This window comes from Sphingopyxis sp. (assembly GCF_016463645.1).
GTDB lineage: Bacteria > Pseudomonadota > Alphaproteobacteria > Sphingomonadales > Sphingomonadaceae > Sphingopyxis.
On record NZ_JAEMQX010000003.1, the window covers coordinates 1 to 113,675 of the forward strand.

Below are 113,675 nucleotides of genomic sequence, written 5' to 3' on the forward strand. Positions count from 1 at the left end.
TTTCGTCGCGGTTCCACATCGCGGTGACCAGCCCGACATCGACGAGCGGATCGGCCAAGGTTGCCATCTCCCAGTCGAGGATCGCCAGCACCTTCGGCTCGGCCATATCCATCAGCACATTGTCGAGATGATAGTCGCAATGGACGATCCGCACCGCTTCGGGCGCCGGCGCGTTATCGGCGAGCCATGCCCCAAGCGTTTCGATCAACGGGAGTTCGCGAACCGCGTGCGCCGCTCGCACCGCGCGCCATCGCTCGATCTGGCGGCCGACGAAGTTCCGCGCCTTGTCGGCGTCGCCCAGCCCGGCCGGAACCGGTTTGATCGCATGGACGCTGGCGATGGCGTCGATCAACGCGCGACCGACGGCGTCGCGTGTCGCGACATCGTCCGCATAGCCATCCGGCAGCGTATCGGTGATCGCGGCGCCGCGCACGAAGCGCGTCAGGGAAAAGGGCACGCCGAGTACGTCCGGATCGTCGCAGAACAGGATGGGTTCCGCGACCGGCGCCTTTCCCGCGATCGCCGAAATGAACCGATACTCACGCGCGATGCCGGCGCTGGCGAGGTTGGACACGGTATCGGCCGGCGGATGCCGCAGCACCATCGGGCCGCTCGCGCTTTCGACCAGACTCGTGACATTGGCGTTGCCGCCGGTCAGAGGGCGGATGATCCGCGCATCGGCAATCCCCGCCTCATCCTCCAGCCAGCGGGCGAGCCGCTCGGCCGGATCGCTCACAATCTGCACAGCAGGCCGCCGTCGTTGGAGATGATCGAGCCGGTCATATAGGGCGACCCCGCCACCCACCAGACGACGTCGGCCAGTTCCTCGGCCGTGCCTTCGCGGCCCAGCGGAATGGCTGCCACCAATTTGGCCTTCGCGCGCGCCGATATGCCCGCCGTCATTTCGGTCGATGTCATGCCCGGAATGACCAGATTGACGCGGATACCGCGACGCGCCAGCTCGACCGCCAGCACCTGGGTAAGACCCGCGAGCCCGGCCTTTGACGCGCCATAAGCCGCGTCGCCGGAAAAGCCGCGCAAACCCACGATCGCACCGATATTCACGACCGACCCGCCCTCGCCCAGATAGGGCAGAGCCGCCCGCACGAAGTTGAGCGGCCCCGACAGGTTGGTATCGAGCACCGCCTGCCAATCGTCCGGCGCGAGCGAGCCGATCAATCCGCCGCGATGCAGCCCGGCATTGTTGACAAGCACATCGATGCCTCCCCAACGCTCCGCGACCTCCGCGCAGGCGCGCGTCACGGACGCCGGATCGGTCACATCCGCCACAAGACCGATCGCATTCTCTCCGATCGCCTTCGCCTGCGCGTCGATATCCTTGCCGCGCGCGACAAGCGCGACCTTGTCCCCTTTGCTCGCGGCCAGGCGGGCGATCGCGAGGCCGAGGCCTCGCGATGCGCCCGTAACCACCCAACGGCGCTGTTCTGGATTCGACGTCTTGACCATGCCGCGTCCCGCTCAGAAGGCCTGGGTCACGGCGACGCCCCACGTCCGCCGGGGACGCGGCGCGGCATAGCTCCACACGCCCTGCACGTCGTATCCGATCGTCCAGCCCTTTTCGTTGGCCAGATTCTTGCCGAACAGGCTGACCGTTGTCTTGTTGAAACGGGCGTTGATCGACGCGTCGACCAGATACTGTCCGCTGTTGCGCAGGTTCGGGTTGTTGAGGAAGGTGATCTCGTGCCCGCCGACATAATGGACGTCGCCGGACACCCACGCCGATGCGTTGCTGCCGATATCGGCCTCATAGGTTCCGCCGAGGCTCCACGTCCATTTCGGGGCCCGGCGGATCTTGAGGAAGCTCGCATCGATCGGCGTTCCGGTGCTGTAGATGTCGCCGACGAAATCCTTGTATTTCGCATCGAGATAGCCGAGATTGCCGTTGAGCGTGAAACCATCGGCGACGCGCGCGGTGAGGTCGAGTTCGAACCCCTTGAGTTCCGCCGACGCCGCGTTGATCGTGCGGTTTTCGCGCCCGGTCGAAGTCCCCGGCGCGGGCACGTCGAGATCCTGCTGCATATCGTCATATTTCATCAGGAACGCCGCGCCGTTCAGGCGCACGCGTCCGTTCGCGAATTCGGTCTTGAACCCGGCCTCATAGTTATCGAGTGTTTCGGGATCATAGGGAATCGTCGCCGCGCCGATCGTCGACGGCCGCCCGTTGAAGCCGCCGCCACGATAGCCGCGCGACCAGAGGGCATAGATCATCGCTTCGTCGGTGATTTCATAACGAACCGAAACGCGCGGCGTGAACTTCGACCAGCTCTTCCTGACCGGATCGGCCATGACGATGACACCCGGCGCGCTTCCCGTCGGATTTTCCTCGACCGTCGTGTCATAAAAGAAGATCGGCAGGTCGTTGACGATGCTCGACTTCCTGTCCTTGGTATAGCGCGCGCCGACCGTCAGCGTCAGCCGGTCGACGATCTCGTAATCGGCTTCGCCATAGATCGCCCACGACTTGTTGGTTTGCCTGACGTCCTGCGCGCTGGTGAGCAGCGGCGGGCCGGCGAAGCCGATATAATTCTTGAGATTGATCGTGTAGCGCGAATCCCAGAGGTAACCGCCAAGAACAAAGGTCAGCGGCCCCGATCCGCCCTTGGTCAGACGCAGTTCATTCGTCGTCTGGCGCCAGCGCGCCGGCCGGTCGGTGTGATAAAGCGTCTCCGGTCCGGCATCGAAATCCTGATTGATTTCCTCATCGGTTTTCAGCCAGCCGAAAATATAGTCGACCTGCATGTCGGATCCGAGGTCATAGGTCGCCTTGGCGATCGCCATGTCGAGCTTGAACGTCGCATTCTTCTCGAGCCGGCCGTCGGATACGCTGACATAGCGATCGCCCGAGGTCGGCACGCCCGGCGCGGGCGAGCATTGGTTATAGGCCGTGCAGAACAGGTCGGTCGGGCGGTTGACCGCGAGCAGCTGCGGCGGATCCTGCTTCGTCTTCTGATGATCATAGCTGAGCTGGATGTCGAGATTGTCGGTCGGCTCGAACAGCAGCGCGCCCGAGATGGCGTAAAATTCGGACCGCTGCCCGTCCTGGTTCTGGAAGCGGTTGAAGATATAGCCGTCGGACTTCTCGTACGCCCCGCTGACCTTGACCGCGACATTGTCGGTCAGGCCGGTGCTGGCAACGCCTTCGACCTTCCAGCTGTCGAAACGACCATAGGTGAGCCGCGCCTTGCCGGTCAGGTCATAGGTCGGACGCGAGCGCGCGAGATTGATGACGCCGCCCGTGGCGTTGCGTCCGAACAATGTGCCCTGCGGACCGCGCAGCACTTCGACGCGGTCGATGTCGATCGCCTTCAGCAAGCTGCCCGAGCTCTGGCCGATATAGACATCGTCGAATACGACGCCGACCGCGGGGTCGACCGACTTTTCGACGTCGGCGACGCCGATGCCGCGGATATAGACCGCAGCCACGCCGCCGGGCCCCTGCTGCGTATCGTCAATAACGATGTTGGGTGACGAGTCGGCAAAGTCGCGAACGTCGGAATCGAAACGCCGGTCGAGCTCACCCGCCGACAGCGCGCTGATCGACGCAGGCACGTCCTGCATACTCTCCTCGCGCTTGCGCGCGGTGACGACGATTTCCTCGAGCCCCCCGGACGAGGCCGCCCGCGTTTCGCCGGCGGCTTCCTGCGCGCTGGCGATCGATGCCGGACATAAAATGACTGCTGCGGTGGCCAGAAGGCGCACGGATTTCACGCGATCGATCATGATCATTTCTCTCCCATCGACGGGCGCATTGGTCGCTCGCAGCCGCTTGTGCGGTTCTCGTGAGTCACGCTCCGATCAAAGCATGCCTCACTTGTTTGTTATCGACAAGCAAATTTTATTTTCGACGATATGGTCGCAGAAAGAATATGGAATACAACACTGATATTGATGTATATTTTTTCCAAAAACGGATCATGAAAATATTCTTGCTTGTTCTCATCTAGTAAGTGTGCAAGAAGATTGGCCAACGATAAATACCGAATGGGAGAGTGAATATGGCAGACCGGCTAGCCGGCAAGTCGGCCCTGATCTCGGGCGGCGCGAGCGGCCTGGGCGAGGCTCAGGCGATCCTCTACGCCCGCGAAGGCGCCGCGGTGCTCATCGGCGATGTGCAGGCGGAAAAGGGCCACGCCGTCGTCGCCGCGATCGAAAGCGAAGGCGGCAAGGCGGCCTTCATCCATCTCGACGTTTCCGATGCGGGCAATTGGGACGCGGCGGTCGCCGATGCCGTCGCCCGTTTCGGCAAGCTCACGACGCTGGTCAACAATGCCGGCATCTTCCACCCCGGCGGCATAACCCAAGAAACCCGGCAAGGCTGGGACCGCATGATCGCGATCAATCAGACCGGGGTTTTCCTCGGCATGAAAGCGGCCGCCCCTGCCCTGCTCGCCTCGGGCAATGCCGCCATCGTCAATGTCAGCTCGCTCTACGGCCTCATCGGAAGCCCCAATGCCATTTCCTATCATGCCTCGAAGGCGGCAGTGCGCGTGATGGGCAAGGCGGGCGCGCTCGAATTCGCCAGGCAGGGCATAAGGGTCAACACGATCTTCCCTGGCCAGATCAAGACCCCGATCCTCGGCGACATCACCCCCGAACAGGATGCCGCGATCAAGGCATCGATCCCGATGGGCATCGTGGGCGATCCGATGGATATCGCCTACGCCAGCCTCTACCTCGCGTCGGACGAGGCGAAATATGTGTCAGGCGCCGAACTCTGGGTCGATGGCGCATGGTACGCGGGGCAATGAGCGTGACTCCAAGCGGAAGGACGCTTCACTGATGGCCTGGGATTTTTCGACCGACCCCGAATTCGAGCGGCAGCTCGAATGGATGCGCGGCTTCGTGGCCGAAGAGATCGAACCGCTCGACCTCGTTTTCCGCGACCCCGCCGCGCATGTCGATCCGCGCTCGCCCGCCGCGCGCGCGATGGCGCCGCTCAAGGAAGAGGTGAAGAAGCGCGGCCTGTGGGCCCGCCACCTCGGTCCCGAACTCGGCGGTCAGGGCCTCGGCCAGCTCAAACTGGGTTTGATGAACGAGATTCTCGGGCGCAGCCGTTTCGCACCGACGGTGTTCGGGACGCAGGCGCCCGATACCGGCAACGCCGAAATCCTCGCGCGCTTCGGCACCGCCGAGCAGAAGGCGAAATATCTCCAGCCGTTGCTCGATGGCGAAATCGTCTCCTGTTACTCGATGACCGAGCCGCAGGCTGGTGCCGACCCCGGCGAATTCACCTGCAAGGCGCGGCTCGACGGCGATCAATGGGTGATCGACGGCGAAAAATGGTTCGCGAGCCATGCCTGCATCGCCGAATTCCTGATCGTCATGGTCATCACCGATCCCGATGTGCCGGTGCACGAGGGTTCGACGATGCTGATCGTTCCGCACGACACGCCGGGGCTCGAGATCGTGCGCAACACCGCGGTCGGGCCGAAGGACGAGATCGGCAGCGGGGTCCATGGCTATCTCCGCTTCACCGACTGCCGCGTGCCCGAGGCAAGCCGGCTCGGCCCCGTCGGCGAAGGCTTCAAGGTCGCCCAGTCGCGGCTCGGCGGCGGCCGCATCCATCATGCGATGCGCACCGTGGGCATGCTGAACAAGGCCATGGATTATATGACCGAGCGCGTCGTGAGCCGGACGACGAAGGGCGAACGGCTGGCCGACAAGCAGATGGTCCAGGAAAAGATCGCCGACAGCTATACGCAGATTCTGCAGTTCCGGCTGCACGTCCTCTACGCCGCCTGGCTGCTCGACCGCGACAAGGCCTATACGCGCCCGGTACGGCGCGAGATCAGCGCGATCAAGGCGGCGATGCCCGGCGTGCTCAAGGACGTCGTCTATCGCGCGCTCCATCTCCACGGTTCGCTCGGCATGTCGAACGAAACCCCGCTGATGGATATGTGGCAATATGTGCCCGAAATGGGGATCGTCGACGGACCGACCGAGGTTCACAAGATCGGCGTCGCCAAGGACATCTTGCGCGACGTGGCGCCGTCGGACGGCCCCTTCCCGACCTGTCATGTGCCGACGCGCCTCGCCGTCGCCCGCGAGAAGTTTGCCGCCTACCTCGACTGAAGCCCCCATCCGCAGGAGTCCGGAATGACCGAAGACATCGAACACCGCCTCGACCGCGTCGAAAGCCGGTTCGCGATGCACGACCTCGTCAGCGATTATTGCCACGGCTTCGACAAGCGCGACTGGGACCGCTTCGCCGCGATCTGGTGGCCTGACGCGGTCTGGGACATCGGCCCGCCCTTCGGTACCTTCGAGGGCAGCGACGGCATCGCGCATGTCACCAGGGATATCCTGTGGGACGCCTGGCTCGCGTCAAGCCACTACACCACCAACCTCGTGATCACCTTAGAAGGGAAAGACCGCGCAACGGGGGTATGCGACGTCGATTGCATCGGCACGACGTCGGACGGACAGGCGCAGACGGTCGCCGCCAGCTATTTCGACATTTTCGAACGGCGCGGCGGGGTCTGGAAGATCGCGCATCGCAAGGTGAAGATGTATCACTTCAACCCGCTGCCCGGCGTCACGCTGTCGCCGCCGGCATAGGAGCTGACATGGCCTATCTCGATACCGAAGACGGCGGCCGCGTCTATTATGCGCACCACCGCGCGCCCGAATTGCCGGTCGTGCTGATCCACGGCTGGGGCATGTCGGGCGACTATTGGGCGTCGGCGGTCGAGGCTCTCCTCGCCGACGGTCATGGCGCGATCACCGTCGATCATCGCGGCTGCGGCCGCTCCGACCGCGATTTCACCGACATGTCGATCGATGCGATCGCGCGCGACGTCGCGGCGATCGTCGAGCGCTGCGGCGCCCCCCGCGTCGCGCTCAACGGCTGGTCGCTCGGCGGCGCCGTTGCGGTCGCGGCGGCCGGGCTGCTCGGCGAACGCGTCGCGGGGCTTGTCCTGACCTGCGGCGCGTCGCCGCGCTATGTCCAGGGCGAGGGCTTCCCGCACGGCGGCACCGCCGACGATGTCCTCGGCATTGGCGCCGCAATCACCGCCGACCGCCCCGGCTTCTTCCGCGCCCTTGCCGAGGGCGCGTCGGGCGAAGGCGCGAGCGAGGCGATGATCGGCTGGGTCGAACGCGGCTTTATCGCCACGGGTCCGCGCGCCAGCGACACCCTCGCCGGTCTCGCGACGCTCGACCAGCGCGACCTGCTGGCATCCTTCGACTTCCCGGTGCTGTCGATCGGCGGCGCCAGGGACAGCATCGCCGACCCCGCCATCGCGGGGTTCGCCGCCAACTGCGCGCGAAACGGTACGCTGCTCACCCTGGACACCGGCCATTCGCCCCAGCTCGAAGCGCCTTCGGCCTATAACGAGGCATTGCTCGACTTCGTGAGGAAACTCGCTTGATGACCACCGCGCCGTCCGACGATCTGGCCGCCCTGCTCGCCCCGCTGCACGCCCCCTTCACGTGCAAGTCGCTGAAGGCGCCGAACCGCTTCTGCATGGCGCCGATGTCGCGTTATTTCGCGCCCGGCGGCGTACTGACCGATGACGGCGCCGAATATTATCGCCGCCGCGCCGCTGCGGGGATCGGTACGATCATTACGGAGGGGACCGGCGTCGCGATCGACCACACCGTCGCCGCCGACACCGTGCCGATCTTCGCCGGCGAGTCTCCCCTTGCCGCGTGGAAGGGTGCGGTCGACGCCGTCCATGCCGAGGGCGGCATGTTCGTCCCGCAATTGTGGCACGTCGGCGGCTGCATCGACTTCAATTTTCCCGACTCCCCGCATGCGGAACTGGTCAGCCCGTCGGGTTTTGCCGGGCCCGACGTGCCGGGCGGCCGCCCGATGACCGAGAAGGACATCGCCGACACCGCCGCCGCCTTCGCCGAATCCGCACGCGAAGCGAAACGGATCGGCTGCGACGCGATCGAGCTTCATGGCGCACACGGCTATATTTTCGACCAGTTCTTCTGGGACCGGACGAACCTGCGCAGCGATCGCTACGGCGGACCCGACATCGCCGACCGCGCGGCCTTCGCGGCCGAGGTCGTCGCCGCCTGCCGCGAAGCCGTCGGCGAGGATTTCGCGATCATCATGCGCGTGTCGCAATGGAAGACCTATGATTACGACGTGAAACTGGCGCGCGACCCCGACGAGATGCACCGCTGGCTCGATCCGATGGTCCGCGCGGGTGTCGATATTTTCCACGCCTCGCAGCGGCGCTTCTGGGAACCCGAATATGAAGGCGACCCGAAAAACCTCGGCGGCTGGATCAAGGAAGTCACCGGCAAACCCGTGGTCACCGTCGGGTCGATCGGCATGGACCGCGACCTGATGCAGGATTTCGTCGAGGGCATTTCCTCGCCGATGCTCGCCCGGCTTGAGGAGCTCGTGGAGATGTTCGAACGTGGCGAGTTCGATCTCGTTGCTCTTGGCCGCGTCCTTCTTGCCGATCCGAATTGGCTGGAAAAGGTCGAACAGCAACGCGTCGACGAACTGACGCCGTACGACCGTGCAAGAGCGCTCCGGCAATATGAGCATGATTGACGCGGGCGCGGAATTTTGGTGGGTCCAAGGCTGAAAAAGTCGCGCGCCGTTCTCCGCCTCACGGTGCTGTTGGCCGACTGGCGGCTTCTGGACCGAAAAGGGAAAAAGCAGCCGGTAACTAGAGCGTGAGTCCGAGATCCTGCCGCGCGATGATCCCCTTCATGATCTCGGAAGCGCCGCCGCCGATGCTTTCGATCATCGTCTGACGCCACATCGCTTCCGGTCCGTCGGGCCCGTCGACGACGAGCGCCGAAGCCCCGCCCACGTCCATCACGAAACGGGCGATCGACTGGATCGCATCCGTATGGGCGATCTTGTTGGCGGCCGCCGATGCCGCGGTGTCGCGACCCGCCGCCATGTCGGCGAGGACCGCGAGCGAAAGCGCCTCCGCCTCCATGACGCCGAGTTCGAGTTCCGCCAGGCGATGCTGCACAAAGGCGTCGCCGGACAATCCCATGCGGTCGAGCCAGGCGACGGCATCGTCGAAGTCGCGCCATACGCGCGCGCCGGCGAACTGGACATGGCGTTCGTCCGCCAGCGCCCTTGCCATCATTTGCCAGGCTCCGTTTTCCGGGCCCACCCGGTTCGCCACCGGGACGGCGACATCTTCGAGGAAGATCTGGCTGAAGCGGTGGCCGTCCATGTGGCGATCGTTGCGCAGGGTGATACCGGGCGCGCGCCGGTCGACGATCAGGAGGCTGAGCCCCTTCCCGCGCGAATCGGGCGCGCCGGTGCGGCAGAGCAGCCAGATGAAGTCGGAGAATTCGGCGTAGGAGGTCCAGATCTTGCCGCCGTTGACCAGATAATGATCGCCGTTCCGTACCGCGGTCGTCGTCAGGCCGGCGAGGTCCGATCCCGCCTCGGGCTCCGAATAGCCGAGGCAGAAACGGATCTCGTTGCGCCGGATCGGCGGCAGCCATTCGTGCTGCTGTGCCCCTGTTCCGAAGCGCTGGATCGACTTCGCGATGATCCCGGTGCCGAGCGGCGGGCGACCGCCGCGGATATAGGCCATCTCGTTCCACAATATATATTCATAGGCGGCGGGCCTGCCCTCGCCCCCGAATTGCTTCGGCCAGCATATGGCAAGCCAATTGCGTTCGACGAGCGCATGGTGGAGCGCCGCGACCCGCTCGGGATCGGCATCGGCGAACAGTGCCTTCGCCTCGCGATGGGGCCGCAGCACCTCGGCCACCTCGTCGCGAAAGGCGATCTCGTCGGGTTCGAACCAGATGTTCATGCGCCCCCGGCTTCCTGATCCGCGTTGGACGGCACGCCGGGCGCGCCGGCGTCGTAAAGATTGACCAGCTGGCGCAGGCGTCGCGACAGATGGAATACCGGGCCGTCGCGCGTGACCCCGATGGCGCCATAGACCTGATGGACGGCGGGCACGATCCGGCTCACGGCCTTCGCCGCCGACAAGCGCGCCGCGACGACGCGCGCGTGGGGCGCCGGGCCATGATCGGCGGAGAAGGCGGCCTGGCGCCCGAGCGCGGTCATCGCGCGCAGCAGGACTCCCGCCTCGGCCAGCGGAAAGCTGACCCCCTGGAACTGCGAAAGCGCCTTGCCGAACTGCCGGCGCGAAGCGACATAGGCCGAAGCTTCCTCGACCAGCCGGCCCAGCGCGCCCCTGAGATAGCCGGAAAGGAAAATGTCCCGCAGATGGGCGGCGCGATCGCGGCCCGGCACCATGCCGGCCGTCTCGAGCCTGCCCTGCAGCCAGATGTCCCCGGCGAGCGTCCGCCGCTCGGCCGCGTCGCCGGTCAGCCGGACCCGCCGCACGGCCACCCCCTCGTCCACGAGCAGGATCGTCGCCGCCCTGCCCCACGGAATATGGGGCGGACGGCAAAGCACCGCGATTTCGGAGCCGGCGAGCAGCGCATCGCGTTCGGGGAGCGCAAGCTGGGCCGCGAAGATCGCATCGGCGAGCGGTCCCGGCGCCCCGAACGCGCCCAGCACCTGCGCCGCGGCATAGAGGTCGACCGCGCCGCCGAAGCCGTCTTCCGCGGCAAGCGCGAAGAAACCGAAACCCGCAAGATCCTGCCAGAAGGAAAACGGAAAATCGTCGGACGCGTCGACGCGGTCGCCGAGACTGGTCCGGCACAGCGCGCGGAGCGCGTCGGCGATCCCTTCCTCATCGGCTCCGGGCTCGAGAACCGGCCTCATGCCACCCCGCCGGCCTTTTGATGATCGGGAACGGGGCGCAGTTTCGGGAAATAGGGATGGCGCAGCGGATCGCCGGGCTGCAAGGCCTCGGCAAGCCCCGGAAAACGCATGTTGATGCGCGTCGGCTTGGGCTGGAAGGTCACGTCGGGCCCGAACACGTTCACCGTCATCGTACGGCGCTGCATATCCTCGCTCGTCGGCGCGCCGCCGTGCAGCACCTTGGGATGGATGACCAAGAGGTCGCCCGGCTGCGACGCATGCGAGCGGATCTCCCATTTCTCGCGTTCCTTCTGGATGTTGGGAAGCTGCGGCCTGCCATTGTCCGCTCCGACCTTGCTCGGCTGGTTCGGGTCGAACGTGTTGTATTCGGGGCCGAGGTGGCTGCCGACGACATATTCGAGGGCATGCGCCGCATCGAGCGGGTCGAGCGTGATCCACGCGCCCGCGATCTGCAGGCTGTCGTCCATCTGATAGAAGGGCATGTCCTGATGAAAGGCCGTCCGGTCCGCCGACCCGCCGCCCTTGAAGAATATCTGGTCGTAAAAAAGATAGACCTCGTCGGTCTCCATCAGGTCGGCCAGAATGTCCGCGATCGGTGAATCGTACAACAGCCGCTGGAATTCGGGGTTCACCAGGAAATTCGAGTGATCGGTGAAGAATTTGCCGCTGCCCTTGTTGCGGATATCGACGCCGAACGGGCCCGGATGCCGCATGTTGCGCTCGAGCCCGATCTGGATGAGGTCGAGCCAGGTCTGCGATATCGCCTGCGGGATGAAGACGGCGCCATCCTCCCTATAGGTTCGGACATGCTCGGCTGTTACGATCGAAGAAAGCAATTTCCTGTTCCTTTTCAAAATTCTGGACCTCGGCACCCCGGCCCGGTTCATGCGAATGATAGGCTCGCTCCCCGATATAGTCAATATGTTGACTATTTAACGCTCTCCAGATCGGCGCGCAGATGGACCGCCGCCAGCAGATAATGGACGAAGCCCCAGACGTTGGTGATCGCGGTCAGCGCCAGCGCATAGCTCAGCGACAATTCGCCCGCGCGCGGCGCCATGAGATCGCTGAGCCCGCCGACGATCGTCGGGCCGAAGCTGTTGCCGATGAGGAACATCAGCGCCATCAGCACGGCCGAGGCGGTGGCGCGCATCTGTGCCGGGACGAGCGCCTGCGCCATCGCGAAGGTCGGCGCGATGAACAATATGCCGAGCCCGTAGGACGGCACGAGCGCGACCAGCGCGACCGTCACGTCCGAAGCGAGAAAGGCGACCGCAAGACAGGGCGCCGCAACCAGCAACGAAATGCCGGGCAGCCACATATACCAGCGCCGGTCGCGCTTGCCGAGCAGGTCGCCGAGCGTGCCGCCCGCGAGTGTTCCGACGATGCCCGAGACCCCCACGACGGCGCCGAGCATCATGCCCGTTTCCGACGGCGAAAGCTCGTGAACGCGCATCAGGAACATCGGCGAGAAGGCGACTTTCGCCGAAGCCCCGAAGGCATAGAGGCCGCAACCCATCGCCATGTGCCGGAAGGATTTCCTGGACCAGAGGAGGCGGAACACGTCGACCAGCCGCGCGGCGGACGGCGCTTCGTGCCGGGGTTTCTCGTCGAGGCGCCCGCGTTCGGGCTCGCGCAACGTCAGCATGATGAGCGCGGACAGGACGAGGCCGGGCAGCCCGATCCACAGCAGCGCGGCCCGCCAGCTCGAAACGTCGCTGATCCAGCCGCCGAGCAGCAGCCCGAGCATCGAGCCGATCGGCCCGCCGATCGAAAAGATCGCGATCGCGGTCGCGCGGCGGTTGGCGCGAAAATAATCGGCGATCAGCGAATGCGCGACCGGCGTGCAACCCGCCTCGCCGATCGCCACCCCGACGCGCGACAGCGCGAGCTGGACGAAGTTCGCGGCAAACCCGCCGATCGCCGTCATTACGCACCAGAATCCGACCGCGCTCGCCAGCACGGTGCGGCGCGAATGAATATCCGCCAGCCGCGCGATGGGAATGCCGCATATCGAATAGAAAGCGGCAAAGAGCAGACCGCCCAGAAGACCGATCTGGGCGTCCGACAGGCCGAGATCACTCTTGATCGCCTCGGCAAGGATGAACGGCAGCTGCCGGTCGATCATGCTGATGACATAGGCAAGCGTCAGCAGCGTCAGGACCCACCATTTATAGACCCCGCGATCGTCGGGCAGCGTGGCGATGGTGCCCGGTGGGGCACCATCATACGCCGCGCCGCGCGGTTCCGCCGGCTCGCGGGAGGCGGCGCCGGTCATCTAGCGGCCGCCTCCGAAGGTGACGTCGAGCTTCAGTCCGACATAGCGTTGATATTCCCGCGACAGCGAATGATAGGCGCCGCCGATCGACTGCACGAACTGCTTGCGCGCGACATAGAATTTGTCGGTGAGATTCTTTGCGAACAGCGAGACATCCCAGCCCTGGTCCTCGTTCTTCAGGCCGATGGCCAGGTCGACGATGCCCGCGCTCTTCCGGATCGTGCGCGGATCCTGGTTGATGCTGAACTGCACATCGTCCTGCCAGGTGAAGGCGGGAACGGCGTAGAAGGTCAGCCCCGAATCGCTCACCGGCTGCTCGAAGCGCGCCGACAGATTGACCTTGACCTTGGGCAGCAGGGCCAGCGGCTTGCCGTCGAGGTCCTGGCTCTCCACCGTTCCGTTGCCGTCGACGTCGACGGTGCAGCCGAGCGCCGCCGTCTGCCCCGGATAGCAATCGAAGATCGTCCCCTGATATTTGCCGTCGTCATAGACGACGCCCAGATTGAAGCTCAGCCGGTCGTTCGCCTGGAAATTCGCGTCGAGTTCGACGCCTTGCGACAGCACGTCGCCCGCGGTGACGAGCTGGGTGCCCGTCGGCGGGATGATCTTGAACGCCTGGAAGTTCGATATCTCGGTCCGGAACAGCGCGGCGTTCAGCCGCAGCCGCCGGTCGAACAGCAACGACTTGATGCCGAGTTCCCACGAGTTGGCGGTCTCGGCGCTGATCAGCGCGTTGGCGGGATCGCGCGCCTGATCGCTGAGGTCGATCGCCGGCCCCTTGTAGCCGCGCGACCACATGCCATAGACATTGACGTCGTCGGTGATCTCGAAGCGCGCGCCGGCACGCGCCGTGAAGCCGGTATCGTGCGCCTTGCCGTCCCACGGACCGATCTGCACGGTGGCGGCGGGCGTCGAATTGTCGCGGAAATAGCTATAGTCGAAATTCTCGCGCGTGATGCGCGCGCCCGCGATCAGCGTCAGCCGGTCCGTCAGGCCGAGCTCGCCGTCGACGAAGGCCGACAGGCTTTCATTCGCATAGGTCACGTTGCGGAACCGATTGGTCGGCAGTCCGGTCGACCGGGTCATCTGGACGAGGTCGACGTCCATCGCCTCCTCGAAGCGCGAATAGAAACCGCCGATTGTCCAGTCGAGCGCGCCCGAAACGCCGTGAAGGCGCAGTTCGGCGGTCAGTTCGTCGCCGTTCTGGCGGTAACTGCCACCGGGCTGCATCAGGATACCGTGGATATCCAGATTCTCGGGCGTGAAGGCGAGCGACGTCTGGTCGACGTCGGTCACGAACGCGATCCTGTAATCGGTGTAGCCGACGAGCGCGGTCAGATCGACGTCGCCGCCGAGCGACCAGTCGAGCTGGGCGCTGCTATTGAAGACCCGCGTCCGCGCAAAGGGATCGACGTCGATATTGACCTCGTCATTCTTCGGCCCGGCGACGACCGGATAAAGGGCCTCATCCTGCCGCTGACCCGGCAGGCCCGAATCATTGGCGGTTTCGAGGAACCACTGATTGTTGGTATTGGTCTTGGCATAGCCGGCGGCGAGCCGGAGCGTGACGTCGGGCGAGATTTCGAAGTCGAGCTTCCCCCGGACGCCGAACGATCGGAGATAGCCGATGTCGTGCGGAGCCGGCCCGTAATTCTTTCCCCACCCCTCGTGCGTGTTACGCCACGCCGTCACCCGCGCGGCGACGCCTTCGCCGAGCGGCCCGGTAACGCTCGCGGCAAAGGATTTGCCCGTGTCGTCGGCGACCGATGCCGACACGAAGCCCCCGAATTCGTGCGAGGGCGACAGCGTCGTGATGTTCAGAACGCCCGCCGTCGCATTCTTCCCGAACAGCGTACCCTGCGGGCCGCGCAGAATCTCGATGCGCTCGACGTCGGGCAGGTCGCCCCAGAAGCCCGCGGCGCGCGATGCCGGGATCCCGTCGACGCTGACGACCACGCTCTGCTGGATATAGCCCCCGTCGGCCGACACCTGGGTGCCGATCCCGCGGATCGTCACATTGTTGGCACCGGGATGATAATGGCGTGCGAAGGTGATCGACGGCGACACGAGTTCGAGATTGTCGACGCCGCGAAATTGCGAGGCGGACAGCTCGGCACCGCCGAGCACCTGCACCGACAGCGGCACGTCCTGAAGCGATTGCTCGCGTTTCTGCGCGGTGACGACGATGTCGCCCGCGGCGGGCCGGTCCGCCGCCCCTTCGGCGGGATCCGCCTCCTGGGCCAGGGCCGCACCGCCGGCCAGCATCGCATATAGACTGACCGCCATCCCCAATGATCTACGCATGCAATCCTCCTCTTCCCACTTTGCGGGCTGTCGGCGTCCGGCGCTAACTTTGCCCTTGACACGGAGCGAATAAAGTCAATGTGTTTACTGTCAAGGAAGCGATAGTCAATATATTGATTAGACGGATCGCGGCAGGGAGATAATGAGCGTGACCCAGACCCCGTGGCATCTCGCGAGCGTTTTCGAGAGTCTGGCGGATGCCGTTCCCGACCGGATTGCCAGCATTCACGGGACGAACCGGCGGACCTACCGCGCGTTCGAAGACCGCGCCGCGCGCCTTGCCACGGCGCTGGCCGGGATGGGAGTCGGGCACGAAACCAAGGTCGCGCTGCTGATGCGCAATTGCCCCGAATACAAGGAGGCGCAGTTCGCGATCTTCAAGAATCGCGGCATCAGCATCAACGTCAACTTCCGCTACAAGGGCGAGGAACTGCTCTACCTGCTGAGCGATTCGGATTCCGTGATCGTGGTCTTTCAGGACGAGTTTCACGATGTGCTGGCCGAGATCGCGGCGGACTTGCCCGGCGTTCGTGCCTTCATCCGCGTCGGCGACGCGTCGGACGGCGGCGTCGGCAAGGGGCTTTCCGGCCTCCATGATTTCGAGACGCTGATCGCGACCCATGGCCCCGCGCCGCGCATCGACCGGTCGCCGCGCGACACCGTCATCAACTATACGGGGGGCACCACCGGACTGCCGAAGGGCGTGATGATCGACCAGGAGGCGAGCGTCCGGCTCTATTGCTTCGGCTATGAATTCTATGGCCTGCCGACGCCGCAGACGACCGCGGATCTGGTTGCGGCCGCTACCGGGCTGGCAAAGGCCGGCACGGCTCCCGTCTGCCTCGTCTGCGTCCCCTACATCCATAATACCGGCAGCGGCGTCGGGCACACGATGACGACGCTGATGGGCGGCACCGTCGTCACCCTGACCGGCAAGAGCTTCGACCCCGCCGAAGTGCTGTCGACCATCCTGCGCGAACGGGTCACCCAGCTCGTGATCGTCGGCGATGCGATCGCGAAGCCGCTGCTCCTCGAGATCGAGGCGCGCGAACGCGCGGGCGAGCCGTGCGACCTGTCGTCGCTCCGCCTGATCGCTTCGGCCGGGGTCATGTGGAGCAAGGAGGTCAAGCAGGCCTTCCTCGACCGCGGCGACATGACGCTGATCGACTTCTTCGGCGCGACCGAGGGCGGAATGGGCATGTCGCGGTCGAGCCGGACCGAGCCGCCCACCACCGCCAAATTCCGCGCGCGGCCGAGCGTCAAGCTGCTCGACGACGACGGCAACGAAATCCCGTGGGGTTCGGGGCGACCGGGACGCTTCGCCGCCAGGGAAAATATTCCGTTCGGCTATTACAAGTCGGAGGAGCGGACCAACGCGGCCTTCCGGACCTTCGGCGGCGTCCGCTATTCGGTGCCGGGCGATTATGGCTTCATCGCCGCCGACGGCGAGATGACCGTCCTCGGGCGCGGATCGAGCTGTATCAACACCGGCGGCGAGAAGGTCTTCGCCGAAGAGGTCGAATCGGTCGTGAAGCGTCACGACGCCGTGCTCGACTGTCTGGTTATCGGCGTTCCCGACGACCGGTTCGGCTCGGCGGTCGCGGCGCTGGTGGCGCCGAAGCCGGGCGTCCGGATCGAGAGCGACGAGCTCGCCGATTTCGTCCGCTCGGTCCTGTCGGGCTACAAGGTGCCCAAATATTTCATCGAAGTGCCGGGCGTGCAGCGCGGCCCGAACGGCAAGCCCGACTATCAATGGGCGAAAGCGGCCGCGGGGATCGCAGCATGATATATTTGCCCGCCGCGTCAGATCGCCTATGGACCGGAAACCATGAGCAACACCATGTCCGATCAGCCAGAGACGTCGAATACGCTCGACCTTGCGCGCCTGCCGTGGAGCGGGCTGCCGGCGGGGATGCAGCTCATTCTGAACGCCGACCTGGTCGGCAAGGAATTTCGCCGCCGCGCCCGCCAGCGCCTGACCGATCACGACGTCAACGACCGGCGGGCATCGATCATCTCGTTCCTGTCGCAGGTCGGGCCGCAGTCGATCAACGACCTTGCGCAAAAGCTCGAACAGCACAAGGCGGCGATCAGTTCGCTGCTTATCCGGATGGAGAGCGACGGGCTGATCGAATTCACGCCGAATCCGGAGGACAAGCGCTCGAAATCGGCGGGACTGACCGAGAAGGGCAAGCTGCTTGCCGAGCCGATCCGCGATGCGCTGCTCGATATCCGGCACGGGATGCTCGAAGGGGTCGGCGAGGCCGACGTCGATCATGCCAACGCCATCCTGCTGCGGATGCTGTCCAACCTGAACCGGCTCGCCGAGAATTGACGGCCGGCGGGGAGACCCGCCGATGAACGATATCCGCCTCCTCGCCAACGGCCTCGTCGGCAACGGATTCTCCTACCGCGGCTTTCAGGCCGGTCTCGACCGGCGACCGCACATGATCGGCTGCGACGCGGGAACGTCCGACTATGGCCCCGGCCCCCTCGGATCGGGCCGCGACATCAAGCCGCCCGCCTCGGTCGAGCGCGATCTTGAAATCATGTTCGAGGGCGCGCGGCGCCTCGGCATACCGCTGATCATCGGGTCGTGCGGCGTCGCCGGGGCCGCGCCGCATCTCGAGGGCTATCGCCGGATCGTCGAGCGGCTGGTCGCCGATTCGGGCCGGCCCTGCCGCCTCGCGCTCATCCATTCGGACCAGGACCCGGCACTGCTCAAGGCCGCGTCGGCCGCGGGCCGGGTCCGCCCGCTCGGCCCCGTCCCGCCCCTGACCGATGCCGCGATCGACGCGAGTACGCATATCGTCGCGATGGCGGGCGCCGCGCCCTTCATCCGCGCGCTCGACGCCGGCGCCGACGTCATCCTCGCGGGACGCTGCACCGACCCCGCGATCTACGCCGGGCTGGCGATGAGGATGGGCGCGTCGCCCGCGATCGCCTGGCACGCGGCGCGCAGCATCGACAAGGGCATGCTCGCGACCGAAAATGTCGAAGAGGGATCGCCGGTGATGGCGACGCTCGACGACACGGGCTTCACCATCGAGCCGACGAAGGACGGGGCGCGCTGCACGGTGAAGAGCATCGCCGCGCTGACGATGTACGAAAATCCCGATCCATGGTCGATCCTCCAGCCCTCGGGCCGGATTTCGGCCGAACATTGCCGCTTCGAACAGCTCGACGAACGCAGCGTCCGGGTTTCGGGCAGCGAATTCTTCGCCGCCGGACGGCCCAGCGTGAAGCTGGAGGGCGCGCGTCCGGTCGGGCACCGCGCCGCCATGCTGGTCGGCATTCGCGACCCGCGACTGATCGCCGAACTCGACGATTATCTCGATCGCTTCGGGACGATGATCCGGCGGACGGCGCGCAGCCTCGGTATCGCCGAGGACAGCTATCGCTTCCGTTTTCTCGCCTATGGCCGCGACGCGGTGATGGGACTGCGCGAACCGCTCCGCGATTCACCGCCGCACGAGATCGGGCTGCTCGTCGACATTCTGGCCAGCGACGAGGCCGACGCGATGGCGCTGCTCGCCCGCGCGAGTTCGACCGGCGCAAAGCTGGCGCCGGTGCGCGGCATTCCCGCCGGCGGCAATTTCGCGGCGCCCTTCTCGCCCAACCAGATCCCGATCGGCCCGGCCTTCGAATGGAGCGTATGGCACCTTCTCGACTGCGCCGACGAAAGCGATCCCTTCCGTATCGAAATCATGGACCTTCAGGCATGACGCGTCTCGCCGACCTCGCTCCCGGCATCAAGGGCCGCAACGCCGGTGCCGCGTGGCTGACCTTCGACATCCCCTTTTCCGATCGCGCGTCCTACGAAAGGGCGCTGGCCAGCGGCGCGATCAGTCCGCGCCGGATCGGCGAGATCTACGCCGTTCCCGAAGCGGACGTCCGCGTTTTCCCCTTCGCGCCCGCGCTGGCGCTGAAGATCACCATTCCGCGAGCCGCCTTTGCGGGCGGGTTCGACGAATCCGACTTCGACGGCGCGCAGCAGTTCGCGCCGATCCTCGACATCGAAATCCCGTAGGAGAAGGGCATGACGGCCTCCCCATATGCCGAGTTCAGGGAATTGCAGACGGTCGTCCGCGACCAGGTCTTGCGGATCACCCTGTCCAACCCGCCGATGAACGGGATGACACCCGCGATCCACGGCGAGCTCGCCTATATATTCCGGGTCGCGAACCGCGACCGCTCGATCCGCGCCGTCGTCATCACGGGCGCGGGCGACCGCGCCTTCAGCGCCGGCGGCGATATCAACCGCATGGCCGCGAAGATCGACGACCATGGCGCCTGGAACGGCGCGATGCCCGAGGCGCGCGAGATCATCGCCAGCATATTGGAATGCGACAAGCCGACGATCGCGCGGATCAACGGCCATGCGGTCGGCCTCGGCGCCTCGATCGTGCTTGCCTGCGACATCACGGTGATGGTGGAGAAGGCGAAGATCGGCGACACCCACGTCAAGGTCGGGCTGTCGGCGGGCGACGGCGGCGCGCTGCTCTGGCCCTTTCTCGTCGGGCCGGTGCTGGCGCGGCGCTATCTGCTCACGGGCGACCTGCTCACCGGCGCCGAGGCCGCGGCGATCGGGCTGATCACCGAAGCCGTGCCCGCCGCCGATCTCGATACGCGGGTCGACATCTGGACCGAAAGGCTGGCGCGCGGCGCGACGCAGGCGATTTCGCTCACCAAGCGGTCGATCAACGCGAATATCCGCCAGCAGGCGCAGGCCTATCTCGACGCACATCTGGGCCTTGAGACCATGACCCACCTGTCCGCCGACCATCGCCGCGCGGCCTTCGCCTTCCGCGATCAGGAAGAACCGTCGTTCGAGGGCGACTGACATGGCCGTCAAGCTCCACTCTTCCGCCGCGGACGCACTCGCGGGGCTGCTTCGCGACGGCATGACGATCGCCGCGGGCGGCTTCGGCCTCTGCGGCATTCCCGAAACGCTGATCGCCGCCATCCGCGACAGCGGGGTGCGCGATCTCACGATCGTCTCGAACAACGCCGGCATCGACGATTTCGGCCTCGGCATCCTGCTGCGGAGCCGGCAGGTCAGGAAGATGATCTCCTCCTACGTCGGCGAGAACAAGGAGTTCGAACGGCAATATCTGGCGGGCGAGCTCGAGCTCGAATTCAATCCCCAGGGCACGCTCGCCGAGCGGATTCGCGCCGGTGGCGCCGGCATCGGCGGTTTCTACACGCGCACCGGTGTCGGAACGCTGGTGGCCGAGGGCAAAGAAGAGAAGATGTTCGGCGGCGAGCGCCATATTCTCGAGACCGGCCTGACCGCCGATCTCGCGATCGTGAAGGCGTGGCGCGGCGACGCGAAGGGCAATCTCGTCTATCGGAAGACGGCGCGCAACTTCAATCCGATGGTCGCCACCTGCGCCGCGACGACCGTCGCCGAGGTCGAGGAGCTGGTGCCGGTCGGGACGATCGACCCCGATCATGTCCACAGCCCGGGAATCTTCGTCCAGCGCCTCATCCGCGCCGAAAGCAACGAGAAGCGCATCGAGAAGCGCGTCCTGGCAGGAGCTGGCTGACATGCCGCGAACCCGAACCGAAATGGCCGCCCGCGCCGCGCAGGAACTCCGCGACGGCTATTACGTCAATCTCGGCATCGGTATTCCGACGCTGGTCGCCGACAATATCCCGCCGGGCATCGACGTCACGCTCCAGTCCGAAAACGGCATGCTCGGCCTCGGCCCCTATCCCGCCGCCGACGAGGTCGATGCCGATGTGATCAACGCCGGCAAGGAAACGATCACCGAGCTTCCCGGAACCAGCTACGTCTCGTCAGCCGACAGTTTTGCGATGGTCCGCGGCGGGCATATCGACCTGTCGGTACTCGGCGCGATGGAAGTGGCCGAGAATGGCGACATCGCCAACTGGATGATCCCTGGGAAGATGGTCAAGGGCATGGGGGGTGCGATGGACCTCGTCGCCGGGGTCCGGAAGATCATCGTCCTGATGGATCATGTGGCACGGGGCGGCGCGCCCAAATTTCGCCGGCGGTGCGCGCTGCCGCTCACCGGCGCGGGCTTCGTCGACATGATCATCACCGACCTCGCCGTTTTCGAACGCCCGGACCGCAAATCCCGCTTTCGCCTTGTCGAATGCGCCCCCGGCGTGAGCGCGGAGCAGGTGCGGGCGGCGACCGAAGCGCATTACGAACTGTAGCACGACCGCGTGATCCATCCCGTTTTCCGAGCGAGATTCCATGTTTCTGAGCCCCTATGACAACGAGGACTTTCCCGAAATCCGTGAAGGCGTTCGCCGCCTGTGCGCCGGATTTCCGGGAGAATATTGGCGCGATCTCGACGCCGGACGCGAATATCCTACCGATTTCGTACGCGCGCTGACCGAAGCGGGCTATCTGTCGGTGTTGATACCCGAAGCATATGGCGGGTCGGGGCTCGGCCTCCGGGCGGCCGCCGCCATTCTCGAGACGATCCAGGCCGAGGGCTGCAATGGCGGCGCCTGTCATGCGCAAATGTATGTCATGGGCACGATCCTGCGCCACGGGTCGGACGACCAGAAGCAGCATTATCTGCCGAAGATCGCCGCGGGCGAATTACGGCTCCAGGCCTTCGCGGTCACGGAACCGACGAGTGGCACCGATACAACCGCCCTCCGCACGACGGCCGTCCGCGATGGCGATTGCTATGTCGTCAACGGTCAGAAGATCTGGACCAGCCGCGCCGGGCACAGCGACCTCATGCTGCTGCTCGCCCGCACCACACCCCGCGACCGGTCGGCGAAAAAGACCGAAGGTCTTTCGACCTTCATCGTCGACATGAAGCGGGCGCTCGCCGACGGGTCGCTTGCAATCCGGCCGATCCGCACGATGATGAACCATGCAACCACCGAGATATTCTTCGACAATATGCGCATTCCTGCCGCCAGTCTCGTCGGCGAGGAAGGAAAGGGTTTCCGCTATATCCTTTCTGGGATGAACGCCGAACGCGTCCTGATCGCCGCCGAATGTGTCGGCGATGCCAAATGGTTCACGCGCAAGTCCGCGGCCTATGCCAGCGATCGCAAGGTTTTCGGTCGCGCTATCGGCCAGAATCAGGGCGTTTCCTTCCCGATCGCCCGCGCATACGCCAATATGCGCGCTGCGGAGTTGATGGTGCACGAAGCCGCCCGCCTCTATGAGGCGGGGCGGCCGAACGGCGCCGAGGCGAACATGGCAAAGATGCTTGCCGCCGACGCGTCGGTCGAGGCGGGCAATGCCTGCATCCAGACGCACGGCGGCTTCGGCTTCGCCGAGGAATATGACGTCGAGCGTAAATTCCGCGAGACGCGCCTTTACCAGGTCGCGCCCATCTCCACCAATCTCATCCTCTCCTTCCTTGCCGAACATGTTCTCGATATGCCTCGCAGCTACTGAGACCCCGGTTCGGATCGCTTCCCCGATTCCCGCATCGCCCCCGCCTCCCGTCGCCGGCTCAATCCCGGTCGATCGCCCCGGCATCGAGCAGCGGCGCCGCGTCCGCGTCTCCGGCACCAAGAAGGTCGGCCAATCGTTCCGTGCCGGCCAAAATCATCGCCTGTTCCCAGCCGGGCAGCACGGCGAACGCGGCCTCGAATTTGAGCTGCAGCATGTCGGGAGCCTCGACGAGGCGGCGGCGCCCCGCTTCCGTCGCCTTCAGAAGCATCCTTCGCTTGTCGTGCTCGCTGCGTGTCCGGCTCACGAGATCGAGCGCGACGAGACGATCGACGATCGCCGTGATCGTGGCGTGGCCGAATTGCAATCGCTGGGCAACCAGACCGGGAGTAACTTCGTCGCCCGCGTCGATCTCGCGCAGAACCAATAGCTGCGATGGCGTGAGCCCCGTGGCCACGGCCAGCCGGCGCGTTCCGCCTTCGGTCGCGCGAAGCACGCGCCGCAGGGCTTTCAACGTCGCATTGGCAATCTCTGACTCCATCGGGGACTGGTAGCCGCTGGAAACGCCGGCGCAAATCGATTTCGTTGCGCTTGCAAACGCCATTTATTTCATAAATCAAAATATATATTCGCCGCTCGGGGTTGCCCACGCTCCGATTGCACCTATATTTGCGTCGAATCACCTCGACTGAGGAATGATTCCATCGGATATTATTTCAGGAGATGAAAGATATTAGATCGGCAAAAAGACGAAGAGTCATTGCCTCCAGGGACAGATTTGGACGCGATTCCGGTCAGGAAGGCCGATATGGAGTTTCGAACGCCGGTCGCGGCGGACGGCCCCGCCATCACCGCGCTGATCGCGGCCTGCCCGCCGCTCGATCGCAACTCGCGTTATTGCAACCTGCTTCAATGCGAACATTTCGCCGACCATTGCGTCATCGCCGAAAGAGCGGGGCGGATCGTCGGCTGGGTATCGGGCTATCGTCCGCCTTCGGACCCGCACGCCTTTTTCGTGTGGCAGGTCGCCGTCTCCGGCGAGGGACGCGGAAAGCAGCTTGCGAGCCGCATGATCGCCGACCTGCTCGCCAGGCCGGCGCAGGATGGCGTGACGCACATGATCACCACGATCACTGCCGACAATCAGGCGTCGTGGGGGTTGTTTCGCAGCCTTGCCCGCAACTGGGACGCCGAACTCGAGCGCAGCGCGCTGTTCGAACGCGAAGCCCATTTCGCGGGCGCCCACGCCACCGAATATCTGGCCCGCATCGGGCCGATCGACCACGACAAGATCCACGCAAAACGGGGATAAGATGATGATCATGACACCGCAGCCGTCCGGATCGCTTCCGGACCGGACCCTCTATGAGCGCCGCGAATCCGAAGTCCGCAGCTATGCCCGGTCGATGCCGCGCCAGTTCGGCCGCGCCGAAGGCGTGTGGATGCACGACGATCAGGGCGGGCGCTACCTCGACTTCCTGTCGGGTTGCTCGACGCTCAACTATGGCCACAACCACCCCGTATTGAAGCGGGCGTTGCTCGATTATATCGGCGCCGACGGCATCGCGCACGGTCTCGACCTGCACACCGGTGCCAAGCGGGAATTCCTCGCCGCCTTCGAGGAGCTGATCCTGAAACCGCGCGGGCTCGACCATCGCCTGATGTTCACGGGGCCGACGGGCACGAACGCGGTCGAGGCGGCGATCAAGCTTGCGCGCAAGGTCACCGGCCGCGAAATGGTGATCGCCTTCACCAACGGCTTCCACGGCATGACGCTCGGCGCGCTCGCCTGCACCGGCAATGCCGCGAAGCGCGGCGGCGCGGGCGTCCCCCTCACCCATGTCTCGCACGAGCCCTATGACGGTTATTACGGCCCCGACGTCGACACGGCCGACCTGCTCGAACAGCGCCTCGCCGATCCGTCGAGCGGGCTCGACGCGCCCGCCGCGATCCTCGTCGAGACGGTGCAGGGCGAAGGCGGGCTCAACGCCGCCTCGCCCGAATGGCTGCGCCGGATTGCCGGCATAGCGAAGGCGCATGGCGCGCTGCTCATCGTCGACGACATCCAGGCCGGTTGCGGCCGCACCGGCGGCTTTTTCAGTTTCGAGGACATGGGTTTCACTCCCGACATCGTGACGCTCGCGAAATCGCTGTCGGGCATGGGCCTGCCCTTCGCGCTGACCCTGCTGCGCCCCGAGTTCGACCGATGGTCGCCGGGCGAGCATAATGGCACCTTCCGCGGCAACAACCACGCCTTCGTCACCGCGACCGCCGCGCTCAGGCATTTCTGGAGCGGCGGAGATTTCCGGCGCGACGTCGAACGGCGCGGGACGCTGCTCGAAGCGCGGCTCGCCCGCATCGCCGCCGAGCATGGTTTCGAAACGCGCGGCCGGGGCATGATGCGCGGCGTCAATGTCGGGTCGGGCGAGCTTGCCGCGACCGTGACCGCCGCCTGCTTCGACGCCGGCCTCATCATCGAAACCAGCGGCGCGCACGACGAGGTGATCAAGGTGCTCGCCCCGCTCGTCATCGACGATGCGGTGTTCGGCGCCGGCCTCGACATCCTCGAAACCAGGATCCGCGAAGCGATGGCCGCCGACTACGCCGTCGCCGCAGAATAATTGCAAGGAGACATCCACATGATCGTTCGCAACCTCAATGACATCCGCAAGACCGACCGCAACGTCCGCTCGGACGGCTGGGCGAGCGCCCGCATGCTGCTCAAGGACGATGGCATGGGCTTTTCCTTCCACATCACCACCATGTTCGCGGGCACCGAGCTCAGGATGCACTATCAGAACCATCTCGAAGCCGTCTTCGTGCTCAAGGGCACCGGCACGATCGAGGATCTGGGAACGGGCGAGATCCATCGTCTGGAACCCGGCGTCATGTACGCGCTCAACGACCATGACCGGCACATCGTGCGACCCGAAACCGACATTCTGACGGCCTGCACCTTCAATCCGCCGGTGACGGGCAAGGAAGTGCACGACGAAACGGGCGCCTATCCGGCCGACGCCGATCTCGTCGCCGCCGACTGACAACCTGCAAACGGAAAGGGAGACGTCCGATGCAAGACCTCTACCCCTCACGCCACGCGGCGACCGCCGAAATGCGGCCGCGGCACGACCCCGTCGTCCATAGCCAATGGAGCAACGACGCGCCGATCAGTCCGGCCCAGGCCGCGCAGTTCGACCGCGACGGCTATATCGTCCTCGAGGATATCTTCGCGGCCGACGAAGTCGCGTTCCTGCAACAGGCCGCGGGAGCGCTGCTCGCCGACCCCGCCGCGCTCGACGCCGAAACGATCGTCACCGAAGCGCAAGGCAGCGAAATCCGCTCGATCTTCGAAATCCACGCGCAGAGCCCCGTGATGGCGCGGCTCGCCGCCGACGCGCGGCTCGCCGACGTCGCGCGCTTCCTGCTCGGCGACGAGGTCTATATCCACCAGTCGCGCCTCAACTACAAACCCGGTTTCAGGGGCAAGGAATTCTACTGGCACAGCGACTTCGAGACCTGGCATGTCGAGGACGGCATGCCGCGCATGCGCGCGCTCTCGATGTCGGTGCTGCTCGCCGAAAACACTCCCCACAACGGGCCGCTGATGGTGATCCCGGGGTCGCACCGCACCTATCTCACCTGCGTCGGCGAAACCCCCGACGACCATTATCTGAGCTCGCTCAAGAAGCAGGAATATGGCGTCCCCGACGAGGTGAGCCTCGCCGAACTCGCGCATCGGCACGGCATCGTCGCGCCGACCGGCAAGCCCGGCACCGTGATCCTGTTCGACTGCAACCTGATGCACGGGTCGAACGGCAATATCACCCCCTTCCCGCGCGCCAACGCCTTCCTCGTCTATAATGCGGTCAGCAATCGGCTCGGAAAGCCGTTCGGCGTGGACAAGCCGCGTCCCTGGTTCCTCGCGCATCGCGGCGACCCCGAACCGCTGGCGGTCGAGCGCGGCGCGCTCGCCGGGACGGTGGCGGCATGACCGGGCACAGCGTCGAGAAGATCGGCGGCACATCGATGGCCGCGACCGCGACATTGTTCGACAATGTGCTGATCGCGGGGCGCTCGGGCGCCGATCTCTACAACCGCATCTTCGTCGTCTCGGCCTATGCCGGAATGACCGACCTGCTGCTCGAGAACAGCAAGAGCGGCGCGCCCGGCGTCTACGGCCGCTTCGTCGCCGACGAGGATGCGGGCGGCTGGCGCGAGGCGATGGAGGATGTCCGCCGCGCGATGCAGGAGCGCAACGCCGGAATGTTCGCGCGGCCCGAAAGCCGCGACGAGGCCGACGCCTTCGTCGATACGCGCATCGCCACCGTCGCCGCATGCCTCGAAGACCTCGCGCGGCTGCGCGCGCACGGCCGCTTCTGCGTCAAGGAGCAGCTGATGACGGTGCGCGAACTGCTCGCGGGCATCGGCGAGGCGCACAGCGCGCACAGCACCGCGCTGCTGCTGCGCGACCGCGACGTGAACGCGCGCTTCGTCGATCTGACGCTGTGGGACCAGAACGACCTGCGCAGCCTCGACGCGCGGCTCGGCGACAGCTTCGCCGCGATCGACCTTCGGGCGACGCTGCCGATCGTCACCGGCTATGCGGGATGCGAGGGCGGCATGGTGCGGCGTTATGCGCGCGGCTATACCGAAATGACCTTCTCGCGGCTCGCCGTCGTCACCGGCGCGCGCGAGGCGATCATCCACAAGGAATTCCACCTGTCGAGCGCCGACCCCCGGCTGGTCGGCGAGGACAGGGCGCGCAAGATCGGCCGCACCAACTACGACGTCGCCGACCAGCTCGCGAACCTCGGCATGGAGGCGATCCACCCCGGCGCCGGGCGCGGCCTCCGCCAGACCGGCATTCCGCTGCGCGTGCGCAACACCTTCGACCGCGAGGACGGCGGCACGCTGGTCACCGGCGACTATGTCTCCGACGTGCCGCGGGTCGAGATCGTCACCGGCATCCGCCAGATACAGGCGCTGACCTTCTTCGAACAGGATATGGTCGGGGTGAAGGGTTACGACGCCGCGATCCTCGACGCGCTGACGCGCCACCGCCTGTGGATCGTCAGCAAATCGTCGAACGCCAACACGATCACCCATTATCTGTCGGCGAGCGCCGACGCCGTGAAAGGCGTGATCGCCGACCTGCAGAAGGATTATCCCGAGGCCGCCATCTCGGCGCAGCCGGTGGCGATGGTCGCGGCGATCGGCAGCGACATCTCGCGCCCCGGGCTCGTCCCCGATGCGTTGCGCGCGCTGGAAGCGGCAGGCATCGGCATGATCGCGATGCAGCACCAGATCCGCAACGTCGACGTCCAGTTCATCGTCGAAAGCCGCGATTTCGAAGCGGCGGTGCGCGCGCTGCACAAATCGCTGGTCGAGGACATGGACGCGAGCGCGGAGGGTCGGCGCGCCGCATGACGCGGCGGCCGGGCCCGGCCGATGTTCGCAACGATCCTGCCCGTGCGGAGCCTGCTGGTCGCGATTTTCGTGATGATGGCGGGCAGCGGTTTCCTCTCGACGCTGATCGGCCTGCGGCTCGAACGCGCCGGCAGCGGGACGATGGTCATCGGCCTCGTCGCGACCGCCTATTTCGCCGGGCTCGTCGTCGGCGCGCTGCGCGGGGGCGAGGTCGTGCGCCGCGTCGGCCATATCCGCGCCTTCGCCGCCTTCGTCGCGCTGCTGTCGGCGAGCACGCTCACCTATGCGCTGTTCCGGCATCCCGCGCTGTGGGCGGCGCTGCGCCTCGTCGACGGGCTGTGCGTCGCAGGGGTCTTCATCTGCGTCGAAAGCTGGCTGGGCGACCGTGCCGAAGCGAACACGCGCGGCACCGTGCTCGCCTGGTATATGGTCGCGCTCTATTCGGGGCAGGCGCTCGGCCAGCTCATCCTGCGGTCGGGAAACAGCGCGCCGCAAATTCCGTTCGAGCTCGCCTCGATCCTGATCACGCTCGCGATCATCCCCGTCTGCCTGACCCGCGCCGCGGCGCCATCGCTCGAGGATGCCGCCTCGCTGCCGCTGCGGCGCCTGTTCGAAGCCTCGCCGCTCGGCGTCGCGGGCGCGGGAATCACCGGGCTGTTGCTCGGCGCCTTCTATGGCCTGGCGGCGATCTACGCGCGCCGGATCGGCCTCGGCCTCGCCGACACCGCGACCTTCATGATGACCGTGATCCTTGGCGGCGTCGCGCTGCAATGGCCGCTCGGCCGCCTGTCGGACCGCTACGACCGGCGGCGCGTCATCATCGCCTGCTTCGCCGCGACGCTCGGGGTCAGCCTCGCGCTCGCCATGGCGCCGACCGGCGCCCTGCTGCTCGGCCTCGGCGCGCTGTTCGGCGGATTGAGCTTCGCGCTCTATCCGCTCTGCGTCGCCTTCGCCAACGACCGCCTGCTGCCGTCGGAGCGCGTCACCGCAAGCGGCCAGCTCGTTCTTCTCTATTCGGTCGGCGCCGCGCTCGGCCCGCTCGGCGCCGCGGCGGCGATGACGCTGGCGGGCGCGGGCGGGCTTTTCCTCTTCATCGCGCTCGGTGCGGCCGCGATGCTCGCCTTCGGGCTGTGGCGCCTCGCGACCAGCGATCCGGTGCCCGGCGCGGCGCAGCAGGATTTCCAGATCCTGCCGCGCACGACCCCGGTCGCCGCGCTGCTCGATCCCGCCGGCCCCGAACCGCCCGCCCCTTCGGCCAAACCCCATCGGCAAACAGGTGACACATGGAAAAGCCCGTAACGATCCACGCCCCGGGGCACCCGCCCCCCTTTCGCGAACCGTCGCCGCTGCACCGCGCGGTCGGCGCCTCGGCGCTCGGCAATGCGGTCGAATGGTTCGACTATGGCATCTACGCCTATGGCGTGACCTATATCTCCGCCGCGCTTTTCCCCGGCGATACCGAGGAGGCGGTGCTGTTCGCGCTCGCGACCTTCGCCATCTCCTTCCTCGTCCGGCCGCTCGGCGGCCTGTTCTGGGGACCGCTCGGCGACCGCATCGGGCGCAAGTCGGTGCTCGCGATGACGATCCTGCTGATGGCGGGCGCGACCTTCGCGGTCGGGCTCATTCCCTCCTATGACAGCATCGGCTTCTGGGCGCCGACGCTGCTCATCGTCCTCCGCATGTTGCAGGGCTTTTCGACCGGCGGCGAATATGGCGGCGCGGCGACCTTCATGGCCGAATATGCCCCCGACGACCGCCGCGGCTTCTACGGCAGCTTCCTCGAATTCGGGACGCTCGCGGGCTTTTCCTTCGGCGCCGCGCTGATGCTCGGCTATTCGCTGCACCTCGGCGATCGGGCGATGCACGAATGGGGCTGGCGCATTCCCTTCCTGATCGCCGGTCCGATCGGCCTCATCGGCATGTATGTGCGATCGAAGATGGAAGACACGCCGATCTTTCGCGAGGAGATGGCGTCGGCCGAACGGCGCAAGCCGCCCGGCATCGCGGCGATGCTGCGCGACCACTGGCGCCCGCTTCTCGTCGTCGGCGGGCTCGTCGTCGCGCTCAACGTCGTCAACTATTCGCTGCTCAGCTATATGCCCACCTATCTCCAGCGGCGGATCGGCCTGTCGAACGAAGAAGCGCTGCTCGTGCCCATTATCGGCATGGTCTTCATGATGATCTTCCTGCCCTTCGCGGGCGCGCTGTCCGACCGCGTCGGCCGCCGCGCGATGTGGCGATGGTCGCTGATCGGGCTGCTGCTCGGCGTCGTCCCGCTCTATATGCTGATCGGGACGGGGTTCACCGGCGCGCTGATCGGCTTCATGGCGCTCGGCCTCCTCTATGTGCCGCAACTTGCGACGATCTCGGCGACCTTTCCGGCAATGTTCCCGACCGCGGTGCGCTTCGCGGGCTTCGCGATCGCCTATAATATTTCGACCTCGATCTTCGGCGGCACCGCGCCGATGATCGGCAGCGGTCTCATCACCCTGACCGGCGATCCGCTCATGCCCGCCTATTATATGATGCTGGCATGTCTGACCGGCCTGGCGGCGTTGCGTTTCATGCCCGAAACGGCCGGGCGGTCGCTGCGCGAAGATCCTTTCGCACGGGACGCGCCGCCAGCCTCGGAAAGCTGACGGCCCTCGTCGAAGAATATGGATCGCAAACGGCGGGGGCGATCTAGACCGTCGGTCCTGAAAACCGGACCGGTTCGCGACCCGGAATCGTCAGCACGGACCGACCGGTCTCGCACCAGAGATGTCCGGTCGCCCCGCACGACAGCCTCGCGAAATCGTCCTCGGATATGATCAGGATCGGGATGGCGACGCCGTAAAGATCATCGGCAACCAGGGCGCCGATCGTGAGGATCGGGTCGGCGCGCGTGGTGATCACGCCGGCGGGCGCGCGCTTCGTGCGGGCGAGTTCGACCAGCGCGCTCGACGAGGAGGACGACCCCCGGCTTCCGGGCATCGCCAGCAGCCGATCGGCGAGTATCGCGCCTCGCTGCGGGTGCGAGGCGTCGACGATGCGGCCGGTCTGCAGGTCGACCCCGCCCCACAGGCTCAGCGGATCGGTGAGCTTCAGCAGGGCCCCGCTCGCCATCCCCTCGATGAGGGCGTTTCCGCGGATCATCATGGCGCCACCACCCTTCCCGTCTCGGCCGACCGGATGCAGCGCTCCAGCGTCATCAACGCGACCCGCCGCCCCAGATTGCCGGGGCCGTAATGCGCGTATTTGCCCGATGTCGTCAGGATCAGCCCCGACGTCTCGCGGACGACCGGCGCCAGATAGGTGCAGGTATCGACGACGATGTTGACGCCAAAGGCGCGCAAGGGACCGAAGGCGTCGTCGTCCGCAATCCCGGCGGCGATCTCGCGCGAGGTCGATACATAGACTTCGGTCGCCGCCGCGCGGCGGCGTCCGTCCACGGCCTTGTTGAGCAAGTCGAATTCATGCATCGAATAATGCGGCGTGCCAAGGCAGACCGCCGCGACGGCCTCGCCCTCCACCGCGCGGCACAGCGATGCGATCGCCCCCGCCACCTCGGCCGGCGACACCGTTTCGACCGGCAGCCCGACCGTCGGCATGTCGGCCGCCTCGGGCGTCACCCCCTCGGCGTGGAACAGCGCGAGCGCGCCCGACGACGCGCCCGTGGCGCCGAGCGCCTTCAGTTCGTCCTCGTTCGCATCGGGCGGCAATCCGCGCAGATAGGGAATGATGCCCGGCGCGCGGCGCCCGACGACATAGCCGATCGCGGCGAAATAGAGGTCGCGCGGCAGCCGTGCGGCATCGATCGACGGAAGCTCGAAAACGACCGCCGGCCGGCGCGCCTCGTCGCGGTGCAGACCCGCGAGCGGCACGCGCCCCGTCAGCGCGGCGCAAAGGTCGGTGAAATCGCCATAACGGTCGGTGCGCGCGCCGAGTACCGAGTTGATGAAGACGATGGCATTGGATTCGGCCCAGGCGACATGCTCGCCGCGCCGCGGGCGCGCCATCCGCTGATAGGGCGCGCAGGTCAGCGTCGGCAGGCATCCGAGCAGCTCGTGCAGCCGGGTCAGTTCCTTCTGCTGCGCGATGATGTCCGGCGGGCCGCAATGCCAGCCGGGATGCGTGACGTCGACCGCCGCGACATTCAGCGTGGTCGGCACGCGCACCTTTCCGCCCAGATCGACGAAGCGTTCCACGAAATCGATGCTCGACGGGCCGTGATAGAGGCATCCGTCGATATGCGCGGATTCGATCGGAATGAATCGCTCCGCGCCGCAGGCCTCGCCGTACCGGACGAGCAACGCCATCGCGCGCCCGGCGGCGGCGCCATGCTCTCCGGCCAGCAGCGCGCGATCGATCGGTTCGAGCTTCACGACGCGCCGTATCCCGCGACGAGTTCCGCGGCCGCCAGATCCTCGATCGCGGTGCCCACCGACTTGAACAGCGTGATCGCCTCGCCGTCATCGCCGCGTCCCGGATGCGCGCCCGAACACAGCGCGGCGAGGTCGGCCTCGATCGCCTCCGCGCCGATCGCGCCGGCGTCGATCGCCCGAAGCAGATCGCCGGCCTCGTCCAGCACGCCCTCGCGGGTGTCGACGAAAACGCGCGCGCGGGCAAAGGTTTCGGCATCGGCCTCGCACATGTCGGGCCGGAACGCGCCGATCAGGTCGATGTGCATGCCGGGACGCAGCGCCGCCCCTGCGATCAGCGGTTCGGTCGCGAGCGTCGCGGCCGAGACGATATCGGCCGCCGCCAATCCCGCGTCGACCGTCGCGACTGCTTCCGCCGGATATCCCTGCGCGCGCGCCGCGCGCGCCGCCGCCTCGGCCTTGCCCGCATCGCGGCCCCAGACCAGAACCCGTTTCAACTCGAAAGCGGCGGCATAGGCCTCGATGATCGGCGCGTTGAGAGCGCCGGTGCCGATGACGAGCAAGGTGGCCGACGCTGGCCGCGCAAGCCGCGACGCGGCAAGAACCGACGCGGCGGCGGTCCGGCGGCGGGTGAGCGCGGCGCCGTCGATCAGCGCGATCGGCGGCCCCGATGCGCGATCGTCCAGGACGTAGGTCGATCGGATCGAGGGACGCGAACACGGATCGACCGTGACGATTTTCGTGCCGATCCGCCCGTTTCCCTTCCACGCAGGCATGACAAGCAACGAGGCGCCGCCCATATCCGCGGCGAGCCGCGGTGGTGCGCGATATTCGTCCCGGGCGAAAGCGTGCTGCAACGCCGCGATCAGCGCGGGCATCGGCGTTGCCCGCGCGACCGCTGCCGCATCGTACCAAGGGATCGTGGCGGCCGCCCCGGTCATGCGCCCGGGGTTCTGAGCTTCAGCATCTCGCGCGTCTCGGCGGGCGTCGCGACCTCATAGCCGCCGACCGCGTTGACGATCGTATAGGCGCGCTCGACGAGTTGGCCGTTGGTCGCCCAGACGCCGCGCGACATATAGAGATTGTCCTCCAGCCCGACGCGGATGTTGCCCCCGAGCAGCAAGGTGTGCGCGAGCATCGGCATCTGTTCGCGCCCGATTCCGAACGCGCCCCATATCGTTCCGGGCGCCATCAGGCTCTTCTGGTACAGGATCGTCTCGACGCCGTGCGGCGCCGCCCATTGCACGCCCAGCACCATCTGCATCATCGGCGGGCCGTCGATCAGCCCCTCTTCGACCAGCCTGTTGCCGAACAATATGTCGCCGGGGCCGAACACCTCGAGTTCGGGCTTCACCCCCGCCGCCCGGAACCGTTTCGCCATCGCGCGCAGCGTGTGCGGCGGGCTGAAATAGATATATTCGGTCGGACCCTCGACCTGGTTGTTGGTGACGATGTCGAGCGTCGCGATCTCGGGCAGCAATTCCTCGACATGCGCGACGCGCTCGTCGACGCCGACGACATCGCTGCCGGGCAGCATATGCCCTTCCTTCTCGGGATCGGGCAGGAAATAGGCGCCCATGCCGCACGTCAGGTTGAGCACGATGTCGGTGCCGGTCTGGCGGACGCGATCGACGACTTCGCGGAAATGCGCGCGGTCGCGGTTGCCCTCGCCCGTCTCGGGATCGCGGACGTGGATATGGACGATGCTCGCGCCCGCCGACGCGGCTTCGATACAGGCGTCGGCGATCTGCTTCGGCGTCACCGGCATCGACGGATGCTTCCTGTTATACGGCGCGCCGCCGGTGACCGCGCAGGTCAGGATCGTCTTCTTGTTCATCGTCATTCTTCCCATTCCATGTTGCCGCTCACGGCGATGATCTCTCCGGTGATCTTCTTGCCGGCGTCCGAGGTGAGGAATTCGACCATGTCGGCGAACTCGCTGAGCTCGACCTTGCAGCGCAGCGACACATATTTGAGATAGTCGTTCTCGATGTCCTCGAAGCTCCGCCCCGTCGCGTCGACGTTGCGCTGGACGATGAAGCGGAAACGGTCGTTGTTGATGATCCCGGGCAGGATCGCGTTGACGCGGATGCCCGACGGGCCAAGCTCGCGCGCGCTGTTCCTCGTCAGCCCCTCGACCCCCGCCTTCGACGCGATATAGGGCGCGCGGAACGGGATGCCGGTGCGCGTCGAGCAGGTCGAGAAATTGACGATCGAGCCGCCGCCGTTCGCCTTCAGCATCGGGACGGCGCGCTTCATCGTATAGAACATGCCCGACAGGTTGACCGCGATCGTCTTGTCCCACTCGTCCTCGTCGATATCCTCGATCGCGGCGCGCGGGCCCGCCATGCCGACGACATTGACCAGGACCGTCAGGTCGCCGACCTGCGCGCGCACATCGGCGAACAGGGCATCCACCTCGCTGCGAACGCCGACATCGGTGACGCTGCCGCTCATTCCCGGATTCGCCGCCAGCGTCGCGGCGACCGCATCGCCGCGCACATCGCAGATATGCACCTTCGCGCCCTTTTGCAGGAAACGCTCGGCGATCGCGCGTCCGACGCTGTCGCCCGCCCCGGTAACCAGCACTCGTTCCATCAAAGCCTCCCTTCGGTTCAGTTCGTTTCGGCCGGCAGCATCAGCCGCCCGGCGATGGCGCGCTCGCGGTCGGACAGGGGCGTCGCCTTGCGCGCGCCCAGATCGAAGCGAACGGTGACGCCCTCCAATATCGTGCAGGGTTTGGCGTCGGGACGCCGCGACAGGATCGTCCGGTGCCGGATCGACGTGCGCCCGACCGACAATATGCCGCTGGCGAGGATCAGCAGGTCGCCCGCGATCAGTTCGTGAAGATAGCGGATCTCGTGCGAGACATCGGCCCAGCCCGCGTTGCGGCCGTCGATCTCGCCCGCCGTCGGGCCGAAGAAGCCGAGCAGATGATAGACCGCATTGTCGAGGAGCGGCATCTGATGCTGCACCGACATGTGACCCATCGCGTCGCAATGCCAGGGAAAGACGACTCCGCGAAAGGTTTCGACCGGCGCGCTTGTCACTGATTCCGGGGTGATTTCGGGGTCCATGATGCGCCTTTCCGTTGCCGACGGCACCGGACTAATCGCCCATGCTTGACTTGTCTACACAGATTATACACAATGTGTTCATTGGGTATTCGCACTCTCGTCACAATCCATAAAACGTGCAAAAGGGGACAATATGCGTAGCAAGCTGAAGACTGGATCGGGCCTTGGCGTCGTCGCCGCGCTGCTGTGGACGGCTCCCGCCGCCGCGCAGACGGCCGACGAAGCCGGTGCCGGGGATGCGAACGAAATCGTGGTGACCGCGCAGAAGCGCGAGGAACGGCTGCAGGACGTGCCGATCTCGATCACCTCGCTCGGCGGCAAGGATCTCGACGCGCAGGCCAGCGGCGGCGTCAGCGAAGCCCTGCGTTCGGTCGCCGGCATCTCGATCACCAACTCGCCACAGGGCGGCGGGACGCAGCTCACGATCCGCGGCGTCGCCGCGAACGGCGCGACGCTCGCGGGGTCGAGCACCTCGGCCTTCTATATCGATTCGGTCCCCTTCGGCCTCGTCAAGTCGGCGATCCTGCCCGACACCAACGCCTATGACATGTCGCGCATCGAGGTGCTGCGCGGGCCGCAGGGCACGCTCTACGGCGCCAACGCGCTGAACGGCGTCGTGCGCGTCCTCACCAACGACGCCAACCTCGACCGCTTCGAATTCAAGGCGCGCGCCGGCGTCGCCGCGACCGAGGGCGGCGACCAGAGCTATCGCGGCGACATGGCGGTCAACATCCCGCTCGTCGAGGACAAGCTCGGTCTCCGCATCGTCGGCGGCTTCGAAAGCGCCGGAGGCTGGATCGATCAGCCCGCCCGCGGCGTCAAGAATGCCAACGACAGCCGCTCGCGCAACGTGCGTATCAAGCTCAACGGTCAGCCGACCGACGATTTCAGCTTTGGCCTGTCGGCATGGATATCGCGCATCGACCAGGACGCGCCCGCCTATGCCAACGACGCCGGCAACCAGCTGACCACCGTGCCGTTGCCGCAGAAGCTGAACTATGACGCGTTCAGCGCCAGGCTCGGCTACGACTTCGGCGCCTTCGAGGTATCGAGCGCGACGAGCTACCTCAAATTCACCAACCTCAGCGAGCGCGACTATACCAATCTCGCGCCGGACCAGACGCTCCACACCGAAATCGGCTCGAAGATCTTCACCGAGGAACTGCTGATCAATTCGACCGGCGGCGGCGACTGGCGCTGGTCGGTCGGCGGCTTCTACCGCGACGCGTCCGACCTTCTGAACCAGACCCTCTTCGTCCTCCCGGCACCGATCAACTTCAAGGACAAGTCGCGCTCGTTCGCGGCGTTCGGCGAAGTCACGCGCAGCTTCATGGACGGCACGTTCGAAGTCACCGGCGGGCTGCGCTATTTCAAGGACCGCGTGACCCAGATCGAGCTCACCCCGACCACCGGCGACCCGGCGCAGCCGCTCGCGCGGCGCACCGACACCTTCGATGCGGTGACCCCGCGCGCGGTGATCACCTGGCTGCCGAGCCGCCGCTTCACCGCCTATGCGTCCTACTCGCAGGGCTTCCGCAGCGGCTTCAACCAGAGCCCGACGATCATCCGCACCGCCCCCGGCATCCCGCCGGTCAAGGCCGACCGCCTGTCGAACTACGAAGTCGGCGCGAAGGGCAGCCTGCTCGGCGGCGCACTCACCTTCGATGCCGCGCTCTATTATATCGACTGGAAGGACATTCAGCAGAACCTCAACGTCGACATCGACGGCGTCGTCTTCGCCGCGTCGGTCAACGGGCCGAAGGCGAGCGGCTTCGGCGCAGACCTCGCGCTCACCGCGCACCCGGTGGAGGGGCTCGACATCGGCGGCACCTTCAGCTGGAACGGCCTCGACCTTGCCGGCCCGATCGTGACGCAAACCGCGGCCGGACCCGTCACCCTCTACAACAAGGGCGACCGCCTCGCCTTCTCGCCCGAATATACGGCGAGCGGCTTCCTCGATTATCGTTTCCCCGTCGGCAAGGCGGGGCTCAAGGGCATAGTCTCGGGCTCGCTGACCTATCGCTCGAAAATCCCCGCGCGCCTGCTCGCGTCGGGCGCCGCGCGCTACTTTCTCAGCGACGAACCGCTGCTCGCGCGCGGCAGCATCGGGCTCGAATCGCCCGACAACTGGACCGCCTCGCTCTACGTCGAGAATATCGGCAACTGGAACGGCATCACCCAGCCGCCGACGGACATCAGCCAGGAATATCGCATGCGCCCGCGCACCGTGGGCCTGCAGTTCGAATTCCGTTATTGAGCCTCTCCGGGGGCCGGAGCGATCCGGCCCCCGTTTTCAAAAAAGGTTTGCCCGTGTCCTCCCCCGATAGCGATCTCCCCTCCTCCGCCAACGCCATCGAAGCGCAGGTCCGCGATTATTTCGAGCGCCTCTATCGCCCCGGCGCCGGGCAATTCCATGGCATCGTCCATGTCGCGCCCAACCCCACCAGTGGCATGATCGCCTTTTCGGGCCCGATGATGCGCGCCGGCGGCGGCTTCCCGGTCACGCGCATCGGCCTTCTCGCCCCCGACGGCACGGTGACCCTGCTCGGCAGCGACGAGGCGAACGACAGCCAGCCGAAATGGTCGCCCGACGGCCGCCGGCTTGCCTTCCTGTCCGACCGCGACCATGGCGCGGGCAATTTCCAGTTGATGATCGCATCGGCCGATGCTCTCGATCGCGCCACCGCGCCCGCACCGATTGCCGGCGAGGCGGTCGAAAGCTTCGTCTGGGCGGCCGACAGCGGCAGAGTTCTGCTTCAGAGCGCCGACGCCGGCGCCGATGCCGCCGGGTCGGCGGCGACCGCGCGCATCGGCGGAGGCGACGGCGGCGAACGCCCCTCGTGGATGCCGACCGTCGAAACCGGCGGCCACGACGGCCTGTGGCGCCGTGCGCATATTCTCGACATCGAAAGCGGCGCGCTCGCGCGCGTCGGCACCGACGGCCAGAATGTCTGGGAAGCCGACTGGTGCGGCCCCGACGCGGTCGTCGCGATAACCTCGGCCAGCCCGACCGAGGGCGGCTGGTACCAGACCGAAATCGCGATCGCCCCCGCGGCCGGCGGCGCCTTCGAACGCTTCGCCGCGCCCGAGGTCGAACTCGCCGGCATCACCGCCTCGTCCGATGGCCAGACGATCGCGGTAATCGAGGGACGGTTCCACCGCACCGTCCAGCTCGGCTCGCTCATCCTCTACGACCGCGCGACCGGCGCGGCGCGCGAGCCCGATATCGGCGCACAGGTGTCGGCGCTCGTCTGGCGCGATGCGAACCGCCTCTTCTTCGCGGGCTTCGCCGCACCGGGATCGGTCGCGGGAACGCTCGATATCGCGAACGGTACCACCGCAATCGAATGGCGCGTGTCGGGCACGGCGGGACGCAAGGTGCCCTATGCGGTCCCCGAAGGCGAGGACGCCGTCCTCGTCCCCGGCCACGCTTTCGACCGCTATCCCTATCTCGCGCGCTCGGACGCGGCGGGCGAGCAGATGCTGCTCGACCTCACCCCGCCCGACCTCGCGCCCGTCCAGGCGCGGATGAAACCCGCCGAGGTCGTGCGCTGGCACGGCCGCGACGGGCTCGACATCCTCGGCTATCTCGCGATGCCCGAAGGGGTCGAACACCCGCCGCTCGTCGCCTTCATCCATGGCGGCCCCTCGCATCTGTTCCGCGATAGCTGGAGCTTCGACAACCCGCTCGCGGCGCTGCTCGTCAGTTCGGGCTATGCGGTGCTCTTCCCCAATCCGCGCGGCAGTTCGGGGCGCGGGCTCGATTTCGCGTCGCGCGTGATCGGCGACATGGCAGGCGAGGATGTGCACGACATATTGGCGGGGATCGACCATGTCGTCGCCAACCACCCGGTCGACGGCAGCCGGCTGTTCGTCACCGGCGGCAGCTACGGCGGCTTCATGACCACCTGGCTCGTCGGCCAGACGGGGCGCTTTCAGGCGGCGTGCGCGATCGCGCCGCTGACCGACATGCGCAGCCAGTATTTCACCGCACACCATCCCGAATTCCTGTCGCTCTATTCGGAAGGCGATCCCTATGACGTCGGCGGCACCTTCGACCGGCGGAGCCCGCTCGCGCACGCGAACAAGGTGACGACGCCGACGCTGCTGATCGCGGGCGAGATGGACAAGACCACCCCGCCCGCGCAGGCGGTGCAATTCCACCATGCGCTCGTTCTCGCGGACGTGCCGACCGAACTGATACTCTACCCGGAGGAGGGGCACGCCGCCGCACGCTTCGAGGCACAGGTCGATCAGGGAACGCGCGTGCTGCGCTGGTTCGCGCAGTGGCGGGATCGCAATTGAGCATCGCCCCCACCCCCGCCGCACAGGGCGGCGGCGCGGCGCATCTCTATTCTCCGGCGCGCCGCTGGACCTTCCTTGCGATCCTGTTCCTCGTCGGCGCGTCGAGCTCGATCGACCGCGTCGTCATTTCGGTGCTGCTCGAACCCATCAAGCAGGAATTCCGGGTCTCCGACACCCAGCTCGGGCTGCTCAGCGGCCTCTCTTTCGCATTGCTCTATTCGGCGTTCGGCCTGCCGATCGCGCGCTTCGCCGATCGCGGCAATCGCAAGAAGCTCATCGCGGCCGCGATCTCGGTGTGGAGCCTGATGACCGTGCTGTGCGCCGCGGCGGCCAGTTTCTGGCAGCTCCTGCTCGCGCGCATCGGCGTCGGCGTCGGCGAAGCCGGCGCGACCCCGCCCGCCCAGTCGCTGATCGTCGACTATTTCCCGACCGCGCAGCGCGCCCGCGCGATCGGCATTTTCGCGACGTCGGGGACCGTCGGCTATCTGATCGGGCTGTCGGCGGGGTCGCAGCTCGTCGCCGCCTACGGCTGGCGCGCGACGCTCGTCGCCTTCGGCCTGCCGGGCCTCCTGATCGCCGCGCTCGTCTGGTGGGTGCTCGACGAACCGCGTCAGCGGGTCGATGCCGCGGTTTCCCGCGCCAGCACGGAAGATTTCCGGACTTCGGTGCGCCGCCTCGTCGACAAGCGCTCCTTCGTGCTGATGCTGACGGGGTTCACCCTCTATCATTTCGCCGCCTATGGCTCGCTCGTCTTCGTACCCTCCTACCTCGTCCGCGTGATCGAAAGTCCGATCGAACAGGCGGGGCTCTATTATGGCGCGACGTCGGCGCTGGGGGTGCTGATCGGCAGCCTCGCCGGCGGCGCGATCCAGGACGCGCTGTCGCGGCGCGATCCGCGCTGGATCGTCCGCTTCCCCGCCATCGCCTTCGGTCTCGCGGCGCTGCCCAATTGCGCGATGTTCCTGATCGACGACCTGCCGGCCTTTCTGGTCGTCAGCACGATCGGCGGCATCCTGCTCTACGCTGCCCTGCCCGCCGCCTTCGCCGCGATCCACGCGGTGTGCGGCAGCGCGCGGCGGGCGACCGCGATCGCGATCGTCCTCTTCTTCGGCAATCTCCTGGGCTTCGGTCTCGGTCCGGTGATCACCGGCGCGCTCAGCGACCATTTCAGCGCGATCCACGGCCCCCAGGGGCTGCGCTACGCGCTGATCATCGTGATGGCGCTGACCTTGCCGACCGCATTTTTCTTCTACCGCGCGAGCGGCAGGGTGGCGGACGATCTGGAGGACTGAAGCTGGCGGGCGCGGCTCAGCCGCGACCGTTCAGCGAGAAATCGGCGGTGCTCGCACCGGCGACAAAGGTCTTCATCCGCTCGCGGAACTCGTCCGAATGCTCGTAGACCAGCCGTTCGGCCTCGGCGGCGTCGCCGCGGCGGATCGCGTCGATCATCTGATCATGCTGCTCGATGACGTCCGAATAGCTCAGCAGCGCCGCGCCGTTCTGGCGAAAGGCGAGCAGCGACAGGCGCATCACGCCGCGCAGCATTTTCGAGCAGTCGGCGGCGAGGAACCTGTTTCCGCACGCCTGATTGATCGCGTCGTGAAAGGCCCAGTTCGCCTCGACGATCAGGCGGGGATCGCGCGTTTCGCTCGCGACCGCGAACTCGCGGTTGCGCTGTTCGAGCAGGTCGAGGTGATGCGGCTGCCGGCGCAGCGCCGCCCAGCGCGTCGTCGCGCGCTCATAGAGTTCGAGGGCCTCGAGCACCTGCGGAACCTGGTCGAGGTCGAGCGGCGCGACGCGCGCACCGCGGTTCGGCGCCAGCACGACAAGGCTGTCCGACGCGAGCCGGATCAGCGCCTCGCGGATCGGGGTGCGCGAAAAGCCCAGCTCGCGGCTGAACTGGACCTCGTCCAGCTCGGTGTTCGGCGGCAGGTCGAGATTCAGGATCTGCTCGCGCAGCAAGGCATAGACCTTCTGTCCCGAGGACTGGCGGGCGACCTCTTCGCTTATGTCTAGGACCTCCGCCGGCTCGGCGGGCTTGTCGGATCTGGTTCGGGCTGCGCGCATCGCCGATCTCTACTCCGCATGGGTCATCGCAATCAACCTCGACATGAACCGCGCGCCCGCCTCGATCTGCGCGATCTCGATATATTCGTCGGGGCGGTGCGCCTGGACGATCGATCCCGGGCCGCAGATCACCGTCGACATGCCCGCGGTCTGGAACTGTCCCGCCTCGGCGCCATAGGATACCGCGCCCGCCGGCGTCACGACCTCGCTCAGCATCGCCGCCAGCCGCTCGGCGGCGCCTTCCTCCTCGCGGCGCAGCGGCGGCACCTCGGCGATCGCCCGCACCGCGATGCCGGTTTCTTCGCCCTCGCCCTTCAGCCGCGTTCGCGCCTCCTCGACCGCCGCCCAGAAGGGGGCGAGCACCGCATCGGCGTCGCGGTCGGGCACCGTGCGCAGGTCGAAGGTGAAACGGCATTCGCGCGCGAGGATATTCGCCGCGGTACCGCCGTGGATCGTCCCCACCGTCAGCGTCGACCAGGGCGGGTCGAAGCGCGCATCGCGGTGATCGGCGCGCTCGTCTTCAGCGATCCTGCCAAGTACGCCCAATATCCCGATCGCGATCATGTTCGCCGATACGCCCTCGTGCACCAGGCTCGAATGCGCCTCGCGGCCGGTGACGACCACCTCGTAAAGGTGGATGCCCTTGTGGCTGTTGATGATCGCCATTTCGGTCGGCTCGCCGACGATCGCCGCGACCGGGCGATGCCCCTCGGCGACCAGCGCGTCGATCAGGTCGGGCGCACCGAGGCAGCCGATCTCCTCGTCATAGGAAAAGGCGAGATGGACCGGACGCGTCATCGTGCGCGGCGTCAGGTAAGGCACCGCCGCGAGCGCGAGCGCGATAAAGCTCTTCATGTCGGCGGTGCCGCGGCCATAGAGGCGCCCGCCGTCCTCGGCGAGCGTGAAGGGATCGCGGCTCCACGGCTGGCCTTCGACCGGCACGACGTCGGTATGCCCCGACAGGACCAGTCCGCGCGCGTCGGCGGGTCCGATCGTCGCGAGCAGATTGGCCTTGCTGCCGTCGGCGTTGGCGATCCGCCGCGACGCGACGCCATGCCCCGCCAGATACGCCTCGACATGGTCGATCAGCGCGAGGTTCGACGCGCTCGACGTGGTGTCGAACGCGACCAGCCGCGCGAGGATGTCGATCGCCGATGCCGCGAGCGCGGGGGCCAGATTGTCGTCGCTCCGCGGCGCTCCGCTCATCGGCCGCACCCCGCAGGGGCCGCCGGCCCCGCCAGCGACGCGCAAGACCGCCGCGCGCCTCCCGTCCGCGCGCGCTGCCCAAAACCTTCCTGCATGAAAACCCCTGCTGCGAATGCCGTGTCCTGTTATTGTATACACTTTGTATTATTCTCGTCGGCAGTCAATAGGCATTGCGACGAAACAGGTCCGATATGCGCGATGATCGAGAAGTTGCTCATGAAAGGGCGGCGCACCCCGGGCGAATGGAACCCGCGGTGCGCCGCAGTGTGACCGGCGCGGTCACAGGATGGGAGAGGAACAGGGCGCCGGCCGATTTCGATCAGGCAGGTTCGTACTCGACAGCCTTTTCCCGCCGCACGATGCGGCTGCGGCGCCCGTCGATCGCGACCGGCGCCTCGCCGTGGATCGTCGCGCGGCGGAGAGTGCGGCGCTGGAGCCCGAAGTCGGCGGTCGCGCGGTGCTGGGTCGCCTGATTGTCCCATATGGCGACGTCGCCCGCCTGCCAGCGCCAGCGCACCACATTCTCGGGCTTGGTGATATGATCCTGCAGCGTCTGGAACAGGCGCGCGCTGTCGGTCTGGTTCAGGCCGACGAACTGCTTGACAAAATGGCCGAGGAGCAAGCTGCGCTGCCCGCTCACCGGATGGACGCGGACCACCGGGTGCTCGGTTTCGTAGACGGTCGAGGCGAAGACGTTACGATGCTCCCTGATCCGCTTCGCCGCGCTTTCGGCGTCGGGCGCCGACTGCAGGATCGACGCATAATCATAGAGATTGGTGTGCGTCGCCCAGAGGTTGTTCACGAGCTGGCGCAACACCTCGGGTAGCCCTTCATAGGCAGTTTCGCCGTTGGCCCATTGCGTGTCGCCGCCCGCTTCGGGGATGGTGAGCGCGCGCAGGATCGACGCCTTGGGATAGGCATCGACGAAAGTCACGTCGGTGTGCCAGCTCGACGCGGCATAGCCCTCCTTGCTGTCCAGTTCGAGCAGATAGCGCGAGCCTTCGGCGACCGGCACCGTCGGATGCGCCACCGGATCGCCGAGCAGCGCGGCGAAATCCTCATGCTCCTGGTCGGTCAGATGTTGCTGGTCGCGGAAGAAGAGCACCTTGTGCCGCACGAGCGCGGCCTGGATCGCCTGCACCGTTGCTGCGGACAGGTCGCCCGACAGCTGGACGCCGTTCACGACGGCTCCGATCGTGCCGGTCACGGGGGTTATGTCGAGCGGGATATTCCTGTCTCGGGCATTGGCATAGCTGGTGTGAAGGTCGGTCATATCAGTCTCCTTTGGTGGTATCGGTTGGCGGCGGGGTTCATTCGGCGAAGGCGTAATCCGGTGGTGCGGGATCGAGCTTTCGGCGAATTTCGGCGTGCGCCGCCTCGTCGAGCGGGAAGCGTGCGATGAGGGCGGCGGACAAGGCGTGGGCGATGGCAGGGCCAAGGCCGAAGACGAGAAGCAGGCCATTAAGCGCCTCGGGGCTGTTTATGCCCTTGGGATCGAACCCGAGCCAGCTTACGAGTGGCAGCGCGATGCCGACCGCGACCGCGGTGGCGGTCTTCCCGGCAAGGCTGAATACCGAATAGTAAAGACCGGTGCGGTCCTCGCCGCTGTCGAGGCGATGCTTGTCCGCGACATCGGCGACGATCGCGCGCAGCATCAGATTGCCCGATCCCTGCGCCAGCCCCTGCGCCAGCGTCAGTGCGAGCAGAAGCGTGAAGGTCTGCGGTGTGACAAGCAACAGTGACAAGTTGATCGCAACCTGCACCATCTCACCCGCGACGGCGGTGCGATGCTTGCCGAAACGGCGCCCGATCTTCAGCCAGATCGGCCCCGCGAAAATGCCGAAGACGAACTGGAACAGGAACAAGCCCCCGGCCCACTCGGGCCGACCCATGTAGAAGGTCACGAAGAAGACGATCAGCGCGGCGCGAATATTCTGCGCCAGCGTCACCGCGAAATCGGAAGCGAGGACACGGAGCAGCAGAGGTTCGCCGGTGATCGCGCGGAACACTTCGCGGACGTTCGGCTTGCTCGCCGGAAGCGCCGGCAGTGGCGGCTCGTTGAGCGCGGTCAACGTGAACAGCAGCGCGGGAAAGACCGTCAGCAAGACGAGCCCGCCCATCAGGGTCAGCTGCAGCCGTCCGTCCCCGGGACGCAGCTGATCCGCGATCGTCGGCAGGATCAACGTGAGCAACAGCGCGCTGGCCGCCACCACCTGCTGGTAGGTCGCGATCCGCGTGCGCTCGTGATAGTCGCCCGACACCTCGCCCGACCAAGCTTGGAACGGTATCTGCACTGCGGTCCACCCGAGATATAGGAAGAACAGCACGATTCCGAGCGACAGCGGCGTAACCCCGAAAGGCGGGAAAAAGAGGAAGATCGCCGAGATTGCGAAGATCACGCCGCCAACCGCGATCCATGGCTTGCGGCGGCCATAGCGGCTGCGCGTTGCGTCGCTGAGCGATCCCATCAGCGGATCGGCGATCGCATCCCACAGCCGGCCGAGCAGGAAGATGACGCCTATTACGGTCAAGGACAGGCCATAGTCGCGCGCGTAGATGGCTGGGAGATAGACGCCGAGCGGCAATCCGGCGGCGGCGAGCGGGACGGCGACCGCCGAAAAGCGGATCAGCTGACCCGGCTTGGCTGACGCGACACTCACAGCCGCGTCCTCAGCGTCGCACCGATCGTGCGCGGTTCGCCGATCAGCGCGGTGACGATACCGCTGTTCTGCGCCGACAAGGTCTGGAAATAGTCCTCATCGAACAGATTTCGCGCCCACAGGGACAGGTCAAACAGCCCATCGTCCGTGCGGATACCGATCCGCGCATTGGCGATGCCATAAGCGGAAATATCAGCGTAGCGGCTGTCGCTGGACGATGTATTGAAGGCCGAACGGTGCGAATAATCGGCGTGGCCATAGAGCGACAGATCACGCCCGCCGAGATTGCCGAGCGGCGCCGACACGTCGCCACCCAGCGTGTAGGTGAACTTTGGAACGCCGGGCAGCTGCTTGCCCGTCAGATCCTGAATGCCGCTGATATTCAGCCGCTCGGGCGCCTGCGGCGCGTTCGGATAGTCGCTGTACGTCGTGTCGGCATAGGCGACCGAGGCATAGAAGCTCGCGCGCTCCGATGGCGCGAACGCCAGGTCGCCCTCGACTCCGCGCGAGCGCACCCCGGGAATGTTGGCGATATACTGGCGGACATTGACCGAGTTCTGCACCTGCTCGGTGATCGCGGTCTGATAGTCGCGGATCTCGGTCCAATATCCGGCGACGTTCATCGTCACCCTTTTGTCGAACCACTCCGACTTGATGCCGAGTTCATAGCTGTCGACCTTTTCGGGCTCCACGGCGGCCACATCTTCGGGACGCAGCCCCGCCGGCAGGTTGGTGAGGTTGAGCCCGCCCGACTTGTTGCCCCGCGAATAAGTCGCATAGGCGAGCGCATCGTCCGAAAACTGCCACGACAATGTCGCGAGCCCCGACACGCTGTTGTCCTTGAAACTCGTCGAATATCTGGTGACCGGGTTGAACTGCGACCGGACCGCAGTCGCCTGCGCCGCAAGCCCTGCAGGCAAGGTCGACAGATCGATTCCCGCGACATGTACCTGCACAAACGAGCCGCTCATCTTCTCGTGCGTATAGCGGAGCCCCGCGGTCAGCGTCAGCCGGTCGATGAATTTCCAGTCGAGCTGGCCGAACAGCGCATAGCTTTTGGTCCGCGGGTCCGATGTCGAATTCGCCTCGAAGCCATCGAGCGCAGCATCCCATGCGGCGAGCGGGATCGGCGAGGTCGCGGGCCGGTTCCACAGTCCGGCGGCCGGGCCATAGGCGCTGCCCCCCCTGCCGCGGATCACCTGCCAGAAATAATATGCGCCGACGACGTAATCAATCGGTCCGTCGCTGTCCGACGCCAGTCGGATTTCCTGGCTGAACTGGCGCTGGCGGTTCGCCTGCTGCGCCTTGGTCGTGATCGGCAGCGAGGTGGAATCGCCGTCGTTCGCCGGATTCCAGTCCCACCAGCGATAGGCGTTGATCGAGGTCAGCCGGGCGCCGCCGATATCCCAGTCGACCTGCCCCGACACGCCATAGCCATCCATGTTCGACTGATAATGGCTGTCGGCCTCGCCGTACCGGGCAAAGGGATCGATCGCAGGGAAAGCATATCCCGGGAAACGCGCCGCGCGCTCGGCGAAGTTGTTCGGGATCGCGGCGCCATTCTCATATGTTCCGAAATAATCGGCGAAGATGTTGAGGACGTGATTCTGCTTCTGACGCGAGAAGTCGCCGATGATCCGCGCCTCAATATCGGGCGTCGGTGTAAAGAGCAGCTGCCCGCGCACGCTCCAGTTCGAATAGTCTTGCGCGCGTTCGCTCTGGGTCCTGTTGTATAGAAAGCCCCGCCGCTCGGTCACCGCCCCGCTGACGCGCACCGCGAGCAGATCATCGATCAGGGGCCCCGACACCGAGCCCCGTAGCTGGTAATAGCCATAGTCGCCGACGCTCGCCTCGCCCGAAAATTCTGGGTCGAAACTCGGCTTTTTCGAGGTGATGTTGATCGCGCCCGACGTCGTGTTCTTGCCGAACAATGTCCCTTGCGGCCCGCGCAGCACCTCGATCTGCCGCAGGTCGACCAAGTCGAATTGCGACTGGCCGACGCGCCCGAAATAGACATTGTCGACGTAGAATCCGACGCCGTCGAGCCCGTCGTTGGTAAGCGCGACGTTGCTTCCGAGCCCGCGGATATTGATGTTGGTGTTGCGCGGGTTGAAGCTGAAGACCTGCAAGCTGGGCACGATCTGCTGGATCTGCGTCAGCGTGTAGTTGCCGGTCGCCTCGAGCGTTTCGGAGCCGACGACCGACAACGCGATCGGCACATCCTGCGCGCTTTCATCGCGGCGGCGTGCCGACACGATGATCTCGGCGCCGTCATAGGATGCGGCGGAAGCGGCCGCGGTCGCAGCGCCCACGGCGCGTTCGCCGGCGCTGTCGGAGGACGCCCCCGCCTCGATGGTTTCCGCGGCAATGGCCGGTGCGGCGGGCAGCGACAGGGCCGCGCCGAGCAGGAACTTCAAGCGATGATCGGGAGAGAAACGGTTCATTATAGTGGGTCCCCGGGCGGCGATCCCGCCCCCTTTTTGATGTGATGGATGGTGGCGCGATGCGCCGCACCGGATCGGGCAGCCGCCAGTTCCGCCCCCCACAGCGCACGGGCGGCGCTGCGCAGGGACGCAGGATAGCGAGCCAGATCCGACAGGTCGGCTCGGGTCAGCAAAGGCATGATTTTTCCCCGCGCCGGCGCTCGGATGCCGGACGTCAGGCCGCAAACGTCTCGCGAGAGGAGGCGCGGCTGGAGATGTGGAGAGCCGCAGGACACGGCAGGGCGCGGTAGGTCCGCTACCCCATGCCCATGCTTGCGGCGGTGATCTAGCTGATGGTGCTACACATACGCATCGCAATACCCCTGATGGGGGGAACGCAATGCCTGGCGCTGTCGCCCGAGCATCACGCGCTTTAGCCGTTGGTTACGCGGAGCAAGCTGCTTCCCGGTCAAAAGCCGCGGGTCGAGGGGGAGAGCCCGCCATCCGTCTCGACCAGTTCCGGATGACAAACTCAACTTAAAAGATAGATATTGCTTTCGTCAATGACGCAACCGGCTTTTTGCGACGAAGAAAATCTTTCGGAAGGCGAGTTGCCCCTATGTGCGATGCTCTCGCGCACGCGCGTCGGCCGGGCCAGGACGGATGTTTCCCCTCCCGCGCCGCGGCGCCATAAGGCGAAGAGGAGCCGACTGCGGCGCCGCCGCCGCCGCGCGTGCCGCATGGATGGAGCAACCGCAAAGCAACCCGTAAAGCGCCAGTCCCTCGACCTGCCAGAACGGCATCGTCGCCATGTTGAGCAGGAAGAAGGAGAAATGCGCAGCAAGAAGCTTGAAGCGTTCGGCGTGCGCCGAGGCGGCAGCCGAAATCATCGTGATCCATAGCAGGATCATCGCTGCCACCCCGAACCAGCCGAGCTCGTACAGCGTCGCAACCAGCGTGTTGTGCGGATAGACCTTGAACACGCCTTCCCAGCTTTCCGGCCCGAGCCCGAACAGATGCTGAAGCGGAGTGCCCTCGGCCCAGGCATAGATGTAACTGCTCCAGATCAGCGGCCGGCCCGACATCACCTGCCGCTCAAGCAGGTCGAAGTCGCGCGGCGGCTTGATCAGGCCGGCGGGGTCCGAAAGAAAGGCCGTGAGATCGGCAAACTTCTCGCTGTAGAACAGCGCCGCGACGGCGACGAGCAACACACCCCCGACTGCCGCCATCGCTGCCATCGGCCCGCGCTGGTCGCGCTGTACGCTCATCGTCAGGCCGCTCAGGAAAACCGCAAGCGCGAGCGGCGCGAGCGCGAGGATCGTGGTGCGATAGCCTGCAAGCAGGATTCCGATCAGGATCGCGGCGAGGAAGGTCATCCGCACCGCGCGCGGCGCCGAACGCGCGAAGCCGCCGACCAGAAACCCGGTGAGCAACGCAACCGAGAAAGCGGCCTCGTGATTATAGCCGCCGATCCACACCAGCCCGTCACCATCCTCCGCCCCCTTGGGCAGATTCAGCGCCAGCGACAGCGCCTGAAAGACGAGCATCGGCAGGAAGGAAACCATCGCCCAGCTCAGGAAGCGCGCCTCGGGGTCGCGGCGCAGCGCCTGGAACACGGCGATGATGATCACCACCATATAGGCATATTTGACCGCAACGTTGATGCCCCCTGCGACATCGCCATTGAGGCTCGCGCTGACCAATGCCAGCACGACCAGCGTATAGAGCGGCAACAGCCATTTGAGCGCGAGATTGGCGGGCCGCACCACGAAGAGAAGCCCGAAGCCGGTGACCGCGATCGAGAGCAGCGCGTTGCCCGACAGCCCGCCCGCGAGCGGCTGGAACATATAGAGATGATAGGCGCCGGCTGTATAGCGCAGCCACAGCGCCACCACGACGAACGCCCCCGCCATGCTGCCCGCCCGCCGCGCCGCGACGACGAGCGGAACGAGCAGCAGCAAGGTCACCGGCAGCAACAGTCCGAGCCCGAACGCCGGGCCATAAGGTAGCGTCTGCGCGGTCATCGCGCCGCCCGCTCAGTCGGCATAATAGGGACGATACGCCCGCAGGAAGGTGCCGCCATCCTCATAGCCGGCCCGCTCCTGCTCGCGAACGTCGACCAGCGTCAGCACCGCGCCGACCATCTCGGCATGCACGTCATAGAGCCGCCGCAGCGCGACCGACGCCGCCTTCGACGGCGTCTTGCGCCAGCGCACGAGAAACACGACTCCGTCCGCCAAGCTGGCGATCACCCGCGCCTCGTCGACCGGCAGCACCGGCGGCGTGTCGAGGATCACGAAATCATAGCGTTCGCGCACCTGTTCTATCAGCTCGGCGAGCCGCGGGCTCTCGGTGATGCCGATGCCCTTTGAATCGAGCCGCTGTGGCAACAGGCAAGCGTCCGACACGCTGTCCTTGACGATCGCCTGTTCGAGCGTCGCCTGACCCGCGAGCACCTCGTCCAACCCGACGGTAACGCTGTCCACAAATTGTCGGCTCGACGCGCGCCGGCGCGCGTCGGCGTCGATCAGCAGCACCTTGCTCCCCGCTGCGGCCATCGCCCGCGCGAGACCCATGGCGGTGGTGGTCTTGCCCTCACCCGGCACCGCCGACGTAATCGCGACGACGCGGATCGGCCGTGCGGTCTCGGCGAACTGGATCGACGTTCGCAAGGTGCGGAACGCCTCGGCATAGGTCGATTGCGGTCGCTTGAGCATCAGCTCCGCCGGCGGCGCCGGCACGCCCGCCTTGCGGTAACCAGGCAGCGTGCTGGCATCGGGGATCGCCGCGAGCGTGGAAAGCCCGAGCGTCTCCTCGATCGCATCGCTCGTTTCGAGCCCGCGTTCGAGCAGTTGCAGCAGCACGACGAGCAGAACCCCGACGCCCAGTCCGCCGACAACCGCCATAGCGGCATAGATCAGCATGTTCGGCGAGCTCGGTGCCCCGGGAACGCGCGCGCGGCTCACGATATAAGCGTCGCTGCGTTCCAGCCCCGACTGCGCGACCGTCTGGCGATAACGGTCGAGAAACGCCTGATAGAGCGTCCGCGCCGATTCGGCGTTGCGTTCGAGTTCGCCCAAACGGACCGACGCGGCATTGTCGCTCGCTAGCTTGCCTTGCGACTGCGCGACCGACCCCGCAAGCGAGCCCGCGCGTTGGCTGGCAATGCTCGCCTGAATCGAAACATTGGAGACGATGCGCTGCACCTCTCCGGCGATCGCCTCGTCGGCGGTACGCAGCTGACTCTGCGCCTGCAACAGCGCCGGATGGCGCGGACCGTAGCGTTTTTCGAGCGCCGCGACTTCGCGAGCCGCCTCGGCGCGCTGCGCGCGAAGCTGGCTGACTACGGGCGAGTCGAGCGAGTCCCCGAGTTCTTCGCCGTTGCGCCCGCCGTTAAGCTGCGCGCGCGCCGCCGAAAGCCGCGCCTGCGCCGCGGCATTTTCCGCCTTGGCCTGCGCGAGTTGGGTTGTGAGCCCCGACAATTCCTGCTGCGTCACGGTGCTGGCCTCGGAAACCGCAAACAGATTATGCGCCGCACGATAGTCGGCCACTGCGCGTTCGGCGCCAAGCACCTGCGCGCGCAATTCCTGCAGCCGCTGTTCGAGGAAGCCACGCGCCCGCTGCGTCGCATAGACCTTCGCCCCTGCCTGTCCCGACACATAATCGTCGACCAGCGCATTGGCGATTTGCGCCGCCTGCACCGGCGTGCCGCCCTCATAAGAGACGCTGATCGCATAGGACAGGCCGTCGCGCTTCACCGTGAGCCCGCTCATCAGCGTGCCGATCGCGCGCTGTCGCCCGATCAGGTCGGGCTGCGCGGACGGCGCGCGCTGCCCCGCTGCCTCGTTGAACGCCGGATTGGCGGCGAGCTTCAGCCGGTCGACCACCCGCCCGATCAGTTCGGGCGAGCGCAGAGCTTGCACCTCGGTATCGACCGCCGCCGAATCGGGATCGGTCGTCGGCACCACCGAATCGACATTGATCACGCGCTCGGCGGTTCGTTCGAGCGCGACCTGCGCGGTCGCCAGATAACGTGGTTCGGCAACGAGCCAAGCGGCAGCGGCGATCACGATCGCCGCGAGCATCGCCGCCAACAGCACCATCCATCGCCGGCGCAGTACCGCACCGATATGGCGCAGGTCGATCAGTGCATCGCGATCGACCTGCGGATCCGCTTCGCGGCGAAGCGGCACGCGCCTTGCAACTGCGTCCATGTCACGCCGCAGCCAGGAAGGCGCGCACCGCGGGCGCGATGTCCGGCCGATCCAGTGCGAGCGCCAACGTCGCGGTCACGAAACCGCCCTTATCGCCGCAATCGTAACGCTTTCCAGCGAAGGTGACGCCGTGGAACGGCTGCTGGCCAATCATCCGCGCGAGCGCGTCGGTCAGCTGGATCTCGCCGCCGGCGCCCTCTTCCTGGCTGCCGAGCACGTTCATCACCTCGGGCTGAAGGATGTAGCGGCCAATGACTGCGAGCCGCGATGGCGCTACGTCGGGCGCCGGCTTCTCGACCAGCCCTTTTACCTCGGTGATCGCGCCGGCCTGCGCGCCGGGCGTGACGATGCCATATTTATGCGTATCGCTCGCCGCCACCTCTTCGGTGCAGATCAGATTGCCGCCGAGTTCTTCATAGGCGTCGACCATCTGCTTGAGGCAGCCGGGCTCGCCGACCATCAGATCGTCAGGAAGCAGCACTGCAAAGGGTTCATCGCCGATCAGACGACGCGCACACCACACGGCATGGCCCAGCCCCAGCGGCTCCTGCTGACGAACGATGGCGATATCTCCGGGCGACGGGCGCGTGCCGTCGAGCGCGGCGAGCGACTTGCCGCGCCGCGCCATCGCCTCCTCGAGCTCGAAGGCATGATCGAAATGATCCTCGATCAGGCTCTTGCCGCGGCTGGTTACGAAGATGAACTGCTCGATCCCCGCCTCGCGCGCTTCGTCGACGGCATATTGGATCAGCGGCCGGTCGACGACCGGCAGCATCTCTTTCGGCATCGACTTGGTCGCCGGAAGGAACCGGGTTCCAAGGCCGCCGATGGGGAACACGGCCTTGCGTATCTTTCGCATCTTTTCACCCTTTTCTGGTCGCTGGGTTCCCCCCCAAATAACCAGCATTCGGATTTGCAGACACGATCGCCACGTGCTGACGGGAGCGACGTGCGCCCTTTCGTTGCATCGCAGCAAGAGCCCGGCGTCGAAGCGTGTCCAAACTGCGTCAGGCCATTCAGAGCTTTGGCGGTGTCCCGGCAAAGGACACTCCGCCGGGTACCGATCCACCGTTGCGCGAACGCACGAGCGGCGTGCTCGGCGGAACCCGGATATCGTGGGAGCCGATGATGATCTTGGCGGGCCCGTTGTGGACGTCGAAGATCGGCCAGCCGCGCTCACTCTTCACCACCAGATGCTCGATGTGGATGACGGGCGGTTCGCTCGCGCCCTCCGCCCCCATGATCGAAAGATGATTGGTATCGCCGATGCCGCCAATCTTGATCGGATCGACACTGGTGAGACGAGTCGCGCGGATGCTCGACCAGAGGCGGAAATTCCGCGCGTTGCGACCGCTGATGCAGTCATCGAGCAACGTCTCGGTCGATTTCAGATCGAATCCGCCGTCGCTGTTGTCCCAAGCGGCGCATTGATGAAACTGGAAGCGGGCGTTGCCGCGTTCGGTCGAGAAGCCGTCGCCGTTCCAATATTGCCTTGCCTTGCGCTGCCAACGGAACCCGCGCATGACACAACGCTCGATCCGAAAATCGTGCGCGGTACCGTCGAAGGCGATACCGACCGGCAGGTCGGTCGAACCGGTGGTCCGTATGCCGCTCGCGCTGACATCTTCGATCAGACCGTCATGACTATCATATCGAATGCGGGCGAAGCTGCGCTCAAGGCCCGTCGCCCGTACCCCGCGCACGCGAAGCCCGGCGACTCCCGCGTCAACCAGTTCCGGTGCAGCGCTGTTCTCGATAACCCGGTAGCCGCCAGTTACCTGGACATCGGCAATCTGCAAATTGCGGACCGGTTCGCGGATCAGGAACAGCCCATTGCCTACGTCTCTCGCGCGTACGCCGCGATAGATGGCGCCCGATCGCACGACATAGACCGGCTCGCCCGCTGCCGCGATCTCCACGGGCTTCGCCGTGAAGCTGGAGGATATGTCGGCCATGTCGCCTCGTTAACCTGCAGCCGGAACCCGGGACAGGAGGTTGCGGCGCAGCGTGGCGCGCCCGGGATCAGCGCAGCGCGGGCGCAGCGTCCCCCAAGTCATCGCCGCCTGATCCCGCAGGTACACGCGGCAAGCCGAACAGCCGCGGACTGCAGACCTGCCGCGCCTGGCTGAACCGGCGGTACCCGGCCTCGCCGTCCGCGACGTTCAGCGTCATGTCGCGGTCGATTTTTGCGGCCGATAATATCCGCCCGTCGATCGTGATCGCCGAAGACAGCGTGCGTTCGAGCACGTGCCGGCGCTCGGCGGTGTCGCGGCCGTAATAATAGATGGCGATCGGCGGCGACCGCCGATGGATGACCGCAATGGCGTCCTCGACCCGCGCATAATTGCGCAGCGGCAAAATCGGCCCGCCGATTTCTTCCCGCATCACCAGCATGTCATCGCTGGCGTGGCGGACGATATAAAGCGGTGTGTCCGCCCCGCGGGGCTCGGCGGTCATCACTTCGCCGCCCCGCGCGCGCGCGTCATCGAGGAGGCCCGTCAACCGTTCCCGATCGGCACCGGCCGGCATCGCATCGCTCGCTCCCGACTGCATCGCCGCGCGCCAAAGCCAGGAGGCAACGGCTTCTTCCCGCTCGTCGGGGACGAGAAGATAGTCGGGCGCGAGCGGAGCCCGACCGCCCCTCAGCCGCTTCCGCGCAACGATATTGTCTGCCGCCTTGGCAAAATCGGCCGATCGCCCGACAATCGCCGGTGATTTGCCCGAACGCGCGATCGTCACGTCGCCGCCGGCCTCTGGCTCGCTCATCACTATCAAGTCGCAACCTGAATCCGCCAAAGCGCCGCCGGGCACGATCACGAGTTCAAGGGCATCGAAATAGCGCGGCGCCAGTTCGTCCACCAGCCGCGCAAGAGCCGGCGATGCCGCGTCGAATGCCAGCACGATGCGGTTGCCCGCAGCGAGCGCGCTCGCAAGAACGCTCGCCGTGCGAAGTAACGCCATCGGAGCGGGAGCAGCGACGCCGACCACACCGATCGGCAGATATTCCGTATAGCTTCCGCCCCGGCCAAGCCGCGCGAGCAGGCCCTGCCCCTTTTCGGCGCGCATCCAGCCGCTGACGCCGTCGACCGCCGCACGGAGTGCAGCCAGCGCCGGAGCGACTTCGGTAAGCTCCGCCGACTCCGAATCCTGATTCGGCTGATCGCAAGCGAGCGCGTCGCACAGCGCGCCGGCATTTTCCCCGATCATCAGCGCCAATCGCCGCAACCGGTCGCGGCGAAGCCCCAGCGAAACCGGCAGGTCGGCGAAAAAGGCCGCGCGTTGCGCCTCCAGCATCCTTCCCATCCCACAACTTATCCTGTTCCGCTTCTAATCGGACGACGACGCGTGGCAAGTTCAAGTCGAAACGTTTCGTCGCAAGGGAGCGAATTGCCCTGCGGATCGTTTGCGCAAAGTCGCGAGCTATCTGCCTATAAACGATTGCAATTTTTGGAATTGTCCCGTTTTGAATTGCATTTGCGACGACATTCGTTTCGCCTTCCAATTGCCTCTTCTCAAAGCTGGCAAGTTGACCCTTAACCATCGCAACGCGATTGTTCGCAGGCGCAGCAAAAAGTCGCCTTCAGATAAAAAGGGAGCAACGCGTAATGCGTATCGTAATGATCGGGTCCGGCTATGTCGGGCTCGTTTCGGGCGCGTGTTTTGCCGATTTCGGCCATCATGTGACCTGTGTTGACAAGGACGCAAACAAGATCGCGCGGCTTCGTGCCGGCGGCATCCCGATCTATGAGCCCGGCCTCGACGATCTGGTCGCGCGCAACGTAGCGGCGGGGAATCTCGACTTCACCACGGATCTTTCCGACGCCGTCGGCGCCGCTGACGTCGTGTTCATCGCGGTCGGCACCCCCAGCCGCCGCGGCGACGGCCACGCCGACCTTTCCTATGTCCATGGCGCCGCGCGCGAGATTGCAGCCGCACTCGACGGCTTCACCGTCGTCGTCACCAAATCGACCGTGCCCGTCGGCACCGGCGACGAGGTCGAGCGTATCCTTCGCGAATGCAACCCCGCGGCCGATTTCGCGGTCGCGTCCAATCCCGAATTCCTGCGCGAAGGCGCCGCGATCGAGGATTTCAAACGCCCCGACCGCGTCGTCATCGGCATCGAGGACCCCCGCGCCCGTCCGTCGATGGAAGAGGTCTATCGCCCACTCTCGCTGAACAAGGCGCCGATCGTCTTCACCTCCCGCCGCACCAGCGAACTGATCAAATATGCGGCAAACGCCTTCCTCGCGATGAAGATCACCTACATCAACGAGATGGCGGACCTGTGCGAGCACGTCGGCGCCGACGTTCAGGAAGTCGCACGCGGCATCGGGCTCGACAATCGCATTGGCGCCAAGTTCCTGAACGCCGGGCCGGGCTATGGCGGCTCCTGTTTTCCCAAGGATACGCTCGCCCTGATGAAAACGGCGCAGGATCACGACGCGCCGCTGCGCCTCATCGAGGCGACGGTCGCGGTCAACGAACAACGCAAGCGCGCGATGGGCCGCAAGGTGATCGCCGCAATGGAGGGGCAGGTGCGCGGCCGCACCGTCGCGATACTCGGCCTGACCTTCAAGCCCAATACCGACGATATGCGCGACGCGCCCTCGATCGCGATCATCCAGGCGCTGCAGGATGCCGGCGCCCGGATCCGCGCCTTCGATCCCGAGGGGATGTCGGCCGCCGACCTCATGCTCCGCGACGTCGAATATGCCTCGTCGCCATATGAGGCTGCAGAGGGCGCTGCAGCCACGGTGATCGTCACCGAATGGGACGCCTTCCGCGCGCTCGACCTTTCCCGCCTCAAAGCGGCCATGGCCGAGCCGGTGCTCGTCGATCTCCGTAACATCTACCCGCCCTCGCACGTCGAGGAAGCAGGACTGACCTATGTCGGCATCGGCCGGCCAGGCGAGCCTGAAGTCCGCAACGAAAGGCAGGCCGCATGATGACCGACAGCCCCATATTGGTGACGGGCGCGGCGGGCTTCATCGGCCATGCGGTATCCGAACGGCTGCTCGCGCGCGGCGAACGCGTGCTCGGGCTCGACAATTTCACCGACTATTACGACGTTGCGTTAAAAAAGGCGCGCACTACGCGGCTGGTCGACAATTTCAACTTCCGGCTTATCGACGGCGATGTCGCCAGTCCGGGACTCGTCAGCGAGTTGGTGAAGGCCAATGGCATCCGCCGGATCGTCCATCTCGCCGCACAAGCCGGCGTGCGCTACAGTCTCGAAAATCCGTTCGCTTATGAGCATAGCAACCTCAAAGGGCATCTCGCGGTACTTGAGGCGGCGCGGCATGCCGGCGATATCGAGCATCTCGTCTATGCTTCGTCGAGTTCGGTCTATGGCGACCGCCCGCTCGGCGGCACCGGCTTCCGCGAGGATGAGCCCTGTACCGCGCCGGTGTCGCTCTATGCGGCCACGAAGCGCAGCTGTGAATTGATGAGCGAGAGCTATGCCAAGCTCTATCGCCTGCCGCTCAGCGGGCTGCGCTTCTTCACCGTCTATGGTCCGTGGGGCCGGCCCGACATGGCCTATTACGGCTTTGCGCAGAAGATCCTGCTCGGCCAGCCGATCGAGGTGTTTGGCGAAGGCCGGATGGCGCGCGACTTCACCTATATCGACGACATCGTCGACGGCGTCGTCGGCGTGCTCGATCGCCCCTCTGCCGGCGGCGAAAACCGGCTGCTCAACATCGGCGACTGCAATCCGGTCGGGCTGATGGACATGATCTCGCTGCTCGAACGCGCGCTCGGTCGGCCCGCGGTCAAGCTGATGCGGCCGATGCAGCCGGGCGACGTGACGTCAACCTATGCCGACATCTCGGCAATCCAGGCGCTCACCGGATACAGCCCGAAAGTGCCGCTCGCACGCGGCATCGAGCGGTTCGTCGACTGGTATCTCAGCGAAATAGAAACTGGTGGAAGAGGGCCGATGGCAGCGGTGGCCTGAGCCGGGAAGTCCGGCCGGACGCTTTTGGAGTTTATTATGCTGCAACGGACGAGTGTGCCTTCCGGCGATCCCGCGCGATCGCCCGTCATCTGCGTGACCGGCCTCCGCGGCTTTCCGCACGTGATGGGCGGGATCGAAAGCCATTGCGAGGAGTTGCTGCCGCGAATCAAGACGCTGTGGCCCGACCATCGCTCGGTCGTGCTCGGCCGCGCGCCCTATCTGCCCGAGCGCGAGGGCGAGCATCGCGGGGTCGAGATTATCGGCATCCCCTGCCCGCGCTCCCAGCATTTCGAGGCGGTCGTCTCGACCTTCCTCTCGGTCCTGTCCGCCCGCAAGCGCGGCGCCGGACTGATCCATATCCACGCGATCGGCCCGGGCCTGCTGGCGCCGGTCGCGCGGCTGCTCGGCCTGAAGGTCGTCGTGACGCACCACGGGACCGACTATCACCGCGCCAAATGGGGCCTGCTCGCGCGGAGCGCGCTACGCGCCGGCGAGTGGCTCGCGCTGAATTTCGCCGACCGGGTCATCGCCGTCTCGCCCTCGCTCGCCGCGCAGCTGCGACAGAGCTTCCCGAAACGGGCGGAAACGATCTCGTACATCCCGAACGGCACGTCGGAGCTGCCCGGCGATGCCGACCCGGCGCTGATCCTCGAAAGGCTGGGCATCGAGGAGGGCAACTTCCTCCTCGCCGTGGCGCGGCTGGTCCCCGAAAAAGGACTGCACGACCTGATCGACGCTTATGAACGCTCAAGCTGTAACGCGAAGCTCGTGATCGCAGGCTCGGCCGACCATGAAAGCGAGTATGCCCGCGAACTGCTCGCGCGCGCCAGCGACCGCGTGATCTTCGCCGGCGTCCAGTCGCGCGCGACACTAAAATGCCTCTATGAACATTGCGCGCTGTTCGTGATGCCTTCCTATCATGAAGGCCTCCCGATCGCGGCCTTGGAAGCCGCAAGCTGCGGCGCGCGCATGTTGTTGAGCGACATCCCGGCCAATCTCGATATCGGGCTCGATCGGGCGAACTATTTCCCGGTCGGCGATGTCGAGGCGCTGACCGGGCGGCTGAATGCCGATTGCGCCGATTTCGAGATCGACCACGCCGGCGTGCGCGCGCGCTTCAGCTGGGACAAGGCGGCCGAAGATACTCTCGACGTCTACCGCGCCGCGCTCGCCGAGCGCCCGGCGACCCGCCGGCCTTCCCCCAGTCCGGGCGTCGTCGAAGCCTAGCCGGAAAGCCGGGCCAGCACCGCCGCGCGATCCGCGGCGTTGATCGGCCCGCTCCATTCGATACCGCCGGCCGCCCGCTTCGCCCGCGCAATCTGCGGACGCCACGCGCCGCCTTGCCATTTCCAGCTGCGGATGCGCCAGCGTCCCGGCCCTTCGGAATCGATCGCCAGCGTCGGCCGGCCGGATTGCCCGCCGCCGTCGCCCTCTTCGGCCGTGCATGCGCCGACAGTCGCGGCGCCGGCGATCGACGTGAGAAGCGTTCTTCGGTCCATCGAATGATCTCCTTGTCCAGATAACCGCAAAGCGGCCTGCGTCACGGCGCGGCGAGTTTCTCGGGAATGGTCTGCTCCGCGCGCACCGCGTTACGGCCGATCGCGCGTTTGATTGCCGCCTTGCCCAGTCGCTGCCCGGGCAATTCGACGAGCCTGTAGGTCACAAAGGCAAGCGCATATGTAGCCGGCACCACGATCGTTCCGGTCAGCGCAAATCGCCCGATCGCACCGAGCCCGAGGCCGAATTCGCCGATCACCGCCGCCGCGACAGGCTGCAGGATCAAGAGGTGGATCAGATAGGTGCCATAGGAAAGCTCGCCCAGCCAATAGAAGGGCCGGCTGCCGAACAGGCGCGAGACCCATCCGATCGGCGCGACAGCGCGCAGATGGACCAGCGCGAAGAAACCGAAGACGAGCAGTTCGCGCACCGCGAAATGCAGCAGGTCCTGATCGCCTCCGATAGGGATAGCGGCAAGCAACATCGCCGCGGCGAGCTTCCCCCACAGCTGCGCACGGCTCTCCCCGGAGCCTGCGGCGATCAGCATGCCGGCGAGAAAAAGCTGAAGCTTCAGCGGCAGGAAGGATGGCATCGGATAATCGAGCCCCGCCGCGCCGGCGATCAAGGCAATCGCAACGCCCGCTCCGGCCGCGATAAACGCGGACCGGGTCCAGCCGATCCGCCGCCCGAGCAGGATGAGAAAGGGAAAGACGAGATAGAATTGCATCTCGAGCCCGAGGCTCCAGTCGGGCAACGGCGTGCGAAAGGCATGCTCCGGCAGCAATCCGAACAGGAAGCTCAAATGCAGCACGATATTGGCAAGGCTCGCGTCGGTGTAGCGTTCCGCCGGCTGCAGCCCCTGACCGAGAAACGTATCGATCGCGACCCGGTCGGCATAGATCGCCGGCCCGGCGATCAGCGCCGCCGCCAACGTGACATAGAAAAGCGGCGCGAGCCGGAAAAAGCGCCGCGTCCAGAAAGCTGCCCAGGTGCCGGGCGCGTTCCAGTCCTCGCTGCCCGAACGCAGCCGATACTGGAACATCATCAGGAAGCCCGAAAGCAGGATGAACAAATCGACGCCGAGGTCGGGTTTGCTCACCAGCGGCAGGCGGAAACCGGTCAGGATCATCATATGCCCGACCAGCACCCAGAGCGCCGCGACGCCGCGCAGGCCGTCCAGACACTCGACTCGCCGAATGTCCATATAATACCTCCGCGAATGTTCGTCGATGCTCGCCCTGATAGACGTATCGGGGCGCAAAACCCCCTGAAATCGGCCAGCTGCCCCCCGCGGACGATGAAGCGGGCCACGCCGTGTGCACTGCAACAAATGGCCGTGGTAAGCGTTGTCCCGAGGCGAATTCCGCACCCCATTCCAGCGAGGAAACATGCTGCACCGAAAGCGGATATTATTCGCGATCAACTCGCTTGCGGGCGGCGGTGCCGAGCGCGTGCTCGTCACCCTGCTCGGCGCATCCGGGCCCTGGCGCGATCGCTACGACATTCATCTCGCACTGCTCGACGACGAGCCGCGCGCCTATGAGCCGCCCGACTGGGTCACGGTCCACCAACTCGACGCGCGCTACAAATTGCTGCCCAGCCTGACCCGGCTTCGCGCACTCGCGGCGCGGCTCGCGCCGCACGCGACGCTCAGCTTCCTGACCCGCGCCAATATCGCCAATGCCTGGGCGATGGCGGGCCGCGGCCGTCCTTGGCTGATCAGCGAACGCGTCAACACCAGCGCGCATCTGGGTCACGCACGCGCGGCCAGGGCGATGGTGCGCATGGTCTATCCGCGCGCCGCGCATGTGATCGCCGTCTCGGACGGCGTCGTCGAGGATCTTGCCGCCAATTTCGGCGTTGCGCGGGGTCGCATGTCGGCGATTGCCAATCCGGTCGATCACCGCCGCATCGCGGAACTCGCCGCCGAACCGCCCGCTTTTGTCCCCGCCTGCCCTTACATCGCCGCCGCCGGACGGCTCACCCCCAACAAGAACTTCCCCCTCCTGCTCCGCGCCTATGCGAATGCCGCGCCGCCCGAGCGCCTCGTCATTCTGGGCGAAGGACCCGAGCGTGGCGCGCTTGAGGCGCTCGCCGCGTCGCTCGGCATTGCCGACCGCGTCGACATGCCCGGCTTTGCCGCCAATCCCTTTGCCATCGTGGCACGCGCACGGGCCTACGCAATGCCTTCCAATGCCGAGGGTTTCCCGAACGGGCTGGTCGAGGCGATGGCGTGCGGCGTGCCCGTCATCGCGACGAATTGCGCGTCGGGGCCGTCCGAGATTCTCGCCGGCCAGCCGCGCAGCGCCATTACCGGCCCGATCGACGTCGATGCGGGGGCACTGGTGCCCACCGACGATGCGCCGGCCTTTGCCGCCGCGCTCGGCCGTGTGCTCGCTGAGCCGCGCCGCAGCATCTGCGGCGCCCGCGCACGCGATCGCTCGCAAGCCTATGGCGTCGAGCAGGCGGCCGCCAATTACTGGGGAAGGATCGAGGCAGCGCTCGCCTCATCCGCCGAAACCGCAAATATCGCAACATTCCATCCGGGAGCAAGTTCATGAAATTCTACAGGCAGATCGCGCTGGCGGGGGCGCTTGCGATACTCGGCGGTTGCGCGGGGCAGACCCCGCTTGCCGGCAGCGGCGACGCGCCGCCGCCCGCCGCGGCGTTCGTCCTGTCGCCCGGCGACAAGATCAAGATCGCGACCTATGGCGAGGAAACGCTCACCGGCGATTTCGAGGTATCGCCTGCCGGCACCATCGCCTTTCCGCTGATCGGCGAGGTCAAAGCCGCAGGCCTGCAAACCGGCGAGCTGTCGAAGGCGCTCGAAGCCAGGCTCGGCGAGGGCTATCTGCTCGAACCGAAAGTCTCGGTGCAGGTCGCGAGCTTCCGCCCCGTCTATGTGCTCGGCGAGGTGAACAAGCCTGGGGAATATCCCTATACGCAGGGGCTCACCATTCGCGGCGCCGTCGCCAAGGCCGACGGTTTCACCTATCGCGCCAACGAGAAGCGCGTGTTCCTGAAGCGCGCAGGCGAAGCCGGCGAAACCGCCTATCCGCTCACCGCCGATTTTGCGGTCCTCCCCGGCGACACGATCCGCTTCGGCGAGCGCTATTTCTGATGGATATGGCCACCGCATCGCTCGCACCCGCGCCAGCATTCGAAGAACCGGTGCCCGACGAAGCCGGCAAACCACATTTGCGCGGTTGCCCGGTCAGCTTCGCGAAGCTTAAGGCGCTGCTCGCTGCCGACCTCTATCGCTATGCCGGGCGCGTCGGCTTCGGCGCCTTCGCGAAGCATTATGCCTTTACGCCGGGATATAAATATACGGTGCTGATGCGCACCACCGGTTGGCTTAAACTGAAGCCCGCCAAAGGTTTCGGCTTCTACATTCTCTTCAAGTGGCTGCTACTGCGCGCACGCTACAAATATGGCTTCGCGATCCCGGAATATATGGAGATCGGGCCCGGCCTCTTCCTCAACCGCTTCGGCGGCTTCTATTTCCACGGCGACACGGTGCTGGGCAGCAATGTCAACATCACCCACGGCGTCGTCCTCGGCTATATGAACCGCGGTGGACGGCGCGGCGCGCCAGTGATCGGCGACCGCACCTTCTTGGGGTCGGGCGCCAAGGTGATCGGCGGCATTCATGTCGGGGCGGAGGCCGCGATCGGCGCCAATGCGGTGGTGACTAAGGACGTGCCCGAACGCGGCGTCGTCGGCGGCATCCCCGCGAAGCTGCTCTCGGATCAGGGATCGGACGGCTATATCAATCGCCTCGCGCCGCCCGAGTTGCTCGCGGCATGCGAAGGAGCGCTGCACGGGTCGCGGACGAAGCCGGTCTGAGGCGCCGTTACAGGCCCGAGAAGGTCACCCCCACCGACGCCCGATTGTCGGCAAACTCGCGGCCCGCCGTCAGGCCTTGGCTCGACTGGGTGCGCCGCTGCACGTCGAACCGCAGCGCCAGCCGCTTGCTCACAAGGTACGACGCGCTGCCGCGCCAGGTCCAACGGTCGTCCTTCCGGTCGATATTGTTGAAATCGCGCTTTTCAAGCTCGCCACCCGCGCTGATGATCAGGTTGCGCAGCAGTTCGTAATCGGCGCGGAGTGTCATGTTCGTCGCCAGATAGCCCGTCGCGCCATTGACCCCGGTCTCGCGGATACCGCGATCGACCGTTCCGGTGATCGTCACCAGCGGCGTCAGAAAGTAGGCGAGTTCGCCGCGCACGAGGAAGCCCGAGACATCCTCGAACTCTGCCGGACGATAATCCTGATGCAGATAGCCGAACCGCAGCGATCCCCGCGCCTTGCGGCCAAGCTCGAAACTCGCGCCCGCGGCGAAGTCGAAGCCGTTCGAATCGCGCGCCGCGACGGGGCCCGTCCGTTCGCGATAATCGCGCTTGTTGACCGAACCCGCAACAAACAGCGCGATGCTGGGGCTCAGCGCATATTCGCCGATCGCGGTGCCGGTGTAGATCGTATGGTCGCGGAAATCCTGATCGATCTCCTCGCCGCCGGGGGTAAGGCTATCGCCATAATTGCGGTTCTCGACATCGACAACGCCGCGCACGCGCAGGCGGTTGAAGACGTGCGTGTAGGTCGCGGTGCCTCCGCTCAGCGTGAAACGGATCGGCCGCGACGCCTGTGTCGGCGAATCGGGCGAGACGCGCTCCTGGCTGTAGCGCCCGTTGCGCAACGTCAGATTGAGCGTATCCGACCTGCTGATCGTATAGAGCGCGCCGGCATTCACCGAATATTGCGTGGCATTCTCTCTCGACCGGTCGGCATAGCGCAGCAGGTCGAGTTCGCCGTCGAGCGACAATTTGAGGTCCGGCGACGGCCGCACCAGCGACAGCCGCGGGCGGATACGCACATAGGCGTCGCCGATCTCGTCATCGGGCTGGGCATAGAGATTGTCGTCATAACCGACCCCGATCGCCATCCGCGGCAACAGCTCAAGCGTGCCGACATGGATCGGTTCGGGCGTATAGTCAGGGCGGCGGCGTTCGAGCACGCTGACATTACGGTCGCGCCCGAAGCTGTTCTCACTCGACACCGACCCCAGCCCGTCGGTGGCGTCCGACTGCTGTGCAAGCGCAGGCGCGGCGACGCCGCAGCTGCCGAGCAGCGAAAGGAGGATCGCGCGCTTCATCGGCTTGCCAGCGTCACGAGCAGTGGACGATGATCGGATCCGGTTGCGGCAAGCGCCCGCCCTGATACGAGCCCCCAGTCGGGTCCGGCGTAAAGCTGGTCGATCGGCAGCACGGGAAAGACGCGCGGCCAGCTCGGCAGCGCGCGCGTCATGCGCGTCAGCGGTGCGAGGGCGCGGTCCTGCTCGCGCATCGCCGCGGCCCAGGGGGTCAGGTTCATGTCGCCTGCAACGATCAGGGAGCCGCGATCGATCCGTGACAGCGCGCGCGCCACATCGCGTCTACGCACCGCCTGATCGCGCGATGTGGGCCAGGGATAATGAAGCGTTACCGCGGTAAAAGGGGGCCTGCCCGGCCCCATAACCCGCGCCCAGAGCAGCGGCGGCCCGAATTTGCGTCCTTTCGCGTCCTTCAGGAAATAATCGCTGTCGACGATTGGCCAGCGCGAGAAAATGGCGAGCGCGCAGCCCGGCGGGCATTTGGTCGCATAGGCGAAGTGCTGGCCCAGCGCCGCGAGCATCGGCGCAAAACTGCCGTCGACCTCCTGCAGCATCACGATATCGGGCTTCGCGTCGATGATCGCCTGCGCGCTATCGGCGGGGTCGGCGTTATCGACCCACAGATTGTGCGTCAGCACGCGGACCTGCGGGGTACCCGGCCGTGCGGCGGGGATTTCGCGTGCAAGTTCGGGCGCCACGACGATCGCGACCGGCAGCAACGCGAGCGACGCCGCGCCGATCGTCCAGCCGCCCCGTCTTCGCGCGAGCAGAAGCCCCAGAAGGGCGACGATCCCGAATAGCGGCAGAAACGACGCCAACGCATCGAGCGCAGGCACGAAGCGCCCGCCAAGCGAAAGCCATGCGCAGAGACACGCACCGCCCGTCAGCAGCACGCCGAAAGCGCGGACAAACTTCACGCGCGTGCCAGCAGCCGGTTGCGCAGGGCATGGCCCGATTGCCGGACCGAGGCCGGAATGAACTTCGCGGCAAGAAGCAGCGCGGCGGTGCCTGCGCCTTCCGGCAGATAGACGTCGCCCAGCCGGATTTCGGTCCGTCCCGGATATTTCATCGCATAGCGCGCATAATGCGCGATCTCCTGGTTCACGAGACGCCGCAGCAATCCGGCCTCCTCCGCGGTCGCATCGGCGATCAGCGCGCGCGCGGTCTCCACGAGGCACGGCAGATCGAGCGTCGTCGTCGACTTGCTGACCTTGTTTTCGCTGTCGCGATGAAAGACGGCGGTGATGCGCGGATCATAACGGAGCTTGCCCTTGGCGAGCACGCGCAACCACAGATCCTTGTCACCGCCGCGCACGGCACGCCCTTCGGGAAACAGACCCGCCTCGAACAATGTCTCGTGCCGGATCGCGATCGCGCCCGTCCACATCGGGCATTCGCGCACGGCGAGCCATGCCGAGAGAAAATCTGCGAGATCGAGGGTTGTCGCCTGCTCCAGTGCCGGCGCGATCCGCTGCAATTGCGTCCTGTCGGAGAATTCATGATCGAAACGGGTCGCTGCCGCGCACACCGCGGGGTCGGCGGCGATCCCTTCGGCCAGCACCGCAAGATGGTCGGGCCGCCAGAGGTCGTCGGCATCGAGAAAGGCGATCCAGTCGCCGCTCGCGGCGCGAATGCCGAGATTGCGGCCGGCATAACCACCCGGCCCCCGGGTCGACAGGTCGAGCAGCTTGACGCGATCTTGCCCGATCGCCGCGACGCGTTCGCGCCCGCCGTCGGTCGAGCAGTTGTCGATCACCAATATCTCGTGCGCCGGCATCGTCTGCGCCAGCACGCTCTCGATCGCCGCACTCACATGCGCAGCCTTGTTATATAGCGGAATCACGACCGAAAAGCGCGGAGAAGAATAGGGAGAAGCCATCAGTCGCGTGCTGCCTTTCGTCCCCCCGCCAGATTGAAATATTCGCCCACCGCCACCCCGGCGAGTTCGAGCGTAAGCCACATCACCGCGGCGCGGCGGCGGACCGACAGTTCGCGCGTGATCGCGGCGCGGCGCAGCCGGCGGATCGTGTCGACCGCGGTGACACCCAGCACATGGGCAAGCCGCGGACGCTGCTTCGTGCGATCCCAGCGCCCCCCGCTGAGCCGTTGACGCTTGCGCACCAGTTCGGCGCGGCTGGCGCGGACCGGGTGGCGCACGATCATCGACGGAATATGGACGAGCGGATAGCCCGCATCGCGGATACGCAGCGCCATCTGCCGGTCGCCGCCCGACTTCAGGGCCGCGTCAAAGCCGCCAAGGGCCTTCAACACCGCGGTCTCGCTCGCCCAGTTGGCGGTCGCGCAATTGCCGCGCGCCGCATGCGCCTGAGGAAAACTGAACAGGCGCTCGTAATCGCCGAACACCTCGCGTTCCTGCTCGATCTCGTCGAACAGCTCGATCTTGCCTGCGAGCACGCCGAATCCCGGCCTCGCCGCCGCCGCGTGCAATATCTCTTCCAGCCAGTCAGGTGCCGGCTCGCAATCGGCGTCGGTAAAGGCGGTGATCGGCGCCCGGACGCGTCCGATCCCGAGATTTCGCGCGACATAGGAACCGGGCAGCGGCTCTTCGAGCAACTCGACGTCCTTATAGCTGCGCGCAATCTCGCGCGTCGCATCGCTCGACCCATTATCGACAACGATGATCTGATAGGCGCTGCGCGGCAGCGTTTGCTGCATAAGCGCATCAAGGCAGCGGGCGAGCACGGCCTCGCCGTTCCAAACGGGTATGACGACTGCAACTTCGAACATGAACATGCCTGTTTAAGTGCCCCCGCCCACGTCCAATCGGCCTCCTGCCCTGCGCCGGTCAACCATATGCTGCACCTGCGAAGACGAGCCGCCCTGTTGACCGGACGACCGGAGCGCGCGCGCCTTCGCTCTCGAATAATTGCCCGCTACCAAGGATCGTATCGGGCCGTTCACATGTTCTGCACCGCGCAGAGCCGGCTTTGGCGGCAAATAGGAGACGCATATCCGTGGGTGAGTTCCTGCCCGAATCGGGCGACGCCACCGAAATATTGGTGGTGTCACTCGAATCCGCCGAGGCCCGGCGCAACGCCTTTGCCGCGCGCGCTGCGGGAACCTCGCTTGCCTGGCGATTCTTCGACGCCTGCACCGGCCTCGCGCCGGGCATGACGATCGACGAGCCGGCAATACGCGGCAACAAGGGCCGTGCGATGAGCAAGGGCGAGATCGGCTGCTACGCCAGCCATTTCTCGATCTGGCAGGACATGGTCGCGCGCGGCATGCGGCAGGCGATCGTCCTCGAGGACGATACCGTCGTCGACTGGGCCTATCTCGAACCGCTCGCGCGTACCGACCTCCATGCCGAGGGGATCGATTACCTCCGCCTCTATGCCAAGCGGCCGACGTGGCAGCGCGTCGTGCGCCGCGACTTCCTCCAGCATTCGCGCGCGATCGTCGAGCTGGTCGGCCTCGCCTACGGCACACAGGGCTATGCGATCACGCTCGAGGGCGCGCGCCGGCTGGCGGCGCATTGCCGCACCGTCCGCCGTCCGATCGACGACGAGATGGACCGGTCGTGGGCACATGGCCTCCCCAATCTCGCACTCTACCCGGCGCCGATCCTCGAGGCGGCGATCGTTTCGGACATCGGCAGCTCGCGCTTCGGGCCCAGGAATGATCCGCTCTATCATTCGGTCCGGCAGAAGGCATGGCGTCAGGTCGAGCGCGCGCGCATGCGCATGCTGAAAGCGAGGCGTCTGCTTGAGCGCTGACCTCCCCACCCGCTTCGACGCGGGGTTACGTGCACGCAGTCGCAGTTCGATCGGCTGGACGGTTACGCGCTTCCTGTCGGACCAGATATTTTCGTTCGTCGTCTTCGTGATCCTCGCGCGCCTGCTGTCGCGCGCGGACATCGGCGCCTTTGCCGTGATGGCGGTGACGGCGGAGGCCTTCCGCATCATCGCGACAGCCGGGCTCGTGCAGACGATCGCGCGCAAGAATGAAATCACGCCAGCCTTCCTCGACACCATTTATCGTTCGCAGCAGGCCTTTTCCTTCGTCTCCGCGTTCCTGATCATGGCGCTCGCCCGGCCGATCGCCCATTGGATGGATGCGCCCGCTATCGCGCTGCCGCTCGCGGTAATGAGCCTGACGCTGCCGATCTCCTCCTTCGGCGCGACCCACATGGCGCTGCGTCTCCGCGAATTCGGGCATCGCACTACCGCGCTACGTTCGGTGGTCGGCGGGCTGATCGGCGGGACCGCCGCCGTCGCCGCCGCTTTCGGCGGGCTGGGCCTCTGGAGCCTCGTCATTCAGCGCCTCGTCACCGAGATCGTCGGCGTCTTACTTTCGCGCGCTTCCTACGACTGGAAACCCGGCTGGCAGTTCGACTGGGCCATATTGCGCGGCAATCTGATGCTCAATGCGAGCCTCATCTATGTCCAGCTCGCCTTCCTTGCCACGGTGCGCGTGCAGGAGATGGCGATCGGCGCGGGAATCGGGCTTGCCGCCGTCGGCGTCTACCGCACCGCCTGGCGCACCGTCGAACTGATCGGCCGCGGCGCGATCCAGCCTTTCACGCAGGTCGCGGTGCAGACTCTCGCGCGCGTCAAGCACGACCCCGCCGAGCTCCGCCACGCCTATCGCTGGATGATTTCTCGCGCCTCGGCGCTCTCCTTTCCGGCGCTCGTCGGCTTCGGCGCGCTAGCGCCGATCGCCATCCCGACCGTATTTGGCGAGAAGTGGGCCGAAGCGGGCCAGCTCGCCCAGATCTTCGCCTTCATGGCCGTCCCCTTCACCCTCAATTTCTTCGCCTCGCCGTCGCTCAGCGTGCTCGGCGCATCGCGTAGTCTGATCTCGCTCTCGACCACGCAGCTCGTGCTTGGCGTGATCCTGACTCTTGCGGCGCTCCCCTTCGGTCTGTTCGCGGTCGCCGTCTCTTATGTCGGGCGCGCCTATCTCACCTTGCCGATGCAGATCTGGCTACTACGCCGCGCCTCGGGGATTCGTCCGATCGACAGCCTGCGCGCGGTCGGCGCCCCGCTCGTCGCCTCCACGCTGATGGGCCTCGCGCTCGCCATCGCGATGCGGCTGCTCGAGGGCCATCTCGCCGGCTGGCAATCGCTGCTGCTGCTCACCGCGATCGGCGCGCTCTTCTACGGCATCGCGCTGGTCGCCATCTCGGGATCGTGGCGCGGCCGCCTCCTCTCCCTCCCCAAATATTTCAGAAAGAGTCCGATATGACCAAGAAGACCGCGGATCAGCTCGTCGGCGAACTCGCCCGGCATTTCGCCCGGGTGCTCGACGCCGTGCTGCCCGCCGGGAAGCTCGCCCTGGTCGATTTTCCCGACCACTCCAATGTAGGCGATTCGGCGATCTGGCTCGGCGAGATGGCCTATCTACGCAAGAGCGGCCGCCTGCCCGCCTATTATTCCGCGATTGCCGATTTCGACGATGAAGCCTGCCGCGCGGCGGTCGGCGGGGGGGCTATCCTGATCCACGGCGGCGGCAATATGGGCACGCTCTGGCCGAAGCACGAAGCCTTCCGCCTCCACCTCCTGCGTACGCATCGTGGCCGGCCGATCGTCCAGATGCCGCAGTCGATCCACTATGCCGACCCTGCCGCAGCGGCCGAGATGGCCGAGGCGATCCGCGATCATGGTCAGTTCACCCTGCTCGTCCGCGACACCCGCTCGCTCGCCTTTGCCGAACAGCATTTCGATTGCCCTGTCCGGCTCTGCCCCGACGCCGCGCTCATGCTCGGCCGCCAGCAGCGCAGCCCGGCGACCATTCCTGTCTTTGCGCTGCTGCGCACCGATCATGAGCGCGCGGCGGGCGAGGCGGCCCTGCCTGCCGGCGTTGTCGCCGACGATTGGCTCGAAGAGGATGCGGCGCAGAAACGGCGGCTGCGCCTGTCGCTGAAGCTCGGTCGCCTCTTCACCCGCGACCCGATGATACAGCGCGCCGCGCGGCAGCATCGCCTCGCCGAATGGCGATTCCAGCGTGGCCTTGCGATGCTTTCGGCCGGCGAAATCGTCGTGACCGACCGCCTTCACGCGCACATCCTCTCGCTATTGCTCGATATCCCGCATGTGTTGCTCGACAATAATTATGGCAAGGTTGCAGGCTTCGCCGACCAATGGACGGGCGATTATGCGGGGCTGATGCGCGCGACGACCCGCGCCGAGGCCTTCGATACCGCGCTCTCCTGCCGCGCGCCGCAGATCGTCGACGGCTGAAGGGCCGACACCCGCGGCGCCACTGTCCCGTCAATAGGCGTTGCGGTGCACCAGCACCTGCGCGGTACGCGCCAGGATCGAAACGTCGCGCAGCAGCGACCAGCCTTGCTGATATTCGAGGTCGGCCTCGAGGCGGTTCACAATGTCGCGTTTGGTGTTGGTGGCGCCACGAAAGCCGCGGATCTGGGCAAGACCGGTGATCCCGGGCTTGAGCGCATGACGGTGCCAATATTGCCGGTCGACGCGCCAGAACAGCTCGTTTCCTGCGGTCGACCCGAGTGCGTGCGGCCGCGGCCCCACGAGGCTCATTTCGCCCGAAAATACGTTTATCAGCTGCGGCAGCTCGTCGATGCTCGTGGCCCGGATGAACCTGCCGACGCGCGTGATCCGGTCGTCGTCGCGGCTCGCCGAGCGCGCCCCGGTAGCGTCGGTCGTCTCGACGCGCATGCTACGGAACTTGAGGATACGGAAGATGCGGTTGCCGCGGCCCATTCGCTCCTGACGGAAAAAGACCGGCCCCGGTGAATCGAGCTTGATCGCGACGGCCACCAGCACCATCAGCGGCGCGAGCAGAAACAGCGCCGGAATCGTCACGGCAAGATCGAGCGCGCGCTTCTTGACGCGGTTCGCGCGGTTGAGCGGTCCCCACGACACGACCAGCGTCGTCACCCCGCCCCACTGGCGTGTCGTGAGCGGACCCAGTTCGGCGATTTCGGGCATCACGATCTCACCGAGGATATTCACACCCTTCAACGCACGCGCCCACTCGGCCTTGTGCGCGGGGGCACAGACGATCGTCACCCGGTCGTAATCCTGCAGCACGGTGCCGAGGCGATCGAGCATATATGGGTCGTCGAGATCGGTACGGAGGCCCGACGCGCGCGCATCGACAATGTCGCGGCCGAGATAGGCGGCGGGCAGGTTTGCGCCGTCGACGATCACGAGCTCGGCCGTCATCTGGCCGAAAGCCCGGCGCACCAGATAGCAGATCAGAAGCCGCTGCGCGACGAGCAGCATCACAGCGGTCACCATGCCCATGCCGACCGCAAAGCGCGGAACCTTGCCCGTGACCCGAAGCGAGAAAGCGACGAGCAGGAAGACGAGCAACGTCGTCGCGAAAGAGATCAGCGTCTGACGGCAGCTTTTGACCGGCTTGGTCAGGCACCGCGGGTTGTACGCCTGATTCTGGAAAGCGATCGCGGCGTGGACGAGCAGCGCGCCGACCATCGCAGTCAGTAACCCGTCCGAAATATGCTGCGGCGCCTCGATGATCAGGGCCACCGCGAAACCGAACGCGAGCGCGACGGCGTCGAGCGCGATCAGCGACAGGCAGAGCCATATCTTGGCATTGCGCCGCGCCGCCTTCGCCAGCGGCGTTCGAATGGGCGCGCCATGCAGCGCAAGGTCGATCTTGGTCATGGGATGGGAGACTCCCTAGGGTTCGCGCGATCTTATAATGTTGCGATGCAACATGTCCCGAACGCCCGCGAATACAAGCGGGCAGCGCGGGCATGTGCCGGATACAGGACGACCCGTTGGGCAGCGCGCAAGCCGAAGGTGAACGGTCACAACCGGGCATCGATCTTGCACGCTTCGCCTGCTAGGAAGGCGATCCGAAGGGATCAACATGTTCGACTTGCTCGCATTTCTGGCGATGATCATCCTGTTCGTCCTGGTGCTGGACACAAGGGGACGTCTCAAGCGCGCCGAGGCGACGCTGGCCGAGGCGGCGAAGCGGATCGGGGCGCTGCAACGGCAGACCGGAGCGCCGCGCAGCGAAGCGCCGGAAAGTGTCCCTGTTGCCGAGCCGGACATGCCCGAACGCGTCATTCGCGCCGCCACGGCCGTCCCGCCGCCAGCGACCATATTGTCGCCCGAACCGGAGCAGATGGCTGAAGTCGTACGGCCCGAACCCCCGCTGGTCCCGGCAGCACAGCCCGCGCCGGAACCCGCGAAACGAGCGATCCCTTCCGGACCTTCCGCCAGCCTGGCGTCGCGCTTCGAAAATCTGTTCGGCAAGACGCTGCCGATCTGGGCCGGCGGGCTGACGCTCGCGATCGCGGGCGTACTGATCGTCCGCTATGCGAACGACGCCGGCTTCTTCGCGCGCATCTTCACCCCCGGCGTGCAGATCGTCACCGGCCTCCTCTTCGGGCTCCTGCTGATCGGCGGCGCTGAATATGCCTGGCGCAACGAAGACAAATTACGCGACGTCCGCGTGCCGCAGGCGCTTTCGGGCGCAGGCATCGCTACGCTTTACGCGGCGATCATGGTCGCAGCGAATGTCTATCAGCTCATCGGGCCGTTGCTCGCCTTCCTCGCGCTCGCGCTGGTCACCGCCGCGGCGCTCGGCCTCTCGCTCCGCTTCGGGCCGCCCAGCGCCCTGCTCGGCCTTGCAGGCGGTCTGGCCGCGCCCGCTATGGTCGGCGCGGTCGAGCCCAATGTGCCGCTGCTCGCCGTCTATCTGGGGCTGACAATCGCCGGCCTCGCCGGGGTCGCCCGCGCCCGGCGCTGGCCATGGCTCGCACTCGCGGCGCTGATCGGCGGGATCGGCTGGGGGTTGTGGATGGTACTGGCAAACAGCGCACTCGACGTCCTCGCGTCTCTCTCGGTCGGCGGCTTCGTGCTGCTCCTCGCGATCGCGCTGCCGATGATGGCGTTCGAGGGGCCGCGCTCGACCGCCCTGCGAACCGCGTCGGCCGCTGTCGGCGCGCTCCAGCTCGCGCTGCTCGTCGGCCATGGCGGCTTTGCCCCGCTTCATTGGGGTCTGTTCGCGCTGATCGCTGCTGCGGGGCAATGGCTTGCGTGGCGCGAGCGCGACTTCGCGATCGTTCCGACGATCAGCCTGCTGCTGACGCTCGCGCTGCTCGCCGCCTGGCCCGACCCGACCCTGTTCTGGCTCGGCCTGATCGGGTTGGCGCTCGCGGCGATCCACGCCGTCCCGCTTCTCGCGCGTCTCTGGACTGCCCCGGCAAGGCTGCGCCCGACGCTGGAGCTTTGCACGGTCGCACTGGTCCCCGTACCGCTCGCCAAATGGCATTTCTGGGACATGGCCGATCCGTCGCTCGCGCTCCTCGCGCTAGGCTGTACCCTGCTTCCAGCAACCGCGATCCTCCGGGGCTGGAATATCGAGGGGCGGACTGACGACAGACGCCTCGCCTCCCTCGCAGCGACCGCCGGCGCGTTGCTTGCGATCGCGCTGCTTCTCCTGCTGCCCGCATGGCTGGCGCCGCTCGCCATCGCCGCCATTGCCGCAGCGCTGCTCCTTTTCGGCAAGGCGGCGCTCGATCCGCGCATCGAGCGGGTTTCGGCCGCTTTCCTTGGTACCGCGCTCGTCGCTCTCGTGGCGACACCCCGCGCATTCGACGAATTGCCCCGGCTGGCCGAAGGCGCGAGCGGTGGCGACGGCATCGCCCTCGTCCGCTGGGCGGGCCTCGCCGCCATTGCCGCGCTGTTCGCGATCCGCAGCGGCGGTGCGATCATTCGCCGACTGGGTCAGGTCGGTACGGCCGTGCTCACCTATGGCGCCTTCGCTCAAATCCTGCCCGCATCCGGGCTGATGCTCGTCCCGGCACTCGGCGGCGCAGCCGCGCTCTTCTCCGCCCGGCGCACCGGCCTGAACCGCATCGCCGCCGCCGCCGCGAGCCTTGCCGCGCTCAGCCTCGCATGGGCCGCGCTCCCCGTAGCCCTCTGGTCGAGCAAAGCGCTGCTTTCGCTCGCCGCTGTCCCGATGGAGCTCGATTCCAGACTGCTGAGCATCCAGCCGCTGCTGCTCCGTCTGCTCGTACCGGCGATCCTTTTTGCGATTGCAACCTGGCGGGTTCGCGGCATCTTGCCTCGTTGGCTGTCCATCGCCGCTTTCGGCCTCGCGGGCGTGACTGCGATTATCGCGACCCATTCGCTCTACCGCCTCGGCTTCGCGGCGAGCGCGGGTACGGACTTCATCGCAACGGGCATCGTCCAACGGCTGTTCTGGGAGGCACTCCTGATCGGTGCCGGATGGGCCGCCTTGGCGCGCGGACTCGCCCCCCTCGCCCGCGCGTTGATCGTCGCAGGCACTGCACACGCGCTCTTCTACGGCTTGCTGCTCCACAACCCGCTATGGGCGATGCAAGCGGTGGGCGGCTGGCCCGCCTTCAACCTCCTGATCCCGCTTTTCCTGCTGCCGTGGGCGGGGATGCGACGGCTTCCGTCGCTCTTCGCTCCCACTCGCGCATGGCTGGGCCGCGCGATCCAGATCGCGGCGATGCTGCTCGTCGCGGGATTCGCTTGGGCGACGCTCCGCCAACTGTTCCACGGTACGCTGCTCACCGCGCCGGGCGTCACCGACGCGGAAAATATCCTGCGCTCGATCCTGCTCCTCGCGCTGGCGCTCGGCTTCCTGCTCTGGGGCATCCGCACGAAGCGCCACGACTGGCGCACCGCCTCGCTCGTGCTGATGATCGGCGCCGCGGGCAAGGTCTTCCTCTTCGACGCCTCGGGCCTCGAAGGCCTCGCACGGATCGGCTCGTTCGTCGCGCTCGGCTTCAGCCTGATCGGGATCGGCTGGCTCTACAGCCGCCAGCTCACACCGGACCGCGAGGCTCCGTTGCCGATGCCGGGGTCAGAACCACAGCTTTAAACCGGCCACCAGACTGACGCTGTCGGCATCCTCGTCACTCGCGCGCGCGAAGCGCGCGGTGTCGCCGACCTTGCGTCCCCATTCGACGCCCACGTAAGGCGCGAACTCCCGGACGATCTCGTAACGGAGCCGGAGGCCGAGTTCGAGGTCGGATAGCCCCGACCCGATCCCGCTTTCGGGCACGTCCTGCGCCGCGAAATTGACCTCGACCATCGGCTGCAGGATCAGCTTCTGCGTGATGCGCTGGTCGTAGCTGCCTTCGAGCCGGGCGAGCAGATCGCCCTTGTTCGACAGGAAGAGCGCCCCCTCGACCTCGAACCAGTATGGCGCAAGTCCCTCGAAGCCGACGGTGGCATAAGTGCGGTCGGGGCCGTGACCGAAATCCTGCCGAACACCCGCCTGCGCGTTGAAATAGGGTCCGATCGCGCGGCTGTAGAGCGCCTGCGCCTCGCCGCTTTCGATGCCCTCGCCGAACGCGGTCTCACCCTCGCTCTTCAGCGTCAGACGGTTGATGTCGCCGCCGTACCACGCCTCGCCTTCCCAGCGGAAACCGTCGCGGCCCTTGCGCGCCTGATATTCGGCGAGATTGAGGCTGACGAAGCCGACCTTCTGCGCGCCGTTTTCGATCATCATCGCGTGACGCGAATGCTCCATCGCATCCTTCGGGAAAACGCGGTCGGCATACCAGTCGGCGGGCGGCGGCGGTGCGGGCGCATCGCCTGGCGGGAGGTCGGTGCCGCTGGCTCCCGCCATTTCGGGCATGGGTGCCATGTCGTGCGTGGCCGCCTGTTTCGGCGTGCAATGCCCCATGCGCGCATGTTCGGGGGGACAGTCGGGATCGGGCGCCGATGCGCCATGATCCATCGCCTTCATTTTGCTGTCATCGGCCTTCTTGTCGGGCGCATCGCTTTCTGGTGGCGCGCTGTCGAGCATGCAATGGCCCATCGCGGCGTGCTCGGGCGTGCAGGCGGGCGCTTCGGGCGCGGGTTCCGGCGCGGGCTGCGAGCCGTGCATCGAATGATCCGTCGACTGCGCCGCAGCCGGGACGACGAAAAGGAAGGGCGCGACGCCGGCGAGGAGGAGCGCGGTTCGGGTCATTCGCTCTCTTCCTTCGGACGCACGCTGACGACGCGCATCATTCCGGCGTGCATGTGATAGAGAAGATGGCAGTGGAACGCCCAGTCTCCGAGCGCATCGGCGGTGAGGTCGAAGCTCGCGGTTCCACCCGGCTGGACGAGTACCGTATGCTTGCGCGGCGACCGGTCGCCCTTCCCCGTCACCAGCTCGAAGAAATGACCATGCAGATGGATGGGATGGCTCATCATCGAATCGTTGATGAGGTTGATCCGGACGCGCTCGCCCTCGGTGAAGGGGATCGGTTCGTGATGGTCGGACATCTTCACCCCGTCGAACGACCACATGAAACGCTCCATGTTGCCGGTGAGATGGATGTCGAGCGAGCGCGACGCGGCGCGCACGTCGGGATTGCGTTCCAGCGCGACGAGGTCGTGATAGGTCAGCACCCTGTGGCCGACATCCTCCAGCCCCTGTCCCGGCTCGCCCATGCGGTCGACCGGCATCGGCGAGATCGACTGGACGCTCGGATCGCGCTTGACCTGCGGCGCGACGCTGAAGTCACGCATGCTGTGATTCATGCCGCCCGAACCATGCCCCATCGCTGCATGGTCGACGGCCGCGCCGTCTGTTGGGAGGGTGCAGTGCCCCATCGCGGCATGCTCGGCGGTGCACGACGCATCGCCGCCATCGGCCATCGCCCCCATCCCCATATCCTTCATCGTCGCGAGCGGGCGCTCGCGGAGCGGCGGCACCTCGGCGACCATGCCGGCACGCGGCGCGAGCGTCGCACGCCCCATGCCCGAACGGTCGTTCGCTTCAGCGACCAGCGTATAGGCGCGGTCCTCGACCGGCGTGACGATCACGTCATAGGTTTCGGCAACGGCGATCTGGAATTCGTCGATCTCGACCGGCACGATATTGAGCCCGTCGGCCTGCACGACCGTCATCCGGAGCCCCGGGATCCGGACGTTGAAGATCGACATCGCCGAAGCGTTGATGATGCGCAGCCGCACGCGCTCACCGGGACGGAAGAGCCCCGTCCAGTTGTCGCGCGGGCCATGGCCGTTGATCAGGAAGCTGTAGGTCGAACCGTTAACGTCGGCAATGTCCGCCGGATCCATCCGCATCGCGCCCCATTCGATCCGGTCCTTCAGCGGCTGGTCCTTGCCCGCTAGCAGCCCGCCGAGCGTCTGGCGCTGCATGTTGAAATGGCCGGGATTGACCTTGAGCTTGCGAAAGATTTCCTCGGGCGACAGCCGGCTGTGATCCGACAGCACGATGACATGCTCGCGGTCGTAGCCGATCGGATCGGCGCCCGCGGGGTCGATAACGATCGGACCGTAATGGCCGAGCTGTTCCTGCAAGCCCGAATGACTGTGATACCAATAGGTCCCCGACTGGACGACGGGGAATTCATAGACGAAGGTCGACCTCGGCTTGATACCGGGAAAGCTGACCCCCGGCACGCCGTCCATGTGAAAGGGCAGGATCAGCCCGTGCCAGTGGATCGAGCTATCCTCATCCAGATCGTTTACGACCCTGAGCCGGGCTTGTTGCCCTTCCTTCAGCCGCACCAGCGGCGCCGGCACGGTGCCGTTGATCCCGATCGCCCGGCTGACCCTGCCGTCGATCCGCATCGTCTGCCGAGCGATGCGCAGTGTGATGTCGCTCCCCTCTACGGTCGGCAGGGTCGAGGCGATACCCGACGATACCGGTTGCGCCCACGCCGGATACCATGAGGACAGCGCGGCCAGCGCTCCACCGCCCAAAGCCCCGGTCACGAACGTACGTCTTTCAATCGGCATAAAATCCTGGCTGTCGCTGTTTCTCTGAAAGGCCATACGCGTGACGGGGCCCAAACCCTCACAGGATTTCGGAATCATCACCCAGCAGCGCGCGCAGCTTCGCCCGGGCGCGGTAGAGCCGCGTCTCGACGGCTTTCTCGCTTATCCCCAGCAATTCGGCCGTTTCGGCCTGCCCGAGCTCTTCGACTCCGCGAAGGATCAGCACCTCGCGCAATTTTTGCGGCAGTGCGGATATCGCCTGCCGTACCCTCGCGAGTTGCTCACGATCGCCCACTTCTGCATCGGGGGCCGGCTCACCGGCCGCGACGTGCACCGCCTCATCCAGGGGCCGCGCCCGGCTGAAGAAGGCGCGCACCGCGCGGCGCCGCGCCCAGTCGCGGCATTTGTTGATCGCGATCCGCGAAATCCAGATGCGGAACGGCCGCTCGCCGTCATAGCGCGACAGCGCGGCAAAGCCCGATACGAAGGCTTCCTGCGTCAGGTCCATCGCCTCCTCGCTATCGCCGACATGGCTGCGGATCAGGCGAAAGACCGGTATTTTGTGGCGCGCGAGAAATTCGCGATAGGCGTCCTGCCGGCCGGCGAGGGCGAACGCGGCAAGGTCGCGGTCGCTGCATTGCGCAAGCCCGGAGCTCACCGCGCATCGGCGGTCAGGGCCTTGACCACGATCCTGTCGAAAATCGCAGCCTGATCGCGATCGAGCACGCCGCGCATCGCGAATAGATGTTCGAGCGTCTCCTTCTGGAGCGCACCCATGATATCGTGCGTCTCGTCGATCGCCGAGGTGACGCGCGGCCCATAGCCATGTTCGGCCTCTATCGCTTGCGCAAGGCGGACATTGGCCGCGCGCATTTCCAGTTCGAGCGCCCCACGCCGCGCCGCGAAACGCGTTTCGAGCGGCTTGAGTCGGCTTTCCTGCGCCGCCGACAGGTCCAGCTCGCCGTGCAAGAGTGCATGCAGCTCGGTCTCGCTGGCGCGCGGCGCGTCGACGAGCACGCGCCCGACGAATACGCCGGCGAGCGCTGCCACAAAGGCGATCAGGCCAATGATCAGCAAACGGCGCGACGATATCATCAGCGCGAATCCAGCAGAGTCGACGGCGCCAGCGGGCTTACGGGGACGAGCGGGGTAAGCGGGCTTGCAGCGACCGCAACCGGCGCGAAAGCACTACCGGCGACAATTCCGCCGCCCAGCGCCACCAGCGCGGCCAGTGCGATCGTACCGCGCATCGCGACGGCCTCGCGCCGCTGCGATGCGAGCGCATCCAGTACGCGCGCGTCAAGGTCATCGAGCGCCGCCGGTATCGCCGCCGTGTTCAGTATCCGAAGTTCATCGTCCATGGCCCGTCCTGCCAATCCTTCCAGACGTATACGCGCCCCGGCACGCCACCCCTCGACCACCGACACATATCAAGCGGATATTTTCTTTTTCCAAGGGCCATCGCGACGCGCCGCGTACCTATCAGAACAGGCATATATTTGGAGTTTTTTATGAAAAAGACACACCTGCCCTCCGTTGCCGCCGTGCTCGCGCTGTTCCTGACGCCCGCCCCGGCGCTGGCGCATACGAAACTTGTCGGGTCGACCCCCGCCGCGAATGCCACCGTATCGAAGGTGACGGCCGTCAGTCTGAAATTCAACGAAAGGCTCATCGCCTCGACCGTGAAGACCGAGCTGGTGATGACCGGCATGCCGCGCATGAAGGATCATCCACCGATGCCGATCCCCTTCACTTCGGCGATGGGCAAGGACGGGGCGTCGATGACACTGAAACTCAAGCGCGCGCTCGGCCCCGGTACATACAGGGTGAAATGGTCGGCCGCGGGCGCGGATACGCACCGCATGGGCGGCGAATTCCACTTCATTGTGAAATAGACCGGTGACCGACGTCCTCGCGACCGGCATCCGGTTCGCGCTTTATGCCGACCTGCTTCTCCTCACGGGGCTGGCGGCCTTTCCTCTCCATGCCCTCCGTCGCGCCGAGCGGCAGGACCTTCGCGTCATCGAGGCCGTGATGGCGCCGCAACGCTGGCTCGCGCTGCTGGGGTTGATCGTTTCGCTGATCGGCATCGCCCAACTCACCGCGAGCATGCAGGGTGTAGCCCTCCTCGCTATCGATCCCGCCATGCTGGCGGCGGTAATTCGCGAAACCGACGTCGGCACCGCCTGGCTCGTTCGCATGGCGGCGCTTGGCGCGGCACTCGCGGCTGCGGCACATCTTGGCAAGCGGCCGATGACCGCAGCCTCGACGATCGTCATCGCCGGATCGACAGCGCTCGCGACGCTGATGTGGGCAGGTCATGCCGGCGCAAGCGAAGGCCTGACCGGGTCAATCCACCGCATCAGCGACACGTTCCACATGGTCGCCGCCGCCGTCTGGATCGGCGCGATCGGCGCTTTTCTGATCTTGCTGCGCCCGCGCTACGGCATCGTTTCGGTATCGCCGGCTATGGTGGCGCGCAGTCTCGAACGATTCGCGCATGTCGGCACGGTTTGCGTGCTGGTCATCGCCGCAACCGGGCTGATCAACACGCAGATCATTATCGGTTTGAACAATGTCGACCGCGCGATCGACGCACCCTATGGCCAGCTTCTCACTGTCAAACTGCTGTTCTTTGCCCTCATGCTGGCGCTCGCAGCCGCGAACCGCTGGCGGCTCACCCCTGTTCTTGCGGACGAGTGCGTCGATCCCGCCGCCGCACGGCGCGCGATACAGCGGAGCCTGACGGTCGAGATGTTGGCCGCCGCGGTTGTACTGGCGCTGGTCGCATGGCTGGGAACGCTCGAACCTCTGCCCGCCTGAGACAGAAGAGCCTGATTTAGAAAGGCCGCCCTCGATCGGCGGTGGTGCCCCTGGCCGGACTCGAACCAGCACTCCTTGCGGAACTCGATTTTGAGTCGAGCGCGTCTACCAATTTCACCACAGGGGCCCGTGGGCGCGAAAGCGCGGCGCTTCCCCTAGGGCGAAGCGCCGTATTTTGCCAAGCTATTTCTTGAGCTCTTTCGCCAGCGTCTTCGCCGTCGCCTTCCCATAGGGGGGCTTGAATCCTGCGAGCCCCGCGACATCGAGCTTGGGCTGGCGATAGACCGCGCGCGCGTGGCTGAAAGTGCGGAAACCGTCGACCCCGTGATAATTGCCCATGCCTGACGGGCCGACCCCGCCGAAGGGCAGATCCTCCATGGCATTGTGAAAGAGCACGTCATTGACCGTCACCCCGCCCGAGATGGTCCGCGTCAGCACGCGGTCCTCCTCGCTCCTGTCCTGCCCGAAATAATAGAGGCCGAGCGGACGGTCGTTCGCGTTCACATAATCGATCGCATCGTCGATCGTCTTGTATGTCTTGACCGGCAGGATCGGGCCGAAGATCTCCTCCTGCATCACCTTCATGTCGTCGGTCGGGTTGCGCACGATATGAAGCGGCATCTTGTGACCGTTCGAGCTGGCGAAATCCTCGCCGCCCGGATTGACCTCGATCACCTCGGCACCCTTTTCGCGCGCGTCGGCGAGATAGGATTGCAGCCGGTCGTAATTGCGCGTGTTGACGACCGAGGTGTAATCGTCATTCGCGAGCAAGGTCGGATAGAGCGCGGTCGCGCCTTTGGTGACGCTGTCGATCACCGCGCCTTCCTCGTCCTCGGCGACGAGCAGATAGTCCGGCGCCAGGCAGATCTGCCCCGCGTTCATCATCTTGCCGAGCGCAACGCGCTGGCCGACTAGGTCCTTGTTCGCACTGCGCCCGATGAAGGTCGGCGACTTGCCGCCGAGTTCGAGCGTGACCGGCACCAGATTGTCGGCGGCTGCGCGCATGATATGGCGACCCACACTTGTAGCGCCGGTGAAGATCATATGGTCGAAAGCGAGCTTCGAAAAGGCGACACCGACCTCGGAATCGCCGGTGAAGACAGCCATTTCGGTCGCATCGAAATAATCGGGAACGAGCCGCGCCATCAGCGCCGAGACATTTTCGGTGAATTCGCTCGGCTTGATCATCGCGCGATTGCCCGCGGCGAGGATGCCTGCCATCGGCACGAAGACCATGCCGACGGGGAAGTTCCACGGGGCGACGACGCCGACGACGCCCTTCGGCTGATAGACGACCTCGGCCTTCGCACCGAGCAGGCCGAGCGGAAAGGTGGGCTTCCGCTTCTCGCCCTTCGACCACGCAGCCATATGTTTCTTCGCGTGCTTCAAGGCACTGACCGAAGGCATGATGTCGGTCATCAGCGTTTGTTCGCGGCTGCGATGGCCGAAATCCTCGCTCACCGCCTTCGCAAATTCTTCGGCATGGTCGACGAGCAACGCGATCGCGCGATCGATGCGATCGGTGCGCACTGCAAGGCTCTCGGGCATCGCCGCGGTAAAGCTCGCCTTCTGAGCCGCGAGTACTTCGTGCATCCGCGCGGTTTCGCCGGCAATATCCTGCTTGATTGCGGTGGCCATCACCCGTCTCCCCTATAATTCGCCGACGACGTTTGATCATGCCGCGCAGCGGGTTGCAAGATGAAACCGGCTACCCATCTGGGTCCAGCCCCTTTCGCAAGTGCAGCAAAACCGCTAAGCGACCCGCCGACGTATCTTTCCCCTACGGAGTCTCTCGATATGACCGCCACCGATCCCGTCGTCTTCCTTTCCTACGCGCGTACGCCGATGGGCGGCATGCAGGGCGTGCTTTCGGATGCGAGCGCGACCGATCTCGGCGCGACCGCTGTCAAGGCGGCGGTCGAGCGCGCGGGCGTCAGCGGCGACGATATCGAGCGTATCTATATGGGCTGCGTGCTCCCCGCCGGCCTCGGTCAGGCACCGGCGCGTCAGGCCGCGATCAAGGCAGGCCTCCCCAAGTCGGTGCAGGCGACGACGGTGAACAAGGTCTGCGGATCGGGCATGCAGACCGTGATCATGGGCGCCGAGGCGCTCGCCGCCGGCAGCATCGACCTCGTCGTCGCGGGCGGCATGGAATCGATGACCAACGCGCCCTACCTCCTCAAGAAGCACCGTTCGGGCGCTCGCATCGGCCACGACACCGCCTATGACCACATGTTCCTCGACGGGCTGGAAGACGCTTACGACGCCGGCCGGGCGATGGGCACTTTCGCGCAGGATACCGCCGACGCCTATCAGCTGTCGCGCCAGTCGCAGGATGATTATTCGATCGAATCGCTGAAGCGCGCGCAGGCGGCGATCGCCGACGGCGCCTTCGTGGGCGAGATCGCCCCCGTCACGCTGACCACACGCAAGGGCGAGGTAGTCGTCGACACCGACGAACAGCCCGGCAAGGGCAATCCCGACAAGATTCCGACGCTGAGGCCCGCCTTCGCCAAGGACGGCACGATCACCGCGGCAACCAGCTCATCGATCTCGGACGGCGCCGCCGCGGTCGTGCTGACGCGCCAGTCTGTCGCCGACGCCAAGGGTGCGAAGCCCGTCGCGAAGCTCGTCGCGCACGCCGCGCACGCGCAGGAGCCGAAGGATTTCACCGTCGCCCCCGTCGGCGCGATCAACAAGGTGCTGGCGAAGGCCGGCTGGTCGATCGGCGACGTCGACCTGTTCGAAGTCAACGAAGCCTTTGCCTGCGTCGCGATGTTCGCGATGCACGACCTCGGCATCCCGCACGACAAGATCAACATCCATGGCGGCGCGACCGCGCTCGGCCACCCGATCGGCGCCAGCGGCACGCGCATCATCACGACGCTGATCGCGGCGCTCCGGCGTCACGGCAAGACGCGCGGCATCGCCAGCCTCTGCATCGGCGGTGGCGAGGCGACGGCGGTGGCGGTCGAACTGATCTAGATCACAAGCTGGCGAAAGTTGCACGGCGCCGTCGCGAGACGGCGCCGTTTCGTCGTTATGCACGCGACAAATTGCGACACTAATGACCTGAAAATAAACGACGCATTCCGGTTCGGTTCAAACCGGCTCGCCTAAACCATTCCTGTCATCGGGCGAAATCCCCTCCCCCCTGACGATGCAAAGGAATGGCACAATGAAGAAGATGAAATTTCTCACCGCCGGCCTGATCGCCGCGATGATGGTTCCGGCTGTCGCGCAGGCGCAGAACCGCGAAATCCGCCACGACCGCAAGGAATTGCGCGAGGAACAGCGCGACCTGCGCAACGCCCAGCGCTATGGCGACCGCGGCGACGTTCGCGACGCTCGCCGCGACGTGCGCGACGCGCGGCAGGACCTGCGCGAAAGCCAGCGCGACTGGCGCCGCGACACGCGCTACCAGAATTATCGTGCGCCATTCAAATATCAGCAGTTCCGCGTCGGCTCGACCCTTCGCTCGAACTACTACACCTCGGCCTATCGCCCGGCATGGGACAGCCGCTGGGGTGTGCCGCGGGCCGGCCGTAACCTGACCTACGTCCGCCACTATAACGACCTGTTGCTCGTCAACGAGCGCAACGGCCGCGTGGTCAAGGTTTATCGGAACCACTTCAACTGGCGCCGCTAAACGATAATATCTTTTCGTTTCAAAGAGGGTCGATGGGCAACCATCGGCCCTTTTTGCGGCCGGCGATTGTCGTTGCGGCTTGCCCGCGAAGGGCATAGCCTGCACGGGTTCTTGTGGGGAGAAATCGACATGAAAAAGCTGGTTCTGCTTGCGGCGCTCACCGCGCTGTCAGCCTGTTCGCAAAAAACCGAAGAATCGAAAGACGCCGCCGGGGCGACGCCGACAGAAACCGCCGCGCCGGCTCCCGCCGCGCCTGCCGGGACGGCGCCGGGCAACTATGACGTCAAGATGGCCGACGGCACTGTCGGTTCCACGGTTATCAACGCCGACGGAACCTATACCGATACCGACCCGACAGGAAAAGTCGTCAAAAAAGGCAAGTTCGCGCACAAGGACGGCAAGGATTGTTTCGATCCCGACGGCGACGAGGCCGAGGAATGCTGGAGCCTGTCGCCCGTTGCGGCGGACGGCAGCTTTACCGCAACGAACCCTGAAGGAACAAAGGTGACCGTCACGCCCAAGAAGAGCTGACCCGGGCCGTGCGCGCCCGGCCGCTATCCGGAAGCGAACTCAGTCGCCCCAGATATGGTCGGTCTGGATCCAGCCCTTGCGTCCCTTCACGTCGAACAGGCACCAGCCGTTCTTGCAATCGGTGATCCTCCCGACGACGCCGGGTTGGGCGCGATAGGCGACCGCCGCCGACACACTCGCATCCTCGCGCATCGGGCGGACTTCACCGGTGACGATCGCGGTGCGCGTGCGGCTCAGCAGCCGCGCCGCCATCCAGCCTTGCGTCCCGTCGGGATCCTCGATCTTGCGCCAGGTCTCGAACCGCGCAACGACCTTGACCGGCAAATCCTTTCGCCGATATTCCCAGATAACCGGCACGTCGGGCGACGGCCCCTTACGCATCCGCGCTTCGTCGACATTGATCGACGCCCAATAGGGCACTTCGACATCGGATTGAGCGGCGGCCGGTCCCACGGAAGCCATCAGCGCGGCGGCGATCAAGATATGGCGGCTGGTCATCGCTCTGCCTTGTCAAACTCATATCGGCATTTCAACCATTCGCCGCGCAAAAGGCTGCGTTCGTCCCCAGCCTTTTTCGCCCGCCGCGCTCTTGACCACCGTGCGCGGGCGCGCTCTATCGGCGGCCATGCCCGATTCATCCCGCCCGAAACGCCCGCGCGTCGTCGTCACCCGCCAGTTGATGCCGCATGTGGAAGGCCGCATGGCCGAATTGTTCGACGTTGCGCTCTCTGCGCATGATCACGCCTTTACCCGCGACGAGTTGAAAGCGGCGGTTGCCGACTGCGACGTCTTCGTGCCCACGGTGACCGACGAGATTGATGCCGACATCATCGATGCCGCGGGCGAACGACTCAAGTTGATCGCCAATTTCGGCGCCGGGGTCGACCATATCGACCTCGCCGCGGCACGCGCGAAAGGCATCATGGTTTCGAACACGCCCGGCGTCTTTACCGAAGACACCGCCGACATGACGATGGCGCTGATCCTCAGCGTCCCGCGCCGGCTGGCCGAGGGCGAAAAGCTGATGCGGTCGGGCAAATGGCAGGGCTGGGCGCCGAGCACGATGCTCGGCCACCGCGTCGGCGGCAAATTGCTCGGCATCATCGGCATGGGGCGCATCGGTCTCGCCGTCGCGCGCCGCGCGCGCGCCTTCGGCCTGTCGATCCACTATCACAACCGCAAGCGCCTTCCGCAAGCGATCGAGGAGGAGCTTGGCGCGAGTTATCACGCCAGTGTCGACACGCTGCTCCGCATCAGCGACGTGGTCACGATCCACTGCCCGCATACGGCTGAAACGCACGAGATGGTCAATGCCGCGCGGATCGGCGCGATGAAGCCGACCGCCTATCTCATCAACACCGCGCGCGGCGAGATCGTCGACGAAAAGGCGCTGATTGCGGCGCTCCAGACCGGCCGCATCGCAGGGGCCGGGCTCGACGTCTATACGCACGAACCTGCTGTCGACCCCACCCTGCTCGCGCTCGACAATGTCGTGCTGCTACCGCACCTCGGCTCGGCCACCATCGAGGGGCGCGAAGCTTCGGGCGAAAAGGTCATCGCCAACATCCGCGCCTGGTGCGACGGCCACCGTCCGCCCGATCAGGTGCTGGAGGGCTGGGCCTGAACCCAACCCCGGCGGGCAGATCAATCTCCCGTCAGAATCCGGTCGACGAGCTGCTTCACCGTCGGGGTGAAATTGTTCGAATAAAACGGATCGGTCTTGAAGTTGAACGCGGCGTGGCCCGCGAACATCAGATTCTGCTCGACATCGCCGCCGTGCGCGATGTCCTGCAGCGTTTTCTGGATGCAGAAGCTGCGCGGATCGGCGAGGTACCCGGTCGTGTAATCGTCATGGTCCTTCCACGACGAAAAGCCGCAATGCGACAGGCAGCCCATGCAGTCGGTCTGGTCCCGGCGGATCATCGCCTTGTCGGCCTCGGTCACGAACACCACCGTATTGTCGGGGGTCTTCAGCGCCTCGGTATAGCCTTCGGCGAACCAGTCTCGCGCGCGCGCGCGATCGTGCGGGGTCACCCAGAAATTCTTGCCCTTCACCCCGACGTCGAGCTGGACGATATGGTCGCCGGCTTCCTGCTTCGAATAGGGAATCTGGCGCTCCGAGCGCGCTTCGAGGTCGCGGAGGAACGGGTTGCGCACCGCGCTCGAATAAAAGCCCGTCGGCGAGAAGCGGTGGAGCAGCACGTCGCCGTCGTCGAGCGTGCGGAGACGATCCTTCCACTGCTGCGGGATCGGGCTTTCCTCGGTCAGCAGCGGCCGCGTGCCATATTGGAATGCGATCTGGCCAAGCTCGGGATTGTCGATCCAGTTTTCCCAGTCGCGCAGATACCAGACCCCGCCCGCCATCACGATCGGCACATCGTCGGAAATGCCTTCGGCGCGCATCGTTTCACGAACCGCCGCGACGCGCGGATAAGGATCCTGGGGCACCAGCGGATCTTCGGCGTTCGACAGACCATTATGGCCGCCAGCAAGCCAGGGATCTTCGTACACCACCGCGCCCAGAAGGTGCGGCACCTTGCTGTAAGCGCGCTTCCACAGCGCGCGAAAGGCGCGCGCCGAGCTGATGATCGGCAGGTACAGAACATTGTGCCGCGCGGCGATTTCACTGAGCTTGTACGGCATGCCCGCGCCGCAGGTGACGCCCGCGACAAGACCCTTGGTCCGTTCCAGCACGCCCTCGAGGATCTGTTGCGCGCCGCCCATTTCCCACAGCACATTGATGTTGATCGCGCCCTTGCCGCCCGACACGTCATAGGCGCGCTTCACCTGTGCGACCGCCCCTTCGATGCCATACTGGATCAGCTCTTCGTGGCGTTCCTTGCGGGTCAGCGCGCGATAGATTTGCGGAATGATCTTGCCTTCGGCGTCATAGCTGTCGGCGTTGACCGCCGACACGGTGCCGATCCCGCCTGCCGCGGCCCAGGCGCCGCTGGACATATGGTTGGTCGCCGACACGCCCTTGCCGCCCTCGACCAGCGGCCAGACTTCACGCCCGCCATAAAGGATGGGCTTCAAACCTTTGAACACTCTAAACCTTCTCTCTCTCCGCCCGTTCGCGCCTGCGAACCAGCCCCCGTTGCCGCTTGCGTAAGCGGAAATTCGGCCCTTTTGTCAATCAAAGCCGACCCAGCGGCCGCTGAACGGCCCATAACCTTCAAGCGCACGAGCATAGAGCTTTTCATAGGCGCCGACCATAATTGATTCGTCGAACCGTTCGCCCGCGGCGCGCCGGTTCGCCGCGCCGACCTCGGCGCGCAGCGCGGCACTTTCGGCCATTTGCGCCAGCGCAATCCGGAAAGCGGCCTCGTCCGCCGCGACATAGGGTCGGTTCGCGTCCGACACCATCGCGGCGACGTCGCCGACCACCGGACTCACCACCGGCAGCCCCGCCGCCATCGCCTCGATCACCGCGATCGGCGCCTGTTCGCTGAGCGACGAGAGCGCGAGCATATCGAAATGACCGATCCAGCGCGCGGGTTCGGCCATGAAGCCGGGCATGACGACCCGGTCCGCGATGCCGCACGCCGCGGCTTGGGCGGCGATCGCATCGCGCTCGGGCCCCTCTCCGACGATCACCAGACGAACGTTCGCTGGTAGTTCAGCCACGGCGCGCACGAGGCGCGGCAAGTCCTTGACCTTGCGCAGCCCGGCGACGGTGCCGATCACCACTTCACCATTGCGCCGTTCGAAGCCGGGGATCGGCACCGATGGCCCTTTGGCATAGGCGGCCACGTCGATGCCGTTGCGGATCAGGTGGGTGCGGCCGCCCGCCTTCCACTCATCGGTCGCGATCCGCTGCAGCAAAGTCGACGGGACGACGACCGACTGTGCGGTGCGCAACGCGACCCGGCGGAAAAGATTGCGCTTCCAGTTGCGCCGGACGCTCTCGTCCTCGTTGAACCCGTCTTCGTGATGGATCAGCTCGGGCATGCTGTGCCAGAGGCGCGAAACATGAACCCGGCGCGCCATCACCCCGTCCATCGCGCCCCAATTATAGCTGAGCACGAGCTCGAACCGCGTCATATAGTCCGCGAGATCGCGGTATCGGCCCGGTGCCGGCTTGCCGTGCAGCGGCGGCGCATCTTCCGGAAAATCGACTTTGATCCCGGGATCGATCGCCTCGCGCGCGCCGAGCGCTTCGGGCATAGCCGACAGGATCGTGTGATGTGCGCGGTCCCCCATCAGGTTCATCAGCCGGACCGCCCGCGCCTCCTTGCCGCCAAGCGAGAAGCTCGAATGAAGATGCAGGATACGGATCGGCCACGGCGTGCCGGGCTCGGCGACGCTCACGCTTGCGGAAGCTCCGCGGCCCATGCGTCGATCGCCGCGCGCGCTTCGGGCTCGTCCATCGTCGGTGCATGCCCGACCCCCGGCACCTCGACCAGCCGGGCACGCGGCAGCCCGGCCGCCATCTTCTCGCCCGCCGTGTGCGCCAATATGTCCGACAGCGCACCGCGCAGGATCAGCACCGGCACATCGCCGAGCGCGCGGTACGCCGGCCACAGGTCGACCCCGGCATCGCCGCCGTTCGGCACACGCAGCGGCGCCGCGATCTGCTTGTCATAATCGGTTACGATCCGCCCTTCGGGCGTCAGCCTGTGCGTGCGCTTGGTCAGCCGCAGCCAGTCATGAATGCCATAGTCCGGATAGACGGCGCCGTTGAGATCTGCGAAGGCGCGCGCTGCGTGCATCCACGTCGGCTGGCTGCCGCCCGCGCCGATATAATCGCGGATTCGCTCGAGCCCCGCGGTCTCGAGCTCGGGCCCCACGTCATTGAGTACCGCACCGACAAGACGCCCCGGCAGGCTCGCCGCCATCAGCATCGCCACCAGCCCGCCGAGCGAGGTACCTATCGCCGCGAAACGCTCGATCTCCAGTTCGTCGAGCAACGCGACGACATCCTGCACATAGGTCAGCGGAACATAGGTCATCGGATCCTTCGCATAGGCGCTGTCGCCGCGCCCGCGGAATTCGATGACGATCACCTTGCGATATCGTGCCACATGCGGCGCCAGCGCCTCGAAATCGCGGGCGTTGCGCGCAAGTCCCGGCATGCACAGCACTGGCGGCGCGCGCTCGCTGCCCTCGGGCCCGGCATAGACGCGCGCATGCAGCCGGACGCCGTCGTGCGACCACCAATATTGGTCCGACCAGTCGCGGCGCCCCTCCTGCTTTGCATCCTGCTGGGCCAAGATGGCACGTCCCCTTGCTTTGTTTCGTCCCGCACGTCCCCTGCGCGGGACTCGATCCTGTCTATCGCCAACCGCGCCGCGCGGCGCAAGCAATCCGTGGCACCGATGCGGCGCAGGTTGCCCCTGCCCGCTTTCGCCGATAAGACGCGGACGACCATGAGCGAGCCTTTGATTTCCTTCGAACCCGCAACCGGCGAAGAGCTCTGGCGCGGGCCGGTCAGCGATGTTGATGCCGAGGTCGAAATCGCCCGGCGCGCGTGGCCCGAATGGGCGTCGAAGCCCGTCACCTTCCGTACCGAAACGCTGCGCCGCTTCGCCGACCGGGTGAAGGCCGAAAGCGAAGCGCTCGCCGACCTGATCGCGCGCGAAACCGGCAAACCGCTGTGGGAAGCGCGGACCGAAGTCGAATCGGTCGCGAACAAGGTCGACATCTCGGTCAAGGCCTATGCCGAGCGTACGCCCAATCGCCGCATCGAGGGCGCAATGGGACTGCGCAACGCGGTGCGCCACAAGCCGCACGGCACGCTCGCGGTACTCGGCCCCTATAATTTCCCCGCGCACCTGCCCAACGGCCACATTGTCCCCGCGCTGATCGCGGGAAATTCGGTCGTGTTCAAGCCGTCCGAAAAGACTCCCGCGGTCGGTGCGAAGCTCGTCGAGCTCTTCCACAGCGCCGGCGTGCCGCCAGAGGTATTGCGCCTTGTCATCGGCGGCCCCGAAACGGGCAAGACACTCGCGGGCCACACAGGCATCGACGGCCTGCTCTTCACCGGATCGGCGCGCACCGGCCTCGCGCTCAACCGCCAGTTCGTTGGCCAGCCGGGCAAGATGCTCGCGCTCGAAATGGGCGGCAACAACCCGATCGTCGTGTGGGATACCGCCGATATCCGCACTGCGGCGATCATTGTCGTGCAGTCGGCCTTCCTCAGTGCCGGACAGCGCTGCAGCAACGCGCGGCGGCTGATCGTCCGCGACACGCTCGCTGACAGGCTGAGCGAAGAGGTGTGCGATCTGGCGAACCGGTTGATCGTCGATCATCCACACGCCGACCCGGCACCCTATATGGGGCCGGTAATCGACAACGAGGCGGCCGACGGGCTGACCGAAAGCTTCCTGATCCTCATGTCGAACGGCGGCAAGGTGATCCGCCATATGGCGCGGCCGGTCGCCGGCCGTCCTTTCCTGACGCCCGGAATCATCGACGTGACCGCGATGTCCGAGCGCCCGGATATCGAGCTGTTCGGCCCGCTGCTCCAGGTGGTCCGCGTCGACAGTTTCGAAGCCGCGATCGCCGAGGCGAACAACACGGCCTTCGGTCTGTCGGCTTCGCTGATCGGGGGCACGCCGCAACTCTACGACCAGTTCTGGGCCAATGCACGCGCGGGCGTGATCAACTGGAACCGCCCGACCAACGGCGCCTCGTCCGCCGCCCCCTTCGGCGGCATCGGCCTTTCGGGCAATCACCGGCCGAGCGCCTTCTACGCCGCCGACTATTGCGCCTATCCGGTCGCATCGTCCGAAAGCGACGCGATGCGCGCCTCGATCGGCGTCGGGCTGCGCGATCCCGAAGGATTGCAGCTGGTGACGAAGAAGTATCTCTAGGTACGTCGTGGCTTCGCTACGCCCGCGATGGTGCGCGGCGACAATCGGCTGGCAATTTTACCTTCACCATCGTCAATAAAGCCTGTTTTGCCAATCACGGCCGGCGCGATCATCTATCCTGCATGGAAAAGCCTCTCCCTTCCGCGGGCAAGCTCTGGCTCGTCGGCGCCGGCCCCGGCGATCCCGACCTGCTGACGCTGCGTGCTGCGCGCCTGCTCGCAAGCGCCGATCTCGTCGTGCATGACGGGCTCGTCGGCGAAGGCGTACTCGCGCTGATCCCGCCGCATGTCGAACGGATCAGTGTCGCCAAGCAGCGCAGCCGCCACACGATGAAGCAGGAGCTGATCAACGAGTTGATCGTCCGCGAAACGCAGGCCGGAAAGCAGGTCGTGCGCCTCAAGGGCGGCGATCCCTTCATTTTCGGGCGCGGCGGCGAGGAACTCGACGCGGCACGCGCGGCGGGCGTTGCGGTCGAGGTCGTCCCCGGCATCACCGCTGCGGCGGGCTGCGCGGCGCAGGCGGGGCTTCCCCTCACCCACCGCGAGGATGCGAGCGCGGTCAGCTTCGTCGCAGGCCAGTGCAAGGATCTGACCGATCAGGACTGGTCGGGGCTTGCGGGTCACGGCCGTACGCTCGTCATCTACATGGGCCTCGCGACAGCATCGGCCATCGCCGACAAGCTGATCGCCGACGGCGTATCCCCTGCTCTGCCGGTCGCCGTCGTCGAACGCGGCACCACCAGGGACGCGCGTGTCCTCCGCACCCTCCTCACCGATCTCGGCGACCTCGTCGTGCGCGAAAAGGTCGCCAGCCCCGCGCTGATTATCGTCGGCAAGGTCGCGGCGCGCGCCGATGCGCTCGACTGCCTCGGCGCTCCCGGCGTCGTCCATTCCCTGAAGGATATTGCATGCGAATCTTGACCGGCAACGACCTGAAATCAGGAGCTGTCATCTGGTGGACCGGCCACGACTGGTCGCTCCATGTGGAAGACGCCGTGGACGTCGGCGAACATGGCGAGGCGGTGCTCGCCGCCGAGGATGGCGCGCGGCGCGTCAACGGCGGCTATATCGTCGATGCCGAGGCGACCCCCGAAGGGCCGCGCCCCGCGCATATCAAGGACCGCATCCGCGCGCTCGGCCCCACCGTGCGCCCCGACCTGACATTGAAACCGGCCGATCCGACGGCAGGCGACTGGGTGATCTGACATGTACCAATATGACAAGTACGACCAGGGCATGGTCGATGCGCGCGTCGAGGAATTCCGCGATCAGGTGCGCCGCCGCATCGCGGGCGACATCAACGACGACCAGTTCAAGCCGCTGCGGCTGAAGAACGGCCTCTATCTCCAGCTCCACGCCTATATGCTGCGCGTGGCCATTCCCTATGGCACGTTCAATTCGGTGCAAATGCGCAAGCTCGCCGACATCGCGCGCAAATATGACCGCGGTTACGGCCACTTCACGACGCGACAGAACATCCAGTACAACTGGATCAAGCTGGAAGAAGCGCCCGACATTCTCGCCGAACTGGCGACGGTCGAGATGCACGCGATCCAGACGAGCGGTGAGAGCATCCGCAACATCTCGGCCGACCAATATGCGGGCGCCGCCGCCGACGAGATCTGCGACCCGCGTCCGTGGGCCGAGCTGATCCGTCAGGCGACCACCTTCCATCCCGAATTCAGCTATTTGCCGCGCAAGTTCAAGATTGCGGTTATTTCTGCCCCCGAAGATCGCGCGGCGCTGCGCTGGCACGACTGCGCACTGCGCATCGTCCGCAACGGCAAGGGCGAGGAAGGTTTCGAAGTCTATGCCGGCGGCGGCATGGGGCGCACGCCGTTCATCGCGTACAAGATCCGCGACTTCCTGCCCGCACAGCAGATTTTCTCCTATCTGCAGGCGATCCTGCGCGTCTGGAACCTCCACGCGCGGCGCGACAATATTCACAAGCAGCGGATGAAGATCCTCGTCCACGAACTCGGCGAAGAAGAGTTCCGCCGTCAGGTCGAGGAGGAATTCCAGACCTTCCTCGCGCTCGCCACCGATTTTCCGCAGGCCGAATATGACCGTATCGCGGCCTATTTCACGCCACCGCCGTTCGAAACGGGCCTCGGTGACGAAATCGACCGCAGCGATCCCGACTTCGCGCTGTGGGTCGACCGGCAGGTGGTGGCCCACAAGGTGCCGGGTTACGCGATCGCCAACATCAGCCTGAAGCCCATCGGCGGCATCCCCGGCGACATTTCCGCCGAGCAGATGGATATCGTCGCCGACCTCGCCGAGCGTTACAGCTTCGACGAAATCCGCGCGACACATGCGCAGAACCTCGTTCTGCCGCACGTCCGCAAGGCCGACCTCTACGCTGTGTGGCAGGCGCTCGACGCCGCGGGTCTCGCGAGCGTCAACCTCGACCTCGTCACCGACATCATCGCGTGCCCGGGGCTCGATTATTGCAGTCTCGCCAACGCACGTTCGATCCCGCTCGCGCAAAAAATCTCCGAACGCTTTGCGAATATGGAGCGCCAGCTCGATATCGGCGAGCTCAAGATCAAGATTTCGGGCTGCATCAACGCCTGCGGTCACCATCATGCCGGCCAGATCGGCATCCTCGGCGTCGACCGCAAAGGCACGGAGAATTACCAGCTGCTGCTCGGCGGCTCGGGGGCGGAGGACACGTCGCAGGCCAAGATCACCGGACCGGGCTTCGACGAAGCCGGGATCGTCGATGCGGTCGAGCGCACCGTCGAACGCTATCGCGAGCTGCGCGAGCCCGGCGAACGTTTCCTCGATACCTACCGCCGCGTCGGCCTCGATCCCTTCAAGGAGGCCATTTATGGCTGATTTCCGTTACCGTGACGACCAGCCGCACGAAGAGCCGGCGGTCACTCTCGACGCATTTCTCGAACAGCCCGACGCGACCGCCGTGCGGCTCGAGGCGGGCGAGGATGCCCGGCGGCTGATCCCCTTTCTCGATCGGCTGCAGCTTATCGAAATCTCCTTCCCGCGCTTTCGCGACGGGCGCGGCTTTTCGAGCGCGCGCATCCTGCGCGAGGCGGGCTACAAGGGTGAACTGCGCGCCGAAGGCGACGTGCTGATCGATCTGCTCTTCTTCATGCGGCGCTGCGGCTTCGACAGCTTCGTGTCGCAGCATTCGCTCAATCCCGCCGATGTCGAGGCGGCACTGAACCGCTATTCGCACGTCTATCAGAATGCGACCGACGAGGCGGTGCCGATCTGGAAGCTGCGGCATGGCTAGCAAATCCGTACCCGAAGACCGCACCCGCGACCGGATCGACGTCGCGCCGCGCTTTACGCAGGCCGATGTCATCCGCCTCAACAACCTCTTCCGCGGCCAGGACGCCGCCGAGGTGGTCGCGAGCGTGATCGGCGCGGGGTTGCTCGGCGAGACCGCGATCGTCTCCAGCTTCGGCGCCGAAAGCGCAGTGCTGCTCCATCTCGTCAGCCGCGTCGCGCCCGACATGCCGGTGCTGTTCCTCGACACGGGCAAGCATTTCCCCGAAACGCTCGCCTATCGCGACGAGCTGGCCGCGAGGCTGAAGCTCAACATCGTCAATCTGACGCCCGATCCCGAGGACCTGAAAAAGAAGGACGCGACCGAGCTGCGCTGGTCCTACGACCCCGACGGCTGCTGCGAAATCCGCAAGGTGAAGCCGCTCGAAAAGGCGCTGACCGACTTCGACACCTCGATCACCGGGCGCAAGGGCTTCCAGTCGTCGACGCGGCAGGGCCTAGCCCGCTTCGAGCTCGACGGCGCGACCGGCCGCCTCAAGTTCAATCCGCTCGCCAACTGGACGCGCGAAGCGCTCGACGCCTATTTCGAGACGCACGACCTGCCCCGACACCCGCTTGAGGCCGAGGGCTATCCGTCGATCGGCTGCTCGCCCTGCACGTCGAAGGTCCAGCCGGGCGAAGACCCTCGCTCGGGCCGCTGGCGCGGTTGGGACAAGACCGAATGCGGCATTCACGAAGCGGTGACGCCGATCGACGACGACCCGGCGAACGATCCGGCGTTCTAGGCGGCTCTATTCATAATCGTCATATGCCATGCTGTCGTCGGCAAGGTCGCTGAACTTGGTCGTCTTCGCCTCGAAGTGCAGGCGGACCTTGCCGGTCGAACCGTGACGCGATTTGGCGACGATCACTTCGGCCAGGCCGAAGACGCGCTCCATCTCGGCCGCCCATTCCTCGTGCTGTGCGTGGATCTTGACATCGTCGCCCTCGACCGGACGCTTGGGCTCGCGCGCGGCAACATAATAATCCTCGCGAAACACGAAGAGCACCATGTCGGCGTCCTGTTCGATCGAGCCCGATTCACGAAGGTCGGAGAGCTGCGGACGCTTGTCCTCGCGGCTTTCGACCTGACGGCTGAGCTGCGACAGCGCCATCACCGGTACATGCAGTTCCTTCGCCAGCGTCTTCAAACCGCGCGAAATTTCGGAAATTTCCTGAACGCGGTTGTCGCCGCTCTTCGACGACCCCTGCAGCAACTGGAGATAGTCGACGACGATGAAGCCGATGCCGTGGCGCCGCTGCAATCGCCGCGCGCGCGTGCGCAGTCCCGCGATCGTCAGACCGGGCGTATCGTCGATGAAGAGCGGCAGCGTCTGGAGCGCCTGTGCTGCGCGTGACAGCTGCTGGAACTGCTCCTTGCTGATCTTGCCCATGCGCAGCGCCTCGCCCGACACCCCTGATTGCTCGGCGAGCACGCGCGTCGCGAGCTGGTCGGCCGACATTTCGAGGCTGAAGAAGGCGACCTTCGCGCCCATATTCTTCTCGGGCGGGATGCCGTCCTCCTCGTCGCGACGCCAGCGTTCGGCGGCGTTATATGCGATGTTCGTGGCGAACGATGTCTTGCCCATGCCCGGACGGCCCGCGAGGATCATCAAGTCCGAATTGTGCATGCCGCCGATCTTGGCGTTCATGCTCGCGATCCCGGTCGTGATCCCCGACAGGTGCCCGCCCGAATTCAGCGCGCGCTCGGCCGCCTGCAGCGCGGTCAGGCTCGCCTGGCTGAAATTCTTGACCGACCCCATCTCGGCCTCGCCGCCCGCGACGCGATAGAGCGCGGTTTCGGCCTCCTCGATCTGCGCCTGCGGGTCGACGCGCTCGCTCGTATCGAGCGCATTGTCGACGAGCGCGCGCCCGACGCCGGCGAGTTCGCGGAGCAGCGCGAGGTCGAAAATCTGCCGCGCAAAGTCGCGCGCGCCGATCAGCCCGGCGCCGCTGCCGGTGAGCTGCGCGAGATAACCGACCCCACCGACCGCCTTCATCGCCTCGTCGGCCTCGAAATAGGGTTTCAGCGTCACCGGCGTCGCGATGCTGTTGCGCTCGATCAGCGCCATCGTCTGCTGGAAGATACGGCCGTGGAGCGGTTCGAAGAAATGGTCGGGATTGAGCGCAACGGGCAAATCCTCGACGACTCGGTTGTCGATCAGGATCGCGCCCAGAAACGCGGCCTCGGCCTCGATATTGCGGGGTAATTGGCGTTCATCCCCGGCGTTGGCCGGGGTCGGAATCAAGGCTAGTTCTGGCATGGCGACCTTCATGCGATGCCGCCCCCGGCGGCGCAACAGGCGATACCGGCGAAGCTATCATAGTTGTGGGTTGCTGTGAATAAGTCCTCCCCCTTGCCCTTCGCTCGCGGCCAAGTAGAAGCACGGACAGCATGAGCGACGCAGCCCCCTCCAAACAGCGGATCATTTCGGTCGAGCTCGACGAAGGGTCGATCGTGTGGCGCAATCCCGACGTCGAGCAGGAACGCCGCGTCGCGATCTTCGATCTGATCGAGGATAACAAGTTCGTGCCGCAGCGCGGTCACCCCGATGGCTATGCCGGTCCCTACCGCTTGATGTTACGTGTCGAGGAAGGCCGCCTGATCTTTGAAATCAGCCGCGAAGATAGCTCGCCGCTCGAGGCGATCATCCTGGGGCTCGGACGTTTCCGTCGCCCGATCCGCGACTATTTCGCGATCTGCGACTCCTATTATCAGGCGATCAGGACCTCGACCGCGCAGCAGATCGAGACCGTCGACATGGCGCGCCGCGGCCTCCACAACGAGGCGGCGGAGATGCTGATGGACCGGCTCGACGGCAAGATCGCTGTCGATTTCGCGACCGCACGCAGGCTGTTCACGCTGATCTGCGTGCTGCACATCAAGGGCTGAAGATGCGGGCGGGGGCGATCAGGGGCGGAAAGGCAGCGCGGACGCTGGCCACGTGGCGCGCCACGATCACGCGCACGCTGCGCCGCATCGGCGCCGCGATCGTGGTGCTGCTGCTTGCCGCAGGACTTGCGCTCTGGTGGGCTGCGCGCTGGACGCCCGACCGTGCCATCTATCCGACACAAGGCGTGACGATCGACGCGCGCAACGGCGATGTGCATTGGGGCTCGATCAAGGCCGCCGGCGCCGAATTCGCCTATGTCATGGCAACCGACGGGTCGGCCGGCATCGACCCCGAATTCACGCGCAACATGGCCGGCGCGCGCGATGCGGGGATTCAGGCGGGCGCGATCCACCGCTACAGCCTCTGCCAGCTCGCGACCGATCAGGCCGCCAATTTCATCCGCCACGTCCCGCGCCGCGCCGACGCGCTGCCCGCCGTCGTCTGGCTCGATTATGACGATCGCTGCCCCGACCGGCCGACGCGCGCACTCCTGCTCTCCGAACTCGCGACCTTCCTCGCCCAGATCGAGGCGCATATGGGCAAGCGGAGCCTGATCGCGCCCGGCCCGGCATTCGAGAGCGATTACAAGGTAACGCGGGGGATCGCGCGCACCACCTGGCTTCGCCGCGATTTCTTCGAGCCCGACTATGGCGCGCATCCCTGGGCGATGTGGCAGGCGAACGACTATGTGCGCGTCCCGGGCGCCGAGGGGCCCGTCGGCTGGAACGTGCTGCGCCCGCAAGGAGAGATGCGATGACCGAGACCTCGAACGACCGCGACGCGCTGATCGACGCGGCGCGCGATGCCGCGAGCCGCGCCTATGCGCCCTATTCTGGCTTTCACGTCGGTGCCGCGCTACTGCTCAGGAACGGCGATGTCGTGACCGGCGCCAATGTCGAGAATGCGAGTTACGGCCTGACCCTCTGCGCCGAGACCGCGGCGGTGGCAAAGATCGCCAACGAAGGCTGGATCGGCGAACTCGCCGAGGTCGCGATCGTCGGCGGGCGTCCCGACGGCGACGCGCTGCTCGGCGGCGCCCCGGTCAACCCCTGCGGCCGCTGTCGCCAGATTCTCAACGAAGCCGCCGAGCGCTCGAAGACCGATATCCTCGTCCACTGCGCCTCTGGCGACGGCACCGCCGTCAAGACGTACCGGCTCAGCGAATTGCTTCCCGCCGCTTTCGGACCCAAGGATCTCGGCCTCATCGACTGACCGCTTGCGCAAAACGCACCGCCCTTACAAGAGACACGCATGGCCATTCTTTCAGACCGCTGGATTCGCGAAGCCGCCCGGACGCAGGGCATGATCGAACCGTTCGTGGAGGCGCAGCGTCGCGACGGCTGCATCAGCTACGGCCTCTCCTCCTACGGCTACGACGCGCGCGTTGCGCCCGAATTCAAGATCTTCACGAACATCGATTCAACCACGGTCGACCCCAAGGAATTCGATCCCAAGAATTTCGTCGACCGCGAGACCGACGTGTGCATCATCCCGCCGAACAGCTTCGCGCTCGCCCGCACGGTCGAATATTTCCGCATTCCGCGCGATGTGCTCGTCATCTGCCTCGGCAAGTCGACCTATGCGCGCTGCGGCATCATCGTGAACGTCACTCCGCTCGAGCCCGGCTGGGAAGGCCATGTGACGCTCGAATTCTCGAACACCACCCCCCTGCCCGCCAAGATCTATGCCAACGAAGGCGCGTGCCAGTTCCTGTTCCTGCAGGGCAATGAGCCGTGCGAGACGAGCTATGCCGACCGCGCGGGCAAATATATGGGGCAAAAGGGCGTCACGCTGCCCAGGCTTTGATACCGCGACCTGCTCCATCCCGCTTGCTCCGCGCACGAAAATTGATAACGTTCCCACAAATCATAACATGGGGACGAGGTCATGAACTTCCGTGCTGTCGCATTCGCTCTCGTCGCGCTGTTTTCCTCCACCGCCGCGCATGCCGACGGCTTTCTGAAGGTCGAAGGAACGCAGATCGTGGACGGATCGGGCAAGCCGGTCATCCTTCGCGGAATGGGGCTCGGCGGCTGGATGCTCCAGGAAGGCTATATGCTGAAGCTCGGCGAGGTCGGGCAGCAGCATAAAATCCGCGCCAAACTGGTGGAACTCGTGGGCGAGGAGCGCACAGCGACCTTCTATCGCGCCTGGCTCGACAACCACACAACCCGCGCCGACATCGACCAGATGGCGAAATGGGGCTTCAATTCGGTACGCCTGCCGATCCACTTCGACCAGCTCACCCTGCCCGCCGACAAGGAACCGAACGCCGGTGAGGACACATGGCATGAGGAAGGGTTTCAGCGCATCGACCGCCTGCTCGAATGGAGCAAGGCGAACCGCATCTGGCTGATCCTCGACCTCCATGCCGCGCCCGGCGGCCAAGGCAACGACCTCGCCATATCCGATCGCGACCCCGCCAGGCCGTCGTTGTGGCAAAGCGAGGAGAACCAGCGCAAGACCGTTGCGCTGTGGAGCAAGCTCGCGGCGCGCTACAAGGACGAGCCGTGGATCGGCGCCTACGACCTCATCAACGAACCCAACTGGAGCTTTGCGACCCCCGGCAAGGGCAATGGCTGCGACGAGACCGGGAACAAGGCGATCTGGGAGCTGCAACGGCGCATCACCAAGGCGATCCGCGCGGTCGACCGAAAGCATGTCGTGATCGTGGAGGGTAATTGCTGGGGCAATAATTACAAGGGCCTGCCCCCCGCGTGGGACGCCAATATGGCGCTGAGTTTCCACAAATACTGGAACCGCAACGACGCGGCGAGCATCGCGGAGATCAGGGCGCTGCGCACCAGCTATGACCGCCCGATCTGGCTCGGCGAGTCGGGCGAGAACAGCAATGGCTGGTACCGCGACGCGATCGCACTGGTCGAGGGCGACGGCATCGGCTGGAACTTCTGGCCGCTGAAGAAGATCGGTTTCAACCAGCCGCTCGAGATCGTCGCCGGCGACGGCTGGATGAAGATCGTGGCGTGGATGACCGGCAAGGGTCCCAAGCCCGGCGCGGACGAAGCGTTTGCCGCGATGATGCAGCTCGCCGCAAACACGCGGTTCGACAGGAATATCCCGAAACCCGACGTCATCGACGCGATGTTCCGCCAGCCGCATGACGCGAGCTACCGTCCCTTTGTCGCTCGCACGCTGGGCGCAAAACCATTGGAGATCGCCGCCGCCGACTACGACTTCGGCCCGCCGGGCGTCGCCTATCACGACAGCGTCGATGCCAATTATCATGTCGCGACCGGCGGCGAGCGGACGCCGTGGAACAATGGCACGACCTGGCGCAACGACGGCGTCGATATCGCTCGCGAAGCCGACGGGACGCCCTATGTCAGCGATTTCGTCACGGGCGAATTCATGCGCTACAGCGCCAATGTCGCAAAAGCGGGCCGCTGGAGCGTCTCCGCGCGCGTGCGCTCGGCGAAGGGTGGCCGCATCGGGATCGACGAGCACGGTGTTGCCGTTCCGGCCGGCACCGCCTGGCAGGTGGTCAGGCTCGCCGACGTCGACCTGCCCGCCGGCCCCGGCGCCGCGACGCTCCGTGCGCTCGATTGCGGCGATTGCGAGGTCGCCGGACTGATCTTCACCCCGCGCTAGGACGGGAACCCATTTCCTCCCCGCGCGTCCTCTCTGCACAGCGGACGGGGCGCGCAGTGGAGTTATGCCATGTCCATGATCGCCGTCTTTTTCGGTCGCCTGTTCATCGCCGTCATCTTCGTCGTATCCGGGGTCAACAAGCTGATCCACGCAAACGACACCAGCGCAATGATTTCCGCCGCGGGCCTGCCCGGCGGTCTCGCCATTCCCACCGGCCTGTTCGAACTGATCGCCGGCATCTGTCTCGCGCTGGGGATCGCGACGCGGCTCTGGTCGATCCTGCTCGCGGGTTTCGTCCTGCTGACGATCCTCTTCTTCCACCGCGAATTTACCGATCCCGTACAGGCGATGGCGGCGATGAAGAACCTTGCGATCGCGGGCGGCCTGCTCTGTCTCTTCGGCTATGGCCACACGCGCTGGAGCTATGACGCGCTGCGCGCGCGCCGCCGCGACGAACTTGCCGCGCATCGGGCCGAAGCACATGCGACCGACGCCGAACTGCGCGCCGCACGCGCCGAGGGCCGCGCCGAAGCTGTCGGGACGCCGGCCGTGGTCGAAAAACGCCCTTTCTGGCGCCGATAGACCTTCGCGCTTGGCATTGCGGGCCGTCTGCGCTAGCCTTCACTTAACGTTTACGTAAAGGGAGGGTTTGCCATGGCGTCCCGCAATCTCGACATCGTCGTTTACGGCGCAACGGGCTTTACCGGCCGCCTCGTCGCCGAATATCTCGCGCACCATTACAAGGGCCGCAACGACGCGCCCCGGTGGGCGATGGCGGGGCGCAGCCTCGACAAGCTCGCCGAGGTTCGCGACCTCATCGGCGCCGGGAAAGAAACCCCGCTGATCGTCGCCGACGCGAGCGATCCGGCGAGCCTCGACCGGATGGCCGAAAGCACCAGGGTCGTGCTGACCACCGTCGGCCCTTACCAGCTCTACGGCGACGAACTCGTCGCCGCTTGCGTCCGGGCGGGCACCGCCTATGCCGACCTGTGCGGCGAGCCCGGCTGGATGCGCGGGATGATCGACGAACATGAAGCCGCAGCCAGGGCGTCGGGCGCGCGCATCACCTTCAGTTGCGGGTTCGATTCGATCCCCTTCGACCTCGGCGTCTCCTTCCTCCAGGCCGAGGCGGTGAAGCGCCACGGCAGGCCGGCCCCGCGCGTCAAGGGCCGCGTGCGCAAGATGGCGGGCGGGGCGTCGGGCGGCACGATCGCCAGCCTCACCGAAACGCTCAAGGCCATCGCGAAGAAACCGTCGCTCGCCCTCCTGCTCAAATCCAGCTTCGCCCTGACTCCGGGGTTCGAAGGCCCTTCGCAGCCGACCGGGCTGATCCCGGAATATGACGGCGCAACGGGAACCTGGACCGCACCCTTCGTCATGGCGCCGATCAACACCAAGAATGTCCACCGCACCAATTTCCTGCTCGGCCATCCATGGGGCGAGGATCTCGTGTACGACGAGATGGTGATGACGACGATCGGCGACGCGGGCAAGGCGATGGCCGAAGCGATGGCGAAGGCGAACCCGTTCGACCCGAGCATCAAGCCCGGCGAAGGCCCGAGCAAGGAAGAGCGCGAGAACGGCTTCTACGACATCCTCTTCGTCGGCGAATATCCCGACGGCACGAGCGTCCGCGCCAGCGTTCAGGGCGACCGCGACCCCGGCTATGGCTCGACGTCGAAGATGCTCGCCGAAACGGGCATCGCGCTGCTTGAAAACAAGGGCGCGGGGGGAGTCTGGACCCCCGGCGCACTGCTCGGCGACGCGCTGATCGAACGCCTGACCGCCAACGCCGGACTGACTTTCCGGATCGAGGAATAGGAACCGAATGACGACCTCCCCCGGCGCGCTCGACGCGCTGCTTTCGACGCTGCGCACCGAAGGCGGTGTGGCCAGGGTTCATATCGACGAAGGCTGGATGCAGGGCCGCACCGCCTATGGCGGGATCAGCTCGGCCGTCGCGCTCGCGGGCGCGATGGCGCTCCATCCGACCGAAACGCCGCTCCGCTACGCGCAGATCAGTTTCGTCGGCCCCGTTGGCGGCGACTGCACCGTCGAAACGCGCGTGTTGCGCCAGTCGAAATCCTCGCTGTTCATCGACGCCGGCGTGTCGAGCGATCAGGGTTTCGGTACCGCGGCGGTCTTCGCCTTCTCGGGCGACCGCGAAAGCCATCTCGACCACAACCGCCTCGCCATGCCGGACGTCCCCGATCCCGAAACGCTCGAGCCGGTTCCCGAGCATCACGCGCGCCCGTCTTTCACGCGCCATTTCGACATGCGTCCGACCACCGGCCCGCGCTTTGCGTGGAAGAGCGAGGTCGGCGAATATCTGACATGGGTGCGCTTCGTCGAGGAGCCCGCATGTCACCCCGCGGTCGCGCTGCTCGCGATGGGCGATGCGCTGCCGCCCGCGGCGATGGCGCTGTTCAGCCAGTTCGGGCCGATCAGCTCGATGAACTGGACCGTGAACATGCTCACCGGCAACCCGCGAACCGACGACGGCTGGTGGCTGCTGTCGGCGAAGACCGGCTACGCGCGACTTGGTCTGTCGGTGCAGGACATGATGCTGTGGAACCGCGCCGGCGAACCGGTCCTCAGCGGCAGTCAGGCGATCGCGATCTACGCCTAGGCGACCAGCGGCAGTTCGATCACCGCATCGAGCCCGCCGTCCACCCGGTTGGCCAGCGTCAGCGTTCCACCCTCGCCTTCGGCGATATCGCGCGCGATCGACAGACCCAGCCCCGCACCACCGGTCGCCCGGTTGCGCGACTGCTCACCGCGGGCAAAGGGCTCGATCAGCGTCCGGATCTGCTCGTCGGTCAGGCCGGGGCCATCGTCCGATATGATGATTCGCACGCGCGCGCCTTCGCCCGCGACCGACAGCCGCGCGCGCGTACCATAGGCCACGGCATTGTCGGCAAGATTGCGCAGCGCACGCTTCAGCAGCATCGGCCGCGCGACGACGGCGACGTCGGCGACATTGGCGATCGTGACGTCCTGGCCGCGCTCGCGATAGTCGGCGGCGAGCTCGCCGATCAGTTCGCGAAGCGGGATCCGCTCGGGCAGCTCGGTTCCCGCGCCCGACCGCGCAAGCGCCAAAATGTCGGTCAGCATCGCGGTCATTTCCTCGATGCTCGCGATCATCTTGTCGCGCAGCGCCTCGTCGTCGATCTGCTCGACACGCACGCGCAGGCTCGCAAGCGGCGTGCGCAGGTCGTGCCCGACCGCTCCGAGCATCCGGTCCTTGTCCGACAGCATCGTCGCGATCCGCGCGCGATAGGCGTTGAACGCCGCAATCAGGTCGCGGACGTCCGACGGCCCCTCCTCGTCGAGCGGCGGCGTGTCGCGTGTCGCCGGATTCGCCCGTGCGGCGCGCGTCAGGTCGCGAAGGGGGCGCGCCGCGCGCCAAGCGATCACCATGACCGGAACGAGCAGCAGCAGATAGAGCGACAATGTCTGCCAGACGAGGAATCCCTGCAATCGCGCCCCGCCCATCAGGACGCGGCTGCGCACGCCATAATAGCGCCCCTCGATCTTGGCGGCGACCAGCACCGTGCGTCCGGGCAATCGCGTCCGGCCGAGGCGCGGGCGCTGCGGCAGCGCCCAGGCCTGCACCTCTTCGGTCGGGATATTCGCTTCGGTCAGCAGGTTACCGACATAGGCGGCAAGATCGGGAAGCGGCACCGCGCGCCGCGGCACTGGCGGCGGCGCCGCGTTGACCCACAGCTTCGGCTCGCGCCGCGAACCGCGCCGGTCCTCGTGTCCGCCTTCGGCGTCGGGCAGGCCGCGTTGCTGCCGGTCCATCGCGTCGATGATCCGCGCCACCGCCATACCGCCCCCATGCGCCAGCGTCTGCTGTTTCTGGCTACGCGAGAGCAGGACGAAATTGACCGCCTGCGCGACGAACAGCATCACCGCGACCGCGAATACGAGCTGTCCGATCAGGCTCCGGGGCCACAGGCGCAATTTCACGCGGGCGGTCCCATCCGCTTGACCTCACAGGCGAGCGTATAGCCTCCGCCCCACACCGTCTTGACGATCTGCGGGTGCGCGGCGTCGACCTCGATCTTCTTGCGCAGGCGGCTGACCAGATTGTCGATCGCGCGATCGAAGATATCGGCCTCGCGCCCGCGCACCATGTCGAGCAGCCGGTCGCGGCTCATCACCTGCCGCGGATGGCGGACCAGCGCGTGAAGCAGATGATATTCGCCCGACGACAGTGCGACCTCATTGCCCTCGCCGTCGACCAGAACGCGCTCGACCTCGCGCAGCACCCAGTCACCAAAGACATAGCAGGTACCACCGCCGTCGAGCGCGCGTCCGCCCTGCTGCGTGCGGCGCAGCACGGTGCGGATGCGCGCGACCAGCTCGCGCGGATTGAAGGGTTTGACGACATAATCGTCGGCGCCGATTTCCAGCCCGATGATCCGCTCGGTATCCTCGGCGCGCGCGGTCAGCAGGATCACCGGAATGCTGCTCGTCTCGCGCAGATGGCGGGTCAGCGACAGACCGTCCTCGCCGGGCATCATGATGTCGCTGACGACCAGATCGACCGACTGCGCGCGGAGCACCGAGCGCGCCTCGGCGGCGCTCGCGGCGTCGGTCACCGCAAAGCCCTGCGCGGTCAGATATTCGCCCAACGGCTCGCGGATCGACGGTTCGTCGTCGATCAGCAGGATACGGGGCATATCGCTATCGCTCATCATGTTTCCGTCAGATGCTGGTTCGCCCACCGGCCGCGGGGACCGGTGGGCGATAGCTGGCAGGGACCGGCGGCAAAGGCAATGCCGGGAGGGGGATGGCCTGTCGTTACCTGATGGCCCCTGCCAAATCGCTTATTCGCCGGCGGGCGCGGCCGGAGCCGTGCCGCCGCGCTTGGCGCGCCATGCGCCGCGCTGCGCCTTGCGTTCCTCGGGCGTCACCTGCCCGTCCTTGTTCGCATCGGCCGCATCGAAGCGCGCGAGCGCCGCGGTCTGGAACTCGGCCTGACTGATCGCCTTGTCGCCGTCTGTGTCGGCCTTGCCCATCATCATGCCATGATGGCCGCCGCGCTTGCCGTGATGGCCGCGCATGCCGTGGCGCTTGCCTTCGCCGGCGGCACCGGCGTCGGCGCGCTTCTCGCCGCGCTTCGCCGCCCGGTCGGCGCCGTGCTGGTCCCACTCGGCCTTGCTGATGCTGCCGTCCTTGTCGGCGTCGAGCCGCTCGAACATCTTCGCCTGCATTTCGGCACGCTTCGCGGCACGATCGGCGGCGTCGAGCTTGCCGTCCTTGTTGACGTCCATCCTGGCGAACATCTCCGCAGCCTTGGTCTGCACCTCGGCGCGGGTCTGGGTCGCATTGCGGTCGGCACCGCCGGGGGCGGCCAGAACGGGCGCGGCGACGAGCGCGGCACCCAGGGTCAGAAAAACAATCTTCCTGTTCACGTCACGAACTCCTTCAGGGGACCTGCCGGGGGAGAGAACGGGGTCCCGATGAAGCCGTTCTGGGCTCCATTTGTCCCAGCCCGTTGCCGGATGAACGAAAAATTGTCGCAAAATGTCGCAGAAACGGTCGGCCGTTCATTTGGCGGCAAGCGGAAACGGCTGCGCTGGCCAAAACCATGCGCAGCCGCCCGTTGTCGCTTTAGCCCGGGCTGACGGGCGAATCCTCGTCATCTTCCGCGATCAGGATGATCGCACCGACACCGACCAACAGGCCGACAAGCCCGATAATCCAGCTCGAATTGCCTTCGAGCTGACTCTGGCCCGCGGTAACCGACGCGGCGCCGGCGGCACCTGACGCCGCCGATGCCGCAACCGGCGCGGCGACGATCGATAGCGCGGCAAACGATATCGCCGCCTTCTTGATCCTCTGCATGTCATTCTCCATTGCCGGGATTCCCTACCGCGCCTGATCTACGAACGGGCGCGGCCGATCGATCCGCGCCATCGCCGCATTCGTCGCGGAACCCGGCCGTTCCGACCAAAACCTTGCTGTACGACAGCATGTTGCTGCGCCCGCGCGGCGCTTCTAGGCTCCCTCGAAAATCGACAGGAGAGAATCGCATGACCGACGCCGGACCCGATCGCCGGACCATTATCGCAGCAATGGGCGGCCTTGCCGTCGCGGGACTCGCGGGTCCGGCCGCGGCGCAGGAAAGCCCCGATGAGCGCCTCGACGCGCTGCTGTCGGCGCAATTCGAACAGGGGCTGCGCGACGACCCGACGCGCGCGACCTCGATCGGAATCGATACCGGCGATCGCGCCGCGCTCCGCGCGAAATTTCCCGACTGGTCGCCCGCTGCGCGCGCCGCGCGGGCGCGCCAGATCGACAGCGACCTCGCCGCGGTCCGCGCGATCAAGGGCGATACGCTGGGCGATGTGGCCCGCATCGCGCACGACAGCGCCGAATTCGACCTTGTCACGCGCCAGCGGCTCGCGCGCTTCACTTACCACACGGGCGGGTTCGGCCACCGCCCCGGCCCCTATGGCGTCACCCAGCTCGGCGGCTTCTACACGGGGGTCAGCACCTTCCTCGACAGCCAGCACCCCGTCGCGACGCGGGCCGATGCCGACGCCTATATGCTCCGTCTGCAGGCGATCCCCGCGCTGTTCGACGCCGACACCGAAATCGTCAGGGCCAACGCCGCGATGGGGGTCGTCGCGCCGCGCTTCATCCTCGATCAGGCGTTGCAACAGCTTGGCCGCCTCCGTGACGGCGACGTCGCGGGCAAGACGCTGGTCGCCTCGATTACGCGGCGCAGCGCCGCGATCGGTCTTTCGGGTTATGGCGAGCGCGCGGCGGCGATCTTCGAAGGGCCGATCCGCGCGGCGCTCACGCGCCAGATCGACGCGCTGACCGCACTTCTGCCGCGCGCGGGGAACGACGCCGGCGTCGCACGGCTCCCCGATGGCGAGGCCTATTATGCCGCGACGCTCGCGCAGCACACCACGACCGACCTCGGCGCTGCCGAAATCCACCGTATCGGCCGCGAACAGGTGGCCGACCTGACATCGCGAATGGACGTGCTGCTGAAGGCTCAGGGCTATACCAAGGGCAGCATCCGCGAGCGGCTCGACGCGCTCGGCAAGGCCGAGGGCCAGCTCTTCGCCAATGACGACGGCGGGCGCGCCGAGATGCTCGCCTATCTGAACGGCCTGCTCGGCAAGGTCCGCACCCGCCTGCCGCAGGTCTTCACCCGCTTGCCCAAGGCCCCTTACGAGATCCGCCGTGTGCCGCCCGAGATCGAGATCGGCGCGCCCGGCGGGTCGGCGCAGGCGGGCACCCCCGATGGCTCGCGCCCCGGCATCTTCTTCATCAACCTCCGCGATACCGCCGAATGGCCGCGCTACACGCTTCCCACTTTGGCGTATCACGAAGGCGCGCCGGGACATCTGTTCGAGGGGGCGCTGAAGTTCGAGGATGCCGACCTTCCGCTCTATCGCCAGGCCGCATCGGTCACCGCCTATGGCGAAGGCTGGGGCCTTTATGCCGAACAGGTGGCCGACGAACTCGGCATGTACGAGGACGACCCGCTCGGCAAGATCGGCTATCTTGCCTCCTATGCGTTTCGCGCGTCGCGGCTCGTCGTCGACACCGGCCTCCATTCGATGGGGTGGAGCCGCGAGCAGGCGATCGACTATATGGTCGAGAATTCCTCGAACTCGGAGAGCGCGTCGCGGACCGAGATCGACCGCTACATCGTCTATCCGGGGCAGGCGTGCGCGTACAAGGTCGGCCAGATCGCAATCAGCCGGGCGCGCGATGAAGTGTCGAAGCGCCCGGGCTATGACGTCAAGCGTTTCCACGATGTGGTGCTGGGGGCGGGACGCATCCCGCTTGCGGTACTCGAACGCCGCGTCCGCGCGGCCTTTCCGGCCTAGAAACGGGTAAGCCCCGTCGCATTTCTGCGGCGGGGCTCCCTAGACTTCGTCCGAAGACAGAAGTCAAATTCCACTCGTTCTTTCGATCAAGCAGATAAATGAAACGCGACGGGTCCCCGATGGTTCCCGCCACGCAAAACTTTTTACGTCACCTTGCGCGCGGCGGCCGACCCGAGGATCAGGAACAGCACGACGAGCGCAAGGCCGACGAAGAACAGGATCTTGGCGATCCCCGCCGCGGCACCCGCGACACCGCCGAAGCCGAGAACGGCGGCCAGCAGCGCGATCACCGCAAAGATCAAAGCCCATTTGAACATCTGACGTCTCCTTGCATTGGCGCGCGGCACCGGCTTCGAACCCGTGGCCTTCGAGGGGGAAACGGCCGGTGGCCGCGCTTCAGATCACCGATTGTCGATACAGAGGCACAACGATACCGCCGCGCGAAAGTTCCTGTCGTCCGGCAGATAGCCTCTTGCGCATCGCGCGCGCGATGCGTTTATGCGGACATCGTTCGAGGGAGATTTCATGCGCATTTCATCGCCCAACCGGCTGCTCGCTGCGGCCGCACTGACGCTTTGCATTCCGGCTTCGGCCGGCGCCCAGCCGGGCGATGCCGCGCCGACGCAGGGCACCGCCTGGCTCAACAGGCAGATGGCCGCGCTTGCCGAACGAAACGGCGCCGACGGCTGGCGCGTGACGCCGAGCGGGCTGCGCTGGCGCCGCATCGCGGGCGACGGCAGCGGCGCGCACCCGGGCCCGACCGACGAAGTGACCGTCCATTATGTCGGCACCTTCGCCGACGGCAGCGAGTTCGACAGTTCGATCCGCCGCGGCGAACCGACGAGCTTTCCGCTCAATCGCGTGATCGAAGGCTGGCAGGAAGGCGTCGCGCTGATGGGCATCGGCGACAAGGTGGAACTCGCCATTCCCTGGCAGCTCGCCTATGGCCCCGTCGGCAAGGGACCGATCCCCGGTGGCGCAACCCTGCTCTTCACGGTCGAGCTGCTCGGTATCGAACCCGCCGGCTGACATCGACGGAACCGGCCGGAATGTTCCGGCCCGCGCCCTTATGACGGCCTGGACGCCGACATGAACACTTCGCCGGTGGCCGGATCGACCGAAAGCTTGGGCGAATTCTTGCAGGGGAAGGACGCGTTCATCGCGATCAGAAACAGCATGTGCGTGGACACATTCCGCACCCGCGGATTCTCGCGCAGATATTTGTGGAACACGTCCCGATTCTGCTCGTAGGTCGCGCCCGCCGGCAGGCAGTAGACCGCCTCCTCGGCGGATTTGTCCGCGTTCATTACCGGCGCATCGGCCATGCCCATGAAATATCCGATGCAGGCGCTATAATCCTTCGCGCTCGCCACGCACTGGTTGAAATAGGAACCGCCACGCGCGAGGCTTTCGCGCGCCTGAAAGGCCGCGCTACCGGTCGGAATCATCGCCGCCAGCAGCGCCAGAGCAACCCATCGCTTCATTCACCCTCCCCGGGATTTGCCTCGCAACCGGTCTTATACCCTAAGTGCTGTCCAGCCTAACAATATGCGACAGTCTGCATCGCGGGACATCGCGGGAGGACTGGCGCTGGAGGAATGCATCGTTACGGGAAGGTGGAGCGGGTAGCGGGAATCGAACCCGCCTAGCTAGCTTGGAAGGCTAGAGCATTACCACTATGCTATACCCGCATCTCCAAGGTCGGCGGCGATTGCCATTTTGATGGGCGGCCGTCAAGCCGACTCATGGAGAACATCCCGGCAAGATGTCAGAGATGCGCTGTGCCGGACGGCGGACCATGCGGGCGCTTTTGCGATTTCCTCGAAATCAGCCTCAACCAGGCCGCCACATGGATGACGAACATCAGAAGATACATCAATGTCATCCCGCTGGGCGACAGGCCTTGGCCGGCGCCCCCGCACAATCTGCCCGCCGGGCCGCCATCGTTCGTTGCGGTCAGCAGCGCCATGATCGCAAACACCGGCGCGCCGGACAGGCTAAGCCAATCGGCAACGGCGAGTGCGCCAACGCCGGCCCGTTCGCCGGCAATATCCCCGCTCATGTCTCTTCCTCCTGCGCAGCGATGCGAATATGTACGGTTCGCCGCTCGACCGGATTACTCGCGATCGGGATCGGTCATCCCGTCATCGTGCCAGACCCACCACTCATAGGCCGGGGTCTGGGGATATCCCTCGGGCGAGTCTTCCCACGCCTCCTGACGGCCGAGCGCGGTGATATCGAGGTAGTTCCACGTATTCCCCATCTGCTCGTCGCCGCGGCCGCCGTGGGTCGAATAGGTCAGGAACACGCGGTCGCCGTCGCGAATGAAAGCGAGCGTGGCGTGCCATTCGCTTGCGCCGAAATCGGCGTCGAAATCGTCGGTCAGCGTGTACCAGGGAATATGCCCCCATCCCATTTTCGCCTTCAGCCGGGCGATGTCCGGTTGCGGCGCGCGCGACACGAACGCGAGGCTGGTATCGCGGGCGTTCAGATGCGCCGGATGCGCCACCTGATCGGCGACCATCGAACAGCCGATACAGGCCCGCTCCGGCCAGCGGGCAACGCCGGGTTCGTAAAAGGCGCGATAGACGATCAGCTGACGGCGGCCCTCGAACAGATCGAGCAGGCTCAGCTCCCCGTCGGGGCCGACGAACCCATAGGCTTTTTCGACCGCCATCCATGGCATCCGCCGACGCTCCGCGACCAGACGGTCGTGCGCGCGGCCATGCTCCTTTTCTTTCGCAAGCAGCCGCTGCGACGCGGCCTTCCATTCCTCGGCCGGCACGACCGGCGGGGTCCGCATCGCCGACAATTCGCTCTTCCGGACGCTCTCGGGTGATTTCGTCATGGCGCTCAAACCTCCTGGCTGGATATTTCACGCGCGGATCCGGACCGGCCGGACCGTGTCGCGCGTCAGAAATCGACCGCCAGCCGGGCGATCACCTGCCGCGGCTGGGTATAGATAAACGCGTTGTCGCCGGCGACTTCCCAGCCGTAACTGTTCAGCACATTCGTCGCCTGCACGCGGATTACCGCCGGTGCGCCGGCAATGGTGAGACGATGCCGAAGCCCGATATCGACCGTCGTATAGGGCCGCACCCGCACCTCGTTGCGCGTGTCGCCGATATTGGGCCCGACATGCTCCACCGTAAGGTCGATCGAGGTCGCCGACGAAACGGGTCTCCAGTCCGCGCTCACGACCAGTTTGCGGGCGGGCACGTCGACGGGCCGGTTTCCGATCGCACCCGATGCGACTTCATCACCGAACAACCGGGCGCGCAGGAAGGTTCCACCGGCAACGACGGTCAGTCCGGGCAGCGGCTGCCCGGACAGCGAAGCCTCGACGCCCCGGTGGCGCGCCTTGCCGAGCCGCCTGAAAATGCTGGCACCGTCGACTCCGTAATAGGGGCGCTGAATGTCGAACGCCCCCGCGATGATGTTGATCGGGCCGGCGCGCAGCTTTGCTCCGGCGTCGAGTTGCCGCGTGTTCAACGCCGG

107 protein-coding genes and 2 tRNA genes (1 of these 109 running past the window's edge) are annotated in these 113,675 nt (G+C 65.9%); 55 read left to right on the top strand and 54 right to left on the bottom strand.

Annotated features, from left to right (window positions below):
- The 3 genes from JHC57_RS01530 to JHC57_RS01540 all read right to left on the bottom strand — a co-directional run.
- The coding region (locus tag JHC57_RS01530; protein ID WP_294028054.1) for a phosphotransferase family protein at positions 1–745 on the bottom strand (745 nt) is incomplete at its 3' end.
- On the bottom strand, positions 733–1,467 hold the full coding sequence (locus tag JHC57_RS01535; RefSeq protein ID WP_294028055.1) for an SDR family oxidoreductase: 735 nt from the start codon (positions 1,465–1,467) through the stop codon (positions 733–735). The genes JHC57_RS01535 and JHC57_RS01530, both read right to left, overlap by 13 nt.
- Positions 1,468–1,479: 12 nt before the next feature.
- Complete coding sequence (locus JHC57_RS01540; RefSeq protein WP_294028057.1) at positions 1,480–3,741, bottom strand: TonB-dependent receptor; 2,262 nt, start codon at positions 3,739–3,741, stop codon at positions 1,480–1,482.
- Positions 3,742–4,016: 275 nt separating this feature from the next.
- Here JHC57_RS01540 and JHC57_RS01545 point away from each other — a divergent pair, with 275 nt between their 5' ends.
- From JHC57_RS01545 to JHC57_RS01565, 5 genes are read left to right on the top strand one after another with little or no spacing between them, the layout of a single operon-like run.
- Positions 4,017–4,769: a glucose 1-dehydrogenase gene (locus JHC57_RS01545; protein WP_294028059.1), complete on the top strand. Its 753-nt coding sequence runs from the start codon at positions 4,017–4,019 to the stop codon at positions 4,767–4,769.
- 31 nt (positions 4,770–4,800) lie between these two features.
- Positions 4,801–6,093 carry an acyl-CoA dehydrogenase family protein gene (locus JHC57_RS01550; RefSeq protein ID WP_294028061.1) on the top strand — a complete coding sequence of 431 codons (1,293 nt, stop codon included), beginning with the start codon at positions 4,801–4,803 and terminating at the stop codon, positions 6,091–6,093.
- Positions 6,094–6,117: 24 nt separating this feature from the next.
- On the top strand, positions 6,118–6,579 hold the full coding sequence (locus JHC57_RS01555; RefSeq protein WP_294028063.1) for a nuclear transport factor 2 family protein: 462 nt from the start codon (positions 6,118–6,120) through the stop codon (positions 6,577–6,579).
- An 8-nt stretch (positions 6,580–6,587) separates the two neighbouring features.
- Positions 6,588–7,391, top strand: coding sequence for an alpha/beta hydrolase (locus JHC57_RS01560; protein WP_294028064.1), 804 nt, complete (start codon positions 6,588–6,590; stop codon positions 7,389–7,391).
- Positions 7,391–8,536 (top strand): 12-oxophytodienoate reductase, encoded by a 1,146-nt coding sequence (locus tag JHC57_RS01565; RefSeq protein WP_294028066.1) that lies wholly within the window; start codon positions 7,391–7,393, stop codon positions 8,534–8,536. The genes JHC57_RS01560 and JHC57_RS01565 overlap by 1 nt, the downstream gene beginning before the upstream one ends.
- Before the next feature lie 118 nt (positions 8,537–8,654).
- Here the strand turns inward: JHC57_RS01565 and JHC57_RS01570 are convergent, their stop codons facing one another.
- The 5 genes from JHC57_RS01570 to JHC57_RS01590 form a co-directional block, all read right to left on the bottom strand.
- Positions 8,655–9,773, bottom strand: coding sequence for an acyl-CoA dehydrogenase family protein (locus JHC57_RS01570; protein WP_294028068.1), 1,119 nt, complete (start codon positions 9,771–9,773; stop codon positions 8,655–8,657).
- The gene (locus JHC57_RS01575) at positions 9,770–10,699 is read right to left on the bottom strand and encodes an acyl-CoA dehydrogenase family protein (RefSeq protein ID WP_294028069.1); all 930 of its coding nucleotides are present in this window, start codon (positions 10,697–10,699) and stop codon (positions 9,770–9,772) included. Before JHC57_RS01575 ends, JHC57_RS01570 begins: the two co-directional genes overlap by 4 nt.
- Entirely contained in the window at positions 10,696–11,535 is an 840-nt protein-coding gene (locus JHC57_RS01580) for a phytanoyl-CoA dioxygenase family protein (protein ID WP_294028071.1), read from the bottom strand. The genes JHC57_RS01575 and JHC57_RS01580 overlap by 4 nt, the downstream gene beginning before the upstream one ends.
- Before the next feature lie 92 nt (positions 11,536–11,627).
- Positions 11,628–12,977, bottom strand: a complete 1,350-nt coding sequence (locus JHC57_RS01585; protein WP_294028072.1) for an MFS transporter — start codon at positions 12,975–12,977, stop codon at positions 11,628–11,630.
- Complete coding sequence (locus JHC57_RS01590) at positions 12,978–15,281, bottom strand: TonB-dependent receptor (protein ID WP_294028073.1); 2,304 nt, start codon at positions 15,279–15,281, stop codon at positions 12,978–12,980.
- A 148-nt stretch (positions 15,282–15,429) separates the two neighbouring features.
- Here JHC57_RS01590 and JHC57_RS01595 point away from each other — a divergent pair, with 148 nt between their 5' ends.
- Genes JHC57_RS01595 through JHC57_RS01630 form a run of 8 tightly spaced genes read left to right on the top strand, consistent with a single transcriptional unit; the run spans position 15,430 to position 22,680 of the window.
- The gene (locus tag JHC57_RS01595) at positions 15,430–17,067 is read left to right on the top strand and encodes an AMP-binding protein (protein WP_294028075.1); all 1,638 of its coding nucleotides are present in this window, start codon (positions 15,430–15,432) and stop codon (positions 17,065–17,067) included.
- 54 nt (positions 17,068–17,121) lie between these two features.
- Positions 17,122–17,616 (top strand): MarR family transcriptional regulator, encoded by a 495-nt coding sequence (locus JHC57_RS01600; RefSeq protein ID WP_294028077.1) that lies wholly within the window; start codon positions 17,122–17,124, stop codon positions 17,614–17,616.
- 22 nt (positions 17,617–17,638) lie between these two features.
- Positions 17,639–19,006 carry an acyclic terpene utilization AtuA family protein gene (locus tag JHC57_RS01605; RefSeq protein WP_294028079.1) on the top strand — a complete coding sequence of 456 codons (1,368 nt, stop codon included), beginning with the start codon at positions 17,639–17,641 and terminating at the stop codon, positions 19,004–19,006.
- Positions 19,003–19,311 (top strand): DUF4387 family protein, encoded by a 309-nt coding sequence (locus tag JHC57_RS01610; RefSeq protein ID WP_294028081.1) that lies wholly within the window; start codon positions 19,003–19,005, stop codon positions 19,309–19,311. Before JHC57_RS01605 ends, JHC57_RS01610 begins: the two co-directional genes overlap by 4 nt.
- A gap of 9 nt (positions 19,312–19,320) precedes the next feature.
- Positions 19,321–20,124, top strand: coding sequence for an enoyl-CoA hydratase-related protein (locus tag JHC57_RS01615; protein ID WP_294028083.1), 804 nt, complete (start codon positions 19,321–19,323; stop codon positions 20,122–20,124).
- 1 nt (position 20,125) lies between these two features.
- On the top strand, positions 20,126–20,830 hold the full coding sequence (locus JHC57_RS01620) for a CoA transferase subunit A (protein WP_294028084.1): 705 nt from the start codon (positions 20,126–20,128) through the stop codon (positions 20,828–20,830).
- Between the two features lies 1 nt (position 20,831).
- Positions 20,832–21,467, top strand: a complete 636-nt coding sequence (locus JHC57_RS01625; RefSeq protein ID WP_294028086.1) for a 3-oxoacid CoA-transferase subunit B — start codon at positions 20,832–20,834, stop codon at positions 21,465–21,467.
- Positions 21,468–21,507: 40 nt separating this feature from the next.
- Positions 21,508–22,680 (top strand): acyl-CoA dehydrogenase family protein, encoded by a 1,173-nt coding sequence (locus tag JHC57_RS01630; protein ID WP_294028087.1) that lies wholly within the window; start codon positions 21,508–21,510, stop codon positions 22,678–22,680.
- Between the two features lie 58 nt (positions 22,681–22,738).
- Here the strand turns inward: JHC57_RS01630 and JHC57_RS01635 are convergent, their stop codons facing one another.
- Entirely contained in the window at positions 22,739–23,218 is a 480-nt protein-coding gene (locus JHC57_RS01635; RefSeq protein ID WP_294028246.1) for a MarR family winged helix-turn-helix transcriptional regulator, read from the bottom strand.
- Between the two features lie 267 nt (positions 23,219–23,485).
- Between JHC57_RS01635 and ectA the strand changes: the two genes are divergently transcribed.
- Genes ectA through JHC57_RS01670 form a run of 7 tightly spaced genes read left to right on the top strand, consistent with a single transcriptional unit; the run spans position 23,486 to position 30,743 of the window.
- Positions 23,486–23,989, top strand: a complete 504-nt coding sequence (gene ectA, locus JHC57_RS01640) for a diaminobutyrate acetyltransferase (RefSeq protein WP_294028089.1) — start codon at positions 23,486–23,488, stop codon at positions 23,987–23,989.
- A 1-nt stretch (position 23,990) separates the two neighbouring features.
- The gene (gene ectB, locus JHC57_RS01645) at positions 23,991–25,298 is read left to right on the top strand and encodes a diaminobutyrate--2-oxoglutarate transaminase (RefSeq protein ID WP_294028091.1); all 1,308 of its coding nucleotides are present in this window, start codon (positions 23,991–23,993) and stop codon (positions 25,296–25,298) included.
- An 18-nt stretch (positions 25,299–25,316) separates the two neighbouring features.
- The gene (locus tag JHC57_RS01650) at positions 25,317–25,718 is read left to right on the top strand and encodes an ectoine synthase (protein WP_294028092.1); all 402 of its coding nucleotides are present in this window, start codon (positions 25,317–25,319) and stop codon (positions 25,716–25,718) included.
- 29 nt (positions 25,719–25,747) lie between these two features.
- Positions 25,748–26,668 (top strand): ectoine hydroxylase, encoded by a 921-nt coding sequence (gene thpD / locus JHC57_RS01655; RefSeq protein WP_294028093.1) that lies wholly within the window; start codon positions 25,748–25,750, stop codon positions 26,666–26,668.
- Positions 26,665–28,104, top strand: a complete 1,440-nt coding sequence (locus JHC57_RS01660; protein WP_294028095.1) for an aspartate kinase — start codon at positions 26,665–26,667, stop codon at positions 28,102–28,104. Before thpD ends, JHC57_RS01660 begins: the two co-directional genes overlap by 4 nt.
- Positions 28,105–28,125: 21 nt before the next feature.
- Positions 28,126–29,403, top strand: coding sequence for an MFS transporter (locus JHC57_RS01665; protein WP_294028096.1), 1,278 nt, complete (start codon positions 28,126–28,128; stop codon positions 29,401–29,403).
- Positions 29,388–30,743 (top strand): MFS transporter, encoded by a 1,356-nt coding sequence (locus JHC57_RS01670; RefSeq protein WP_294028098.1) that lies wholly within the window; start codon positions 29,388–29,390, stop codon positions 30,741–30,743. Before JHC57_RS01665 ends, JHC57_RS01670 begins: the two co-directional genes overlap by 16 nt.
- Before the next feature lie 43 nt (positions 30,744–30,786).
- Here the strand turns inward: JHC57_RS01670 and JHC57_RS01675 are convergent, their stop codons facing one another.
- The 6 genes from JHC57_RS01675 to JHC57_RS01700 are packed head-to-tail and all read right to left on the bottom strand — an operon-like array spanning position 30,787 to position 35,542.
- Entirely contained in the window at positions 30,787–31,242 is a 456-nt protein-coding gene (locus JHC57_RS01675; protein ID WP_294028100.1) for a DUF126 domain-containing protein, read from the bottom strand.
- Positions 31,239–32,468 (bottom strand): aconitase X catalytic domain-containing protein, encoded by a 1,230-nt coding sequence (locus JHC57_RS01680; RefSeq protein ID WP_294028101.1) that lies wholly within the window; start codon positions 32,466–32,468, stop codon positions 31,239–31,241. Before JHC57_RS01680 ends, JHC57_RS01675 begins: the two co-directional genes overlap by 4 nt.
- Positions 32,465–33,406 carry a hypothetical protein gene (locus JHC57_RS01685; RefSeq protein WP_294028103.1) on the bottom strand — a complete coding sequence of 314 codons (942 nt, stop codon included), beginning with the start codon at positions 33,404–33,406 and terminating at the stop codon, positions 32,465–32,467. The genes JHC57_RS01680 and JHC57_RS01685 overlap by 4 nt, the downstream gene beginning before the upstream one ends.
- The gene (locus JHC57_RS01690) at positions 33,403–34,308 is read right to left on the bottom strand and encodes a 3-keto-5-aminohexanoate cleavage protein (protein ID WP_294028105.1); all 906 of its coding nucleotides are present in this window, start codon (positions 34,306–34,308) and stop codon (positions 33,403–33,405) included. Before JHC57_RS01690 ends, JHC57_RS01685 begins: the two co-directional genes overlap by 4 nt.
- Positions 34,305–35,063: an SDR family oxidoreductase gene (locus tag JHC57_RS01695; RefSeq protein WP_294028107.1), complete on the bottom strand. Its 759-nt coding sequence runs from the start codon at positions 35,061–35,063 to the stop codon at positions 34,305–34,307. Before JHC57_RS01695 ends, JHC57_RS01690 begins: the two co-directional genes overlap by 4 nt.
- Before the next feature lie 17 nt (positions 35,064–35,080).
- The gene (locus JHC57_RS01700) at positions 35,081–35,542 is read right to left on the bottom strand and encodes a thioesterase family protein (protein ID WP_294028108.1); all 462 of its coding nucleotides are present in this window, start codon (positions 35,540–35,542) and stop codon (positions 35,081–35,083) included.
- Between the two features lie 133 nt (positions 35,543–35,675).
- Between JHC57_RS01700 and JHC57_RS01705 the strand changes: the two genes are divergently transcribed.
- The 3 genes from JHC57_RS01705 to JHC57_RS01715 are packed head-to-tail and all read left to right on the top strand — an operon-like array spanning position 35,676 to position 41,139.
- A complete protein-coding gene (locus JHC57_RS01705) occupies positions 35,676–37,799 on the top strand; it encodes a TonB-dependent receptor (protein ID WP_294028110.1) in 2,124 nt (707 codons plus the stop codon).
- Between the two features lie 53 nt (positions 37,800–37,852).
- Positions 37,853–39,847: a prolyl oligopeptidase family serine peptidase gene (locus tag JHC57_RS01710; RefSeq protein ID WP_294028111.1), complete on the top strand. Its 1,995-nt coding sequence runs from the start codon at positions 37,853–37,855 to the stop codon at positions 39,845–39,847.
- Complete coding sequence (locus JHC57_RS01715) at positions 39,844–41,139, top strand: MFS transporter (RefSeq protein ID WP_294028113.1); 1,296 nt, start codon at positions 39,844–39,846, stop codon at positions 41,137–41,139. The genes JHC57_RS01710 and JHC57_RS01715 overlap by 4 nt, the downstream gene beginning before the upstream one ends.
- 16 nt (positions 41,140–41,155) lie before the next feature.
- Here the strand turns inward: JHC57_RS01715 and JHC57_RS01720 are convergent, their stop codons facing one another.
- From JHC57_RS01720 to JHC57_RS01765, 10 genes are all read right to left on the bottom strand, one after another.
- Entirely contained in the window at positions 41,156–41,914 is a 759-nt protein-coding gene (locus JHC57_RS01720) for a GntR family transcriptional regulator (protein WP_294028115.1), read from the bottom strand.
- A 9-nt stretch (positions 41,915–41,923) separates the two neighbouring features.
- Positions 41,924–43,120, bottom strand: a complete 1,197-nt coding sequence (gene argE / locus JHC57_RS01725) for an acetylornithine deacetylase (protein WP_294028116.1) — start codon at positions 43,118–43,120, stop codon at positions 41,924–41,926.
- A gap of 319 nt (positions 43,121–43,439) precedes the next feature.
- Positions 43,440–44,393, bottom strand: a complete 954-nt coding sequence (locus JHC57_RS01730; protein WP_294028117.1) for a TauD/TfdA family dioxygenase — start codon at positions 44,391–44,393, stop codon at positions 43,440–43,442.
- Positions 44,394–44,430: 37 nt separating this feature from the next.
- Positions 44,431–45,780, bottom strand: coding sequence for an MFS transporter (locus JHC57_RS01735; protein ID WP_294028119.1), 1,350 nt, complete (start codon positions 45,778–45,780; stop codon positions 44,431–44,433).
- Positions 45,777–48,224: a TonB-dependent receptor gene (locus tag JHC57_RS01740; protein WP_294028121.1), complete on the bottom strand. Its 2,448-nt coding sequence runs from the start codon at positions 48,222–48,224 to the stop codon at positions 45,777–45,779. The genes JHC57_RS01735 and JHC57_RS01740 overlap by 4 nt, the downstream gene beginning before the upstream one ends.
- 596 nt (positions 48,225–48,820) lie before the next feature.
- Positions 48,821–50,227 carry a hypothetical protein gene (locus JHC57_RS01745; RefSeq protein WP_294028122.1) on the bottom strand — a complete coding sequence of 469 codons (1,407 nt, stop codon included), beginning with the start codon at positions 50,225–50,227 and terminating at the stop codon, positions 48,821–48,823.
- 12 nt (positions 50,228–50,239) lie between these two features.
- Positions 50,240–52,417, bottom strand: a complete 2,178-nt coding sequence (locus tag JHC57_RS01750) for a polysaccharide biosynthesis tyrosine autokinase (RefSeq protein WP_294028124.1) — start codon at positions 52,415–52,417, stop codon at positions 50,240–50,242.
- Position 52,418: 1 nt separating this feature from the next.
- The gene (locus JHC57_RS01755) at positions 52,419–53,276 is read right to left on the bottom strand and encodes a UTP--glucose-1-phosphate uridylyltransferase (protein WP_294028126.1); all 858 of its coding nucleotides are present in this window, start codon (positions 53,274–53,276) and stop codon (positions 52,419–52,421) included.
- A gap of 157 nt (positions 53,277–53,433) precedes the next feature.
- Positions 53,434–54,372 (bottom strand): hypothetical protein, encoded by a 939-nt coding sequence (locus tag JHC57_RS01760; protein WP_294028128.1) that lies wholly within the window; start codon positions 54,370–54,372, stop codon positions 53,434–53,436.
- 67 nt (positions 54,373–54,439) lie between these two features.
- Positions 54,440–55,720, bottom strand: a complete 1,281-nt coding sequence (locus JHC57_RS01765; RefSeq protein ID WP_294028130.1) for an aldehyde dehydrogenase family protein — start codon at positions 55,718–55,720, stop codon at positions 54,440–54,442.
- Between the two features lie 302 nt (positions 55,721–56,022).
- Here JHC57_RS01765 and JHC57_RS01770 point away from each other — a divergent pair, with 302 nt between their 5' ends.
- The 3 genes from JHC57_RS01770 to JHC57_RS01780 are packed head-to-tail and all read left to right on the top strand — an operon-like array spanning position 56,023 to position 59,600.
- On the top strand, positions 56,023–57,363 hold the full coding sequence (locus JHC57_RS01770; RefSeq protein WP_294028132.1) for a UDP-glucose/GDP-mannose dehydrogenase family protein: 1,341 nt from the start codon (positions 56,023–56,025) through the stop codon (positions 57,361–57,363).
- Positions 57,360–58,373: an NAD-dependent epimerase/dehydratase family protein gene (locus JHC57_RS01775; RefSeq protein WP_366928522.1), complete on the top strand. Its 1,014-nt coding sequence runs from the start codon at positions 57,360–57,362 to the stop codon at positions 58,371–58,373. Before JHC57_RS01770 ends, JHC57_RS01775 begins: the two co-directional genes overlap by 4 nt.
- Positions 58,374–58,409: 36 nt before the next feature.
- The gene (locus JHC57_RS01780) at positions 58,410–59,600 is read left to right on the top strand and encodes a glycosyltransferase family 4 protein (RefSeq protein WP_294028133.1); all 1,191 of its coding nucleotides are present in this window, start codon (positions 58,410–58,412) and stop codon (positions 59,598–59,600) included.
- Here JHC57_RS01780 and JHC57_RS01785 read toward each other — a convergent pair.
- Positions 59,597–59,872, bottom strand: a complete 276-nt coding sequence (locus JHC57_RS01785; RefSeq protein WP_294028135.1) for a hypothetical protein — start codon at positions 59,870–59,872, stop codon at positions 59,597–59,599. The two genes, JHC57_RS01780 and JHC57_RS01785, sit on opposite strands and share 4 nt — an antisense overlap.
- A 41-nt stretch (positions 59,873–59,913) precedes the next feature.
- Positions 59,914–61,074 carry an acyltransferase gene (locus tag JHC57_RS01790; protein ID WP_294028136.1) on the bottom strand — a complete coding sequence of 387 codons (1,161 nt, stop codon included), beginning with the start codon at positions 61,072–61,074 and terminating at the stop codon, positions 59,914–59,916.
- A 184-nt stretch (positions 61,075–61,258) separates the two neighbouring features.
- Here JHC57_RS01790 and JHC57_RS01795 point away from each other — a divergent pair, with 184 nt between their 5' ends.
- The 3 genes from JHC57_RS01795 to JHC57_RS01805 are packed head-to-tail and all read left to right on the top strand — an operon-like array spanning position 61,259 to position 63,716.
- Positions 61,259–62,431 carry a glycosyltransferase gene (locus tag JHC57_RS01795; RefSeq protein ID WP_294028138.1) on the top strand — a complete coding sequence of 391 codons (1,173 nt, stop codon included), beginning with the start codon at positions 61,259–61,261 and terminating at the stop codon, positions 62,429–62,431.
- Positions 62,428–62,991 carry a polysaccharide biosynthesis/export family protein gene (locus JHC57_RS01800; RefSeq protein WP_294028140.1) on the top strand — a complete coding sequence of 188 codons (564 nt, stop codon included), beginning with the start codon at positions 62,428–62,430 and terminating at the stop codon, positions 62,989–62,991. Before JHC57_RS01795 ends, JHC57_RS01800 begins: the two co-directional genes overlap by 4 nt.
- The gene (locus tag JHC57_RS01805; protein ID WP_294028141.1) at positions 62,991–63,716 is read left to right on the top strand and encodes a serine acetyltransferase; all 726 of its coding nucleotides are present in this window, start codon (positions 62,991–62,993) and stop codon (positions 63,714–63,716) included. Before JHC57_RS01800 ends, JHC57_RS01805 begins: the two co-directional genes overlap by 1 nt.
- A 7-nt stretch (positions 63,717–63,723) precedes the next feature.
- Here the strand turns inward: JHC57_RS01805 and JHC57_RS01810 are convergent, their stop codons facing one another.
- Genes JHC57_RS01810 through JHC57_RS01825 form a run of 4 tightly spaced genes read right to left on the bottom strand, consistent with a single transcriptional unit; the run spans position 63,724 to position 67,767 of the window.
- Positions 63,724–65,022 (bottom strand): outer membrane beta-barrel protein, encoded by a 1,299-nt coding sequence (locus JHC57_RS01810; RefSeq protein WP_294028143.1) that lies wholly within the window; start codon positions 65,020–65,022, stop codon positions 63,724–63,726.
- Positions 65,019–65,936 (bottom strand): endonuclease/exonuclease/phosphatase family protein, encoded by a 918-nt coding sequence (locus JHC57_RS01815; RefSeq protein ID WP_294028144.1) that lies wholly within the window; start codon positions 65,934–65,936, stop codon positions 65,019–65,021. The genes JHC57_RS01810 and JHC57_RS01815 overlap by 4 nt, the downstream gene beginning before the upstream one ends.
- Positions 65,933–66,898, bottom strand: a complete 966-nt coding sequence (locus JHC57_RS01820) for a glycosyltransferase family A protein (RefSeq protein ID WP_294028146.1) — start codon at positions 66,896–66,898, stop codon at positions 65,933–65,935. Before JHC57_RS01820 ends, JHC57_RS01815 begins: the two co-directional genes overlap by 4 nt.
- Positions 66,898–67,767, bottom strand: a complete 870-nt coding sequence (locus JHC57_RS01825) for a glycosyltransferase family 2 protein (protein ID WP_294028148.1) — start codon at positions 67,765–67,767, stop codon at positions 66,898–66,900. The genes JHC57_RS01820 and JHC57_RS01825 overlap by 1 nt, the downstream gene beginning before the upstream one ends.
- Before the next feature lie 227 nt (positions 67,768–67,994).
- Between JHC57_RS01825 and JHC57_RS01830 the strand changes: the two genes are divergently transcribed.
- The 3 genes from JHC57_RS01830 to JHC57_RS01840 are packed head-to-tail and all read left to right on the top strand — an operon-like array spanning position 67,995 to position 71,222.
- Positions 67,995–68,756 (top strand): glycosyltransferase family 25 protein, encoded by a 762-nt coding sequence (locus JHC57_RS01830; protein ID WP_294028149.1) that lies wholly within the window; start codon positions 67,995–67,997, stop codon positions 68,754–68,756.
- Positions 68,746–70,227, top strand: coding sequence for a lipopolysaccharide biosynthesis protein (locus JHC57_RS01835; RefSeq protein WP_294028151.1), 1,482 nt, complete (start codon positions 68,746–68,748; stop codon positions 70,225–70,227). Before JHC57_RS01830 ends, JHC57_RS01835 begins: the two co-directional genes overlap by 11 nt.
- Positions 70,224–71,222, top strand: coding sequence for a polysaccharide pyruvyl transferase family protein (locus JHC57_RS01840; RefSeq protein WP_294028153.1), 999 nt, complete (start codon positions 70,224–70,226; stop codon positions 71,220–71,222). The genes JHC57_RS01835 and JHC57_RS01840 overlap by 4 nt, the downstream gene beginning before the upstream one ends.
- 30 nt (positions 71,223–71,252) lie before the next feature.
- On the opposite strand, the gene JHC57_RS01845 is transcribed toward JHC57_RS01840, so the two are convergent.
- Entirely contained in the window at positions 71,253–72,641 is a 1,389-nt protein-coding gene (locus JHC57_RS01845) for an exopolysaccharide biosynthesis polyprenyl glycosylphosphotransferase (RefSeq protein ID WP_294028155.1), read from the bottom strand.
- A 208-nt stretch (positions 72,642–72,849) separates the two neighbouring features.
- On the opposite strand from JHC57_RS01845, the gene JHC57_RS01850 reads away from it, so the two are divergent.
- Positions 72,850–75,843, top strand: coding sequence for a DUF2339 domain-containing protein (locus JHC57_RS01850; protein WP_294028157.1), 2,994 nt, complete (start codon positions 72,850–72,852; stop codon positions 75,841–75,843).
- Here the strand turns inward: JHC57_RS01850 and JHC57_RS01855 are convergent.
- From JHC57_RS01855 to JHC57_RS01875, 5 genes are read right to left on the bottom strand one after another with little or no spacing between them, the layout of a single operon-like run.
- Entirely contained in the window at positions 75,826–76,941 is a 1,116-nt protein-coding gene (locus JHC57_RS01855) for a copper resistance protein B (RefSeq protein ID WP_294028158.1), read from the bottom strand. The two genes, JHC57_RS01850 and JHC57_RS01855, sit on opposite strands and share 18 nt — an antisense overlap.
- Positions 76,938–78,725: a copper resistance system multicopper oxidase gene (locus JHC57_RS01860; protein ID WP_294028159.1), complete on the bottom strand. Its 1,788-nt coding sequence runs from the start codon at positions 78,723–78,725 to the stop codon at positions 76,938–76,940. The genes JHC57_RS01855 and JHC57_RS01860 overlap by 4 nt, the downstream gene beginning before the upstream one ends.
- Positions 78,726–78,783: 58 nt before the next feature.
- The gene (locus JHC57_RS01865) at positions 78,784–79,362 is read right to left on the bottom strand and encodes an RNA polymerase sigma factor (protein WP_294028161.1); all 579 of its coding nucleotides are present in this window, start codon (positions 79,360–79,362) and stop codon (positions 78,784–78,786) included.
- Positions 79,359–79,799: a periplasmic heavy metal sensor gene (locus JHC57_RS01870; protein ID WP_294028163.1), complete on the bottom strand. Its 441-nt coding sequence runs from the start codon at positions 79,797–79,799 to the stop codon at positions 79,359–79,361. Before JHC57_RS01870 ends, JHC57_RS01865 begins: the two co-directional genes overlap by 4 nt.
- The gene (locus JHC57_RS01875) at positions 79,799–80,065 is read right to left on the bottom strand and encodes a hypothetical protein (RefSeq protein ID WP_294028165.1); all 267 of its coding nucleotides are present in this window, start codon (positions 80,063–80,065) and stop codon (positions 79,799–79,801) included. The genes JHC57_RS01870 and JHC57_RS01875 overlap by 1 nt, the downstream gene beginning before the upstream one ends.
- Before the next feature lie 150 nt (positions 80,066–80,215).
- On the opposite strand from JHC57_RS01875, the gene JHC57_RS01880 reads away from it, so the two are divergent.
- Together JHC57_RS01880 and copD are read left to right on the top strand one after the other, a co-directional pair.
- Positions 80,216–80,599: a copper resistance protein CopC gene (locus tag JHC57_RS01880; protein ID WP_294028167.1), complete on the top strand. Its 384-nt coding sequence runs from the start codon at positions 80,216–80,218 to the stop codon at positions 80,597–80,599.
- Between the two features lie 4 nt (positions 80,600–80,603).
- Positions 80,604–81,527 carry a copper homeostasis membrane protein CopD gene (gene copD / locus JHC57_RS01885; RefSeq protein WP_294028169.1) on the top strand — a complete coding sequence of 308 codons (924 nt, stop codon included), beginning with the start codon at positions 80,604–80,606 and terminating at the stop codon, positions 81,525–81,527.
- A gap of 42 nt (positions 81,528–81,569) precedes the next feature.
- On the opposite strand, the gene JHC57_RS01890 is transcribed toward copD, so the two are convergent.
- Together JHC57_RS01890 and JHC57_RS01895 are read right to left on the bottom strand one after the other, a co-directional pair.
- A tRNA-Leu gene (locus JHC57_RS01890) sits at positions 81,570–81,654 on the bottom strand.
- Between the two features lie 56 nt (positions 81,655–81,710).
- Complete coding sequence (locus tag JHC57_RS01895) at positions 81,711–83,165, bottom strand: coniferyl aldehyde dehydrogenase (RefSeq protein ID WP_294028170.1); 1,455 nt, start codon at positions 83,163–83,165, stop codon at positions 81,711–81,713.
- Positions 83,166–83,324: 159 nt separating this feature from the next.
- On the opposite strand from JHC57_RS01895, the gene JHC57_RS01900 reads away from it, so the two are divergent.
- From JHC57_RS01900 to JHC57_RS01910, 3 genes are all read left to right on the top strand, one after another.
- On the top strand, positions 83,325–84,512 hold the full coding sequence (locus tag JHC57_RS01900; RefSeq protein ID WP_294028172.1) for an acetyl-CoA C-acyltransferase: 1,188 nt from the start codon (positions 83,325–83,327) through the stop codon (positions 84,510–84,512).
- Positions 84,513–84,705: 193 nt separating this feature from the next.
- The gene (locus tag JHC57_RS01905; RefSeq protein WP_294028174.1) at positions 84,706–85,176 is read left to right on the top strand and encodes a hypothetical protein; all 471 of its coding nucleotides are present in this window, start codon (positions 84,706–84,708) and stop codon (positions 85,174–85,176) included.
- A 129-nt stretch (positions 85,177–85,305) separates the two neighbouring features.
- The gene (locus tag JHC57_RS01910) at positions 85,306–85,707 is read left to right on the top strand and encodes a hypothetical protein (RefSeq protein ID WP_294028175.1); all 402 of its coding nucleotides are present in this window, start codon (positions 85,306–85,308) and stop codon (positions 85,705–85,707) included.
- A 39-nt stretch (positions 85,708–85,746) separates the two neighbouring features.
- On the opposite strand, the gene JHC57_RS01915 is transcribed toward JHC57_RS01910, so the two are convergent.
- The gene (locus tag JHC57_RS01915; protein WP_294028177.1) at positions 85,747–86,205 is read right to left on the bottom strand and encodes an SH3 domain-containing protein; all 459 of its coding nucleotides are present in this window, start codon (positions 86,203–86,205) and stop codon (positions 85,747–85,749) included.
- A gap of 127 nt (positions 86,206–86,332) precedes the next feature.
- Here JHC57_RS01915 and JHC57_RS01920 point away from each other — a divergent pair, with 127 nt between their 5' ends.
- Positions 86,333–87,331, top strand: a complete 999-nt coding sequence (locus tag JHC57_RS01920) for a D-glycerate dehydrogenase (protein WP_294028179.1) — start codon at positions 86,333–86,335, stop codon at positions 87,329–87,331.
- Between the two features lie 20 nt (positions 87,332–87,351).
- On the opposite strand, the gene JHC57_RS01925 is transcribed toward JHC57_RS01920, so the two are convergent.
- From JHC57_RS01925 to JHC57_RS01935, 3 genes are all read right to left on the bottom strand, one after another.
- Entirely contained in the window at positions 87,352–88,755 is a 1,404-nt protein-coding gene (locus JHC57_RS01925) for a nitronate monooxygenase (RefSeq protein WP_294028180.1), read from the bottom strand.
- A gap of 84 nt (positions 88,756–88,839) precedes the next feature.
- Entirely contained in the window at positions 88,840–90,018 is a 1,179-nt protein-coding gene (locus JHC57_RS01930; RefSeq protein ID WP_294028182.1) for a glycosyltransferase family 4 protein, read from the bottom strand.
- Positions 90,015–90,920 (bottom strand): alpha/beta hydrolase, encoded by a 906-nt coding sequence (locus tag JHC57_RS01935; RefSeq protein ID WP_294028184.1) that lies wholly within the window; start codon positions 90,918–90,920, stop codon positions 90,015–90,017. The genes JHC57_RS01930 and JHC57_RS01935 overlap by 4 nt, the downstream gene beginning before the upstream one ends.
- Before the next feature lie 156 nt (positions 90,921–91,076).
- Between JHC57_RS01935 and astD the strand changes: the two genes are divergently transcribed.
- The 6 genes from astD (at position 91,077) to JHC57_RS01965 (ending at position 96,558) form a co-directional block, all read left to right on the top strand.
- Positions 91,077–92,522, top strand: a complete 1,446-nt coding sequence (gene astD / locus JHC57_RS01940) for a succinylglutamate-semialdehyde dehydrogenase (RefSeq protein WP_294028186.1) — start codon at positions 91,077–91,079, stop codon at positions 92,520–92,522.
- A gap of 122 nt (positions 92,523–92,644) precedes the next feature.
- Positions 92,645–93,442 carry a uroporphyrinogen-III C-methyltransferase gene (cobA, locus tag JHC57_RS01945; RefSeq protein WP_294028187.1) on the top strand — a complete coding sequence of 266 codons (798 nt, stop codon included), beginning with the start codon at positions 92,645–92,647 and terminating at the stop codon, positions 93,440–93,442.
- The gene (locus JHC57_RS01950; RefSeq protein ID WP_294028189.1) at positions 93,430–93,726 is read left to right on the top strand and encodes a DUF2849 domain-containing protein; all 297 of its coding nucleotides are present in this window, start codon (positions 93,430–93,432) and stop codon (positions 93,724–93,726) included. The genes cobA and JHC57_RS01950 overlap by 13 nt, the downstream gene beginning before the upstream one ends.
- Before the next feature lies 1 nt (position 93,727).
- Entirely contained in the window at positions 93,728–95,362 is a 1,635-nt protein-coding gene (locus JHC57_RS01955) for a nitrite/sulfite reductase (protein ID WP_294028190.1), read from the top strand.
- Complete coding sequence (locus tag JHC57_RS01960) at positions 95,355–95,777, top strand: DUF934 domain-containing protein (protein WP_294028191.1); 423 nt, start codon at positions 95,355–95,357, stop codon at positions 95,775–95,777. Before JHC57_RS01955 ends, JHC57_RS01960 begins: the two co-directional genes overlap by 8 nt.
- On the top strand, positions 95,770–96,558 hold the full coding sequence (locus tag JHC57_RS01965; protein ID WP_294028192.1) for a phosphoadenylyl-sulfate reductase: 789 nt from the start codon (positions 95,770–95,772) through the stop codon (positions 96,556–96,558). The genes JHC57_RS01960 and JHC57_RS01965 overlap by 8 nt, the downstream gene beginning before the upstream one ends.
- A 6-nt stretch (positions 96,559–96,564) precedes the next feature.
- Here JHC57_RS01965 and JHC57_RS01970 read toward each other — a convergent pair whose 3' ends face one another.
- On the bottom strand, positions 96,565–98,076 hold the full coding sequence (locus JHC57_RS01970; protein ID WP_294028194.1) for a replicative DNA helicase: 1,512 nt from the start codon (positions 98,074–98,076) through the stop codon (positions 96,565–96,567).
- A 131-nt stretch (positions 98,077–98,207) separates the two neighbouring features.
- On the opposite strand from JHC57_RS01970, the gene JHC57_RS01975 reads away from it, so the two are divergent.
- The 8 genes from JHC57_RS01975 (at position 98,208) to JHC57_RS02010 (ending at position 104,944) form a co-directional block, all read left to right on the top strand.
- Positions 98,208–98,705 (top strand): UPF0262 family protein, encoded by a 498-nt coding sequence (locus JHC57_RS01975; RefSeq protein WP_294028195.1) that lies wholly within the window; start codon positions 98,208–98,210, stop codon positions 98,703–98,705.
- A 2-nt stretch (positions 98,706–98,707) separates the two neighbouring features.
- Positions 98,708–99,463: a GH25 family lysozyme gene (locus JHC57_RS01980; protein ID WP_294028197.1), complete on the top strand. Its 756-nt coding sequence runs from the start codon at positions 98,708–98,710 to the stop codon at positions 99,461–99,463.
- Positions 99,460–99,918 (top strand): cytidine deaminase, encoded by a 459-nt coding sequence (locus tag JHC57_RS01985; RefSeq protein WP_294028199.1) that lies wholly within the window; start codon positions 99,460–99,462, stop codon positions 99,916–99,918. The genes JHC57_RS01980 and JHC57_RS01985 overlap by 4 nt, the downstream gene beginning before the upstream one ends.
- A 39-nt stretch (positions 99,919–99,957) precedes the next feature.
- Positions 99,958–100,512, top strand: a complete 555-nt coding sequence (gene dcd / locus JHC57_RS01990; RefSeq protein ID WP_294028201.1) for a dCTP deaminase — start codon at positions 99,958–99,960, stop codon at positions 100,510–100,512.
- A gap of 81 nt (positions 100,513–100,593) precedes the next feature.
- Positions 100,594–102,315 carry a cellulase family glycosylhydrolase gene (locus JHC57_RS01995; protein WP_294028203.1) on the top strand — a complete coding sequence of 574 codons (1,722 nt, stop codon included), beginning with the start codon at positions 100,594–100,596 and terminating at the stop codon, positions 102,313–102,315.
- 69 nt (positions 102,316–102,384) lie between these two features.
- Positions 102,385–102,897: a DoxX family protein gene (locus JHC57_RS02000; protein WP_294028205.1), complete on the top strand. Its 513-nt coding sequence runs from the start codon at positions 102,385–102,387 to the stop codon at positions 102,895–102,897.
- A 72-nt stretch (positions 102,898–102,969) separates the two neighbouring features.
- The gene (locus tag JHC57_RS02005; RefSeq protein WP_294028207.1) at positions 102,970–104,136 is read left to right on the top strand and encodes a saccharopine dehydrogenase NADP-binding domain-containing protein; all 1,167 of its coding nucleotides are present in this window, start codon (positions 102,970–102,972) and stop codon (positions 104,134–104,136) included.
- Positions 104,137–104,143: 7 nt separating this feature from the next.
- Complete coding sequence (locus tag JHC57_RS02010) at positions 104,144–104,944, top strand: thioesterase family protein (protein ID WP_294028208.1); 801 nt, start codon at positions 104,144–104,146, stop codon at positions 104,942–104,944.
- Here JHC57_RS02010 and JHC57_RS02015 read toward each other — a convergent pair.
- The 4 genes from JHC57_RS02015 to JHC57_RS02030 all read right to left on the bottom strand — a co-directional run bounded on the left by JHC57_RS02015 (position 104,941) and on the right by JHC57_RS02030 (position 108,171).
- Positions 104,941–106,287 (bottom strand): ATP-binding protein, encoded by a 1,347-nt coding sequence (locus JHC57_RS02015; protein WP_294028210.1) that lies wholly within the window; start codon positions 106,285–106,287, stop codon positions 104,941–104,943. The genes JHC57_RS02010 and JHC57_RS02015 overlap by 4 nt on opposite strands.
- The gene (locus JHC57_RS02020) at positions 106,284–107,018 is read right to left on the bottom strand and encodes a response regulator (protein ID WP_294028212.1); all 735 of its coding nucleotides are present in this window, start codon (positions 107,016–107,018) and stop codon (positions 106,284–106,286) included. Before JHC57_RS02020 ends, JHC57_RS02015 begins: the two co-directional genes overlap by 4 nt.
- A gap of 132 nt (positions 107,019–107,150) precedes the next feature.
- Positions 107,151–107,738 carry a hypothetical protein gene (locus tag JHC57_RS02025; protein WP_294028213.1) on the bottom strand — a complete coding sequence of 196 codons (588 nt, stop codon included), beginning with the start codon at positions 107,736–107,738 and terminating at the stop codon, positions 107,151–107,153.
- Between the two features lie 199 nt (positions 107,739–107,937).
- On the bottom strand, positions 107,938–108,171 hold the full coding sequence (locus JHC57_RS02030; protein WP_294028215.1) for a hypothetical protein: 234 nt from the start codon (positions 108,169–108,171) through the stop codon (positions 107,938–107,940).
- A gap of 188 nt (positions 108,172–108,359) precedes the next feature.
- Here JHC57_RS02030 and JHC57_RS02035 point away from each other — a divergent pair, with 188 nt between their 5' ends.
- Entirely contained in the window at positions 108,360–110,177 is a 1,818-nt protein-coding gene (locus JHC57_RS02035; RefSeq protein WP_294028217.1) for a DUF885 family protein, read from the top strand.
- A 143-nt stretch (positions 110,178–110,320) separates the two neighbouring features.
- Here JHC57_RS02035 and JHC57_RS02040 read toward each other — a convergent pair whose 3' ends face one another.
- Positions 110,321–110,494 (bottom strand): DUF1328 domain-containing protein, encoded by a 174-nt coding sequence (locus JHC57_RS02040; RefSeq protein WP_294028218.1) that lies wholly within the window; start codon positions 110,492–110,494, stop codon positions 110,321–110,323.
- Positions 110,495–110,702: 208 nt separating this feature from the next.
- Here JHC57_RS02040 and JHC57_RS02045 point away from each other — a divergent pair, with 208 nt between their 5' ends.
- A complete protein-coding gene (locus JHC57_RS02045) occupies positions 110,703–111,206 on the top strand; it encodes an FKBP-type peptidyl-prolyl cis-trans isomerase (RefSeq protein ID WP_294028220.1) in 504 nt (167 codons plus the stop codon).
- Between the two features lie 38 nt (positions 111,207–111,244).
- On the opposite strand, the gene JHC57_RS02050 is transcribed toward JHC57_RS02045, so the two are convergent.
- The 5 genes from JHC57_RS02050 to JHC57_RS02070 all read right to left on the bottom strand — a co-directional run.
- A complete protein-coding gene (locus tag JHC57_RS02050) occupies positions 111,245–111,661 on the bottom strand; it encodes a Rap1a/Tai family immunity protein (protein WP_294028222.1) in 417 nt (138 codons plus the stop codon).
- Between the two features lie 133 nt (positions 111,662–111,794).
- Positions 111,795–111,868 (bottom strand) — tRNA-Gly (locus JHC57_RS02055).
- Positions 111,869–111,945: 77 nt separating this feature from the next.
- Positions 111,946–112,239: a hypothetical protein gene (locus tag JHC57_RS02060; RefSeq protein WP_294028225.1), complete on the bottom strand. Its 294-nt coding sequence runs from the start codon at positions 112,237–112,239 to the stop codon at positions 111,946–111,948.
- A 54-nt stretch (positions 112,240–112,293) separates the two neighbouring features.
- Positions 112,294–113,025 carry a DUF899 domain-containing protein gene (locus JHC57_RS02065; RefSeq protein ID WP_294028227.1) on the bottom strand — a complete coding sequence of 244 codons (732 nt, stop codon included), beginning with the start codon at positions 113,023–113,025 and terminating at the stop codon, positions 112,294–112,296.
- 65 nt (positions 113,026–113,090) lie between these two features.
- Positions 113,091–113,675, bottom strand: the 3' end of a protein-coding gene (locus JHC57_RS02070) for a TonB-dependent receptor (RefSeq protein ID WP_294028229.1). 1,338 nt of this gene lie beyond the right edge of the window; only the last 585 of its 1,923 coding nucleotides appear in the window; the start codon falls outside the window, past its right edge; the stop codon is at positions 113,091–113,093.

Bases quoted from the DNA above. Each gene is read 5' to 3' on its own strand.
- JHC57_RS01535 (WP_294028055.1), bottom strand. From the start codon at position 1,467: ATGGTCAAGACGTCGAATCCAGAACAGCGCCGTTGGGTGGTTACGGGC.
- JHC57_RS01540 (WP_294028057.1), bottom strand. From the start codon at position 3,741: ATGATCGATCGCGTGAAATCCGTGCGCCTTCTGGCCACCGCAGCAGTC.
- JHC57_RS01545 (WP_294028059.1), top strand. From the start codon at position 4,017: ATGGCAGACCGGCTAGCCGGCAAGTCGGCCCTGATCTCGGGCGGCGCG.
- JHC57_RS01550 (WP_294028061.1), top strand. From the start codon at position 4,801: ATGGCCTGGGATTTTTCGACCGACCCCGAATTCGAGCGGCAGCTCGAA.
- JHC57_RS01555 (WP_294028063.1), top strand. From the start codon at position 6,118: ATGACCGAAGACATCGAACACCGCCTCGACCGCGTCGAAAGCCGGTTC.
- JHC57_RS01560 (WP_294028064.1), top strand. From the start codon at position 6,588: ATGGCCTATCTCGATACCGAAGACGGCGGCCGCGTCTATTATGCGCAC.
- JHC57_RS01565 (WP_294028066.1), top strand. From the start codon at position 7,391: ATGACCACCGCGCCGTCCGACGATCTGGCCGCCCTGCTCGCCCCGCTG.
- JHC57_RS01570 (WP_294028068.1), bottom strand. From the start codon at position 9,773: ATGAACATCTGGTTCGAACCCGACGAGATCGCCTTTCGCGACGAGGTG.
- JHC57_RS01575 (WP_294028069.1), bottom strand. From the start codon at position 10,699: ATGAGGCCGGTTCTCGAGCCCGGAGCCGATGAGGAAGGGATCGCCGAC.
- JHC57_RS01585 (WP_294028072.1), bottom strand. From the start codon at position 12,977: ATGACCGGCGCCGCCTCCCGCGAGCCGGCGGAACCGCGCGGCGCGGCG.
- JHC57_RS01590 (WP_294028073.1), bottom strand. From the start codon at position 15,281: ATGCGTAGATCATTGGGGATGGCGGTCAGTCTATATGCGATGCTGGCC.
- JHC57_RS01600 (WP_294028077.1), top strand. From the start codon at position 17,122: ATGTCCGATCAGCCAGAGACGTCGAATACGCTCGACCTTGCGCGCCTG.
- JHC57_RS01605 (WP_294028079.1), top strand. From the start codon at position 17,639: ATGAACGATATCCGCCTCCTCGCCAACGGCCTCGTCGGCAACGGATTC.
- JHC57_RS01610 (WP_294028081.1), top strand. From the start codon at position 19,003: ATGACGCGTCTCGCCGACCTCGCTCCCGGCATCAAGGGCCGCAACGCC.
- JHC57_RS01615 (WP_294028083.1), top strand. From the start codon at position 19,321: ATGACGGCCTCCCCATATGCCGAGTTCAGGGAATTGCAGACGGTCGTC.
- JHC57_RS01620 (WP_294028084.1), top strand. From the start codon at position 20,126: ATGGCCGTCAAGCTCCACTCTTCCGCCGCGGACGCACTCGCGGGGCTG.
- JHC57_RS01625 (WP_294028086.1), top strand. From the start codon at position 20,832: ATGCCGCGAACCCGAACCGAAATGGCCGCCCGCGCCGCGCAGGAACTC.
- JHC57_RS01630 (WP_294028087.1), top strand. From the start codon at position 21,508: ATGTTTCTGAGCCCCTATGACAACGAGGACTTTCCCGAAATCCGTGAA.
- JHC57_RS01635 (WP_294028246.1), bottom strand. From the start codon at position 23,218: ATGGAGTCAGAGATTGCCAATGCGACGTTGAAAGCCCTGCGGCGCGTG.
- ectA (WP_294028089.1), top strand. From the start codon at position 23,486: ATGGAGTTTCGAACGCCGGTCGCGGCGGACGGCCCCGCCATCACCGCG.
- ectB (WP_294028091.1), top strand. From the start codon at position 23,991: ATGATGATCATGACACCGCAGCCGTCCGGATCGCTTCCGGACCGGACC.
- JHC57_RS01650 (WP_294028092.1), top strand. From the start codon at position 25,317: ATGATCGTTCGCAACCTCAATGACATCCGCAAGACCGACCGCAACGTC.
- thpD (WP_294028093.1), top strand. From the start codon at position 25,748: ATGCAAGACCTCTACCCCTCACGCCACGCGGCGACCGCCGAAATGCGG.
- JHC57_RS01660 (WP_294028095.1), top strand. From the start codon at position 26,665: ATGACCGGGCACAGCGTCGAGAAGATCGGCGGCACATCGATGGCCGCG.
- JHC57_RS01665 (WP_294028096.1), top strand. From the start codon at position 28,126: ATGTTCGCAACGATCCTGCCCGTGCGGAGCCTGCTGGTCGCGATTTTC.
- JHC57_RS01670 (WP_294028098.1), top strand. From the start codon at position 29,388: ATGGAAAAGCCCGTAACGATCCACGCCCCGGGGCACCCGCCCCCCTTT.
- JHC57_RS01675 (WP_294028100.1), bottom strand. From the start codon at position 31,242: ATGATGATCCGCGGAAACGCCCTCATCGAGGGGATGGCGAGCGGGGCC.
- JHC57_RS01685 (WP_294028103.1), bottom strand. From the start codon at position 33,406: ATGACCGGGGCGGCCGCCACGATCCCTTGGTACGATGCGGCAGCGGTC.
- JHC57_RS01690 (WP_294028105.1), bottom strand. From the start codon at position 34,308: ATGACGATGAACAAGAAGACGATCCTGACCTGCGCGGTCACCGGCGGC.
- JHC57_RS01695 (WP_294028107.1), bottom strand. From the start codon at position 35,063: ATGGAACGAGTGCTGGTTACCGGGGCGGGCGACAGCGTCGGACGCGCG.
- JHC57_RS01700 (WP_294028108.1), bottom strand. From the start codon at position 35,542: ATGGACCCCGAAATCACCCCGGAATCAGTGACAAGCGCGCCGGTCGAA.
- JHC57_RS01705 (WP_294028110.1), top strand. From the start codon at position 35,676: ATGCGTAGCAAGCTGAAGACTGGATCGGGCCTTGGCGTCGTCGCCGCG.
- JHC57_RS01720 (WP_294028115.1), bottom strand. From the start codon at position 41,914: ATGCGCGCAGCCCGAACCAGATCCGACAAGCCCGCCGAGCCGGCGGAG.
- argE (WP_294028116.1), bottom strand. From the start codon at position 43,120: ATGAGCGGAGCGCCGCGGAGCGACGACAATCTGGCCCCCGCGCTCGCG.
- JHC57_RS01730 (WP_294028117.1), bottom strand. From the start codon at position 44,393: ATGACCGACCTTCACACCAGCTATGCCAATGCCCGAGACAGGAATATC.
- JHC57_RS01740 (WP_294028121.1), bottom strand. From the start codon at position 48,224: ATGAACCGTTTCTCTCCCGATCATCGCTTGAAGTTCCTGCTCGGCGCG.
- JHC57_RS01745 (WP_294028122.1), bottom strand. From the start codon at position 50,227: ATGACCGCGCAGACGCTACCTTATGGCCCGGCGTTCGGGCTCGGACTG.
- JHC57_RS01750 (WP_294028124.1), bottom strand. From the start codon at position 52,417: ATGGACGCAGTTGCAAGGCGCGTGCCGCTTCGCCGCGAAGCGGATCCG.
- JHC57_RS01755 (WP_294028126.1), bottom strand. From the start codon at position 53,276: ATGCGAAAGATACGCAAGGCCGTGTTCCCCATCGGCGGCCTTGGAACC.
- JHC57_RS01760 (WP_294028128.1), bottom strand. From the start codon at position 54,372: ATGGCCGACATATCCTCCAGCTTCACGGCGAAGCCCGTGGAGATCGCG.
- JHC57_RS01765 (WP_294028130.1), bottom strand. From the start codon at position 55,720: ATGGGAAGGATGCTGGAGGCGCAACGCGCGGCCTTTTTCGCCGACCTG.
- JHC57_RS01770 (WP_294028132.1), top strand. From the start codon at position 56,023: ATGCGTATCGTAATGATCGGGTCCGGCTATGTCGGGCTCGTTTCGGGC.
- JHC57_RS01775 (WP_366928522.1), top strand. From the start codon at position 57,360: ATGATGACCGACAGCCCCATATTGGTGACGGGCGCGGCGGGCTTCATC.
- JHC57_RS01780 (WP_294028133.1), top strand. From the start codon at position 58,410: ATGCTGCAACGGACGAGTGTGCCTTCCGGCGATCCCGCGCGATCGCCC.
- JHC57_RS01785 (WP_294028135.1), bottom strand. From the start codon at position 59,872: ATGGACCGAAGAACGCTTCTCACGTCGATCGCCGGCGCCGCGACTGTC.
- JHC57_RS01790 (WP_294028136.1), bottom strand. From the start codon at position 61,074: ATGGACATTCGGCGAGTCGAGTGTCTGGACGGCCTGCGCGGCGTCGCG.
- JHC57_RS01795 (WP_294028138.1), top strand. From the start codon at position 61,259: ATGCTGCACCGAAAGCGGATATTATTCGCGATCAACTCGCTTGCGGGC.
- JHC57_RS01800 (WP_294028140.1), top strand. From the start codon at position 62,428: ATGAAATTCTACAGGCAGATCGCGCTGGCGGGGGCGCTTGCGATACTC.
- JHC57_RS01805 (WP_294028141.1), top strand. From the start codon at position 62,991: ATGGATATGGCCACCGCATCGCTCGCACCCGCGCCAGCATTCGAAGAA.
- JHC57_RS01810 (WP_294028143.1), bottom strand. From the start codon at position 65,022: ATGAAGCGCGCGATCCTCCTTTCGCTGCTCGGCAGCTGCGGCGTCGCC.
- JHC57_RS01820 (WP_294028146.1), bottom strand. From the start codon at position 66,898: ATGGCTTCTCCCTATTCTTCTCCGCGCTTTTCGGTCGTGATTCCGCTA.
- JHC57_RS01825 (WP_294028148.1), bottom strand. From the start codon at position 67,767: ATGTTCGAAGTTGCAGTCGTCATACCCGTTTGGAACGGCGAGGCCGTG.
- JHC57_RS01840 (WP_294028153.1), top strand. From the start codon at position 70,224: ATGACCAAGAAGACCGCGGATCAGCTCGTCGGCGAACTCGCCCGGCAT.
- JHC57_RS01845 (WP_294028155.1), bottom strand. From the start codon at position 72,641: ATGACCAAGATCGACCTTGCGCTGCATGGCGCGCCCATTCGAACGCCG.
- JHC57_RS01850 (WP_294028157.1), top strand. From the start codon at position 72,850: ATGTTCGACTTGCTCGCATTTCTGGCGATGATCATCCTGTTCGTCCTG.
- JHC57_RS01855 (WP_294028158.1), bottom strand. From the start codon at position 76,941: ATGACCCGAACCGCGCTCCTCCTCGCCGGCGTCGCGCCCTTCCTTTTC.
- JHC57_RS01860 (WP_294028159.1), bottom strand. From the start codon at position 78,725: ATGCCGATTGAAAGACGTACGTTCGTGACCGGGGCTTTGGGCGGTGGA.
- JHC57_RS01870 (WP_294028163.1), bottom strand. From the start codon at position 79,799: ATGATATCGTCGCGCCGTTTGCTGATCATTGGCCTGATCGCCTTTGTG.
- JHC57_RS01875 (WP_294028165.1), bottom strand. From the start codon at position 80,065: ATGGACGATGAACTTCGGATACTGAACACGGCGGCGATACCGGCGGCG.
- JHC57_RS01880 (WP_294028167.1), top strand. From the start codon at position 80,216: ATGAAAAAGACACACCTGCCCTCCGTTGCCGCCGTGCTCGCGCTGTTC.
- JHC57_RS01895 (WP_294028170.1), bottom strand. From the start codon at position 83,165: ATGGCCACCGCAATCAAGCAGGATATTGCCGGCGAAACCGCGCGGATG.
- JHC57_RS01900 (WP_294028172.1), top strand. From the start codon at position 83,325: ATGACCGCCACCGATCCCGTCGTCTTCCTTTCCTACGCGCGTACGCCG.
- JHC57_RS01905 (WP_294028174.1), top strand. From the start codon at position 84,706: ATGAAGAAGATGAAATTTCTCACCGCCGGCCTGATCGCCGCGATGATG.
- JHC57_RS01910 (WP_294028175.1), top strand. From the start codon at position 85,306: ATGAAAAAGCTGGTTCTGCTTGCGGCGCTCACCGCGCTGTCAGCCTGT.
- JHC57_RS01915 (WP_294028177.1), bottom strand. From the start codon at position 86,205: ATGACCAGCCGCCATATCTTGATCGCCGCCGCGCTGATGGCTTCCGTG.
- JHC57_RS01920 (WP_294028179.1), top strand. From the start codon at position 86,333: ATGCCCGATTCATCCCGCCCGAAACGCCCGCGCGTCGTCGTCACCCGC.
- astD (WP_294028186.1), top strand. From the start codon at position 91,077: ATGAGCGAGCCTTTGATTTCCTTCGAACCCGCAACCGGCGAAGAGCTC.
- cobA (WP_294028187.1), top strand. From the start codon at position 92,645: ATGGAAAAGCCTCTCCCTTCCGCGGGCAAGCTCTGGCTCGTCGGCGCC.
- JHC57_RS01950 (WP_294028189.1), top strand. From the start codon at position 93,430: ATGCGAATCTTGACCGGCAACGACCTGAAATCAGGAGCTGTCATCTGG.
- JHC57_RS01955 (WP_294028190.1), top strand. From the start codon at position 93,728: ATGTACCAATATGACAAGTACGACCAGGGCATGGTCGATGCGCGCGTC.
- JHC57_RS01960 (WP_294028191.1), top strand. From the start codon at position 95,355: ATGGCTGATTTCCGTTACCGTGACGACCAGCCGCACGAAGAGCCGGCG.
- JHC57_RS01965 (WP_294028192.1), top strand. From the start codon at position 95,770: ATGGCTAGCAAATCCGTACCCGAAGACCGCACCCGCGACCGGATCGAC.
- JHC57_RS01970 (WP_294028194.1), bottom strand. From the start codon at position 98,076: ATGCCAGAACTAGCCTTGATTCCGACCCCGGCCAACGCCGGGGATGAA.
- JHC57_RS01975 (WP_294028195.1), top strand. From the start codon at position 98,208: ATGAGCGACGCAGCCCCCTCCAAACAGCGGATCATTTCGGTCGAGCTC.
- JHC57_RS01980 (WP_294028197.1), top strand. From the start codon at position 98,708: ATGCGGGCGGGGGCGATCAGGGGCGGAAAGGCAGCGCGGACGCTGGCC.
- JHC57_RS01985 (WP_294028199.1), top strand. From the start codon at position 99,460: ATGACCGAGACCTCGAACGACCGCGACGCGCTGATCGACGCGGCGCGC.
- dcd (WP_294028201.1), top strand. From the start codon at position 99,958: ATGGCCATTCTTTCAGACCGCTGGATTCGCGAAGCCGCCCGGACGCAG.
- JHC57_RS01995 (WP_294028203.1), top strand. From the start codon at position 100,594: ATGAACTTCCGTGCTGTCGCATTCGCTCTCGTCGCGCTGTTTTCCTCC.
- JHC57_RS02000 (WP_294028205.1), top strand. From the start codon at position 102,385: ATGTCCATGATCGCCGTCTTTTTCGGTCGCCTGTTCATCGCCGTCATC.
- JHC57_RS02005 (WP_294028207.1), top strand. From the start codon at position 102,970: ATGGCGTCCCGCAATCTCGACATCGTCGTTTACGGCGCAACGGGCTTT.
- JHC57_RS02010 (WP_294028208.1), top strand. From the start codon at position 104,144: ATGACGACCTCCCCCGGCGCGCTCGACGCGCTGCTTTCGACGCTGCGC.
- JHC57_RS02020 (WP_294028212.1), bottom strand. From the start codon at position 107,018: ATGAGCGATAGCGATATGCCCCGTATCCTGCTGATCGACGACGAACCG.
- JHC57_RS02030 (WP_294028215.1), bottom strand. From the start codon at position 108,171: ATGCAGAGGATCAAGAAGGCGGCGATATCGTTTGCCGCGCTATCGATC.
- JHC57_RS02035 (WP_294028217.1), top strand. From the start codon at position 108,360: ATGACCGACGCCGGACCCGATCGCCGGACCATTATCGCAGCAATGGGC.
- JHC57_RS02040 (WP_294028218.1), bottom strand. From the start codon at position 110,494: ATGTTCAAATGGGCTTTGATCTTTGCGGTGATCGCGCTGCTGGCCGCC.
- JHC57_RS02045 (WP_294028220.1), top strand. From the start codon at position 110,703: ATGCGCATTTCATCGCCCAACCGGCTGCTCGCTGCGGCCGCACTGACG.
- JHC57_RS02050 (WP_294028222.1), bottom strand. From the start codon at position 111,661: ATGAAGCGATGGGTTGCTCTGGCGCTGCTGGCGGCGATGATTCCGACC.
- JHC57_RS02060 (WP_294028225.1), bottom strand. From the start codon at position 112,239: ATGAGCGGGGATATTGCCGGCGAACGGGCCGGCGTTGGCGCACTCGCC.
- JHC57_RS02065 (WP_294028227.1), bottom strand. From the start codon at position 113,025: ATGACGAAATCACCCGAGAGCGTCCGGAAGAGCGAATTGTCGGCGATG.